Here is a 115,343-nt window from a genome sequence, read left to right as displayed (position 1 = left end):
TATACCCTTTGATTTTCTTTTTTGAGATTGCTATTTCAGTTTCTATTTTTTCATTTTCAAGATAAAAACTATTTTCGCTTGCAGACATATTATTTGTGCTGTAATACGCACTAATTGGATAAGAGACAGAACCGTTAAAAAACGCTCTTCCATTTGTTATTAACGAGCTATCTTTTTTTTCATCATAATTCAAGTATAAGTATCCGTTATAATCTCCATTTACTTTCACATCAAGACTAAATTCATTTGATTTATCTTTTTTACAAGAGATAACTAAAATTGCTACTATCAGAATTTGAATATATTTCATAAGTTTATTTTAGATTATTGTCAACTTTTAGCTTACGAGTAGTATAGAAAATTTTAAATACGACTCATTCAATTTAGCTGATGACACTTAATTATTTTTTATCTTCAAACTTAACGATAAAAAAGATACACAACAGAGATTGTGTGCAATGAGTTGTTAATGCTTAGTAAGAATAACTAGTAGCTTATCACTTAGTTTACAGTCAGATATATGCGTCATCAATTTTATTTATATGTCTGGTTGTAACTTAAGTCTCCATCATAAAATAGGAGTATTAAAATCATACATTGAGTACCTTTGTCGCAATGACAAATTCTGCACTACCCACACAACAAGATTTACATAAATTACTCAAAACTCACTTTGGTTATGATGGCTTTAGACCTAACCAGCAAGAGATTATTGAGTCCATTTGTAATGGGCAAGATGCACTAGTCATAATGCCTACGGGGGGTGGTAAGTCTATGTGTTTTCAACTGCCAGCACTAGCGCTTGATGGGGTTGCCCTCGTGATCTCACCGCTTATTGCTTTAATGAAAGATCAGGTAGATGCTTTGCGAGCAAATGGCATTAAGGCAGCCTATTATAACAGTACACAACCACCAGAGGAGACGCAAAAGGTACTGTCAGACCTACAGCACAATGCGCTAGATCTTATTTATGTGGCTCCAGAAAGTTTACAACTATTAGACCCCGTACTTTCTACAATAAAGATATCACTCATTGCCATAGATGAGGCGCACTGTATCTCATCTTGGGGACACGATTTTAGACCCGCATACACACAACTAGGGTATTTAAAAAGACGTTATCCAGAAACACCACTTGTAGCACTCACGGCAACTGCAGATAGGTCTACGCAAGATGACATTGCACAACAACTTAGTATCCCACAAGCAAAAAAATACATCTCCTCTTTTGACAGACCTAACCTCTATCTGGACGTGCGACCAGGTCAAAAAAGAAACGAGCAAATTCTTGACTTTCTAGAAGATCACCCTTTTGAGAGTGGAATCATTTACTGTCTATCAAGAAAAAGCACAGAAAATCTCGCGGCCAAACTTAAGAGCAACGGGCACAACGCTGCCGCCTACCACGCAGGTATGAGTGCAGAGCAACGCTCAAAAGTGCAAGAAGATTTTATAAACGATACCACACCTATAATTTGTGCCACTATTGCCTTTGGGATGGGTATTGACAAGAGTAACGTGCGCTGGGTGATACACTACAATATGCCTAAAAATCTTGAAGGATATTATCAAGAAATAGGTAGAGCTGGTCGTGATGGCTTACCCTCACACACCGTGCTTTTTTATAGCTATGCAGACACGATGCAGCTACGCCAATTTATAGATGGAGCAAAAAATGCCGACTACCAGATGGCTAAGCTAGATCGTATGCAGCAATATGCAGAGGCACTAAGCTGTAGGCGCAAGGTTCTCATAAATTACTTTGGCGAGTTCTTATCGCAAGACTGTGGCAACTGTGACATTTGTAAAAATGCACCCGCATATTTTGACGGCACCGTACTTACTCAAAAAGTACTTTCCGGGGTGGCACGTATGCAACAAAAAGAAGCAATGGGTACCGTGATAGACGTTTTACGAGGTTCTCAAAATGCCCAAGTGTATGACAAAGGGTATCAAAATATAAAAACTTACGGCGCTGCAAAAGATGTCTCTTGGCGAGATCTTCAGCAGTATGTGATACAAATGATTAATCAAGGGTTGTTAGAAATACGCTTTCGCGAAAGCGGAAGACTTCTCCTCACACCGCTTTCTAAAGAAGTTTTATACGACGGTAAAAAGATACAACTCGCAAAACCTAGTAAGGAGAAAGCCAAACCGATTACTAAAGAACGTAAGCCTAAAAAACCAAAAGGCTCTCTTTTTGAAAAACTACGAGAGCTAAGAGCTGAACTAGCTAGAGAGGCAAATGTTGCGGCTTATATTGTATTCTCAGATGCGTCTCTTAAAGATATGGAAGACCAAGAGCCTGTGACTCAAAAACAGTTTTTAGACATACAAGGTGTAGGGCAAGCCAAAATGGAAAAATATGGCGCCGACTTTTTAAAACTCATCAAAGAACACCTTAAAAAACCAAAACCTAAAAGCGGTAGCAAAACGTATCTCGAGACTAAAAACCTCATCCAGCAAGGCCTCTCACTTGAAGAAATTGCAGAGACTCGCAAGCTCACCATAGGCTCTGTGTATAATCACCTCATAAAGCTGCACGAAGAGGGTATGGAGATAGATTTTTACCAGTTCATACAGCCCGTAGAGGTCAAGCAAGTACACGACGCCATCTTAAAAGTGGCAGATACAGACAAGCTTAAATCTTTTTATGAATACTTCAAGGAGGAGATGCCGTACTGGAAAATAAGACTTGCGCTATTTTTAAAGGGTAGGTAGTTTTCTTTTTTACCTATTTTTAGGGTTATGAAAAAGTTTACGCTTTCGCGAAAAATAGGTTTTATCACAGGCCCGTTACTTTGCATTCTCATACTGGCATTGCCTTTTGATATTATCAACCCAGCGATAGATAAAGTGGTTGCCATTGCCGTATGGATGATTATCTGGTGGATTACAGAAGCTGTTTCTATTTCTGTAACCGCGTTAATCCCGTTAGCATTGTTTCCACTACTTGGTATAGGTACTATAAAAGAAGTTGCAAGCAACTATGCAAACCCTATTGTGTATCTGTTTTTTGGAGGATTTGTCATCGCGCTAGCACTAGAAAAAGTACAACTGCACAAGCGTATTGCGTTATCTATTCTTAAAATTACGGGCACAAAGGCAAACGGTATCATCTTAGGTTTTATGATTGCCACTGGCCTTATGAGTATGTGGATTTCAAACACAGCAAGTACTGTAGTGATGCTGCCCATAGCTGTATCTGTTATACAGCTCCTTATAGATGACGAAGATGGATTTACAAAAAACGACCGCAACTTTGCGCTTAGTATTATGCTAGGTATCGCCTTTGGCGCAAATATAGGTGGGATGGCGACCTTGATAGGCACACCACCTAACTCTGTAATGCTTGCCTTTTTAAATGAAAGTTATAATGTAGATATAGGCTTTTTTCAATGGATGAAAATGGGTATTCCCTTTTCTATCTTATTGATGACTATCACCTACTTTATGATTACCCGCGTCTTTTATCGCAACGGTTTAGGCACCATAGGTAAGTCTGCAAATATTATACAAACCGAACTGGATAAACTAGGTCCTATCTCAAAGGGTGAGAAAGTAGTGTTAGCCATATTCCTCATTACCGCAATCTCGTGGATGTTGCGCTCGTATTTAAACAACCTGCTACCAGATATTACCCTTACAGACACAACCATTTCTGTCATTGCCGCACTACTTATGTTTATAGTACCTATTGATTACAAGAAAGGTTCTTTTCCGCTCAATTGGGAAGATACTTCGCGATTACCTTGGGGGATTCTCATTCTCTTTGGTGGTGGTCTTGCACTCGCTTCTGGACTAGCGCAATCTGGTTTTATAGATATGATAGGAGATTACATCTCACAGCAAGAAGACTGGAGTATGTGGGTAGTAACTGCCGTGCTTATTTTCTTAATGCTCTTTATGACAGAGTTAATGAGTAATGTAGCCCTCGTGACCATACTCGTACCTCTTGTGGTAGGTATTGCCATCGGGATGGATGTACCTATGCTACAGATGGTCATTCCCGTAACTCTTGCTTCTAGTTGTGCTTTTATGCTCCCTATGGCCACACCACCTAATGCGATTGTATTTGCTAGTGGTCACGTACGCGTAGACCAGATGGCACGTGTGGGTGTGGTTTTAAATCTCATCTCTGTAGGGTTGCTGTTTGCACTGGCGTATTATGTAATACCGGTATTGTTTTAAAGTTACGCTTTCGCGAAAGCGTACTCACATTACAACTCCGTAGGTTGAATACCACTTACACGTATGCCGAGGTCTGTGAGTGTTTTGGTTTTCTTTTCATTACCAGTAATCATCGTGATGGAATTTACCTCTAGATGTTTCAAAATCTTTGCTGCTGCCGAAAAGTCTCTATTGTCTTTATGAAAACCTACGGCCTCGTACGCATCTGCCTGCGGCATACCTTGTTTTTTGAGCGGTAAGGTATTGAGGAGTGCATAATGACCATTTCCTTTTCCTTCTTGCTCTAGCCAGATTACAATGCCCTTTCCTGCTCGTTCTATAAGTTGCTGTGATATTTCCATTTGCTCACGGCAATCACACTCTATACTATTAAAATGGTGAGCAAAAATGCACGAGGAATGTACCCTACAAAGCACATCTTCTGCTCCGCTCACATCTCCCATCACTAGCGCGTGAGACTCCTTGATACCGTCATAAAAGAGTATCTCTTTATAGGTGCCATATTTGGTTTTAATAGTTCCTTCGGCGAGTTGTACAATCATTGTGTTGTGGTTTTTACTAGTTTACTTTTTTACCATTTTGATAAATAACTCCTTATCTGCACGAGCAGCTACTGATTTATAGGCAGTCTCCATTTTTTGAATGTCAAAGTGTTTTGAAAACAAGTTTTCATATTCTGTAGTGCTTCCTCCGTATGGCGGACCTTTCTCAGTAAGAGGAAAGTTAAAAAGTAAGCCTACGAGCTTCCCTTCAGGTTTAAGCAATGTATGCATATGTGTAACATAAGCAGGTCTCAAATCTGGCTGCAATGCGCAGAAAAACGTTTGCTCTAAGATTACATCAAACTGACCGTCATACGTAAAGAAATCTTCTTGTATGAGTTGCGAACTAGGAAAATCTGGCACTCGCTGTTTCAAATTTTCTAATGCAAGTTGAGAAAAGTCTACTACATACACATTTTTAAACCCCTGCTCCCAGCAGTACTGGGCCTCATAGCTATAACCGCCACCAGGGATTAAAATTTTAAGCTCCTTATTTTCTAATTGATCGAGGTAGGCTTTGATAGATGGAGAGACCTCTTTTAAGTCCCAGCCTGTACTTCCCTCAGCATAGCGATTATTCCAATAGGTTGACGTGAGTTCCATCATTTAGGCTTTAGGTTTAATACAACATCTAGTGCATAGCAATTTAAGTAAATTACTGGTAGTAGGTTTTAAATGTAGTGTGTTTTGCTTGTGGTTACGCTTTCGCGAAAGCGTAAAAAGACCCCAATTATATACCGTAGGGTATTGTGAAGTAAAAGCTAGTCCCTTTACCAAGCTCTGAGTCTAGCCAAATGCTTCCCTTATGGATACTTACAATCTTTTTACAGTGTGCAAGACCAATACCGGTTCCCTCATACTCATCATTAGTATGTAGTCGCTGAAAGATGGAGAAAATGCGATCTTGATGTGCTTGATGTATACCGATACCATTATCTGAAAAAGAAAACTGCCACATACCTTGTGATGGGTTATCTACATTACTCACTTTTGTTGTGTTTATATTGAGAATGGGGCGCCTGTCTTCTGGGCAAAACTTGAGTGCATTTGTAATTAAGTTTTGGAACAACAAGCGCAGCTCTACTTCAGAACCAGATACCACTGGCAGTTGTGTATAATTTATAGTGGCACCTGTGCGTGTTACAAGTGATGTAATGTCTTTCTCTAAATCTTGCAGTACTTTATGAGTGTCAACCTGAGTAAAAACTCTTGTTTTACCTATTCTAGAATACTCAAGAAGCATATTTATAAGCTTAGCCATACGATCACTTGCTTCTTCTATAAATTCTAGACTCTGTAGACCCACCTCATCAAACTGTTCTCCATAATCTCCTCTTATGAGGCCTATAAAGCTTGAAATAGTATTAAGAGGTTCTTGTAAATCGTGACTGGCTATGTATGCAAATTGTTCTAGGTCTTCGTTTTTTTGACTCAGTTCTTCTTTTTGCTCAAGTATGGTTGTATTCTGTATGGTGAGTTGCTCTATAAGTTTCTTTTTTGTGCGGTAATTCTTGTAGAGTACAAAACCAGCAATAAGAAATAATAGTGCTATACCCGTTAAGAGCCAGTTTATGGTGGCTCTTAGATCTAACTCTGAAGATTGCTCGAGTAACACCTTTTTTTGATCACTTATATTTACTTTTTGAACCTCAATGCTGTCTTGCCTAGTCTCAATTTCTTTTGCACTATTTCTTAAAGTAACTTGTTGCTCGTCTAACTCTATAAGTTGGTTTTTAACTTTATCTTCAAGCTCTTGAGTAATCTCTTGAGTCTTCTCAATGGTTTTCTTTTGTTGCTTATCTGTCTCTTGTAATTCTTGTATGGAGCTATCTTTATATTTTACAATCTCTTGTATTGTGTCTATAATCTCATTTTGGCTCACTAGCTCTTGCTCTTGACGGTTTATAAGTTCGTCCTTTTGCTTAGCATTTTCGAGAACCGCTTGAAGAGAATCTTGTGCTTCTTGAAATAGCGCTTGCCACTTTTCTGAACTAGCAATCGCATAAGACTGTAAGGAAGGAGCAATTATAAAATCGTTCTTGTTTAACAAACCTTCGTTAAGCTGGTGTCTAAAGGTATCACCCACGCTTACAATGTTAATCATAGAAGAGTTAAATAGGTAATCTTCTGCAATAACTAGAATCCCTTTATTTTCCAAGGACTGTAAGATGTACGGCATCTGGTAGTTGTACTTTCTATTTACATAAAGTACGTCTACATCTTGAATATCTTTAATGGATAAAAAGTTTGATACAGAGACTTGCCTCTCTTGTATTTTCCTTTTTTGAGCCATAGCCCTAAGATCTATAAGAGTTCTATCTGGTCCTAATACGCCTATTTTAAAACGCTCTTCCAGCTGCTCTGGCCAGCTTACTTGCTGCGCAATATTAAATATATAAATAGCTCTTTGTACCCTTGAGACTTGACTGGTATTTTGCTGTGCACTCATAGAGGCAAGTGCCCCTAGAAAGAAGATGATTATTACTGATTTTAGAAAACTACCTCCTCTCATCATAAGTCACTACAGCTTGATAGCTACCTTTACAAAATAGTTTGCTCCTTGTACCCCAAACTGGCCAACCCTTCTACTATAAACAAAATTACCATTACCAGTATTTGAAGAGTGTGTATGTTTATCTGGATACACATTTAAGATATTGTTGCCACCTATAGCAGCTCTCACCCTTGAACTAAACTGATAGTCGACAGATAGATCTGTAATTATCTTGGGAGAAAATTTTTGATCTCTAGACTCTATGGTGCCCGTGAAGTCATTTACAACCCAGTTTTCTGGATTTGCATCTTCTGGATGAAAATATTCTACCGGTCCGAATAGTGTGTTATTAAGTTGTATCCTAAATTTTTGGATGTCATAAAAATTTCTAAAACTAAGTTTATAGCTAGGCTGCCCTTTTTCTAACCTTCCTATCTCTTCTCTATTAAAAATCACCTCCTCTGCTCCCTCAAAAGCCTCTGGAACTCTAATGTCGCTCCCTACTTTAGTATTGTTTACGTTGAAGCCTAGAGAACTTTCTATATTACCTAACCCTAGAGATTTTTTAAATACAACAGAGGCATCAAAACCTGAGGTTTTTGTGTCTATAGCATTTGTAAAGAACTGAGCTGCTCCTACTCCAAAAGGATCAAGAATATTCTCATAACCCTCTGCAATTCTACCAGAAAGAACAATTCTATCTTTTATAGAAATATAATAGTAGTCTAGAGATACAGAAAGGTTTGCATTTATCTTACTACTTAGACCAGCACTGTAGTGATTAGACAGCTCTGGTCTTAATTTATCTACGTTAAAAGCTTGGGCAGTAAGTGCACTCTCGTTATTAAACGTACCCACTTGTACAATATCACCATCAATAAACTGAGTACTTATATTTTGAAAAAACACTTGATGTAGCGATGGGGCTCTAAAGCCTGTCGCAACACCTCCTCTTATACTTGTGTTTTCATATACCTTATAACGTGAGGCTAGTTTCCATATAATTTGATTCCCGAAGTTGTTATAATTTTCATTTCTTGCTGCTCCTTGTACTAACCACTGGTCTGTCACATTTGCCTCTACGTCCACATAAAAAGAACTATTAGTTCTAAATTTATTAAGCTCATTGTCTGGTTGAATTCCTGGGAAAACCTGCGCTCCTGCTATTCGCGGTATTTCTTCTCCGTCTTGATTTATAAAAACGCTACCTCCATCTATATAGGAGGCTTCTTCTCCCGCTCCTATCTGGTAATTTTCTACTCGAAGCTCTGCTCCAAAAGAAAAGTTAAGTCCAGAACGCCAGTCAAAGGATTTAGAAAGATCAATGTTTGATGTATTCTGACTGTATAAAAACCCTCCAGCATAAAAAGTAGTGGGTGATGCTACCCCCATTGATGCATTGTTTGAATTATTTACCGTATAATCTAGAGAGTTTTTGCCTATAGAGTGGCTAAAGTCTATAGTCCACTCACGCTTAACTCCTTTGATACCTAATGTAACCGCATCATCTTGAATATCTGTAAGTATTTGAGGTGAAAATCCATTAGCAAATAAATCTGTTATCACACGATCCTGATCTTTTGGGAATCTATAAAAACCAGCACTTTTACCTTCTCTATAATTTCTTCCTCCATTAAGATATACCTGAGCACTGTCTGACACTTTAATCTCACCATTAAAATGGATTGCAAGATTTTGGGTCTCTGCATTTCCTATTTGCATTACCTGTCTATCTGAATAACCTGTTTGATTATAAAAATCATTCTGTTCAATGAGGTTAGCATCTTCTTCTGGGTTATCTACATAGACACTACCTGTATAATTACCTGCTCGGTTTGTAGCCTCTCTTTTTCGGTACTCCCCTGTTAGGTTCAAAAAGCCTTCTTCACCTATTTTCATCCCAAAATTTGCTCCCGCAAACTGAGTGAGACCATCGCCCTCTTGATTAATTTTCACCAAATTATCAAGTGTGATAGCATTAGTCTGTTTCTTTAATACGATATTAATTACTCCAGCAATAGCATCAGATCCGTATTGTGAGGTAGCCCCGTCTCTAAGGATCTCCACTCTTTCAATAGCACTTACTGGTATGGCATTAAAATCTGTTCCCACAGCACCTCGACCTATCGTACCATTTACATTAAGAAGTGAGCTGTTATGTCTCCTCTTACCATTTATTAAAACAAGTACTTGATCTGTGCCTAGACCCCTTAAAGTTGCAGGATCTATATGATCTGTACCATCTGCTATGGTTTGATGTGTTGAATGAAAAGATGGTGCTAGATAATGTAAAATTTGACTTAACTCTATTTGAGAAGAGTTTGTAATTTGCTGAGGCGAAATAATATCTACAGAGGCTGTGTTCTGAAATGAAGAGACTGGGTCTGATCTAGTACCGAGAGAAATAGGCTCATCTGCCGAAAAACCGGTTTCAAGTTTAAAATTTATCTCCTTTGTTTCTCCCGCCTTTACGACCACAGTACTGTACTGCACGTTATACATTACAAAACTTGCAGATAGAATGTATTCTCCTTCATCTACTTCAAAAGAAAATGCGCCATCAATGTCTGTTTTTGTAGATTTATTGTAGCCTTCTATAGACACAAGTGCCCCAGGAAGAACACCATAACTATCTGTTACAACACCCGCAATCTTTGCTCTAGTCTGACCAAAACTTAGCGCGCTTACAAAAATAAATAGTAAGAATAATAACTTGTTATACCGTGACATTACAGAATATTTAAACTAAAATCATATGATCAATTACCTCTTCTAGCATCTCTTGAGATAACATTTTTTTCTTAACACCTTTTACAAAAGGATAGCTTGCAAGTTTATCTTGTTCTGCTTGTCTAGGCATTGTTGCAAGCAGTAAGATTATAGGTGTTTGGTTTAATACTCTTTGCTGGTAATGTTCTAAAAATTGCCAGCCGTTCATCACAGGCATATTAATATCTAAAAAAATCACATCTGCAGTATAACCGCTATCAAGTATGCTGACAGCTTCTAGTCCATTACTAGCTAATTCTATCGAAGAAAATTTATTTGATCTCTCTAATACAACTTTGTTAAAATATGAAACAGGCTTACTGTCGTCTATTAATAAGGCTTTATACTTCAAAGTTGAGTTTATTTATTTCTTGTGACCTGAAAGAAGTGTCATTTACGGTTTTCAAAACACCGTCGAGTATGTTAAAAGAAAGTGGCTTATTTATGAAATCTCTCACTTTATAATTTACTATAGATTTCTTGACGTGCTCTGGATTTGATGAACTAGAAAGGATAATAACTTGAATGTCGCTTCTAAAATCAGCATTGAGTTGCTCATAGTGATCTAGAAACTCCCAGCCATTCATAGCGGGCATATTAATATCTAAAAATATGATGTCTGGCTTGACTTCTTCTCCAGATACAACTTGATCTAAAAATAACAAACCATCTTTTCCGCTCTGTACTGTTTTGACATGTTCAAATTCCGAGTGGCCTACAACAACTCGTTCATTAAAAAAATTTACAGCTTTGTCGTCATCTATTAAGAGGACTCTTTTCATTATAGGGTATTCTAGGGGTTGGGTATGAAGCAAATATCAAAAAAACATTATTCCCAATACAACTTAGCTTGAAAAAATGAAAAATTATCGACATAATGATTATTATAATAGATAAAAAACACTTTCAATGTTAAGTCATTGTAATATGTTAGTGTTATTTTAAGATTTAGTATGACACACAGCCATTTATAAAGAGATACAACACCACTTTTAGTTGCTCATTGCTCGCTCATTTTTTTCATCTATCCACGCCTGTCCTTTTCGGCGTCTCATAAAGTTATCATAGTGACGCATATAGAACACATTGTATAGTGCTTTCCTGAGGTTAGACATTTTTCGCGGAAGCGCACGTAAACTCATACTAAATCCAGGAGTTTCATATTTCATATAGTGCCAGTATCCTTCTGGCATATACAGTGTCTCGCCGTGATTAAGATGGCAAATGAAACCTTTTGCCTTTTTAAGATTTGGAAACTTATCATAATCTGGATCATCAAAGTTGATATCCTCGCGGGTGATGAGGGAGTAAGGTACTTTGTAAAGATGTGGCGTCTCACTAGGAGGAAATAACACACATTGCTTTTTACCCTCAAAGTGAAAGTGTAAGATATTTGCCCAGTCTATATCGTGATGCATAAAGACTTTGCTCCCCTCTCCACCAAAAAACAGCATAGGTATTTGCTTGAGCAATCTTAAACCTATTTTTGGAAACTTAAAATCTTCTTTTAATGAAGGAACTTCTTTCATTAAGTTATACAGAAAAATGCGATAGTTAGTAGGCTCCTTTTTGAGTAAGTCTACATAGGCACTCATACTCATTGTAGCGTGTGCTTGGTTAAAACCCTCGTCGTGTTTTACGGGTCTATCATCATAGAGCGGCACCTCCTTATCTCCAGCTATATCTTTTATATAGGCGAGATTCCATTTATCATAAGCCTTCCAGTCATCTATAAGGTGCTCTATAACCACGGGTTTCTGAGGCTTTACGTAATCACGTAAAAATTCCTTTTTGGTTATAGTATGTACTCTTGTGATTTCTTGTAACTGCATATAAGATGACCTTAAATTATGTAAAGCTATAGTACCACAAAACACTAACTCCCAGAAGGGAGTTAGTGTTTTGTGATATACTCTCGCGTATATCTACGATATTACTTCAAATATGGTTCTGCCTACTTAAGCGCTTTTCCGGCAAGTTTTGCCTCTTCGTTGCGCTCTATTTTGTGTCCTGGGCGTGACCATTTTGGTTTTTCTCCAAGTGATTCAAACTTAGAATCTACTGCTTCTACAGATTCTGGTTGCGCTTTTTTAACAAAAGGCTTTTGAGGAGTAAGACCTAATAGATCAAACATTTTCATATCCTCATTTACATCTGGATTAGGTGTAGTAAGTAGTTTATCACCAGCAAAGATGGAGTTTGCTCCTGCAAAGAAGCACATAGCCTGTCCTTCTCTACTCATCTCTGTTCTTCCTGCAGATAGTCTCACCTGCGTTTGTGGTAATACTATTCTTGTAGTTGCAACCATACGTATCATCTCCCAGATAGATATAGGATCTATATCTTCCATAGGTGTACCTGGTACTGCCACTAGTGCATTAATAGGCGTAGACTCTGGCTGTGGGTCAAGCTTTGCAAGTGCTGCAAGCATCCCTGCTCTATCTTCTACAGCTTCTCCCATACCTATGATTCCTCCCGAACATACGGTCACATTAGTTTTACGCACGTTAGAAATCGTATCTAGACGATCTTCAAAAGCTCTCGTAGAAATGACATCTTTATAATAATCTTCTGAGGTATCAAGGTTGTGATTGTATGCATATAATCCAGCCTCTGCAAGACGCTCTGCTTGGTTTTCTGTCACCATACCTAAGGTACAGCACACTTCCATATCTAGCTTGTTTATGGTACGTACCATCTCTAGTACGTTATCAAATTCTGGTCCGTCTTTTACATTACGCCAGGCTGCTCCCATACATACGCGTGAGCTTCCAGACGCCTTTGCTCGTAAAGCCTGTGCTTTTACTTGTTGTACAGACATAAGGTCATTACCTTCTATATCTGTATGGTATCTTGCCGCTTGCGGGCAGTACCCACAGTCTTCTGGACATCCACCAGTTTTTATAGATAAAAGGGTAGAAACTTGTACCGTATTTGGATCGTGATGCTCGCGATGGGTAGTTGCCGCTTCATATAAAAGCGTCATCATAGGTTTATTATAAATAGCGAGTATTTCCTCTTTGGTCCAGTTGTGTCTTATTTCTGTCATAACGTAAAAATATGAAATAGTCTTAAGCAAGTAAATGGCTATTACTAAGTTTTTAAAAAAATGTAGCCAGTACTGGTATAATTTTATGTGTTAAAAGTTCTTTTGGTACGCTTTCCCGAAAGCGTGATACTACCCTAAGCTTTCTCTACGATAATACTCACGGCATTACCTCCAAAACCTACAGCGTTTACAAGAATCTTGTTAAGAGCTTGATCTTTTGTTTTATCCTTGAGGTATGGAACACCTATAAAACGTTGCTCTTGCAGCATATTTATAGCGAGCTCTAAACTTAACAAACCACTTGCGCCAAAGGTGTGGCCTATTTTCCACTTGTTTGTAGTAAGCATAGGTAACTCTTCACCAAAAACGGCTTTTACAGCGCCCATCTCAGAGGTATCGCCCTTAAGTGTACCTGGTGCGTGCATTACAATAGCATCTATCTCAGAAAGATCTGTTTTGCCCAGTGCCATTTTCATAGATTTCTGGAAGCAAAGACCCTCGTCAGATATAGATACTGCGTGGTCTAGCATCTCTGTAGCATACCCCACTGCAGTTACATATGCAAGTGCGTTTTTCTTTTTTCCTAACTCAAGACAAGCTACTGCTGCAGCTTCTCCTAGCACCATTGTGTTTTTCTTTTTAAAGAGGTTAAGTGCCATATTAGGATATGCACTCGTACCCTCTTCTGTAGGTGTAAGTTTCATTGCTCTTATTTGTGCAATGGTAAACGGTGTAAGTGCCGCCTCAGAACCTCCTACTAAGAATTTTTTTGCCATTCCAGATTGTAACCACGCCACGCCATTTAATAAAGCGTGCAAAGCAGTACTGCACGTTATAGAGTGCGATATGTCTGGTCCAGTAGATTTTAAATCGTTTGCTAGCCAAGATGAAATATTACCTAGCGTAGTAGATGGTGATGCCTGTGTAGGAACGATGTTGCGCTCCTTATAAGTTTCAAAAAACTTTTCAAAAAGTTGTGTTGCACCTCTTGAAGAACCTACGTTTATACCAAAATCTCCATCTTTCCACCCTGCTTGCGCTACAGCAATTCTACCTGCATAAAGAGCATATAGTACAGATGGATCAATTCTTAAATAGTTTTTATCTTCTCGACGTATAGCCTGAATAGCTTTTTGGCCCTCTGGTGTTAACCTTGCAGTAAATGCTTCTAGCTCTTCTTCCCAAGCAATTTTTGTAGTTGTTTCTTGGTATGCGTTCCACTGCTCTTCAGCATTTGAACCTAATGGAGAGATAGAACCTAGACCGGTTATAGCTATAGGAGTTTTCAAAGTATAAGTTTGTTTAAAATTGGATTTACAAAAGTACAATTTCGCGAAAGCGTACCCCATCTATTTTTGAGTTTTCTTAAAAAGAAGTGTAACTTTTACCTCACAACTGTTACCTATCTAAAAATCAATAACAATGGATAATCAAAATGAACTTATAGAGAAGCCTAGCTGGTGGAAACGCAACTGGAAATGGGCTGTACCCGTAGGAGGATGCCTCTCTATAGTCGTAATAGGAGTCATATTAATAGTAGGTGGCGTCTTTGCTTTTGCAAATAAAATCAAAACAGCTTCTGGAAGTGATGAGGCGCTAGCTCAAGTACAATCTAACCAAGAAGTGATTGCTGTACTAGGAGAACCTATAGAAAGTGACGGTTTTGGGAGTTTTAATATCTCTTTTAATAATGGAGAAAAAAGAACTAATGCGACAACACCCATAAAAGGCCCTAACGGAACTGGCGTCATACATATCATCACTAGTGGTGAGGATGATGAGAAAGTGTATGAGGTTTATAATGTCACTATAGATGACAGTGACCAAGTGATTGACCTAGCGCCACTACTGCTAGAAGACAACTAGAAATGATCTAGCGCTTCTTGTATTGCGCTATATACTTTGGCCAGCTCTTTATCTGTAATTACATAAGGCGGTAGTACATAAATGGTATTACCTAGCGGCCTAAGTGCGACGCCTCGTTGCATAAAAAACTGGTAGAGCTCGTCACGCAGGTTGCCATAGCGTGCCATCTCTATAGTAAGATCTATGGCGATTACAACACCTTTTACTCGCACACTATTCACTTTATGATGTGCTTTTACCGTTTGTGCAAATGCCGTATGAGCAGCGTTAATACGCTCTCTACTTTTTGTGATTTCTTCGGTTTGCAGCACTTCAATTCCTGCAATAGCGGCAGCGCAACCTACGGGATGCGCACTAAAGGTATGTGCGTGAAAAAACCCTTTATGTACTTCCTCACTTAAAAAGCCTTCAAAGATTTCCTGAGTACAACTTGTGATACTAAGCGGAAACATTCCCGCAGTAAGTGCCTTACTGAGGCACATTATATCTGGCTTATTATCTAACTGGTCACAGGCAAAGACGGTTCCCGTTTTTCCAAAACCGGTCATAATCTCATCTGCAATGGTGAGTACATTTGCCTCACGGCATTTTTTTACAAGCGCATCAAGACCCGCAACCGAGTGGAACTTCATCCCAGCAGCACCTTGTACTAATGGCTCAAAAATAAAAGCCGCACATTTATTTGATGCAAGTATCCCCTCTAGCATAGCCATTACTTCGTCAAGGTTATCATCTTGCGGAGTTGGGATACGTTCTACTTTAAGTAAAAAATCTTCAAAAGGACCGTTATACGAACTCAATCCCGAGGCGCTCATCGCCCCAAAGGTATCGCCGTGAAAACCGTCTTCAAAAGCGATAAGCGTGTCTCTTTTATCTCCTTTGTTGTGATAATACTGTAGTGACATTTTGATAGCCGCCTCTACTGCTGTAGAGCCGTTATCATTAAAAAACACCTTCTCTTGGTTTCCTGGTAAAATTTCTACCAACTTTTCGGCAAGGGTAACTGCTGGCGGATGCGTAAACCCGCTGAACATTACAAAATCCAAATGCTGCATTTGTTTATGCATCGCGCTAGTGATGTACTCATTACCGTGACCATACATTGCGGTATACCAAGATGCAATACCATCTATATACTCATTACCAGCATCATCATACATCACGGCTCCTTTTGCGCGTGTAATTACAATAGGATTTCTCGCCGTTTGATGCTGCGTGAGTGGGTGCCAGAGGTGCTTGCTGTCTTTTTCTAGTATAGTCACAATTATAAGTTTAGTGCAAAGTTAGTTAAGGTAATAGCCTTCTTAGTTAGAAAGGATTTAAAAATAGTCTAGAGATTTATTACGCTTTCGCGAAAGTATAACTCAAACTAGTCTTTCAAGAATTTCATTTCAAAGATTATATAATGTTCAATTCCAAATTCTGAACCCCAGCTTTCGACATCTTTACCACTATCATCAACTGCACACCAAAACAACATACCATCCTTCTCATAAGGTAAAATATATGCAAAAGCATAAAAATTCTCATTGAATGAAATTTGCTCCTTCACACCAATATCTCTCAAACTATAATTATCAGATTGTATTGCATCAAATTTTCTAGTCAAAACCATTCCAGGGAATTTGAATGATAATTTTAATTTTGGCTCAAATGTTTTTTTAGCTAATACTTTCAACTTTAATGTATCACTTTTTTCATTGGGTCTCATTGTATACTTGGCCGTATTAACTAGAGTATCAACAGTCTTTAGTTTGCCATTCCACATTTCTTTGGCAATTAAAATATAATCTTGAGTGCTAATATCTTCTCCTATAAAATTCACACCATAGTAATCAATATTCTCAAATTGTAGCAAATCTGAAATCTCTTTGTTTGGGGATGAATAGCTAGTAACCATTTTAATATTTTGACCAATTAAGTGGCTAACACAAAAACATAAGGCTAAGAGTAGATAGAATTTTTTCATAGTCGGGTTATAAATTGTCTTTATAAGTTTTCTAAGCTTTCGCGAAAGCGCTCTGCATACTCTGCAATAACATTTTCATCAAAGTAGGGTTCTTCATCAATACGACCTATTACGGTTGCTCCACTCATTTTCTTAATTATAGACTCTGTGGTAGGATGCTCATCTCCAGAAAATATAATACCACCTATCTCAAAATTACGTGCCTTGAGTAATTCAATAGTCATCAATGTGTGATTGATACTTCCTAGGTAATGACGCGATACTACAATCACTTTATCTGTAGGGTTTATTACATCTGCAATGGTTTCGGTTTCATTTATAGGGACCAGTAAGCCGCCTGCACCCTCAATTACAAGCGAATTTGTGGTTTCAGGTCTTTTGATTTTATCTACGGTAACGGTTACATTATCTATAGCAGCAGCCGCGTGCGGACTCATAGGCGTCTGTAAAGCAAAACTGTTATCGTGATATTGCGATATTTCATTTCTAACTAATCGCTTGACTTTGTGAGTATCACTATTATCAAGATCTCCAGCTTGCACAGGCTTCCAGTAATCTGCCTGCAAGGCCTCTGTAACAATGGCTGCAGCAACTGTCTTCCCCACATCTGTAGAAATCCCTGTAATGAAATATGTAGCTTGTTTATCTTTCATCCTATATTCTTTTGTAGTTCAACAAAGCTCTTTAATGACAGAGTTTGTTTAATGCTATAATTGGCTTTTTATTAATTCTAGAAGTTCAGTAACTTCATTTTTGCTGTTATATGCGTGCAAACAAATACGCAGGCGCTCTTGACCTTGAGGCACTGTGGGCGATAAAATAGGCTTGACGTTAAAGTTGTTTTCTTTTAGCTTTCGCGAAAGCGTCTTTACCGCATCATTACCACGTATCACACCACAATGTATGGCAGAGTCACTATCTATAAAGAGCTTACCTAGAGCTAGTCTTTGTACTTCGGCCTTAAAATGATTTATAAGCTTGCGCAAGTTCACAACCTCTGGCGCATCCTCATTTGTAGGTTCTAACAATTGCTCATAAGCACTTAATATAATCGCAAGTGAGTGTGGAGGCAGCCCAGTAGTATAAATAAAAGAGCGTGCAAAATTTACCAGATAGCTCCTCAAAGCCTCACTACCTAAAATCGCGGCTCCGTGCGCACCCATCCCTTTACCAAAGGTTATAATGCGTGCAAAAACTTTATCTTCTAGATGGAGTTCTTGTACGAGTCCGGTGCCTTGAGGTCCCAACACAGCGGTTGCGTGCGCTTCATCTATAATGAGGTGTATGCCATTTTTTTTACAGATTTCTGCAATAGCAAGAAGGTCTGGCGTATCACCATCCATAGAAAAAACAGACTCGGTCACAAGGTATAGCTCGATGGCACCTTCTTGATCATCTAGGTGATGCATCTCTCGCAACCTAGAGACCAGCTTTTTTATACTGGCGATATCGTTATGCTTAAACTTAAAGCCTCTAGCTGGGCTCATCTGTACACCATCTCGTATACTAGCGTGTATATACTCATCGTAGAGTATAAGATCCCCGCGCTGCGGCACACTCTGAAAGAAGCCCACGTTTGCATCATACCCACTATTAAAAACAAGTGCGGTCTCAGCTTTATGAAAATCTGCTAGTATCTCCTCCGTGCGAGCGTATAGCTTGTGATTACCAGACAGCAATCTGCTCCCTGTAGCTCCATTTGCACTGAGCTGCTCTTCTTGCAATATAGCCTGAGCGCGTGCTGTAATTTTCTGGGCGATGCTACTATTACTAGAAAACCCTAAATAATCGTTTGACGAGAAGTCAACGAGATTTGCTGGAGGCGTGAGTACTCGTAGTGCTTGCGTAGCTTTTCGAGCATCTAGTTTTTTCTGTAATTTTTTTGGTAACATATGGTAAAGATACTTCACCAATGTGACATTTTGTAGGGATAGAAGTGCCGTTAGTTTCTTACTTTTAAAATCTAAACTTTCCTTTATGAGATTACTTCTTATTGCATTACTCTTAAGCTCCTTTTGTATCGCTCAAACTAATGAGTACAGCATCTCCTTTGAGAATGCCGTACATCACGAGGCTAGCATTGCTATCACCTTCCCAGAACTTAAACAGAAGACCGTTACCGTACGTATGAGTAGATCATCACCGGGACGTTATGCTATACACGAGTTTGCAAAAAATGTCTTTGACTTTAAGGCAACAAACAGTAAAGGAGAAGTACTAGAGGCAACTAGACCAGATCCATACTCTTGGGAGATTAAAAATCACGATGGAGAAATAAACGTATCCTACACACTCTTTGCAAATAGGGCAGATGGTACGTACTCACAAATAGATGAGTCACACGCACACCTCAATATGCCCGCTACATTTATGTTTATGGAGGGAGAAGAGCATCGACCTATCAAGATAGACTTTAATGTAAGGAGAGACTTAAACTGGAAAGTTGCAAGCCAACTCAAAAAAGTCTCACAAACAACATTTACAGCACCAGATTTACAATACTTTTTTGACAGCCCTACAGAGGTAAGTGATTACCAGTTACGAGAGTTTATGGTAGATGGTAAAAACATACGCTTTGCATTGCATAGTGATGACAGTGCAGAAGATTTTGACGCCTATTGGAAAAAGGCAAAAGCCATTGTTCTTGCACAAAAAGAAGTGTTTGGAGAGTTGCCTGCCTATGATTTTGGCGAGTACACCTTCCTTGCCTGTTACGCTCCTCACGTATCTGGTGATGGAATGGAACATCGCAACAGTACGATACTTACCGATAGAGAATCACTAGCAGCTGGTGGTATGGAAGGCAATATAGGAACGGTTTCTCACGAGTTTTTTCACTCGTGGAATGTCGAGCGCATACGCCCAGCAGATCTCGAGCCCTTTGACTTTACTGCAGCAAATATGAGTGGATCCCTATGGTTTGCCGAAGGTTTTACAAGCTACTACACTAACTTAATTCTTGCTCGCGCAGGCGTTATCACCAGTGAAGATTATGTAAAAGGACTCAACCGAACATTCAACTATGTATGGAACTCGCCTGCCCGCGATTATTTTAACCCGATTGAGATGAGCTACCAGGCACCTTTTGTAGATGCCGCGACCTCTGTAGATCCTGTAAATAGAAACAACACCTTTATCTCATACTACTCTTATGGAAGTGTGCTGGGTCTAGCACTTGACCTCTCACTGCGCCAGCAAGGGCTTAATCTAGATGACTATTTTAAAGCGGTGTGGAATCAGTTTGGAAAAAAGGAGGTCTCATACAGTATTCAAGATCTTGAAAATGTACTCTCTGGTTATGCGGGTGACGCTTTCGCAAAAGCGTTCTTCTCTCAATACATTTATGATAGTCAAATGCCAGATTATCAAAACCTACTATCAAATGCGGGACTTACAATGACACAAGACAAAAACAAGCCTTATCTAGGACTACGTGTAAACGCCTCTGAAAGCGGATTACGTATTGCAAGCCCAACTTCAAAAGGCTCGCCTGCATATGCTGCAAAGCTTAATAAAGGAGATCTTATAACTGCAATAGATGGAGCAGCGATAACGACTGTAGATGCCTATAATGCGCTAGTTAAAAAGCTCACTGTAGGTCAAACGATTGCAGTGACTTATAAACGTTTTGGTAACGAGGCAACCACAAATCTAACAGTAAGCGCAGATCCTACCTACACCATCGCTACCGATGAAAACGCAGGTAAAAAAGCTCGTAAGCTCAAAAAACACTGGCTACAAGAAAAGTAAAGGCCCATCCTTGAATGTAAAATCCCCAACACTAAAAATAGTACTGGGGATTTTTTATATGTGATTTTTAAATAAAATTATTGTTTTTCAATAATTTCTATATATTTGTTATTGTAAAACGATAATTAAATGAATCTATTACTTAAGCTAGAAAAAACTATTAACATCTTTTTTGTTGCATTGCAGATACTATTTGTCTTAGGCATTGCAGGGGTTATAATAGGTATTATTAGAGGCGATATTCTTAACATTAACAATTTAGAACCTACTAGCGCCTATAATCTAAGAAGCTGGAAATTTCTCGTTATTCTTTTTAGTTATTTTGCTATCTACTACTTGTTCATAAGAGTGGTTTCACACTTAAAACAGACCATCCCCTTTCTCAAGAAAGGCTTTTCATTTTCAGAGCCAGTAGCATCAAAACTAAAGCAAGCAGGTAAACTTCTAATATTTATTGGCTACAGCCTTGCAATACTATCAATTATTACACCCTTATTTCTTACGTCTAAATTTAAAATAGATGTCATAGAGACAATCTTAAGCCCATTCTTTTTTGTGATTTTAGGTTTATTTCTCAAATATTTTGGACAAGCATTTTTGCAAGCAAGAGATTTACAAAATGAAAACAATCTAACTATATAAACACATCAGATGAATAAACTTAAAATATTATTTGGCATAATTGCACTACTACTTTTTGGCTACACCTTAGGAATTATACAGAGTATTATTCTATTAGATAATTATCAATTAATAGTAGATGCTAGAAAAAGTGAAATGATCTTTGGTGAATTTGATTACTTCATAGATAAGTTATTGATTATATCAATTTGTGCCGGCCTCATCATTTGCCTTAAGTGTATTTATGAAATTTTAAAGAAGGGATTTTTTACAACTATTTCTAAAAAGCATATGAAATATGCAGGTTATATCTTTTTAATTGTTGGAACTATTTCTGCCATTCTTGACAGCATACGGTTCTTTGCTGGTAACCTGAGAGGAATACTACTAAACAATATTTTAATAGGACTGCTAGTAGGACTACTTGGCTTCATAGTGCTTATCATAGCAGATATGGCTCGAACGGGCTACCAACTCAAGTCTGAAAATGATTTGACAATATAATTTTCTATTATGAAAAACATAAAACTACTTCTGGGCGTAATTGTAGGCTTACTTATTTTAAATCTAGCTAAGGTCATCTTCAACATCACCTTTTATAACTCCCTAGATGATCTTCTCAATGCAGATGGTGAAGGTCATTTACTCATCATAACTTATGTAGCAACTATCATTGTGCTATGTGCAGCTCACTTACTTGTCGCTAAGGGACTGTGGTTTATGATACAATATGGATACTTTAACTTGAGAAGTATCAAGGTGCTCAATTTTGGAGCTGTAGCCTTTATCGCATACGGTATTATTTCTCTTTGCTGGAGATTATACCTAATGAGCTATTTTAATCAAGCTGAAACTAATGAAGCTCCTCAAATGGTTATTAATGCCTTTGAGAATAGCTACACTATCATATTGGGGCTAGCGATCATAACAATCACTACGGTATTAAAGGATGCACACGTCCTCAAATCTGAAAACGATCTAACCATATAACCTATGCCTATAACAATAAACTTAGACAAGGTGCTTGCAGATCGTGAGATGAAGAGCAAAGAACTCGCAGAAATAATAGGCATCACCACAGCAAACCTTTCTATACTCAAATCTGGTAAGGCAAAGGCAGTGCGCTTCTCTACGCTTGAGGCTATCTGTAAGGCCTTAGATTGTCAACCTGGCGATATACTAGAGTATTCTACATAAAAATAGCTATAAAGGCCTAAAGCCATTTCGTATTATATGGGTCTGTACCCGCATCATAAACATCTAGTTCCAACTGTAGAGCTATACCACGAGCTACATCAAGTGCATCATCTAAATCTTGATAATTAGAAAGGTTAAAATGTCGTTTTTCATCGTACCATAAATTAATCTCGTAGAAATCTTTAGGGTTAAGAAAAACGGCAACATAACTTAACTCTTCATATTGCACCCAATTGCCCCACTCAATAATGCCTATAGTAGACATATCTCTAAAGCGATGATTCTTAAAGTTAAAACGATAATATTTTGAGATAGAATATCGTAAACCAAACATAAAGCAAGTAGTACCAAAATAAGCATACCCTCCTACGTGTTTTAAGTCTACAAAAGATTGATACAAACAAAACAAAGTCGCTGTATAACAAGTAGCCGCAATAATATTTTCAAGTAACGACCTTGAGCCTTGAGATATAACTACATCTTCTTTTATCATACTTTAATAATACAAAAAAGCCCAAATTCTCATAAGAATTTGGGCTTTTAATAATGTATGTTAATGCGCTTTAATCTGCTAGCACAATCACTTTATTGTTGTTCATCTCTACAGTACCACTAGCAATTACAAGTGACCACTTACCGTCTGGTGTTTTGGTAAATTTACCTTCTTGACCATCGGCTATAGTAGGATTTCCTTCAAATTTTACAGTACCTGCTACTAGTAAAGAAACAGTTGCTGCGTGATTATCTAACATTTGGTATTCACCATTAACACCTGGTACGGTAACCGATGATACTTCACCGCTTACTAGAGATGCCTCTGGAGTTACAATTTCTAAATGCATAGTTTATAATTTATAGTACGCTTTCGCGAAAGCGTAATTAAAAATCTCTTAAGCCTCTTGAAGCATTTTTTCTCCTGCTTCGATTGCCTCTTCGATAGTTCCTTTAAGGTTAAATGCTGCTTCTGGAAGGTGATCTAACTCTCCGTCCATAATCATATTAAATCCTTTGATAGTTTCTTTAATATCTACCAGTACTCCTGGGATACCTGTAAACTGCTCTGCTACGTGGAATGGCTGAGAAAGGAAACGTTGTACACGACGTGCACGTCCTACGGCCATTTTATCTTCTTCAGATAATTCTTCCATACCTAAGATGGCAATAATATCTTGAAGTTCTTTATAACGCTGTAAAAGCTCTTTTACGTTTTGTGCACACTCATAGTGCTCATTACCTAAGATATCTGCAGTAAGGATACGTGATGTAGAGTCTAGTGGATCTACCGCTGGGTAAATACCAAGCTCTGCAATCTTACGTGAAAGTACTGTAGTTGCATCAAGGTGAGCAAAGGTTGTTGCTGGTGCTGGATCGGTAAGGTCATCTGCAGGTACGTAAACCGCTTGTACAGATGTAATAGATCCTCTCTTTGTAGAAGTAATACGCTCTTGCATCGCACCCATCTCTGTTGCTAGTGTAGGCTGGTAACCTACGGCAGATGGCATACGCCCAAGAAGTGCAGATACTTCTGATCCTGCTTGAGTAAAACGGAAGATGTTATCTACGAAGAAAAGTACATCTTTTCCTTGTCCTTCTCCTGCTCCATCACGGAAGTACTCAGCTATAGTAAGTCCAGAAAGTGCCACACGTGCACGTGCTCCTGGTGGTTCGTTCATTTGTCCGAATACGAAAGTTGCTTTTGAGTCTCTCATCGCAGTTTTATCTACTTTAGAAAGGTCCCATCCACCTTCTTCCATAGAGTGCATAAAGTCATCTCCGTATTTGATAATACCAGACTCAAGCATCTCTCTTAAAAGGTCATTTCCTTCACGTGTACGCTCTCCTACTCCTGCAAATACAGAAAGACCACCGTGACCTTTTGCAATATTGTTAATCAACTCTTGGATAAGTACTGTTTTACCTACTCCTGCTCCTCCAAATAATCCAATCTTACCTCCTTTTGCATAAGGCTCAATAAGGTCGATTACTTTAATACCTGTAAAAAGTACTTCTGTAGATGTTGATAGGTCTTCAAATTTTGGTGCGCTACGGTGTATAGGTAAACCTGCATCTCCAGTTTTAGGAAGATCATCCATACCATCAATAGCATCACCTATTACATTAAATAGACGACCATAAATATCTGCCCCAATAGGCATTTGTATAGCAGATCCTGTTGCAACAGCATCCACCCCACGGCTTAATCCGTCTGTAGAGTCCATTGAGATTGTACGTACTGTATTCTCTCCAATGTGTGACTGTACTTCAAGAACTAATTTTGTTCCGTTTGAGTTTGTAACTTCTAGTGAATCGTAAATTTTAGGTAACTCAGTTCCGCTCTCAAAAGCGACATCTACTACTGGGCCTATAATTTGTGCAACTTTACCTGTAACTTGTGACATTAGTCTCTATATTAATGTTTAGCAAAATAATAGCGAAAAACTTGTCGTTTTTCGTCGTGCAAAGATACTGTTTAATTTTTTATGCAAAAGTGTAAAGTGTAAGTTTTTGAAGTGCTTTTTTTAGTGATGATTACGCTTTCGCGAAAGCGTACTAAAAACTAGGGGTTACGGTTATTACCCGTGATAATTTCTATGACAAAAACTTTTGAGCCCGGCCAAAAAGTAACGCATAAAAAAAGGATATTTTAAACTCAAGTTTAAAATATCCTTCTAAAAGATTCTAATTATTTACTACCTACTCCACCGTAACAGACTTTGCAAGATTACGTGGCTGGTCTACGTTTTTATCAAGCATCAAAGCGATGTGATAAGACAGTAATTGCAGCGGTATGGTTGCAAGTATAGGTGTGAGTGGCTCAAGTGTTTCTGGTATTTCGATAATGTGATCTGCAAGACGTTTTACCTCTGTATCACCTTCTGTAACAATACCTATTATTTTACCACTACGTGCTTTAATCTCTTCAATATTACTTACCACTTTCTCATAATGGCCTTTTCTCATAGCGATTACAAAAACTGGCATCATCTCATCAATAAGAGCAATAGGCCCGTGCTTCATCTCTGCTGCTGGATATCCCTCTGCGTGTATGTATGAGATTTCTTTGAGCTTTAATGCTCCTTCTAGCGCTACTGGGAAGTTGTATCCACGACCTAGGTAAAGTGCATTAGGCGCATCTTTATATTGTGCTGCTACGAGCTCTGCTTGATCATTACACTTAAGAGCTTTCTCTACCTTTCCAGGTATTCTCTCTAGTTCTTGAAGGTAACTTCTAAACTCTGACTCTGCCATCTTACCTGTAGCTTGCGCTAGCCTAAGTGCGATAAGCGTAAGTATGGTAATCTGTGTTGTAAATGCCTTTGTAGATGCAACCCCAATTTCCGGACCTGCGTGTGTATAGGCCCCAGCATCTGTAATTCTAGATATAGATGAACCTACTACGTTACAAATTCCAAATACAAATGCTCCTTGTTTTTTGGCAAGTTTAATAGCCGCCATTGTATCTGCTGTTTCACCACTTTGTGAGATAGCAATTACCACATCATCTTTAAAGACAACCGGATTACGATATCTAAACTCTGATGCATACTCAACCTCTACAGGAACGCGAGCAAATTCTTCAAAAATATACTCGGCCACAAGACCTGCGTGCCAAGAAGTACCACAGGCAATAATGATAATACGACGAGCGTTTTTAAACTTCTCGATATTATCATCAATACCTGCCATTTTAATTATACCTTCTTTTACAAGCATACGCCCACGGAAAGTATCTTTAATAGCTTGAGGCTGCTCATAAATTTCCTTAAGCATAAAGTGATCATAACCACCTTTTTCTATTTGCTCAAGATTAAGCTGAAGCTCCTCTATATACGGATCAACTAAAGAGTCATCTTTAATCTTACGTACTTTTAATTTTTTATGATTGCGTATTACCGCCATCTCACCATCTTTAAGATAGATGGTTTTCTTTGTATACTCAATAAAAGGAGTCGCATCTGATGCAATGAAGAACTCATCTTCGCCTACACCAATCGCAAGCGGACTACCTAATCTTGCCACAACAATCTCGTCTGGCTTTGTTTTATCAAACACAGCGATTGCATAGGCGCCTATAGTTTGATTAAGCGCTATTTGCACAGCCTTACCAAGCTTTACACCTTCGTTTTTCTTGACATCCTCTATTAAGTTTACAAGAACTTCTGTATCAGTATCAGACTCAAACGTATAGCCACGAGAAATAAGCTCTTGACGTAGTGGATCGTAGTTTTCAATAATACCATTATGTATTATTACTAAATCTCCAGAATTTGAAAAGTGCGGGTGGGAGTTAACATCGTTAGGCACTCCGTGAGTGGCCCATCTTGTATGACCTATTCCTATACCACCGGTTGTAGTGATATCTGCTTCGAGCTTAGCTCGTAAGTCTGCAACTTTTCCTTTTGTTTTAGAAAACTTAACGTCAGTTCCATCATACAGCGCTATACCTGCACTATCATAACCTCTGTATTCAAGCCTTTCTAAACCTTGTACTACTACAGGATATGCTTCTCTATGACCTATGTAACCTACAATTCCGCACATATGTAATTTTATTTTTTAAAGTCCTAATGCTATACCACAAGGGCTAGTAGGATCTATTTCTTCTGTTAATGTGTAAAAAATTCTTAGTCTCAAACGTTTTTCTTCGTCTGGACTCGCACTACCGTGTAGTATCGTTCCTTCTGGAGAGATAACAGAAGACAATGGCACTCTTTGACCATCTTCTAAATCTCCCGTACCACCTATAAGTGCAGTATTCTCAAGTGTTACATTTTGAGAAACAGCAAGTGCTAGTCGAACATTTGTGGAATCGTTTTGAACAATGTCATTTATATGCTGTGTTACTCTAATTTTATAACTCACTCCATCACTATCTAGATCTCCTTCTGTCTCACGTGTAAGTCTTCCTAAGTGATTAACACGAGTATCCACAGGGCCTATAGCTCCAGTTGTAACATCTATAGCAGCATCTAAAAGTGTACTATTATTTTCATAATCATAAATAAAGAGACGTTCTGGCTCTAATTGCCCAGCACCCGTGTCTGCTAAATCATCTTGATCTACATAAAATGTGAGGTTTGCCTCATTGATTAAAATATTACAAGAACGTAATGCTTCTAGTTGATCTGCAACACCATCTGCATCTGCATCTGCCCCAAATAAATCTATAAGTGCAATAGAACCGTCACCACCTTTCAGATATAAATTTTCTTCTCCATCTACCGTATTCTGGCTATCATTAAAAGTTGTTGTACCTATAGGACTTATTCCAAAGTCGTTAGTATACCCTATAGCACGCACACCATTTAAAGAGAGTGATATATCACCCTTACCATCATCTGTAGACTCACCAGGCTCACCAGAGTCATCATCTCCTTCAAAGCTATAATATATAGTAACATCTACCCCTGTAAGGTTGAATAAGATAGTACTTCCTTTATCATCAATAGCCTCTGCCTTAAAATAAAGACCTCTAAAATAATCGTTGAATGTATTACTATTAAGAAGCACTCCAGTATTTTCTTGGTTTATAATTGCTTCTTGCCAGTAGGCTACCACATCTGCACCAACTGTAGTCGTATTATCATAAGACAATCTTATTCTTGGGCTTAATCTATCTGAAACTTCAAATTCTGGATCTTCTGGTATGTTTCCATCATCATCAAGAACTGGCTCTTTAAGAACAAGCTCCTCTGCGCTTGGCACAAAACCTTCTTCCATCTCCCCATCACTATTAACATCTCTTACTTCAAACAGCAAATCCCCCTCTACACCAGCAAAATCTCCAATCTCATTAGAAAAATATAATGCTGCATCTTCAAAATCTGAATTTGGATCTAAGCTATTTAAAAAGAAATTAGACCTATATACAGATAATTTCATCTGTCCAGGTGTATTTCCAAATATAGAATCTATTGTATACGTAGAAGCTCCATCATCATCTGTACCTTCATTAGTAGCAAAGTATGCTAGTGAAAATACTACTGAATCAATTACAGTAGGATTGTCTACGGTATTATCTCCAAAATCCGGATTAGTACGAGACAAAGCAACTTGTGAAAGGAAATTGCTAGTTGTAGATCCATACGTAGGATCGTTGTAATAACCTACAACCCCAATTTGAGAACCATTAGTCTGTACTCCATTAAAACCAGAAGCATCTGCATAGTTGCGGCTATATGCTGCAATATCAAAATCTTGAGCTACCTCTGTTTCAAAATTTACTTGCCCTACAATGTCAGTTCCTATAGAACCAAACTCATCTTCACAAGATATAATCAATAATGCAAGACCCACTACTGTAAGTGCTTGCTTAAATAATTTATTCAATTTCATAGCAACTATCTATTCTTCTAAAACTTGGGCTGTGTAAAAATCTTCGTAAGCCTGAGGAAACTCCTCCTTCTTCTTATACGGTAGAACAGGGATTTTAGTTGTATTTAAAATCTTAAGTAAATCTTCGTTTAAGTCTTGTGAACCTATAATAGCAGCGTCACTGTTTTTAATAGTCACCTTCATTAAGTTCTCATACGTAGGATCTTCAAGCTCTTTAATCGTTTCTGGATCAACTCCATCAAAAGCAACTTTGTTGAGCAACTCACTATTTAATGAACCTTCAAAACCTTGATTATACACAGATGTTACAATCTTACTTTGTGCAAACAACGGCTCACTAGCATAATATTGCTTTAGGTATAATGGTAATAAAGATGCTAGCCATCCTTGAACGTGGATAATATCTGGAGCCCAGTTTAATTTCTTAACCGTCTCCACCACTCCTTTTGCAAAGAAAATAGCACGCTCGTCATTATCAGGAAAAAGATTTCCATCTTCGTCTGTAAAGGTCGCTTTACGCTTAAAATATTCTTCGTTATCTATAAAGTAAACCTGAATACGTTCTTTAGGTATAGATGCAACTTTGATTATAAGTGGCATATCAAAATCATTGATCACAAGATTCATCCCTGATAGCCTAATCACTTCGTGTAGTTGGTGCCTGCGCTCATTAATATTGCCGTAGCGAGGCATAAATATGCGTATTTGCCCTCCCTTGGAATTAACCATTTGAGGAGCTTCAAACGACATAGAGGCAATCTCGGTCTCTGGTAGATAAGGAATCACTTCAGATGACACGTACAATATCCTCTTATCTTTCATATATGTAAAATTAGGTTGTTATTCTATTCAAAAAACACGCAAAAGTACGAATTTTTACGCACTTAGGGTTAATATTAGTAAGTTTGCACCCCGTTAAAATTTTGGTAAAGTGCAAGCAATCACAGCTCATAATCAGATTTCTAAAATCGTCAGTCAAGCAAAAGCGAAAGGTAAAACCGTAGGTTTTGTACCCACAATGGGTGCATTACATAATGGCCACGCCTCACTAATAGACTATGCACTCAAAGACTGTGCCCTTATTGTGGTAAGTATTTTTGTAAACCCCACGCAGTTTAATAACGCTACAGATCTAGAAAAGTATCCCAGAACCATAGAAAAGGATCTCGCATTCTTATCTCACTATGGCTCTAAAGTCGCTGTTTACAATCCTTTACCAGAAGAAATCTATGGCAATAACGTGTCTTCAAAGGGGTATGATTTTGGCCATTTAGAAACCGTAATGGAAGGAGAGCATCGCCCAGGACATTTTGATGGTGTAGGTACTGTTTTGAATATTCTTTTTAGACAAGTTAATCCTCATAAGGCATATTTTGGCGAAAAAGATTTCCAGCAACTCACCATTGTGCGCAAGCTCGTTGATATAGAAAATCTAGATTTAGAAATTGTAGGTTGCCCCATACATCGTCAAGAAGATGGACTCGCTATGAGTAGTAGAAACTCGCGACTTACAAAGCATCAACTAGAGATTGCACCCTTTATTTACGAGTCTTTAACATATGCTAGAAAGAACTTCAACAATCTTTCGGCACGAGAATTAAAAGCATATATCGAATCTATTTACAAAGAAAAGGACGGACTGGAACTAGAGTATTTTGAGATTGTAAATGTTAAAAATCTTCGTACGCTTTCGCGAAAGCGTAAAAATCAACAATATCGAGCTTTCCTTGCCGTTTATGCTGGCGAGGTGAGACTTATAGATAACATCGCTTTAAATTAAACACCTTATTATTACCTTTGCACTATGCTAGTAAATGTTGTAAAATCAAAAATACACCGCGTTAAAGTAACGGGTGCAGAACTACACTATATAGGAAGTATTACCATAGATGAAGATCTTATGGATGCCTCAAAAATTATAGAAGGAGAACGAGTTCAAATTGTAAATGTGACTAATGGTGAACGTCTTGAAACGTATGCTATCCCGGGACCACGTAACAGTGGAGAAATCACTCTTAATGGCGCAGCTGCTCGTAAGGTTGCAAAGGGAGATATTCTCATCCTTATCACCTACGCCTTTATGGAACTAGATGAAGCTAAGGAATTTAAACCTACGCTTTGTTTTCCTAATGAAGAGACTAACTTACTTAAGTAAGCATTGTCTACAAAAAAACATACAGGCCTTGCCCTTAAAATTATACTCCCACTCGTGGGAGTTTTTTTGGTCTGGTATCAACTTAGTAAAATGAGTGGTGCAGAGCGCAGTGATATGTGGGAGGCTATAAAAACAGTAGACCCTATATGGATAATTATCTCATTACTTTTTGGGTTATTTAGTCATCTTTCAAGAGCTTATCGCTGGAAATTTCTTTTAGAACCCTTAGGCTATAAACCAAGATTACGATCAAGCTTTATGGCTATTCTCATAGGCTACTTTGCAAACACCTTTATTATACGATCTGGAGAAGTACTACGAGGAGTGTCGCTATCACGCACAGATAACATACCATTTGAGAAAGCCTTTGGCACCATAGTAGCAGAGCGCATTGCAGACTTGATTGTACTTTTACTAGTGATGGCCACTGCAGTTGTTTTACAGTCTACTGCTCTTGTTTCTTATTTTAAAGAAAATGCAAATCCTACAGGTTTTATCATATTACTTATTTTAGGAATTACGGCTGGAATCGCTGGGTTAAGATTGCTTAAAACTTCTTCTCATCCATTTATTAAAAAGATAAGAGATTTTGGCCTTGGCCTTTTAGATGGTATTAAGAGCATACTTAAAATGGAGCATAATAGTGCTTTTATTTTTCACACCATCTTTATATGGCTTATGTATATAGGAATGTTCTGGGTGATGAAATTTACAGTGCCAGGTATCGCAAGCGCACCACTAGGAGTAATTCTCGCCTCTTTTGTAATAGGAGCATTTGCTATGAGTGCGACTAATGCTGGTATGGGTGTTTACCCTATAGCAATGGGTGCTATTTTTACATTCTTTGGGTATGAAGATGGAGTCGTTTTTGGATGGTTACTCTGGGGTACTCAAACTATATTTAACGTTGTAGTAGGAGGTATTTGTGCCTTAATAGTACTCATATTCAATAAACGCTAAATTTTTTACTACTTTAGGGCTTAGTAATCTAAAACAAGCCCCAAATGAAATTACGTTTTTTTACACTCATTATCAGTATTTTAAGCCTCCCCCTATTTGCTCAAATAGACTACAAAGAGCTTTCCTCAGATATTTTAGGAGAGACGAGACAACTTAAAATACAGCTACCTCGTAATTACGAGGGCAATGTCGATAAAACCTACCCTATCATCATTGTTATGGACGGTGATTATCTTTTTGAGCCCGTTGCTGGTAATGTAGATTACTACAGCTACTGGGAAGAAATGCCACAGGTAATAGTTGTAGGCATTAATCAAGTAGATAGCCGTAATGACGATACCTATTATGATGAGGCGAGCAATTTACCCTCAGACACTGGCGCTTCGTTTTTTGAATTTATAGGGCTAGAGTTAATGCCTTATCTAGATAAAAACTATAGAACCAGTACTTTTAGAATTGCCGTAGGTCACGATCTCACAGCAAATTTTATGAACTACTACCTTATGAAAGACCCAGCACTCTTTCAAGGATATATATCTCTTAGCCCAGACATCGCTCCTCAAATGGAAGAACGACTTACTGCTAGGTTAGGAGCCATCGATCAAAAGCTCTTTTATTACCTCGCTACTGGAACCGAAGATATAGGAGCCCTACGCAACTCTATTATCCAGCTAGACGGCCAGATTAAACAAGTTAAGAATGAAAGCTTGCAATACAATTTTGACAATTTTGAAGGAGCAACCCATTATTCTCTTGTGGGTAGAGCTATACCAAAGGCATTAGAGCAAATGTTTTCTGTGTATAGACCTATAAGTAAGACAGAATACAAAGAACGCTTACTTAAAAGCGACGCTCCCTACGATTATCTTATAGACAAATACACCACCGTAAAAGATCTTTTTGGACTAGATGACCCTATACGTATTAATGATTACGTAGCTACAGCTACTGCATTAGAAAAAAAGGCAGACTGGACGGGGCTTGCAAACCTGGGGCAACTAGCTAGAAAACAATATCCAGAGACTATGCTAGGTAATTACTACCTAGCTTTATCTCTTGAAAAGGCTGGGGAACCTAAGAAAGCGATGCGCACTTATCAAAATGCATACCTATTAGAAGAAGTTTCTTTTCTTACTAAAGATCTTATGCTTGATCGAGCTGATAAAATAAAAGAGGATTTTGGATACTAAGTAGTGTAAAAAATAATAACGCTTTCGCGAAAAAAATAAAAAGCTACCCACTATTAATGAATAGCTTTTTTTACACATACACTTCAGTCCCTCAAATGAAATGTATACCCCAAAAATCTTAAAAAACACAAATTATCGACCTATACTTTAGGTATAGTTTTTACCTAAACCACTGTCTTTTGTACAAAAACCCCACTTTTTTACAAAAAAAGCAACCATTACTAACAAGCCCCTTGATTTGAACAACCTACAACAAAAAATATCATTTATACTTCTTGTATTTATTTTCACCCTTGCTGCTCACTCCCAAAAAGTAGCAGATGACCTAACGGTAACTTCATTTGAATTTATAAGAGACGTAGAAAATAAAATATCTAGTAGCACACTACTCAAAGAAGAGTTTAAGCCCATAGATGAAAAAGACCTAAACTGGGGAAGCGAAAACGGATGGTACTGGTTTAAAATCACGCTAGATCTTAAAGAAAGTGAAGAGGGTGTTTACCACTTCAAAGTACCTTCTATACACATTAAAAGTTTCTCTCTGTTTCAACACTCAAATGATTCTATAAAATACCTAGGCACTTCTGGAAATGACATTCATATTATAGAAAAACCAGAACTTGAGAGGCTTACCAGTGTCCCTGCAAAATTTAACAAGGGAGAAAACACATTTTATATACAGACTTTTTTCTGGCACGAGGCTTACTTCCCTCTTACCGTTGTAGATAATATCACATACCAGCGCAACAATATATCTACGCTTGCCTTTTCTGGTAGTTATTTTGGGTTTGCCCTTCTGGTAATTATCTTGAATCTATTTATGTATTTCACCTTTAATGAGAAGGTATATTTATATTATGTTTATTTTCTGTTTGCCACCTCTGCAAGCATCTTTTATGATGATGGCTTTTTCTCCTATTTCTTTCCGGGGATTATTAAATATTATGACTTTATAGAGATGCTTTTACACTGGCTATGTGGTGTCACAGCTGCCTTATTCAGTTTTACATTTTTAAGAATAAACTCTGTAATGCCACACATAAAAAAGTGGTTTTATATCGCTCTATTTATAGCTGCAGGACTATATACAGGGAGCTTGTTACTTGATAATTTCTATCTTTTTAGATCTGCTGGTTATTTGATGTCTTCTCTACTTATAGGCTGCTGGTTATTATGCTGGTATATCGCTACAAAATACAGTTATGCCTACATACTTGTAATAGCATACCTTATACTACTGTTTTCTTCCATAGGCCACTTTGCATTGCGAGTAACGGGGTATCAATTTATTGAGATTACTTCAAATCAAGTAAAATTTGGTGGTATTATAGAAATGCTCATTCTAGGCACAGCACTACTATATCGCTTTAAATTTATAAAAAGAGAAAACCACGATATACGTAACCAGCTAGAGCACTACGTAAGAGAGTTACAAAATGTAGCCTCCTCAAAAGAGCAAACACTCCAAGAGAGTGTAGATCAAATAAGTACAAGTCACAATCTTTCTAAGCGCGAGACCGAAGTACTCTTAGAGCTCTCTAAAGGCTACACAAATAAACAAATAGGAGAAGCGTTACACATCTCTATAGCCACGGTAAAATTTCACACCAGTAATATTTATGCAAAACTAGATGTGTCTAATAGGTTAGAAGTAATTGAGAAGGTAACCTAATATGTTTACGCTTTCGCGAAAGCGTACTCACACCCTCTAAAACCTTACCCACTATCTTGTGTATATCTTAGTGCCGCATCACCAGTATTACATCATATGATTTCCTAATTTAGCCAAAAGCTTTTCTCTCAATGGCCAAAATTAAAACCACCTTTTTCTGTCAAAACTGCGGGACCCAATATGCCAAATGGCAGGGGCAATGCAACGCCTGTAAACAATGGAACACCATCGTAGAGGAAGTAGTACAAAAAGCCGATAAGAAAGATTGGAAAAGCAGCACTACCAAAGTTTCAGGACTCACAAGAACAAGCAAGCCACTTAAAGTAGCAGACATCTCTACCGCCTCTGAGGCGCGTATGAATACAAAAAACGGCGAGCTTAACCGTGTGCTGGGTGGTGGGCTTGTACCAGGGTCGCTTACACTCTTGGGTGGAGAACCAGGCATAGGGAAAAGTACACTGCTGTTACAAATAAGCCTTGCACTACCTTATAAAACGCTATATGTTTCTGGTGAAGAAAGCCAGCAACAAATAAAAATGAGAGCAGAGCGCATACACCCAGAAAGTGATCAGTGCTACATTCTCACTGAGACAAAAACCCAAAACATCTTTAGACACGTAGAGGAGGTACAGCCAGATATCGTGATTATAGACTCTATACAAACACTACACTCAGATCATATAGAGAGTACAGCAGGCAGTATTTCTCAAATACGAGAAACCACATCAGAGCTTATACGCTTTGCAAAAGAGACAGCAACACCAGTGATTCTTATAGGTCACATCACAAAAGATGGCAATATAGCTGGGCCCAAGATACTGGAGCATATGGTAGATACTGTCCTACAGTTTGAGGGAGACCGCAACCACGTGTATCGCATACTTAGAGCACACAAAAACAGATTTGGGAGTACCAGCGAGCTTGGTATTTATGAGATGCAAGGCTCAGGCCTTAGGGAGGTAAGTAACCCTAGCGAGATACTCATATCAAAAAATGATGAGGAATTAAGCGGTACAGCCATTGCCACAACAATGGAAGGAATGCGACCACTTATGATAGAGATACAAGCACTTGTGAGCACCGCAGTATATGGAACACCACAGCGTAGCTCTACAGGCTATAATGTAAAGAGGCTCAATATGCTTCTAGCCGTACTTGAAAAACGAGCTGGATTTAAACTAGGTGCAAAAGATGTGTTTCTTAACGTGACAGGAGGCATCTCTGTAGATGACCCTGCGATAGATCTTGCCGTGGTAGCAGCCGTATTATCAAGTAATGTAGATATCCCTGTAGATAAGGCAATGTGCTTTGCTGCAGAGATTGGGCTTGCAGGTGAGGTAAGACCTGTAAACCGCATAGAACAACGCATTCTGGAAGCAGAGAAGCTAGGTTTTACCAGTATTATTATTTCAAAATACTGTAAAATACCAGATAACACCTATCATATAAATGTGATAAAAGTGGCCAAGGTGCACGATGTAGTGAGACACTTATTTGGGTAATTACGCTTTCGCGAAAGCGTAAAAAAAAAGCGCTACCCTAGGGTAGCGTTTCTTGATAATATGTACAATAGACTTATGGTGCAGGGTTTGGTATTGCCTCGTGTACCTCATCTATAGCCTTAAGAACCTCTTCAGAAAGGGAAACAGATGCACTGTCTATGTTTTCTTTAAGTTGTTTCATACTGGTCGCCCCTATAATATTTGCCGTAACAAATGGCCTATCGTTTACAAAGGCAAGCGCCATTTGTGTAAGGCTTAAACCGTGACTATCTGCAATTGCTTTATAACGTCTTGTAGCCTCAAATGAGTTATCACTATGATAACGACTGTAGTTAGGAAACAAAGTAACACGCGCATCTTCTGGATAACCATCAAGATATTTACCTGTAAGTTGCCCAAAACCAAGTGGTGAGTATGGTAGTAAGCCTAACCCCTCTCTATGTAACACTTCTGTAAGACCTACCTCGTCTGTCCGATTAAGTAAGCTATATGGGTTTTGTACAGTTACGGCTCTAGGTGCTCCTTTACGAGCTTCTTCCATAAATCGCATTGTCCCAAACGGCCCTTCGTTTGATAAACCTATATGCCTGATTTTACCCTGCTTTACATAGGTATCGAGACTTTCTAAAATGGTTGCAATATTATCTTCCCACTGCTCGCTGCTGTCGTGCTTGTATCCGCGTTGCCCAAAGTAATTTGTATTGCGCTCAGGCCAGTGTAATTGATAAATATCTAGGTAATCTGTTTGTAGTCTTTTTAAACTCTTGTGTAAAGCATCTTCAAGAGCTTCTTTTGAAAAACCTAGGTTATCTCTTATAGGTTTAAAAGTAGGACTAGGACCCGTAATTTTTGATGCCAGCACAATCTTATCACGATTCTTATTTTTTGCAAGCCAAGTCCCAATAATAGTCTCTGTAGATCCTTGATTTTCGGGTTTGAAAGGGACACTATACATCTCTGCAGTATCAATGAAGTTTACTCCATTATCAAGCGCATAGCTCATTTGCTCGTGTCCTTCTGCCTCGGTATTTTGACGTCCCCACGTCATAGAGCCTAGACATATTTTTGATACTTCTATATCTGTATGCGGTATTTTATTGTATTGCATCACTTCTTTTTTTACTTAACAATTGAATTTTTAATAGGTGTAATATCACTTGCCTTGACAACTATTGTATTAGCCCAGATATCACCCAACCTCTGCCTCTTATCAGTATTATTTATTGTTATAATCGCAATTAAACCAAACATAAACATATCTATTGGATCTAATAAATGCCTTTTTAAAGACTCTATAAACGTGAGATTTCTAATCTTCAGATTTGCCGGTAATACTTTCAATCCCATTATAGAGTTTCCAAGTGTACCTCCTAATAATGATTCAAAAACAACGGTAAGAATCAACCATCCCGTAACTGGTATTAACGCCGGCAATCCATTAAGATGATATGTTCCCTCTACATCAGGAGTGCCAAAAGCAAATATGAATAGAAGGGTTAAAGAATAAATTATAGCATAATCTATAAATCCCGCTAAGAATCTACGTTTGAGATTAGTTTTATAAATCATTTTTAATCTATCTCTTGTAACAAAGCCTTTACCTCATCAAGTTTTGGTGTAAGGATTACTTCTATTCTTCTGTTTTTGGCTTTATTTTCTGGCGTGTCATTTTCGGCTACGGGAGCATATTCTCCTCTACCTGCTGCTGTAAGATTTTTGGGATCTATTCTTTTATTCTGACGCAGTATGTTTACAATAGATGTTGCTCTCTTTGCACTAAGGTCCCAGTTACCCTGTAGGTTACCACTTCCTCCATAAGGCACATTATCTGTGTGTCCTTCTATAAGTACGGCAATCTCTGGGTTATCTGCAAGTACACTACCTAGTTGCTTTACTGCCTTCGTTCCATTTGTACCCACGGTCCAGCTACCAGAGTCAAAAAGAAGCTTGTTTTCAAGTGAGACATATACCTTTCCATCTCGTTGCTCTACAGTAAGGCCTTTACCTTCAAAATCTGTGAGCGCTTTAGATATCGCATCTTTAAGACCTCTCATTTTTGCATCTTTTGCCGCAATAAGACCTTCTAGCTCATCTACTCTCGCAGACCTATCTGCTAGATCTTTTTGTAATCGTTCTAGTCGCTTACGCTCTGCTTCAAGCGCTGCTGTTTTTTCGGCAAGGTCATTTTGTTTTGATTCTAGCTCTGCGAGCAGTTGTCTGTTCTTCTTTGAGTTTTCTGCTATTGAGGCACTGCTGTTAGTCTCTAGGGCATTATAGCTGTCTTGTAATTGTGCAAGATTTGCCTTTGCAGCATCATATTCTCCACTTACCTCATTGTATTTATTAGATAGTGCATCAAGGTCTACTAGAGCAAGATCGCGCTCTTCTTTAGTTTTTTCTAGAGCAGCTTTTGCTTCGGCAAGCTCCTTAGACATATTGCGGTTATCTTTTCTAAGGCGGCTATATTTTGCCTCAAGATCTTTAAACTTTTTTGCAGGTACACAAGATACTAGCGCACTCACAGCCAGAAGGCATATCAGTATTTTTTTCATTTTATAACTTTATTTTTTGTGTAAAATTTCGTGATCCTTATGATAAGTCAAGCTCTACCATATGAGGGCAGTGATCACTATGTTTTGCATCAGAGAGTATGATTGCTCGTGATATTTTATCTTTAAGAGGTTCACTCACCATATTATAATCTATACGCCAGCCCTTATTGTTTGCCCTAGCATTTGCTCTATAACTCCACCAGGTATAGTTATCTGGTTCTTTATTAAGATGGCGAAAAGAATCTATAAAGCCGCTCTCCATAAAATTACCTATCCACTCGCGCTCTACAGGTAAAAAGCCACTTACCTTCTTATTACGCACAGGGTCGTGTATATCTATAGCCTCGTGACAAATATTATAATCTCCACCTATCACAAGATTAGGTTTGTCTTGCTTGAGCTCATTTACGTAATCTTGTAGTAAATCCATATACTCTAGCTTGTGCTCAAGACGGGCACTATTAGTACCAGAAGGTAGGTACATACTCATCACAGATACGTCATCAAAATCTACACGTATGTTGCGCCCTTCAAAATCCATAGAGGCGATACCAGTACCATATTCTATATGCTTAGGTGTCTTTTTAGTAAGTACGGCTACTCCACTATATCCTTTTTTTTGCGCACTAAACCAGTAGTGCTCGTATCCCAGTTCTTCAAAAACGGCAACATCTACTTGGTCTGGTGTAGCTTTAGTTTCTTGTAACAAGACCACATCTGGATCTGTTTGCTTAAGCCAGAGTGCAAAATCTTTGCGCAAGGCAGCACGAATTCCGTTTACATTATAGGATACTATTTTCATACGTTGCTTTATTAAAGTGCTAAGTTATAAATTAGGTTTTTTCACTCCTCTTAAAAACCTTATAAAGTTTACCTTTACGAGTAGGCACTATTAAGCCTAGTATGGAGTTTTACTATAAATGCGGTTATTTTACGTCATCATATGTTTTCTATTTACCAGCACGCTACTGGCTCAACAAACTCGCACAGTAAAAGTTGCGACTAGAGATACTATTGTAATAGACTCTGTAAGCATTAATCCTTCCCTTTTTAGTATAAAATCACTCACAGGTAAAACAGTAGACAGTTCTCTTTACACTATAGATTATGCTAAGAGTATTCTTTCGCTTAAAGCGAAAAAAACCACACTCCCAGACAGTCTAGAGATTACATACAAACTGTATCCAGATTTTCTCACTCGGCGCTACTCAAAATTTGATAAAAGTCAAATCGTAGAAAGCACTGGCGCCCTAGATAAACTTGTAAGCCTTGGTGTTGATAAAAGAAAAAATAGCGCTCAGCCCTTCTCTGGTCTTAACGTGAGCGGAAGCATTTTAAGAGGAGTCGCCGTGGGTAATAGTCAAAACAGTACGCTCAACTCCGAACTAGATTTACAAATAAGTGGTAAGCTTAGTGAGAAAGTTACCTTACGCGCTTCTTTACAAGATGCAAATATCCCAAGCCAGCAGGGAGGGTATTCTCAAAATCTTGACGAGTTTGATCAAATATTTATTGAGCTCTTTTCAGACAATTGGAATATAAGAGCAGGAGATATAAATCTTCAAAACACAGATTCCTACTTTGGGCAGTTTACAAAAAAGATTCAAGGGCTTTCATTATCAGGCACTGTTAATCACTCAGACACAAAAAGCACAGACCTTTTTGGCTCTGGTGCGCTCGTGCGTGGGGTATTTACACAAAGTACATTTACAGGTCAAGAGGGTAATCAAGGACCTTATAAACTCACAGGACCTAATGGCGAACTTTTTGTGCTTGTGGTCTCTGGTAGCGAGACAGTATACGTAAATGGCATCCCGCTGCAACGAGGAGAAAATGAAGATTATGTAATAGATTACAATGCTGGGGAAATACGTTTTAACGCTACATATCCCATCACAAGTGAGATGCGTATCAATGTAGAGTATCAATTTTCTGAGCGAAGATATACTCGCGTGCTGGCTTATGCGGGGGGAAGCTTTCGCGAAAGCGATAACCTGAAAATTGCTGCTCACGTATATTCTGAAAGTGACGTAAAGAACCAACCTTTACAACAAAACCTAACCACCGAACAAGTTGCCATTCTAGAAGCCGCAGGAGATAACACTGCCGAAATGGTAGCACCCAGCGCCGTACCCGATACCTTTGACACTAATAAAATACTATACCGGCAGGTTATAATAAATGGTGTAGAGGTATTTGAGTTTAGCACAGACCCAAATGAGTCCCTTTTTCAAGTGCGATTTACTAATGTAGGTGTTAACCAGGGTGACTATGTTTTGAGTACTACAAACACATTACAACGCACTTTTGAGTACGTAGCTCCAGTAAATGGTGTGCCACAAGGGTCTTTTGCGCCAGAGGTACAATTGTTTTCACCCACATTGCTGCAACTAGGTGTTGTAAATGGTAGTTATACACCATCTGAGAAGACCACTATAAATTTTGAAGCTGCAGGGAGTAAAAATGATACTAACACATTTTCTACTCAAGATGATGGTGATAATAACGGCTATGCTTTACACCTTGATGTAAATCAACACCTTATCAAGAAAGATAGCACAAAGCTTCTCAAAGCATTTGTAAATTGGGATTATATTCAAGAAGACTTTGTAAATATAGAGGGGCTTTATAATGTGGAGTTCAATCGTGATTGGAATTTGGAAAATTCGCTGGCAAACGCAAATGGGCTCTTGCTAGGTACACAAAATTATAGTACGCTAGGCCTTGACTACACAGATGTGCAAAATGCCGCACTTACGTATACTTTTCAAAATCTACATTTTGATGGATACTATAACGGTTTGCGACATCGTCTTTTAGGTAGATGGCAACTAGGAAATCTAAAAACTATCGCAAACGCAAGTATACTGTCTACAGATGATTTACTGCTCAGTACGAACTTTACACGGGTGAATGCACGAACTATTTATGATTTTAAAAAAGCGTGGGTAGGCGGCTCCCTACATCTAGAAGATAACTTACGTGTTGCAAAGAGTAATGACTCTATCACACCAGATAGCCAGCGCTTTAATGAGTATGCCCTCTACACAGGTGTAGGAGACAGCACAAATATCTATGTAGAAGCAGGTTTTAAATACCGTACTAATGACAGTTTACGACTTAACAAAATAGAGCGGGTTAATACTTCAAATACGTATTACCTAAAGTCACAGCTTCTTAAAAATGAAAAGACAAACTTGTCCATCTTTGTAAACTACAGAAACCTGGTATACACAGACCAGCGAGAGAGTGAAAACTCACTTAACTCACGATTACTTTATGACCAGCGGTTTGCAAATGATATCGTTAGGTTAAATACTGTTTATGAAACAAATAGTGGCACACAACCTCAACAAGAATTTACTTATATACAGGTAGATGAGGGACAAGGCACACACACCTGGAATGATTATAATGGTGATGGTGTGCAAGAGCTAGATGAATTTGAGATTGCGCAGTTTCAAGATGAGGCAGATTATGTACGAGTTTTGTTACCCAATCAAGTGTTTGTACGAACGCATCAAAACAGATTAAGCCAGCAACTCACGTTGCAGCCGGGCCAGTGGTCTGGACAAAAGGGTATTAAAAAATTCTTGTCACATTTTTATAACCAGACGAGTTATATACTTGATAAAAAGGTGTTGCGCCTTTCTAACGATTTTAGTCTGAACCCATTTAACGAAGATGACAACGAGATAGGTGCCACCATAAACTTGAGAAACACGCTATTCTTTAACAGAGGTAAACAGCAGTATACTACTTCATATAGTTTTTTATCTAACACCTCAAAAACATTACTTTCTACTGGGTTGCAAGAAGGGAAATTACTCACACATCAACTTAACTTTTTACATAAGATTAAGGAGAGCTGGCTTTTTAATTTTAAAAGTAGTGTGGGAAGTACACAGAGTATCGCCGAAAATTTTGTCTCTCGTAACTTTGATATTGATAATAGCGGCTTTAATCCTAAGGTATCATACCTTTTTGGAAAGCAATCTAGGGTATCATTGTTTTATGAATTTCAAAACAAAGAAAACCAGAGCGAGGGGCAAGAAAGATTAGATCAGCAAAATCTTGGCATCTCCTTTGCACTAGCAGATTTTGAAAAGATATCTGTTTCGGGTGAGATGAAGTTTATAAATAATGATTTTCGCGGAAGCGCATTTAGCCCAGTCGCTTATCAAATCTTAGAAGGACTACAGCCAGGATCAAATTTTACGTGGAATGTAATCGCACAAAAAAGAATTACGAAGTTTTTAGATCTTAATGTTTCTTACTTTGGAAGAAAGAGCGAAGAAAATAGAACAATTCATACTGGTAACATACAGATTAAAGCGTTCTTCTAATTTTTTACGATATTTAAAGTACTAAAAACAACCTATTTATGAAAACAAAGCTATTTATTACCGGTATTACCTTAGTGACAGGGCTTGTGCTCGCAAGCTGCGGTCAAAAAGCTACTACTGAGGAAAAAGCAAAAGAAGAAACTACTATGTCATTTGATACTACAGGATACACATCTGGAACAATTGTACAATCTAAAGCAGAAGGTGATTGTGAGTGGACGATAAAGCTTAAAGACGGTCGTTTTTTAGACCCTATGACTATAGATAAAAATTTTATGAAAGACGGTGCTACCGTATGGATCAAGTTTTTACCACAAAGACGTATGCAACGTTGTGACAAGGCAAATCCTGTTGACCTTACAGAGATTAAAATGGCTGAGTAATATTATCACCAATGTAAAAGAAAAGAGCCGTTGCAATTGCAACGGCTCTTTATATTTATAATAAGATGTTCTTCTTATTGTACAACAATGCGTTTTACTTTTCCAGCATCACCAGTTCCTACTTTTACAATGTAGATACCTTTTGCTGCATAAGACATATTTAAGTCATAAGCATAACCGCTTCCGTCATTAAATAGTCTATGGTTTAGTAAACGTTGCCCTAGCATATTATATACGTTAAGATCTAGACGTTCATTAAACTCTGTTGTATTAAGAGAAATATTAAACTGATTATCTCCTCTATTAATAACCTGAAGTTCTGTACCTACTAAGAATGGCTCAGGAACAGAAAGACTTTCGGCAGCACAAAGTTGTAATATCCAACTATTTAAAGTACCACCATCACCATTTGCATTATCTGTAACTCTAAGTGTCCAGTCCCCAGAAGAAGTAAGACCATTAAGTGTACTTAAATCTCCAGATGGAGCAAACACTCCAGTAAAAGGTGCATCTCCATCTACTATAGAAGTAGCAGCATCACCATCAAATACCGTATTTGTAAAGTTATCTCCAGATAGACCTACTGCATTTGCAAGCTCAACAACTGTCCCATCAGGAGCAACAAGTTCTATAGTTAAATCACTATCCCAAGTGTGGGTAATATCTACAGTTACGTTTACATCTGTAAGAATAAAATCATCGGTAACGACAATTATAGTTTCTGTTACTGTACCTGAGTTAGGTCCTATAGCTGCAGAATCAGTATTATCATAAGACAAACAAGATAAATTTGTTACTGATGTAGATGCACTATCATTTGTAGTGTCTGCATCACCGGCTAAAGCTGTTGTCGCTTCTATCACATAAGTTGCTATCTCACTCAAATCTACACCAGCTGTAAATGTGTACATTCCTGTCATTCCTGGATCGATACTAAGTCCTCCTACATTTTCTGTTACAGCACCAGCACCATCTAGAGTATAAGTTACATCAAACCCAGTTTGTGCAACAGATCCAAAGTTTTCTATGGTAATAGTAACCGTCTCTGTCATTAAGTTCTCACCCGTTGTAGGAGCTGTTACAGCAACAACACCAACATCTGCTGCTGGTATATTAGTCACATCTCTTGTAGTTGAATCATTTGCATTGTCTTCGTCAATACTATAATCTGTTGCAGCTGTAACTGAATAAACTTGCCCTTCTGTTGAAAAGTCTGCAGTTGCTGTAAACGTATATTGAGCTGAAGTAGAAGATGCAAGTGGTCCTGCAAAAGTTTCAGTAACTACTGCTCCACCATCTATTTGGTATGTTACATCTATGTCTGAAGCTTCATTTTCGCCAAAGTTGAATATAGTAACTGTAATTTGTTCTGCATTAGAAAGGTTACCATCTAGTGGCGCATCTATACTAGTAACACCAGTATCATTAGGAAGGTTTGGTGCTAGTTGAAAAACTCCCAAAACATTAGCACGACCACCTGTTCCTACATATTCATTTAAAAACCAGAATCCTTTATCATTAGATGGATCTACATCCATTTTACCGTAATCTCCGTAACGAGTACCAGGTATATCTCCAGATCCTTTTGCGATTAACGTTTCCTCAACCGTCATTGTACCAGGTGCATCTGCTGCAAATCTTCCAGTATAATAAGAGCTCAACGTCAAATCAGCTGATCCGTCTGTAGGCGTAGTAGGACCCGCCATACCAGAATAACCCATACCAATGTTACCGTTTTGATCCATTGCCATAGACGCGTGCCACGCGTGCTTTCCGTCTGGTGCTGTATAAGTACCCTCTTGAAAAAGTGTCCAAGCACCTCCATCTGCAGCTTGACGTATTTCTATCCAGCGTATACCCGCAAGTTCTCCTGCAGTATCATCTGTATCAACTACAAAGTTAAAAACACCACTGTTATGGCTTCCAAATTTTCTAAACTGTGCTTGGTTCATTATAGTTGCCTGTAACGCATCAATATCTGATCCACCTCCAGGTTGAGATAAGTTCACAAAAGAACCTCCATCAAATACTGATGTGAAATCTGTTACTGCAATTTCTAAAGGTGCAGAAACTGTTGAGTTGGCTGTATTGTCCCAATCCATTGTTGCTTCCCATAATTTTACGTGGTCTGTCGCTACACCTCCCCAGGCGTCATCTTGAAGATATACAATTGGACATCCTCCCGTTGTAGGGTGATTATCATCTGTGATATTAAGTGCTTGTGGACTGTGGAAACCGCTAGTTACGATACCTGGCAATTCAAATCCAGCCATCTGTGCAGCAGGATCTGGTGATCCATCTCCAAGAAATGCTCTCTCAAGAACCCATAGCTTAGTTGAGCCACTTGTATTTTCTGTTACATAGTATCCGTCTCTCCAAACTGAAAGTTTATTGTAGTCAGATATGTTTGGAAAACTATACACGGTCCAGTCTGATGTTACAGGATCTGGCCCATTTGAGATTGCTACTTGAACTCCGCCTCCTAAAAATGAAACTACCCAACGATCTGCTAGGTTATCATATGATACGGTAAGATCACAACATCCAGATGCAGGAAAAATATTATCTGTACCTAATTGTGCTGTAAGAGGTGTTCCATCTTTATCAAATATTCTAAATCCAGTATTAAATACTGCAAAATAGTGATCTGGACCTACGGCTCCAGATGGATCTGTAGGCTGTGAGTTTGATAAAGCCGTTTCTATAACAAGACTAGGTGTTCTACCAGGTACGGTACCTGCAGAACGGTGCTGAGATTGTGCAAGTGCATCAGGACCAGAGCTACCCTTTCCGATTAATATTTTATTTTTTGTTGCACGACCATCTTGCATAGGCACTGGCTTATCTACAGAAGGGATAAGTTCTGAGCGCGAAGCTATAGATGGCATTTGTGTTACTGTAGCTGCTGTTGATACAGTAAAGGGACCCACTGGCTCCACTTGCTGAGCAGAAACTCCAAAGCCAAAGGCTAAGAGTGCAATGCACAACAGAAGGTTAATTTTTTTCATTGTGTAGTTTTTGGTTATATAAATAATTTGTTAAAAAGTTCCTAAAAATAACAAAAACACACCTTAAAGCATAAAAAAACGCCCACTAAATGGGCGTTTTAACAGTGTATGCATAATAAATACTATGCTATCCAGTGCTTAAAATTTACTTCCTTATCAATTATTGCAGCGAGGTCTGTGATAAGAACACGCTTTTGTTCCATCGTATCTCTGTGGCGTATGGTCACCATTTTATCTTCTAGCGTATCGTGGTCTACAGTAATACAAAAAGGTGTTCCGTTTGCGTCTTGTCTTCTGTAACGCTTACCTACAGCATCTTTTTCGTCATAAAACACATTAAAGTCATACTTAAGATCATCTATAATTTGCTTTGCTACTTCTGGTAAACCATCTTTCTTTACAAGCGGAAAAACAGCTGCTTTTACAGGCGCAAGTACAGCAGGTAATTTAAGTACTGTTCTTGTTGTGTTATTTTCTAACTCTTCCTCAACAAGAGAATTAGAAAATACTGCAAGAAACATACGATCAAGACCTATTGATGTTTCTAAAACATAAGGTGTATAACTCGCATTATCTTCGTGATCAAAATATTGTAGCTTTTTACCAGAGTGCTCTTCGTGTGCCTTAAGGTCAAAATCTGTACGAGAGTGTATACCCTCTAGCTCTTTAAACCCAAAAGGGAATTTAAACTCAATATCTGCCGCAGCATCTGCATAGTGAGCAAGCTTCTCGTGATCGTGAAAACGGTAATTATCCTCACCCATACCTAGAGATAAGTGCCACTTCATTCTGGTTTCTTTCCAGTGTTTGTACCACTCCCCTTGTGTTCCAGGTTTTATAAAAAATTGCATCTCCATTTGCTCAAACTCACGCATTCTAAAGATAAACTGTCTTGCAACAATCTCATTTCTAAAAGCCTTTCCCGTTTGTGCAATTCCAAAAGGAATCTTCATACGTCCCGTTTTCTGAACGTTTAAGAAGTTTACAAAAATACCCTGAGCAGTTTCTGGTCGCAAGTAAAGATCCATAGCGCTCTCTGCACTAGCACCTAGCTTAGTTCCAAACATAAGGTTAAACTGTTTTACATCTGTCCAGTTCTTACTACCGCTTAGTGGGCAACCTATGCCTAACTCTTCTATGAGCAGTTTTACATCTGCCAGGTCTTCTTTTTCTAGTGACTTACCTAGGCGAGATAAAATTGTATCTATCTTTTCTTGATATCCAAGTACACGTGGGTTTGTGCTTAAAAATTCTTCTTTATTAAACGCATCCCCAAAACGCTTTTGAGCCTTCTTTACTTCCTTTTCGATTTTTGTTTCAATCTTAAGGCAGTAATCTTCCACTAGCACATCTGCTCTGTAACGTTTTTTTGAGTCCTTATTATCTATTAACGGATCACTAAAAGCATCTACGTGACCAGAGGCCTTCCAGGTAGTAGGATGCATAAAGATTGCCGCGTCAAGACCCACTATATTATCGTGCATTTGCACCATAGATTTCCACCAGTAATCACGTATATTTTTCTTTAACTCTACACCGTTTTGACCGTAATCGTAAACAGCGCTTAGTCCGTCATATATTTCGCTACTTTGAAAAACGTAGCCATATTCCTTTGCGTGGGAGATTACTTTTTTAAATTGATCGTCTTGTTGAGCCATAGTATGTAGATGGTTATGATACTGATGATTTATGTGGAGCTATTTCCGCTTTCGCGAAAGCGTAATAAAAACCCTTTAAACCTCAATAATTGAGAGTAATATTTACTTATTTAACTAGGCGTAAAAATAGCAATCCATCTGTAGTTATGGAAATTGCAAGCAACCTATTTTAAGGTAAGGGTTGTAGAGAGCAACATTGCTTGATCGTGGAAAATGCGCACAATATATGCACCTCTATCTATTTGCTGTACGGGAAGCACTAGCTCGCATATGGTATAGGCCTTATTTGAGTAAGGGATTTTAGTTTTTGTATTGTACACAATCTCTTCTCCACTAGGCCACTTTTCTGATCGCTCTACACCTAGCATTTTACCTTGCTCGTTAAGAACTTGCACATAAAAGATCTTATCACCTGCTACTGCCAGTTGATTATCATTTACCGTAAAACATACTTGTATCATCTCTACACGACTGGCGCGAGAGGTGATTACAAATTTACCACTGTTGCGTTGTATAACGCCGCGTGCAGCGAGGTTACTCACGGTGAGCTTTGCTCCTTGTGTGAGCCTGTCTGCAAGCTCTCTATTAGATTTTTGAATACTGTCTTGAGACTTCTTTGCTTCATCTAGTGCTTTTTGTGTCTCTTGCTGGAGTGTTGCTAGCCTTTTAGTTTCTAGCGTAAGGCTGTCATTTTCGGTAATAAAGTACTCACGCTCTCTACGCAGTTTTTGTATCTCGAGCTGAAATTGTCGCATCTTTGACCTAGTAACATTTTCTCCTTGAAGTGTCTTTTTGAGCTCTATAAGTCTTACTTGTGCTTGTTTGAGGTTTGCTTTTAGCGCATCACGTTCTTCTAGCAGTGCGCTATATTTTGATATTTCTTGCTCAAGTTGCGTAGCTATTTGTGCTTTCTCTGTGAGTAATTGTGCTTCTCTCTTTTGCACCTCACTTTGAAAATCATACGTATAATACCCTAACCCAGCGACAACTAGACATAGCAGTATAACAAGAATTAGTAAAGTATTATTGGTACTTTTAGTACGCATAGATGGTCTATTATTCGCTCAAAGGCGTTAAATTAGAAAAAAAAAGTAAAACCTTGCTACAATCTTTACGATCTCTTTTTTTTCCTGAAAGTTGTAAATCTTGCGACAATGAGCTTCTTGAGGCAGAAGATATGATTTGCACACAGTGCAGACATACACTCCCTCTTACAGATTTTCATAGGTACAACGACCCTGCAATAAAAAAAGTATTTTACGGACGTCTCAATCTTGAAGAAGCGACAGCCTTATTTTATTTTGAGAAAAAAGGTCCCGTACAAGAACTCTTACATAACTTAAAGTACAGAGGTCACAAAAACATAAGCGAGTTTTTAGGCAACTGGCTAGGTGCAGACCTTGCTATTCTTGACAACTATAAAGAAATAGATTGCATTGTGCCCGTACCCATACACCCTAAAAAGAAGAAAACAAGAGGTTACAATCAAGTAGCCGGTTTTGGTAAAGCGCTTGCAAAGTCACTTACTGCAACATATAGAGATGATGTGCTTATAAAGTCTAAGAATACGAAGACTCAAGTTTTTAAAGGCCGTTTTACTCGCAGTGACGAGGTGCTTGATGCTTTTACCGTAGCGATAGACAACTCGCTAGAAGGAAAGCATATTTTACTATGTGATGACATACTCACTACGGGAGCTACTCTGGAGGCCTGCGCATTGCAGCTGCTTAAAATCCCTAATATTAAGTTAAGTATTGCTGTTATGGCAATAGCGCAATAGGTATTTCGTTTTGGGTAAATTAATTGTTTCTTTGCAAATAGATGAGAGATAACCCTTGGTACTTTATGAACTTAAAAAGAGCAACCGTTTTTGCTCTTGTAATCGTGGGTATGGCACTCACTCTGGTAAATTGTGCAAAACGCGGCTCACCAGATGGAGGGCCTATGGATAGCCTACCTCCCGTGTTTGTAAAAGCGACACCGCCTAACTTTACAACCAACTTTGATGGAGATGAGATACGCATCTACTTTGATGAATATGTAAAGCTCAAAGACTTGCGCAAGCAGCTTATCATCTCGCCTCCTATTGTGAATAGAGTCATCTCACCGCAGGGAACTGCTTCAAAATATATCAAAATTGACATTCAAGATACGCTAGCTCCTAACACCACTTATGTATTTAACTTTGGGCTAAGTATTGTAGATAATAATGAAGGAAACCCTTTCCCGTCATTTAAATATGTGATGTCTACTGGAGACTATATAGATAGCCTTAAAGTATCTGGAAAAATTATAGATGCAGTGGCAGAAAAGCCAGACAACTTTGTAACTGTAATGCTTTATGAAGCAGATAGTACTTATACAGACTCAACGGTTTATAACAAACCTCCTCTATATGTTACTAATACACTAGATAGTTTAGACACTTTTACACTAGACTACCTCAAGCCTGGAAAGTATGCGCTTATAGGTCTCAAAGATGAGGATGCAAACTATACCTTCCAGCCTAAAAAGGATAAAATTGCCTTTATAGAAGAGTTTATTAATGTTCCTACAGACTCTTCTTATACTTTAAAGTTATTTACAGAGGCTCCTGCTTATAAAGTCTCGAGACCTAAGCACGCAGCAGAAGGCAGAATAGCCTTTGGAACCACGGGATATAGAGATAGTATTGCTATTAATCTTCTAACAGATGCAGGAGACAAGCACACCTCAACAATTACTAAAAAAGGTGAAGATACCCTTTACTACTGGTACAAGCCTAAGCTGGCAATAGACTCTCTTATATTTAACGCCACTGCTCCTGGATACTCAGACACCTTACAAGCACGTATAAGAAAACCAAGATTAGACTCGCTCTCATTTTCATCGAAGTACCGAAATGTAGTTTTATTTAATAAAGCTTATCGTATACAGAGTAATATCCCCATAGATAGTATAAACAAAGAGCTTATTACCGTTATAAAAGACTCTACAGAAATAGAGTTTGACTACGCCCTTGCAGAGAATAGCACAGCTATTGATTTTGACTTCAAGAAGGAAGAAAAAACGAGATATAGTATTACGGTCTTACCAAATGCGATTACAGATTACTTTGGACAAAAGAATGACACCCTGCGCTACAAAGCCCAAACTAAGGAAATAGGTGATTACGGTGATATAGAGCTCACACTAGTAAATGCACAAGCATTCCCATATATCGTACAGTTGCTCGATAGTCAAGAAAAGGTGGTAGAAGAGCGCTTTAGTTCAAAAGAAACGGTATTTGAGTTTAAGCTTCTCAAGCCTGGTAAGTACAAAGTGCGCCTTGTAGAAGATGCGAATAACAATAAAGTCTTTGACTCTGGTAACTTCTTACTAAAGAGACAGCCAGAAATTATAATTAACTACCCTGGTGAGATAGAGGTGCGACCTAGCTGGTTTGCAAAGGAGCGATTTGAGCTACTCCCTAAAGAAGAGCCACTAGAAATTCCTACCCCAGAGTAAATACATCTTTGTCTTGAAGAAACGGCAACTTTGCTCTTGTCTCTTTAATGTGGTTTTTTGAAAGTGTAGCAAGCACTACCTTTTCTTCAACTCTTGCAATAGCCATAGTTTTACCCAGCACATCATATGCAGCGGTGTGACCTACATAATTGAGATTATTTGCATCTGTACCTACTCGATTTACACCTATGGTATAAGCCATATTTTCTATAGCGCGCGCTTGTAATAAAGTATCCCACGCTCCTACTCTAGCCTCTGGCCAGTTTGCCACATATAAGACCACATCATAGCCTGAGGTATTTCTTGCAAAAACAGGAAATCTTAAATCGTAACAAACTTGCAATAGTATTTTCCACCCTAGGTAGGTAATAGTGACGGGCGCATCACCAGCTTGATATTTTTCACCCTCACCGGCCATATTAAAGGTGTGTCTTTTATTGTAATAATCTATTGTACCCTCTGGGGTTATAAAAACAAAACGATTATAGTACAAATCGTTTTCCTCTATAATGAGACTACCGCAAATAGCCGTTTTATATTTTTTTGCTTGTGCTTTCATCCACTGCACTGTGATGCCATCCATAGTCTCTGCTAGAGGTCCTGGATTCATAGAGAAACCGGTTGTAAACATTTCTGGCAAGATGGCGAGATCACAGTTTTCTGGTAATTGTGTAAAGTGCTTTTCAAAGGCTAGGCGATTTTGAGCGGGTTGCTCCCAGATTAAATCGCTTTGTATCATTGCCACATTAAGTTGATCTCTTTCCATAGCATAAAGATAAAACGTATGCCTATATAAAACTACCGTACTATTATAAAAGCTAGCAACTCATTATTATCTTTACGTACCATCGCACTGTCTATGCAAAACACAATCGCAACACGTATATATGATTTTTTAAAACAGTTCCCGCCTTTTCAGTTTATGGCGAGTGACGATCTCTTTAAAATATCTACGCTGGCAAATGTGCTCTATCTAGATAAAGATCAGATTCTTTTCTCTCGAGACGAGCTCTATAGTGATCGCTTTTATATCGTTCAGCAAGGCGCCATAAAACTCACTAGACCTTCTGGTAATAAGACAAAGGTGGTAGACATTTGTGATGAGGGCGATTTATTTGGCCTTAAAGTAACTAGTGAGAACACCTACCGTACGACAGCCACGGCAAATGAGGAAACTATTATCTACACGATACCGGTAGAAGCGTTTTCCGCTTTCGCGAAAGCGAACAAGGCCATCTCAAATTACCTCATCGCCAGCTTTGCTTCAAACATAAAGGACCCCTACACCTTACAACAAAACGGATCCTTACTTAACACCTATGAGCCCGATCGCAATCAAGACTTGCTAGGCTTGCAGCAAGCAAACTACAGTAAGAATGTAGTAAGTTGTGAACCAAGTGCTACTGTGCAAGAGGCAGCACAACTTATGCAATCTAGCAGGATAGGTAGTCTGGTTGTAACTAGCAACGAGCTACCTGTTGGGATTTTGACTAATAGGGAACTGCGCAACGCCATTGCAAGTGGCACAGACACTACAAGCACACTTACAAAGGATATAATGATTCATCCCGTGGTGTGCGCTCCTGGAGATATAACGGTAGGGCAGGCGCAGCTTATGCTTATAAAGTACGAAGTAAATCATCTCGTAATTACAAAAGATGGAACAGATAGAAGCGCTATAATAGGGATACTAAGCAAGCACGATATTGTAGTCTCATTTGGTAATAGTCCTGCAGAGCTTATTAAAGAAATCAAAAGAGCAGAAAAGACTAAACTCCTACGTATGTCTTGGGAGAAAGCAACGGTAATACTTACAAACTACCTTGACCAAGGCTTACCACTATCACACATACTCAATATCTTCTCTGAGCTCAAGGGTGCACTCATATATCGTACGATGGAACTCTCACTAGCCAAAATGAGTGAACCCCCTCCAGTGCCTTTTACTTGGCTAGCTTTAGGGAGTCAAGGCAGGGAAGAGCAGTTGTTATATACAGATCAAGATAATGCCCTTGTTTATGAAAATGTCCCCGCAGAAAAAGAGGAAGCCACAAAAGCTTATTTCTTAAGACTGGCAAACCGTATGAACAAACGCCTGCATAAAATAGGCTATGATTATTGTCCTGCAGATATGATGGGGAGCAACCCTTTGTATTGTTTACCCATAAGTGAGTGGAAAGAAAAATTTAAAGGCTGGATATACGACCCCTCACCAGAGAGTATGCTACTCTCGGGTATCTTTTTTGATTACAGGCGTACCTTTGGAAGCCAGCAACTCGTTGACGAGCTCACTACTCATATTTACAGTTTACTAGGCGACAGCTCCATTTTTTATCGATTTATGGCAAAAGATGCGCTTAAAAATCCGCCGCCGGTGAGTTTTTTCAGAAACTTTCTGGTAGAAAGTGATGGGGCCCATAAAGATGAATTTGATATAAAAAACAGAGCAATGGCCCCTCTTATAGGTGCGGCAAGAGTACTTTCTCTATATCACGGTCTCAAAAATGTAAATAGAACTTCTACTAGATACGAGCAACTCGCAATACTAGAACCAGAAAACCGAGAGTTATATGAAAGTTGTGCTTATGCGTTTAAAGCACTACTTAAATTTAGAGTACAACAAGGTTTAAAAAACGGAGATAGCGGTCGCTTTATACAACTAGAGTCATTATCAAAATCTGATAGACTTAAACTCAAGAGATGTTTTAAACCCTTACGGGATGTGCAAGAAGTACTACGTGTACGATTTCAAACTCAAAACTTAAGCTAGATGTCCTTATTCTCAAAAAATAATGACTCACTACCAGAGTTTTGGATAAAATATCTTGACGCTTTCGCGAAAGAAAAAAAGAAAAAAAGCTTCTTTAAAAAAACCGCAGATAGCAAGGGTTTACAAAACACAAGATTTGTAGTTTTTGATACAGAGACCACGGGTTTAGATTATAAAAAAGATCGCATTCTTTCCCTAGGTGGTGTTGCTGTAGTAGGCAATCAAGTTATTGTGGCAGACACGCTCGAGCTGTTTTTAAAACAAGACTTTTACAATCCAGACAGCGCACAAATACACGGGATCTTAAAACAAGGCAATTACCTCAAGGTAAATGAAAAAGAAGCCATTGCCCAGTGTCTAGATTTTATAGGCACAGATATTCTGGTAGGGCATCACGTAGGCTTTGACGTAGCAGTGGTAAATCAATCACTTAAAAGAGCTGGCCTAGGCAGACTAAAAAACAGACAGCTCGATACAGAGATTTTATACAAGAGACTAGTACACCCAGTAAACAGACCTCTACAAGACAAGCGCTACACCCTAGATGAGCTTGCCGAAGCGCTTAAAATACCACTACACGACAGGCATACCGCAGCAGGAGACTCTTTAATCACGGCGCTTGCTTTTATAAAAATTGTTCATAAGCTCAACAGCGATGGCGAGATGAAATTAAAACACCTTTTTAGATGATTAATCAAGACACACTTATTGTATTTGACATAGACGGTACACTTACTGACAGCATACCAACCTATTTACCCGTAATAACCAAAGTACTTGCAGATATAGGTCTGAAGGATATAGATACAGACTATGACAACTACCTGCATCATACAGATCGCTATGCACTAGAGTATAATTATGAGCGCAATTTTGGCAAGAAAGCACCACAAGATTTACGGTACACACTAGACACACTCTTAGGAGAAGAGCTCATAAAACACCCTTCTGTGCCAGAGATAAAAGGTGCTACAACATTACTTGAGGTTCTCATAAACGAAAAAATCCCTTTTGCATATGGTACGGGAGCTTTCCCAAAAGCAACAGTGGTAAAGATGGAAGGCTCTGGTGTGCCATTTATACCAGAAGTACTCGCTACCTCGCTAGAAAATGTATCACGAGTAGGTTTTGTAAAAGAAGCCATAGAGAAGTCTAAGGCACATTATGGTCACACTAGTTTTGAGCGCATCATTGCTGTGGGCGATGGTCTTTGGGATCTCAAAGCTGCACAAGATCTTGAGATAGACTTTTTAGGCATAGGCACAAAAAACAAAGACGCAATGCTCAAAAATGGATGCACGCATTGGGTAAAAGACTATGCAAATTTTGACCTCTCGCAATTTGGATAGATTAAAAATGCGTGAGTAAAGATGGAGAATTACGCTTTCGCGAAAGCGTAAACCTGCTACTTGCCTTCTAAAATAGCCATTAGCTTTTCTGCTCCTTGCATTTTTGCGTGATCGTAAGCGGTGTTGCCTTTTTCGTCTACGTGGCTTGCGTCTGCGCCATTATCTATAAGTAGCTGTGCAATTTCTGACTGTGCAAAAGTTGCTGCATAAATCAAAGCGGTTGCACTATTTAAATTTTGAGCATTTACATCTGCACCGTGGTCTATAAGTAGTTTTGCGATGGACGCATATCCCTTAAAACAAACACCCATAAGAGCCGTGTTACCAGAAGCATCTTTTGCATTAAGATCTGGTTTGTGCTTAAGCATAGCCTCTGCCATATCTTGATTACCGTAATAAGTCGCAAGTAAGAGTGGCGTTGAACCACGTTGATCTTTTATATTAATAAGCTCTGGGTGTGCCGTTATAATTGCTTTTACCATCTCTACATCTCCGTTGCGTATGGCATCAAAAAGTTTGTCATTCATAATATGCTGTGCTATCTAACTTAATGTATAAATATAATCACAAAACAAATATCGCGCTCACAAGCAGTCATAATATTTACCTATAATATGATTTAAGTAATCATTGTAAAAACATTTGTTCATCTAGTAGGCTCGCTAAAATCTTGTTAATTACAATTCTCTTAAGACCCTAAGCTCAAGTTCTAAACTATATTTAAAAACACTAACCAAAACTATATTACAATGAGCAACTCTGCATTATCAAACTGGCTAGAAAAAGACACAATGGCATCTAACGCTTCGAGAGGAGTTATCTCTGGTGTACTAGGTGGACTTGCAGGTACTATTGTAAAAACAGCAATCGAACGTTTTTTACCAGTAAGACAACCTAACACAGAAAGCGCGCAACTTAAACTTGTAGATAATATTTCTAAAAAACTCACGGGTGAACCCGTAAGTGCTTCAAACCGGGATCTAGCAGAACAACTGGTAAACATCCCAATAGGAGTAACACTAGGCGCGAGTCTAGGCTATGCAAAACGTGACAGACCAGAGACTAATGTAGTGGAGGGCGCCCTCTTCGGAACGACAGCATATCTTGCTACACACGAGACATCATTACCACTTATGGGTCTAGAAGAAGCTCCAGAAGACATCCCAGTAAAGTTACAAGCAAATGAGTTTCTGGCTCACGTAGCCTTTGGTATAACTGCAGAGCTTGTGAGAGGCTGGGTGGCTAGAAGACTAGATGATTAAATCTCACATAAAATAGTTGCTGCTTTTTTAAGGGTTTCATCATCTTTTGCAAAGCAAAAACGAAGCATTTTAAAATCTTCTTGATGAAGATTAAAGACTGAGGTCGGTATTGATGCTACTTTATGGTCTTTTGTGAGCCTCTTTGCAAATTCTACATCTTCCTCCTGCGTTATCTCGCTATAATCTAGCATTTGAAAATAAGTTCCAGCAGCGGGTGTTACCTTAAAACGTGAGTCTTTAATTAGGTCTAAAAATAAATCCCTCTTTTGCTGAAAGAAATCATTGAGTCTCAAATAATGCTCTGGTTCTTTAAGATATGTTGCAAAGGCTTTTTGTGATGGATGATGTACAGAAAAAACATTAAACTGGTGTACTTTCTGAAACTCCTCCATTAATGCCTTAGGCGCTACTGTATATCCCATTTTCCACCCTGTGTTGTGAAAGGTTTTTCCAAAAGATGCAGTAATAAAACTACGTGCTCGTAGCTCTGGATATCTAGCTACACTCTCGTGTTGTTTACCATCAAAAACAATATGCTCATACACCTCATCACTAAGCAAGATAATATCTGTGCCTTTTAATATTCTAGACAGCTCCATCATATCCTCCTTATCAAGTATAGTACCTGTAGGGTTATGCGGTGTGTTTATAAAAAGCATCTTAGTCTTAGGCGTTATAGCACGCTCTACCGCACTCCAGTTTACTTTATACAATGGTGCCTTGAGTTGTATAGGGACTATAGTTCCTCCATTTACTGTTACTGCTGGCTCATAACAATCATATGCTGGTTTAAGAACAATTACCTCATCTCCTAGTCTTATAAAAGCAGATACAATGGTATAAATAGCTTGTGTGGCCCCAGCCGTCACAGTTACCTCACTCTCTGGATGATAATCACTGCCGTATAATGCATTTATCTTATTGGCTATTTGCTCGCGTAGGCCATATACTCCAGGCATAGGTGCATACTGATTATACCCATCACTCATAGCCTTAGTTACCAGTTGTTGTAACTTGGGATCACTATCAAACCCAGGAAAACCTTGAGCAAGATTAATAGCTCCTTCTTGATGAGCAAGCTTACTCATCACTGTAAAAATGGTGGTACCTACATCTGGGAGTTTTGAAGTAAAGTGCATTGCAGTCTCTTTTTCTTTATGATGACTAAAGATAAGACAACTATACTACAGATAAGGCCACGGTTACCTTACTCTTATTTACCCATTTCTGCAGCAGTAGTTTCTAGCTCTGCATACCACTCTTCGCCAAATTTACGTACGAGCGCATCTTTAGTAAACTTGTAAACAGGTACTTTAAGTTCTTGCCCCAGTGTACAGGCATCATCACAAATAGGCCAGCGATGATAATTTACTGCCGAAAATGAGCTGTACTTTTGTACCCTCACAGGGTATAAATGACAAGAAATAGGTTTTTTCCAGTCTACTTTACCAGCATTATATGCATCTTCTATACCGCAACTTGCCCAGCCTTTATCATTAAAAGTAACATAGGCACACTCTGCACCATTTACAAGTGGGGTCTCAAGCTCACCATCACGCACGATTGATGTACCTTGTGCTTCAATAGCAGCGATACCTTCTGGGCGTAAAAATGGTTTTACCTCCTCATAAATGTCTGCCATAATCTTCACCTCATCTTCCTCCAGTGGTGCGCCAGCCTCTCCAGCTATACAGCACTCACCCTTGCAGGCATTAAGATTACAGACAAAATCTTTTTCGATGATGTCTTCAGAAACGATGGTTTTTTTGAGTTGAAACATAGATGGCAAAGATACTGCCTTGTGCTTAAAACTATAAGATATTTTTCACCCCACCTTTGCTATTTGTCATATGGTTTAATTTGCACTTAGTTTTAGAAACCACACTTTTTACACATTGTCCTATTGTGTATCTTTCTAGAGTGATAAGTACGCTTTCGCGAAAGCGTAAACCTAATGCCAACATATAATCTAAGCCTATGAAAACGCTCTTGTACATATTATGTCTAGTCCCACTTTTTGCACTATCCCAAAGTAACTATGATGCAGTTATAGATGAACGTCTTAGAGTAACCTTATTACAGCACAAAGATTTTGTGAGCATTCCTAATCTCCCAGAAAGTCCAGAGCTTATGCTCGAAAACATTGCTTGGGTAGAAAAAAAATATGAGGCACTAGGCTTTACAACTACGCGTCTTAAAAGCGAGACATTGCCTATACTACTTGCAGAAAAAATATACGACCCTGCGCTTAAAACAATTCTCTTTTATGTGCACATAGACGGGCAACCGGTAAATCCCGCAGTCTGGGATCAAGAAGATCCTTTTACCCCTGTGTTAAAAAAACAAGACCCATCTGGAACTTGGACGGCAATGGGCTGGGATGCATTAAACCAAAAAATAAATGATGAATGGCGCATATATGGAAGAGCCGCAGCAGATGATAAAGCGCCTATCCTAATGTTTATTACCGCATTAGAAATATTACAGGAGCAAGGCAAAACACTAAATTTTAATATCAAAGTAATTTTTGATCCTCAAGAAGAGTATGGCTCTACTGCTCTACTAGGCACTCTTGACACTTATAAAAATCGCTATGCTGCAGACTATTTTATAGTGATGGATGGCCCTGCGCATAGTTCTAATAAGCCTACACTCACCTTTGGGTGTCGTGGTATAGCTACTTGTGAGATTACAACCTATGGCGCTGCTTTGCCACAACATAGTGGTCACTACGGTAATTATGTACCTAACCCAGTTTTTAGGCTATCCCATTTACTCTCAAGTATGAAAAATGATGATGGCAAGGTACTTATAGATGGCTATTATGACGGTATTACTATAAGCCCAGAAGAAGCTATTGTTATGCAGTCTGTGCCATTTACCGCGGCTAGCTTTAATAAAAAACTAGGCTTACACAGCGCCGAAAGTGTGGGTAAAAATTATCAAGAAGCGCTACAATATCCTACACTTAATGTGAGACAGCTCAACACCTCTTGGACAGGTAAAGGGCTCAAGACCGTAGTACCTAGCACCGCAACTGCACACCTTGATGTGCGCCTTGTACCAGAAATAAGTGGAGATGACCAGCTAGATAAAATTAAAAAGCATATAAGCAATGAAGGGTATTTTGTACTAGACAGACTCCCCACCGCTCAGGAGCGCCTTACTCACAAGCGCATAGCAACAGTCAAGACTAAAACTCTTGTAAATGCTTTTAGAACAAGTCCACAGGGAGATTTTGGCGTAAAAATGAGGCAGCGATTAACACAAGTTTTTAATGAAGAGCCCGTAACGATACGTATGATGGGTGGCACGGTGCCTATTGTACCGCTTATTAACACCTTAAATCTTCCTACCGTTATCTTGCCTCTTGTTAATATGGACAACAACCAGCATAATCCTAATGAGAATATACGCATAGGTAATATGAGACAAGGTATTAAGGTGTGTCTAGGTCTTTTTGAAACCAATTTCTAGCTTATAAAAAATTCAATAAAAAAGCCGACTTATGATAAGTCGGCTTTTGTTTTTTGTTTCGCTTTCGCGAAAGCGTAATTATATTACTTCACGTCAAAACGATCTGCATCCATCACTTTTGCAAAGGCGCTTACAAAGGTGTTTACAAAACGTTCTTCACCATCATTTGCTCCATATACTTCTGCAATAGCTCTTAGCTCTGTGTTTGATCCAAAAATAAGATCTACTCTTGAGCCTGTAAACTTCATATCTCCTGTACGTCTATCTGTTCCAGAAAATAATGTATCGTCTGATGATAGTGCTTTCCAAGTATATGTGAAGTCTAATAGGTTCTCAAAGAAATCATTAGTAAGGGCTCCTACTTTATCTGTAAACACTCCTACTTTAGACCCGTCATAGTTACAACCTATCACACGCATACCTCCTACTAAGGCAGTCATCTCTGGTATAGAAAGTCCCATAAGATTTGCTCTATCTATAAGAAGCTCCTCTGCGGCAGTTTCCATACCACCTTTCTGATAGTTTCTAAAACCATCTGCTCTAGGCTCTAGGTAACCAAAAGAGTCAATATCTGTTTGCTCTTGACTTGCATCAGTTCGTCCTGGGGTAAAAGGCACCGTTACTTTATGGCCAGCATTGTGAGCAGCACGCTCAACACCTACTCCACCCGCAAGTACAATAAGGTCTGCCATAGATACATCAAACCCAGCATTATCTTGTACATCTTTAAGTTCATTAAGCACTCTTCTTAATTGTTCTGGGTTATTTACTTCCCAGTTATTTTGTGGTGCTAGACGTATACGAGCACCATTTGCTCCACCACGTTTATCACTATTTCTAAATGTAGAAGCAGATGCCCAGGCTACGCTCACCATATCTGAAGCAGATAAATCTGTTGCGTCGATAGCCGTTTTAAGTGTTGCTACTTGGCTATCTGATAAAGTATATCCGTTTGCTTCTGGGATAGGGTCTTGCCATAATAATTCTTCTTTTGGCAATTCTGGTCCTAAGTAACGTGATAATGGTCCCATATCACGGTGTGTCAATTTATACCAAGCTCTTGCAAATGCATCTTCAAATGCTTTATGATCTTTATGGAACTTCTCTGAAATCTTACGATATTCTGGATCCATTTTAAGAGCCATATCTGCTGTAGACATCATTATGCCTTGAGTACCATTTCCTCCTGCAGCTGGTGCTTGTGGTGCATCTGGATTAGATGGTTTCCACTGATGTGCTCCTGCTGGACTTGTAGTAAGCTCCCAGTCTAAGTTTAGTAATACGTCAAAGTACTCTGCATCCCAACGTGTAGGATTAGGTGTCCAGGCTCCTTCAAGACCAGAAGTAATAGTATCATCTAGTACCCCGCTCTTATATGTGTTTTTCCACCCAGTACTCATCTCTTCTAGAGTTGCTCCGTGTGGCTCTGCGCCTACATACTTCTCTGGGTCTGCCGCTCCGTGTGCTTTTCCGAAGGTATGCCCTCCAGCAACGAGTGCCACTGTTTCTTCATCATTCATTGCCATACGGCCAAAGGTCTCTCTTATATCATATGCACTCCCTATAGGGTCTGGCTTACCGCTAGGTCCTTCTGGATTTACATAAATAAGTCCCATATGAGTAGCACCTAAAAATCCTTTAAGCTCTCTATCTCCCTCGTGACGCTCTTTTTCTCCTAGCCACTCATCTTCATAACCCCAGTTAATATCTTGTTCTGGCTCCCATACATCTTCTCTTCCTCCTGAAAAACCAAAGGTTGGGAATCCCATTGACTCTAAAGCCGCGTTACCCGCAAGGATAAATAAATCTGCCCAAGAGAGATTTTTACCATACTTCTTTTTGATAGGCCACAAAAGTAAACGTGCCTTATCTAAGTTACCGTTATCTGGCCAACTGTTAAGTGGCGCAAAACGTTGTGATCCCGAACTAGAACCACCACGGCCATCACCTATTCTATAAGTACCTGCACTGTGCCAAGCCATACGTATCATAAATGGCCCATAATGACCATAATCTGCCGGCCACCAATCTTGTGAATCTGTCATTAAATCTATAACCTCTTGCTTTAAAGTCGGAAAGTCTAGACTATTAAAAGCTGCGGCATAATCAAAATCTTTATCCATAGGGTCACTACTTGTACCGTTTTGACGCAGGATATTTAATTTTAACTCATTAGGCCACCAGTCTCTATTTGTTGTACCCTTACCGGCTACTAACTGATCTGGATTACCAAGAAATGGACATTTTGCTGCTGCACTGGGATCATTTATGTCCCATACGTTTGTGTGTTTACTACTCATTATTAGGTGTTTTAAGACTTTTACTTTTACCAAAGATATTTAAAGACTTTCTTGACAACTATAGTTTATTATTAATTTATAAAAACAAACTATCAATAATATTTATAGCTAGACAACAAAGTTACTGTCTGATAGGTATTAAAGATAAACCATATAACCTCAACACAAAACTAGTATATGGTTGGTTTTAAATATCTTGCATAAAAATAATTAAGAATTACGCTTTCGCGAAATCGTAATTAAAACTTTACAATTTATTCACACCAAAAGTGAAAGATGCAGGCTCTAATATGAAGTATCTTTGCGCCGTCTTAAAAAAGAGCACAAATGAAAATAGATTTAAAAGAAATTCTTACGGCTACAATGGTCCTTTTTGCAGTTATCGACATAGTAGGAAGTATCCCTATTGTTTTAAAATTACGTAAGAAGGCTGGACATATACAAAGTGAGAAGGCAGCGCTAGTTGCACTCATTGTGATGACCTTATTTGTTTTTGTAGGAGAGAGTATACTAGGCGTTATAGGTATTAATGTTTATGAGTTTGCCGTTGCAGGTTCATTTATCCTCTTTTTTATAGCTATAGAGATGATACTGGGTGTAAGTCTTTTTAAGGATGATGATACGCTTAGTAAGAAGACGGTATCTGTTTTTCCGCTAGCGTTCCCACTTATTGCTGGTCCAGGTACCCTTACCTCATTACTAGCACTACGAGCAGAGTATGACCTTATGAATATACTTATAGCTGTACTTCTTAACATCTTGCTTGTTTATGTGGTTCTTAAAACATCAAGACATATAGAACGCTTTTTAGGAAAGAATGGGATTGCTATTATACATAAAGTTTTTGGTGTAATTTTGTTAGCAATAGCTGTAAAGTTATTTACTGCAAACATTCAAGAACTTTTCAAATAGACGTATGAAATATATTATCCCTATAGGTATTTTACTAGCACTAGGACTACTTATTTATAACCTTACATTGCTTGATTTTTCTAATCCGTTACAGGGAGATAGTAGTATTGCCCTCATAGGTGTGATTGCTTGTACCTGTGCTATATTACTACTTTTAATCTTGCGTACTTCTCGCAAGATTGCTGAGAAGCACGGTAAATAGTTTACATCAAGTAAATAATATATGGGTTATATATTTCATATATAATACCTACAATTAGTGTGAGTATCGCTAAGACTGTAAAAGCTATATGCAGTTTTTGGTACCATAGATTACGGTGTAGCTTACGTATGAGTTTTTTATCTTCAAGCTGTTCTATTTGCTCGAGTATAATGGGAGGTTTTAAATAAAAAGGACTTACAGATATACCGTGACGTATAAGCAGCCCTGCACTATTATCCAGCAACCTGAATATGATGGCTATTATATACACAAATACCGCTACTACCATTAACATAGTTTACTCTTCTTTTGTGAGACTAATGACTTTTTGAATCACATCATCTTCTTGATTAACCATCATCTCAAAAGCATTGTTACCAAATAACTGTCCAGCCATAGTAGCCTTGAGATATCTTCTGTACAATTCTTTATAATTACTTGCCTTTAAAGTAATCTTTCTAAAACGAGCGAAAGATATAAAATCTTCTATAACAGCGTCTGAGATAGTTACTTCATTTTTAAACTGCTCCATAGACAGGGCGTTATAGTAAGGTCTATCTTTTTCTAACTGTTCAAATATAAAAAGACGCATATAACCAGAGCGTAGTACATAGTTAAGATGCTCTACTTCATAATCTGTATTTTTAGGCACAAATACATCTGGTATAATACCGCCACCGCCATAAACTATCTTACCCTTTGGAGTTCTAAACTTGAGTGAGTCTGCTACTTTTATACTATCTACACTACGTAATTCTCCATTCTCATATCTATTGAGGTAATCTTCAAAATAGTCTTTATCACCTAGCTCATATGGTTTTTGTATAGACCTACCAGTAGGTGTGTAATAGCGTGCAATGGTAAGTCTTACAGCACTACCATCACCTAGGTCCATCTCTCGTTGCACAAGACCTTTACCAAAGGACCTACGCCCCACAATGGTTCCCTTGTCATTATCTTGAAGAGCACCCGCGACAATCTCACTAGCACTTGCAGAGTTTTCATTTATGAGTACAAAAACTTCTCCGTCTTCAAAAAGACCTCCACTATCTGTATAACTATTAGATATATTACCAGATTTATTTTTAGTAAATAATATGAGCTTATCTTCTTCTAAAAACTCATCTACCACGCCTTCTGCGCTTGAGATATAGCCTCCCGGGTTATCTCTTAGATCTAAAGCAATACTAGTAGCTCCTTGATTTTTTAAGTCTGTTAACGCTTCTTCAAATTCTTGATGTGTAGACTCTGCAAAGCGGTTAATTTTTACATAGCCTAATTCATCAGTAAGCATATAACTACCTATCACACTAGAGATAGGTACTCGATCTCTTTTAAAATTAAAAGTAAGTAAGTCTTCCTCTCCTGGTCTTTTAATTTTTATCTCTATAGGTGTTCTTACTTTTCCTTTAAGAATACGAGAAAGCGAGTCATCTGTAATTGCATTTTGTGATAAGTCTATCCCATCTGCATATATTATGCGGTCACCTCCTTTTACACCAGCTCGTGCACTAGGGCCTCCTTTTATAGCCTGTATCACTGCAATGGAGTCGTTATAAGGGTAAAAACTCACTCCTATACCTACAAAGTCGCCTTTCATACTTTCTTCTACAGCTAGGTACTCATCTGGTGGTATATAACTTGAGTGAGGATCTAGGTTGTCTAATATCCCGTTTACGGTTACATCTACAATGCTGTCTGTATTAATTGCATCTACATACTCGTAATCTATGTAATCTATGAGTTTGTTAAGTTTTTCTTTTTTTGAATTTGAGGTGGCAAAAAGTGCCGTGTCATTGTATCCAAAATCGAGCAAACTCCCCAAAAGGATGCCTAGAGCAATGCCTAGCCCAAATAAAATGGGAATATATTTGCGCTGTATTTTCATTATGAGTCTATATCTTGAAGGTGCACTATCTCAACGCCAGCTTTTTCTAAAAATTTTACACCGGTAAGATCTTTATAGGCGCTATGATAAACTACGCGCTTTATACCAGCTTGATGAACCAACTTGCTACAATCTTTACAAGGACTTAAGGTAATATACAGTGTCGCGCCGTGACAAGATTGTGTGGAGCTTGCAACTTTTAAAATAGCATTTGCCTCTGCGTGTAAAACGTACCATTTTGTATTATTCTCATCATCTTCACACACATTTTCAAACCCTGTAGGCGTACCGTTATAACCATCTGAGATAATCATTTTATCCTTCACGATTATGGCACCTACCTGCTTGCGATTACAGTAGGATAATTTTCCCCACTCACGAGCCATTCTAAGGTATGCGATATCGTATTTGTGTTGTTTTGAAGCCATTAACTATGTGTGGTTATGAGTACGCTTTCGCGAAAGCGTACTAAGAACTTTTACAGCTCTAAAATACAGTTTTACTAGAAATTAATATTAGATAATGCACTTTGAAACACAGGTATAGCAACTCCTATTACGATAGATGATATAACCATTACCCAATCACGTAGTGAAAACCTAAAAATAGATTGTCCTATAAAGCTTACTATTAATACTACTAGCACTATAATAATCTGAGCGCTCTCTATACCTAAAGTATACTCCAGCAGTGGCAATAACTTACTGTCTGTGCTAGCTGTCATCATTTTAAAGTATGTTGAAAAACCAAGACCGTGTATAAGTCCAAAAAATAATGCTGCAAAAATGTGTATCCCTATCTTTTGATTTCTATTTTTCTTGCCAGCTGTAAATATGTTATACAAAGCGGTTATAAGTATAGTTACTGGTATAAGAATCTCTACCAGCGATGAGTTTACTCGTATCACTCCATAGGCAGACATTGCAAGTGTAAGCGTGTGCCCTATGGTAAACACTGTTACTAGTGTGAAGAGTTTTTTCCAGTTTGATATAAGGTAGGGTACAGTAAGTACTACTAAGAAAAGAATATGGTCATAAGCGTTCCAATCCAACACGTGGAAAAGGCCTTCTTTAAAATAAAACAAGAATGAATCCATCTAAAAAAATTAGGGGGTTTTTATCAAATGTACAAATTAAAAATCTTGATTAAATAGCTATCTTTGAGACTTACTTTTAATACATAAGAAATATGTCTTTTGCAGATTTATATGATAGCGGTTTCCGCCAAAGAAATGAAGATCACTTTGCAGCCATAGTGCGTGTCGCTATGGATGATGGTGTGATCTCTGATAAAGAAAAAGCATTTTTAGATAGACTTGCTCGTAACCTCTCTATCTCTGCAGAGGATTATGAAATCATCCTTAAGGATTATATGACGCACCCTATTAACCCTCCTACTACGTATGATAGAAGATTAGAGCGTTTATATGACCTTACTCGTATGGTGCACATAGATCACGAGTTTGAAGAAGAAGAGCCATTACTAGAACGTCTTGCTGTAGGCTTAGGTTTTAATACAAAAAATGCAAGCTATGTTGTGCATAAAGCACTTACACTAGTTAAAGAAAATGCAGATCTTGATACTTTTCAAGAAGAAATCAAAAATATGAATCGCTAGTTTTAAATCGATTTAGATAAAATAAAAAGGGTCAAAAATTAATTTTTGACCCTTTTTATTTTATAACATATATCCTTCTACTCTTCCTCTTCTGATATCTCAAGCACTTTATCCTTGCGCTTGTATCTAGATAAGAGTCGCTCTATAGTAGAAAATAGTAAATCTGCATCTATAGGCTTAGTGAGATAGGCATTCATACCAGCTTCTTTTGCCGCGTCTTGCTCTTCTTGAGATGTTCTCGCTGTGAGGGCTATAATAGGTAACTTACTTACTTTTTTATTACTACTGTTTCTTATTTGTACAGCTGCATCTAGACCATCCATCACAGGCATAGTAAGATCAAGAATAACTAGGTCATAAGGAAACCTATCTAGGTACTCTACTACTCTTTCACCATTCTTTGCTATGTCTAGGCTATAGGCACCATAATCTGCAAAGAGTCTCATCATTAGTAACTGATTAACCTCAACGTCTTCTCCTAGAAGAATACGTGGTCTTTTTGCACCTTTTAAATCTTTTTTATCTCGTTTCTTTTTGACTACTTTTTCTTTTTTCTGGTTATGAGAAACTCCCATAAACACTGTAAAGCTAAAGGTTGACCCTTCTCCCTCAACACTCTTTACCTCTAGATCACTCTCTAGCAAGTCTGTGAGCTGCTTTACGATACTAAGTCCTAAGCCCGAACCTCCAAAAAGACCTCTTTTTTCTAATTGAGTAAAACTGTCAAAGATGCTGTCTAACTTTTCTTTAGGAATACCTATACCCGTATCTGTAACCTCAAATGTTACTGGAATACGTCGAGCATTTACAGACGAGGTAGTTACACTAAACTTAATGCCTCCTTGATGCGTATATTTTAATGCGTTTTCAAGTAGATTTACTATAACTTGATTGATACGCAAGTGATCACCTACTAGAAAGCGAGGAATCTTAGAACTAAGTTCAAAATCAAACGATAATCTCTTATCATCTGTGCGTATTTGATAGGTCTTTGCTAGTTTTTCAACAAACTCTCTAAAGTCAAATCGTCGCTTCTTAATATCTAACTTACCTGCTTCAATTTTTGAGATATCCATTAAGTCATCTAAGATGGTGACTAAATTTTTTGAACTATCCTTTATAATGTGTAATACATCCAGTTGCTCTCTCGATATCTCTGTGTTTTCTAACACAGAAATGAAACCCACTATACTATTAAGTGGAGTCCTAATCTCGTGACTTACGTTTGCAAGAAATTTATTTTTAAAACTACGCTGTATCTCAAGTTGTTGATTGAGCTCTTGAGAGATATTAAAGTTTATTATAGACTCGTTGCGCACCTGCTTGATTTGATGCACTGTTTTATAGTGATCTGTAAGATCGTTAAGTATAAGTACGAGTGTATCTCCATCTTCACCTATATAGGTCTTTATGTCTATAAAGTAATGTTTACCCAGCACTTCCATCTGCACACAGAAGAAGGTCTCCTCTTGAAGTTCTTCATCAAATATGGTGGTAAGAGCAAAAAAGAACGGATGAAAATCCGTGATATCAGAGTTTTTACTAATGTCAAAAAGATTGTTGTCTGAGTCTACAACCTCTAATTCTCTATTTACTACAACCAGTTGTGTAGTTTTATTTATAAAATCTTGTCTGAGATTATCAAGCATTTTCTAACAATTGCGCTGCTACATCCTTAAACAGCTGTTCAACATTTTCGCCAGTTTTGGCACTTGAAAGATAACTATGTTGAACTTCTTGCTCTTCTAGAGCTTTCTTGATTTCATCAGCATCGACTAAATCCACTTTATTACCGATAATGTGCACAGGCACGTTAGGGTGTTTTTCTTTTAAATGACCTAAGTTGAACTTTAGATCACCATAAGTTACCGGCCTAGATGCATCAAAAACATATACAAAGCTAGAAGCCCCCATAAGATATGATGGCCTATACTTAGTAAAATCATCAGTACCCTCTACATCCCATATAATAAGGGTAACCTTATTACTTGCATCAACAACTACTTCCTTTTTCATTATGTGAACACCTATGGTTACCACATAATTATCTGAGAATGTATTTTCTACAAACCTGCGAAGAAGTGAAGATTTACCTACACCAAAATGTCCTAACAATACAATTTTCTTAGATACGCTCATCAGTAAAAAACTCTTTTAATTTTTTTGCAAATATAATATTATCATCTAAGTCTTCCTTGTTTATTACATACTGAGCAAAATCAAGTAAAACATCTTCAAGTTTATCCTTAAACTTATCATCATATATACCACTTACAATAACAGCAATATAATACTTTGAGAAATTCTGTAGATGTATAGTAAAAAGTTGATAATCTATGCGCTCAAGCTCCATCTCACCTTTCTCAAAAGCATCTTCTGCAAAGCTTTTAATAGCTGTAAGCATACCCGCCATCATATCTTCATCCATTGTCTGGTTCTTAGCAAAATTTGCTTTGAGTATTCCAGAACCTTTTTCAACTACAAGTACTTGTTCAATATACGCTTTATATTCTTCTTTAAGCATCATTGCAGCTGTAGGCCTTTCTTTTGACTTTGACTTAAATATGCTTTTAAATGAAAAAGTAGCATTTATTTTTTCATTTATGGAGTCACTTAGTTTTGCAACCTCAGCTTGAACGTACTTCTTAATCATCTTTCCCATAATAGGAAAAAGTGCCTCTGCTACAGCATCTTGAGATTTTTTAATCTCATTTTTAAGTGTTTCTGTTATAACCGGGCCAAGTGTTTCTGGCATTGTGGTCACAAATTGCTGTAAGCGCTCGTCTAGTAAGGGATCTATTCTATCAGATAAGTTTTTCTGACTGTTTTCTAATGCTTTAATCTTTTTATATACGTCTTTTTCAGGCTCTTTCTCATTCGTGAGTAAAAGTTCCTTTAAAATTTCAAGACGTTCATCTGTAGTCATTTAAAGATGTTACCTATTACTCTTTGATATTTTTACCTAAACGTATAAGGAGGTCACCAAGGGTATCACGACTCACTTTTTTATTATCTAGATCTTCTGTCTTATCGTTTAAAGACTGTTCAAGGTCAGATATGCGTATATTAACATCAGTACTGAGGTTATCTACGGCAGTCATAATTTCCTTACGAGCCTCATCTACATAAGCAAGCATCTCCTCACGCTTTTGCGCGATATCAGATTTTAACGCCTCAAACTCGTGATCATACTCTTGTATGTTTTCACCAAAAATGAGGTTCTTGATTGCCTCAATTTTTGAGTTTGCTACATCTTGAGGTTGCTGGTCGTCTGCTTTTGTATTTTTAGCCATAATAGGGTTTAGCCTTATAGTTGTATTTCAAATATAAAAAAAATACACTTTGTTTAATCCATATTATTGCCTTATGTTAACTTTTAGTCGTTATTCATAAAACTTTCTGCTTTTTCGACCATTAGTTTACTTCCACAAAAGAAGGGAACACGTTCGTGTAACTCGGTTGGTTTTAGATCTAAAATACGTGTAAATCCATCACTAGCTTTACCGCCAGCTTGCTCTGCTATAAATGCCATAGGGTTACACTCATAAAGTAGCCTCAGTTTACCGTTTGTAGCTTTAGAACTTTTAGGGTACATATAGATACCACCCTTTATCATATTTCTATGTATATCAGACACTAACGACCCTATGTAACGTGATGTATAAGGACGCCCCTCTCCTTCCTCTTGACAATATTTGATGTACTTTTTAACTCCTTCTGGAAAATGCACATAATTACCCTCATTTACAGAATAAATATTCCCCATTTCTGGAAACTGCATATTAGGATGCGACAAGTAAAAAGTACCTATCGCCGGGTTAAGTGTAAATCCATTCACACCGTGACCCGTTGTGTAAACAATCATAGTAGACGTACCATAAACAATATATCCTGCAGCTACTTGCTCTCTACCAGGCTGTAAAAAGTCATCAATTGTAACTGGGGTGCCTGGTGGTGTTACTCGTCTATAGATAGAAAAAATGGTACCTACAGAGACATTTACATCTATGTTTGATGAGCCGTCTAGTGGGTCCATAAGTAAGATGTACTTATTGTTATTATCCCCATTTTGACCTTCTAGAGAGATAAAATCATCATTTTCTTCACTGGCAATACCACAAAGAATGTTACGATTAGTAAGCGTTCTAATAAAGGTGTCATTTGCCATTACATCCAGCTTTTGCTGGTCTTCACCCTGTATATTTGTTTCTCCTACGGCTCCTACTATATCTACGAGACCTGCTTTATTTACCTCGTGATTTACCACTTTGGCAGCCAGCCTTATAGAGTTTATTAATCGAGAGAGTTCTCCAGATGAGTACTGGAATTCTGCTTGATTTTCAATTATAAATTCGCCTAGAGTTTGATTTTTACGTGACACAATAGTGTTTTTAAAATTTATGTAAAAGTAGGTTTAAAATGGAGTTACGACAACGTTTTCGCACAAGAATAGTTGCTGTAATTATATACCTTAGCTATTTACTACAAAAAACACCCGTATGAACCTTACCATTACAAGGGCAGTACCGCAAGATATGCCTGCTGTATTATCACTCATAAATGAGCTCGCTATTTTTGAAAAAGAGCCAGACGCAGTAAAGATTAATGAAGAGGTACTACTAGAAAATGGTTTTGGTGATAATCCTCTTTTTTATTGTTTTGTGGCAAAAGAAAATGACACCGTTATTGGTATGGCTTTATGCTATTATCGCTTTTCTACTTGGGAGGGTAAATCATTACACCTAGAAGATCTTGTCGTAAAGGAAGCCTATCGCAATAAAGGTGTAGGTAAAAAATTATATGACCAAGTAATGACTTTTGGTAAAGAAAACGGAGTCAAAAGAGTAGAGTGGGTTGTACTTGACTGGAACAAAAATGCTATTGCTTTTTACGAAAAAAGCGGTGCTCAGTTTTTAAAAGATTGGTATCTCGTGCAGATGGACGAGGGTAGACTACACAAATACGTCAAAACTCTAGAAACTAACCTTTAACTCATCATTTTAATTACGCTTTCGCGAAAGCGCAAAAAACCACAATGCAATAATTTATACTATGCAGGTATTTAAATTTGGAGGAGCCTCGGTAAAAGATGCGGCGGGCGTAAGAAATATAGTAACAGTACTTCAAGAAACAGGTACTACGCATAAACTTGTGGTTATCTCTGCAATGGGAAAAACCACAAATGCTATGGAAGCTATCATAGATGCCTATTTTAATGATAAATCTACCATACCAGATCAACTTAAAAAAACAGTAGATTATCATACTGAGATAGCCCAAGACCTCTTTACAACTGGGCATCCCATCTTTAAAGCCATAAAAACCCTTTTTGACGAACTAAAAGGTTTTCTAGAGTGGAACAAATCTCCAAAATATGATTTTGTTTATGACCAGATTGTATGTTATGGGGAGTTATTATCTACAACTATTGTGAGCGCATACCTCAGTGAGCAAGGAATTACAAATACCTGGCTAGATGCACGCGCAATCATAAAGACCGATGATAGTTATCGTGATGCCCGTGTAGATTGGGATACAACACAAACGGCTATAAAAGCATCTATAGACCCAAAAGCACTTTCTATCACCCAAGGTTTTATTGCCTCAGATAGTAATAACTTTACGACCACACTGGGTCGTGAAGGATCAGATTATACAGGAGGTATTTTTGCTTACTGTCTTAATGCTCAAAATCTCACCATCTGGAAAGATGTGCCAGGAGTCTTAAACGGTGATCCTCGTGTGTTTAACAATACAGAATTACTACACCAGATTCCTTATGAAGAAGCTATAGAGCTGGCTTTTTATGGAGCCTCAGTCATACACCCTAAAACCTTGCAACCACTACAACGCAAGGAGATACCACTTTATGTTAAATCATTTTTGAATCCAAAAGATTCAGGCACAAAAGTAAGTGCAGTCGCATCACTGGTACCAGAGGTGCCCTGTTATATTGTAAAGAAGAATCAAGTATTAATATCACTATCCTCACTAGATTTTTCATTTATGGTAGAAGATAATATTGCAGAGGTTTTCCAGCTGCTGTCTCAATTTAAGCTTAAGGTTGATCTCATACAGAACTCTGCCATAAGTTTCTCTGTTTGTGTAGATAATAAATTTAACGGTTTAGAAAAGCTAGTTAATCAACTTAAAGGAAAATTTAAAGTTCAAGTCAATCCGGACGTAGATTTATATACCATTAGACATTTTAACCAGAAAGCGCTAGATAAGTTTCAAGAGGATAAAAAGATACTTCTCAAGCAAGTAGCACAAAATACAGTCCAGCTTGTGACACAAAATTAAATTTGTATTGTCCATAGGTTAAACAAAGTTTAATTACAGAACACCTATTTGTTATATTTGCCATCTTAACAAGCTACCAATAATTTTATGGGTCTAGTCACCTCAAAAGAAGTTGCCCGCGCTATCAATGTCGATAAATTCGGTTTTGTAGGCACCTTTCTTGGGTGGTCATTAATGAAGGTTCTAAAAATCTCTACGGCAAATAAAATCTATGACCGTAACAAGCACCTAGGCGATCTTGAATTTCTCAATGCCCTACTAGACGAGTTTAAGATCAAATTTGAAATCCCAGAAGAAGACCTCAAGAGACTCCCAAAGAGCGGAGCATACGTTACTATTTCAAATCATCCGCTAGGTGGCATAGACGGCATACTATTGCTCAAACTTATGCTTGAGCAACGCCCAGACTTTAAAATCATAGCAAATTTCTTATTACATCGCATAGAGCCACTTAAGCCTTATGTGATGCCTGTAAATCCTTTTGAAAATAAAAAAGACGTAAAATCTAGTATTGCAGGTTTTAAGACCGCCATCTCACACCTGCGAGACGGCCACCCTCTAGGTGTATTTCCTGCAGGAGAGGTATCTACCTATAAAGATGATAAGCTCATTATAGACAAGCCGTGGGAAGAAGCAGCAATGAAGCTTATTAAAAAAGCAGAGGTTCCGGTTGTCCCTATCTATTTTCACGCAAAAAATAGCAGGCTCTTTTATCAATTATCACGACTAAGCGACACACTACGTACCGCAAAGTTGCCTAGCGAACTGCTTACACAAAAGCATAGAGTCATAAAAGTACGTATAGGTAATCCTATTAAAGTTGCTGCACAAAAGGAGCACGAGTCACTTACAGATTTTACAGAGTTCTTACGCAAGAAAACATATATGCTTGCAAACTCTTTTGAAAAAAACAGCTTACTTAAAGATATCCCACAAAAGCTCAAGGTTACAAAAGAACCAAAAGAGATTGTAACCGAAATAAGTAGCGATCTTATAGAAGATGAAATTTTACGCTTGCGCGAAAAAGATCGTCGTTTACTACAAAGTAAAAACTACGAAGTATACCTAGCACCTGCTCAAGAAATGCCTAACATCTTACAAGAGATAGGCCGCTTAAGAGAGATCACATTTAGAGCCATTGGGGAAGGAACAAATGAAGCCATAGACCTTGATAAATTTGACAGGTATTATTACCATATGTTTTTATGGGATAATAAAGAAAACACCCTTGCCGGAGCATACAGAATGGGGTTAGGATCAAAAATTTATAAGGAGTATGGAATTGATGGTTTTTACCTTCAAGATCTCTTTCGTTTTGAACCAGAGCTTCATAAAATGATGAGCGAGAGCATAGAGATGGGTCGTGCTTTTATCACAAAAGAGTATCAACAAAAGCCTATGCCACTCTTTCTATTATGGAAAGGGATTGTACACACCACACTACGTTTTCCGGAGCACAAATATCTTATAGGAGGTGTAAGTATCTCAAACCAGTTTTCTAACTTCTCTAAGTCACTTATGATTGAGTTTATGAAGTCACACTACTACGACCCATATATCGCTCAATACATTCGTCCCAAAAAAGAATGGAAAGTGAACCTCAAAGACGCAGATAAAGAATTTGTTTTTGATGAAAGTAAGGCAGATCTCAATAAGTTTGACAAGCTTATAGAAGAGGTTGAGCCAGGTTCTTTACGTCTTCCTGTTCTTATTAAAAAGTATATAAAACAAAATGCAAAGGTTATAGCCTTTAACGTAGACCCGCTCTTTAACAATGCCATAGACGGCTTGATGTACATACGCATATCAGATCTTCCAGAAAGCACGGTAAAACCGGTTATGGAAGAGTTTCAAGCAGAGCTAGAAAAAAAGTACGGGCAACGCAACCCAGAAGAGGAGTAGGCCCGTACAAGAGTCTCTATCTATATTCTGGATTTTCAAAATTCCATCTTGTCCCATCATCCCAATCACCTCTAGAATTACCATAAGCAGGATATCCACCCTGATCCTTAAGCATTTTTGCAAGATGCAATAAGTTATACGTCATAAAGGTGGTATTACGATTTGTAAAGTCATTATTCTTTGCACCACTTTCCTCATCATTATAGCTAGCACCTGGTCCTGCCTCACCTATCCATCCACAATCTGCTTGAGGAGGTATACTGTAACCTATATGTTGCAAAGCATAAAGTGTTCCCATAGCAACGTGCTTTATACCATCCTCATTACCTGTAATAATACAACCACCTACTTTACCGTAAAAATAGTATTGCCCTTTTTCATTACGGTTACCACTCTCTCCATACAAGCGCTCAATTAATTTCGTCGCTACAGAAGATTTTTCTCCCAGCCATATAGGGCTACCTATTACAAGAATATCTGCTTCTTCTATTTTTTTAAAAATAGCTGGCCACTCATCTTTATGCTCACCGTGTTCTGTCATATCGTGATATACACCATAAGCAACGTCGTGATCTACAAAGCGTAGATGTTCCACCGCCACCCCTTCAGATTTCATAATATCCATTGATACATCCATAAGAGCTCGAGTATGGCTCATACGTGGTGTCTTTTTAAGAGTACAGTTAATGTACAAAGCTTTTAATGTTGAGAAGTCGTTTGTATTTTTCATATGGTAGGTTTTGTCGTATAAGTTACTCATTACTTACAAATCCATTCATAATGAATTCTTAACCCCTCATCAAAACACCATTCTAGAGAATCTCCTATTCCCTTATGCTATCTAAAACAGCTCACTCCTTTTCTCAAGAAGCACATTGTCGTGCCATATACCATCTCTCATCGCTAACTTCTCACGTACACCCACTATTCTAAAACCACATTTTTGAAATAAGGCCATACTAGCCTCATTTTGAGCAAAAATTTTGGCTTGTAAAGTCCAGAATCCCGCTCGCTCACTTTCCTTTATTGCGGTCATAAGTAATGCTCGCCCTATCCCTTTACCTCTGGCAATTTTAGAAATATATAAGGTAACCTCTGCTACACCCTTATAAACTTCACGCGTAGAAAACGGGGTGAGTGCTACCCAACCTAGTATAACCTCTTCTTTAATTGCTACAAATCTACACTGCTCTAAAAACTTAGCATCCCAACTTATCCAGTCTGGGACTATTGTCTCAAAAGTTGCCATACCTGTATCTAACCCATCTTGATAAATCTGAGCGCAATGGGTATAATCTTGTTTTAACAAAGGTCTAATGGTCACCGCATAAAACTTTACAACATATCACATCTCAATCTCTTATAAAGATGCTCTTAAAAACTGGTAGCTTCAATAACTCGTATTTTTTTGAGTAACCCAGCTGTATGCGCCCCTGTAGTAAAAGGATTCATAAACGTAGTGCGTAAGTAATACTCACCACGCAGCGTGGTAGCTACTATATAAAACTCTCCATCTTCTAGAAGAACTCTTCTTATACGCTTATTTACCTCATTTATATCCTCTTGATTAGAAGGTTTATATCTAAAGCAAACAATATTTGACACCGGTTCAAGAGCAATTTCAAAATCTTGCTGAGCAGCTATGAGATTGCTAAATTGTTGTGCAGCATCATAAAGTGTCGTTACAAAATCGTCAAAAAACTGCAGGCCGTATGCATTTATAATAGCATAAAAGCGCACACTCATCATACTCTTTGTGCACTCAAAGGTTCTCTTTGCCATATTAAACCAGTCTGCATCGTCATTTTTCTCCCATAGATATTGTGCTTTTTGCTCAAAGGTAGCATAGCTATCTGTGCTATTTTTAAAAATAACGGCTGTAGTGATGGCGCTAGTTCCCATCATTTTGTGACCATCTATAATTATAGAATCTGCGTTATGGGCTCCATTAAGAAGGTGTTTATACTTTTTAGAAAATATGGCCGCACCGCCGTGTGCGGCATCTATATGAAACCATATTTTTTTTGCTTTCGCGAAAGCGTAAACCTCCTCCAAATCATCATACACTCCCGTACTCGTACTTGGCGCACTGCCTACAATGGCAATTACCTCAAAACCATTTTTTATCGCCGAAGTATAATACGACTCTAAAGCATCTGTCTCTATCTGGTAATTATCGCCTGCTGGTACTTTTATGATTCCGTCACTTCCCAGTCCCATTATACGAGCGGCTCTATCTACACAATAATGTGCCTCTTCTGAAACCATAATGGCTAGTTTCTTACTGTGACCTTCATTCCACACATCATCTGTAGCCTTAGCCCTGCGTGCTGCAAGAAGCGCAGTGAGGTTTGCAAGGGTACCGCCAGAGGTGAGAAATCCATCTCCGTTTGTGTAGCCTATGGCCCTACAAAAGGTGTCTATAACGAGGCGTTCTATTGCCGTGGCAGCAGCTCCCATCTCATACACTGCCATCCCATTATTAAGTTGTGCGCTCAATAATGTTGCAAGAGCAGACACTGGTACAGTGGGTGCAACTTGGTGACCAATATATTTAGGGTGATGGGTGTGTATAGATCGCTCTAGTACTTCTTTAAAAAAATCTGAAGTACTATGTGATGTTGAGAGATATTGTTGCCAAAATGTGTACTCATCTTCTGGCTCAGTCCATCTAAGCACTTTATCTGAACCACCCGTTTTTGTAGTATGTAGATAGTTTGCCAGCAAACTAACAAGTTGCTCTCCTTCACTTTTAAATAGCGCACTATCATAAGCTTTATGCAGTAGTGGTGTGCTCATTACTTATCTGCCATTTTTGATTTTGTAAGCTCAAAAAAGTCATTAAACAAGGTTTGTAGTTGCCCCCATTTACGTGCATCTATACTGTAGTATTGCGCTTTCCCTTTAAACTGACTTTTTAAGACTCCGGTTCTCTTTATAACCTGCAGGTGCTGAGAAGTTGTAGGTTGTGATAATCGTATCTTATCTGATATATCTTGACACAAACAGCCATCACAATCTCCTATATATTCTATAATTGCCACTCTAGCAGGATTAGAAAGAATCTTTGCAACATCTGCAATTTGATTTGCTCTCATAGAGTGTATATGTCTCTTTGTAACTCCCATAATACATTTTATTTGAATATGTAATATCGCAATATTACATTAAAATAGAAAATAAAAAAAGCTCAGTCTTAAACTGAGCTTTTAAATTATACTAGAACCAAGGTTTTCTACCCGCTTGGTACGTGTTATAAAATTCTTCGTCAGATTTTGTGAGGTACATTATACCTTCTATCACCCCTACTGCCCATACCACTAGACTAGGTATACCGCATAAAAACCAGCCTACAATGTTTACTGCAAGCATTATAATACCCTCTTTTTGATATCCTAAAATAAACTTATGAATACCGAAGCCTCCTAGAACAATGGCAAGTATCCCAGCAAGTACTTTTTTATTTTCTGTACTTCCTGTCATTTTATTCCACTCTTCTTTTACATTGCCAGCGGCTTCTTTTGCACTATCGCCAAATTCTTTTGCAGTCTCCTTAGCATCTTCAGCAAAGTCATTTACGGCGTCTTTTGCATCGTCTGCCATACGTTTGCCATCATTTTCGGGCTTGTCGCCTGGTATTTTGTTGTCTTCTGTACTCATATTATTGGTTGTTAGTTTGTTGCCCTTAAAACTACAAAAAAGATGTACGTGATTATCGTGCTAATTATCTTTTTCAAAAACACTATCTATAGGCTCCCAGAGTTCGATTTTATTTCCTTCTGGATCTAGTATCCAGCCAAATTTACCATAGCTATACTCCTCTACCTCTCCTACTATAGTAACACCTTCCTCCTTAAGTACTTTAAGCAACTCTATGAGATTCTCTACCCTAAAATTAAACATAAACTGTTTCTTGCTGGGAGAGAAGTATTCTGTATCCGCATTCATAGGGCTCCATTGGGTAGAGCACTTATTACCATTTTCATCACGCCACCAGAATGTCCAGCCGTATTGATCTGTAGGAATGCCTAGGTGATTTTTATACCACTCCTTTTGTGCATCTGGATCTTCACTTTTGAAAAACATCCCTCCTATGCCTGTTACTCTTTTCATAATTAAAGTATTATCGTATGGTGAACTATTTTTTCTTTAAAATCACAGCGGCAAGTAAGCTCACCACAAAACCAAGCATAAACGTCATTACAAACATCATTAATCCAGCTATAAATGACATTTGAGTACCACTATAATCCTCATACATCTCTCGCTGGCGAGCAAGTTGATCTATCGCAGCTTGATTATTAGACTGCTCAGCTAGATCTCTAGCATAATCATTGTATTCAAGAAAAAAAGATGGATTTACAAATAAGGTATACACTATATCTGCAAGCGCAATACCAAGACCGCCTAAAGCAGCAATAATAATTCCCGTTTTTAAAGCGCTACCAAAAGAGATTTTACCCGCATTAACCGTGTCACGCTGGTAAGCCACCCCAAAGTACACCATCGCTGCCGTCATACCCATAACTCCCCAACCTACGAGTTCTTGCGTACCGTAATCTAGGCTCTTACCTAAATAAAGCGCGAGCGTAAACCCTAGGAGACCTAAAAAGAATGCAATCGCACCAAATTTCTTTATAACTAAACTCATATACTTATCTTTTAAAACATCAATTTAAGAAAAACGCTGCAGTATCTTATCTACTATGGTTTGCGCTAGCTTTATTTTACTCTCAACCGTCCACCCTGCAATGTGTGGCGTGAGGAGTACATTATCTTGCTCTATAAGATATTGTAAGGGTTCTGGTAGGTTTGAATTTCCGTCTGTGGTAAATAAATTCTCAAAAGAAAGCTTTTCATATTCTAGAACATCCAGTCCAGCTCCTAGTACTTTTTTTGCTTTCATAGCTGCTACAAGATCCTTTGTCACAACAGATTTCCCTCTTGCGGTGTTTATGAGATAAAATGGTTTTGTAAAAGCATTTATAAAAGCAGCATCTACCATTTTATCTGTTTGTGGAGTCCAAGGCGTGTGTAAACTCACAACATCAACCTCTTTTTGAAATTGGCTCAGTGACACCTGAGTAGCATTACTATCACCTACCTTTTCTTTTATATCATAACAAAGCACTTTACAGTCAAAACCCTGCAGTTTTCTAGCAAAGGCTTTCCCCATATTACCATAGCCTATGATCCCCACGGTTTTTCCTTCTAGCTCAACACCTCGATTAGGCTCTCGGTTCCAGTGACCCGCTTTCACCTGTGCATCAGCTCTATTTAAATTATTAAAAAGACTGAGCAGCATCCCTAGTGATTGCTCCCCTACGGCATTGCGGTTACCCTCTGGCGCACTAATGAGATAAATGCCCTTACTCTCAGCATAAGGGATATCTATACTCTCTAGGCCTGCGCCTACACGAGCAATAAATTTAAGGTGAGGAGCAGCGTCTATAAACTGCTTATCTATTTTAAAACGACTGCGTATTACAATACCCTCATAATCTACTATGATCGCCTCTGTCTCTTCTTTTGAGATAGTAACATTTTCAACATTAGTATGTCCTGCTTCTTCAAGTTGCTTTACCAGTAGCGGGTGGTTATTATCTAGGTGGAGTATTTTCATTACTTAGTTTTATTTTTTCTCACGGGAATCCAACCTAAAAAGAGACCTAATCCTATTGCCATCATTGCACCAGTTACAAAGCCTATGCCTCCAGATGTGTCATCAAATGCGTATAATAATATCCCCGCGATGGCCATAACAATAATTCCTGCTATCTTGTTCTTATTCATATTTCTCTTTTAAATTTTAGGATAATCTGTTTGAGTTTTGGCGTTTGTTACTTCTCCCGTGTGAGCCGTACTTAATTTTTCAAAAAGCAGTAGGTGTACCTCTTCTCCATCTTTGGTAGTTGGGCAATGTTCTACGCCTTTAGGCACAACTATGATTTCACCTTGATGTACCGTTTCAGCCCATTCTTTTTCTGGATTTCCGCTTTCGCGAAAGCGCATTTCTAACACCCCTTTTTGCACAAAAAACAACTCATCTTCATCCTTATGACTGTGCCATACAAACTCACCCGAAACCTTTGCTAAAAGTACTTGCATATTATCTACCGTAGCAATCTGGTGTGGATGCCATTGCTTATCAAATTTGGTGAATTTATTGTGGATGTTAATGGGTTTCATATGCGTTTCTTATGATATAAAGATACACATAAGGACCTCTTTATACTACGCAAATAATTGGGATACCTCCACCGGTACTCGCATAGGTCGTCCTTGGGGCATTTTGAGCAAGCACCAGTTTGTAACTGCACTCACCAGTACTTTTTCTTCTCCCTTGCGTTTTATAGTGGTATGTCTCTGCGAGGTCGCACCAGAGATTTGTACCACCGTAGTTGTTACGACAATCTCGTCATCTTTAAATGCCTGGCCGTGATACTTTATATGGTGATCCATCACCACCCAAGCCATTTTATTGATGCCTAGTCGCTCTTCGGCTGGGTCTTCGTCTTTAAAATAGTCTCTCGTTACGTGGTTCCAATGTTTTGATGCAGCAATTTGCACCCAGTCTAAGTACACTACATTGTTTACGTGGTTGAGCACATCTATAGCAGATGCTGGTACGGTGAGGTGATATTCATAGCTTTTCTGGCTCAAATACCTAGTATAAGTTTTGCGATATAGAGGTAAATAAGTATTCCAAATATATCATTACTTGTAGTAATAAACGGCCCAGTTGCAATCGCAGGATCAATCCCTCTTTTATGCAAAAACAACGGAATAAACGTACCTATAATCCCAGCAACAATGATTACAACAAATAGCGAAATTGATATAGACGTCGCATAGTCTACCGCACTTTCTGATATCCATACGTAAAAGAACAATACAATAGCCAGCGCAGCACCGTTAAGCATTGCGAGCAGCATTTCCTTAATTAATCTGTTACCTATGCTTCCTTTTACATCATCATTTGCAAGACCTTGTACAATAATCGCACTAGATTGCACCCCTACGTTTCCAGCCATTGCAGCAATAAGCGGTGTAAATAGTAAAAGAATAACGTGATCATTTAACACCTCTTCAAAACCGCCCATAATAGCCGCAGCTCCTACACCACCTAGTAACCCTAAAAATAGCCAAGGTAATCTCGCACGAGTAAGCTGTAGTATGCTATCATCTGCCTCTACATCTTGAGAGATACCTGCTGCCATCTGGTAATCTTTTTCGGCCTCTTCTTTTATAAAATCTACAATATCATCTATTGTAATGCGTCCTTGCAGCACACGCTTATCATCTACAACGGGTATAGCCTCTAGGTCATACTTTTGCATCACCTTTGCAACATCTTCTGCTGGGTCATTTACATTTACAGAGTCTACTTTAGGTATATAGATTTCAGATATTTTTGTTCTCGTATCTGAGGTAAGAAGGTCTTTGAGCGATAGTCTCCCTATGAGTTCATTCTCTTTTGTAACCACGTAGATAGAGTGCACTCGAGTCACCTCTTCTGCCTGGCGACGCATCTCACGCACACACCCTGCCACTGTCCAGGTTTCTTTTACCTTAATAAGCTCCTTTGCCATAAGACCACCAGCACTATTCTCATCATATTGCAGCATCTCACGTATGTCTGCCTTATGCTCTTCGTCTTCTATCTGGTTTATAACTGCTAGCTGTATATCATCATCTAGCTCACCTATCATATCTACCGCATCATCGGTATCCATTTCTTCTACCTCATCTGCAATTTCGGCAGGAGTTAGGTTTTCTAGAAGTTTTTCTCGCACATCTTCATCTAGCTCCATAAGAGCCTCAGAAGTTTGCTCACTATCTAAGAGAAGTACTAGGTAGGCAGCCTCATCTGCATCTACCTCATCAAGGATCTCTGCAATATCTGCGTGGTGAAGATCTGTAAGCAATTCTTTGAGGGCTACCTCATCTTGAACAGCTACGTGTGCTTGTATCTGGTCTATGAGATTGCTTGTGAGTTGAAATTGCATAGGTTTGTTTTTACTAGTAGTACAAATATAGGAAAACCCCTTGCGCAGAGTAATTACAATGCCTAGAGATTTTACTGCTCTTGTATATCTTTTGTGATTGCTGCTGTAAGTTCTATAAAGCCTTGTACAGAGATTTGCTCTGGGCGTTTATTGAGAATTTCGCTTTCGCGAAAGCGGTCACTTAACCCCATACCCTTAAGACTGTTTCTCAACGTTTTTCGGCGCTGCTGAAATGCCATTTTTACGACCTTAAATAACATCTCTTCTGTGCAACCTATGTCTTTAAAGTTTTCTTTTCGCTTTAAGCGTAAAACTCCACTATCTACTTTAGGTGGCGGAATAAAAACGGTGGGAGGTACCGTAAATAAGTATTCTGCATCATAAAATGCTTGTGCCAGTACAGATAAAATGCCGTAGGTCTTGCTCCCGTGATCTGCACAAATGCGTGCGGCAACCTCTTTTTGAAACATTCCCGTAAACTCTGGGATGCGCTCTTTATGCTCAATAGTTTTAAAAACTATTTGCGTACTAATGTTATATGGAAAGTTCCCGGTAATTGCTAATGGCTCTCCAGGGTAAATAGTGTCTAGGTCGTACTTTAAAAAATCGGCTTCTAGTACGGTAAACTTCTCATCATTGAGCTTATGCTCTAGCGTAAACGAGCTTCTTAAATACTCAATAGACTCCGTATCTAGATCCATCACCGTGAGTTGCGCTGGTTTTGCTAGAATATACTTAGTGAGTACTCCTGTCCCAGGTCCTATCTCTAAGATGTGTTTATACCCTTCTAATGTGAGCGTGTCCCCAATATCTCTTGCTACAGACTCGTCACCTAAGAAGTGTTGCCCCAAGTGCTTTTTTGCCTTCACCCCTTGATCGCGATGACCACGATTTGCGTGCGGCTTTTCAAATTTTCTCTTCTTTTGTTGTTTTGACATCGTAGTGGAGCTAGTGAGTAGGTGTTACTTGTATTTCCTTGCCTGAAAACTAGTGCTGCGAGATTACCTCGAGCTCTGTTCTAAAAGCGACAAATTTACCCGCAAACTTGTTAATAGACGCTTGCATTCTTTCTTGATCTTCTGCATAGTAGGCATCAAGGTGCTGCTGGCTAGGGCAACCATATTGTACGGAGTAGGTTACTCCGCCCATTTCCTCTTCGGCGCGTACTTTTGTCATAAGTGCTTTTTCAAACTTTCCGGTTGCAATCACTTCTGGTATGTGTACTTCTTGCATCCAGGTAAGCCATTCTTTCTCAACAGACTCTTCTATGTTTATGGTAACGTTATATATAAGCATTAGTTCTTTTTATATTTTTCTAAAAATTCTTGAATTACATTATCAAGATCCTCTTGTTTTTTAATTCGTTCTCTTAAAGCGTATCCATATGAAGCTAGAATATTCTTAAATTTCTGAGTCTCATAAGGAGCTGGATTTTCCAGTGTATCCGAAGTCATATTTGAATAATCTATCAGATAAGGATAATAATACTCTGTCATTGTACTCCGGCTCTGTTCATCTACTCCCTCTGCCCAGCCATAATATTCATAAATACCTACAATATCATTTTGAAGTACTGGATTTTCTATAAATCTAACGTCGCCAGTAGCCATAAGTGTATTGTAAGCATTCTTTTTAATATAAAGATAATCTGCCGCAAGTAACTTAAAACTTAGCCAGTACTCACCTTTAAGGCGTTGTTTATCATTTACAACTACAGCTAGAGTATCTACTAGCGCTAGCATAGCATTAGAAGACTTTAAACTCCTCTTTACGTTATTCTGATTGTAAACAGTTTCATCAATTATACTCTCAATGTGTCTATCAACAAGCTCCCCCTCTTTCTTTGCTTGAGAACACGTATTGAGCTGAAAAGCAAGCAAAATACCAATGACAACCACAATAAATTCCAGAAAATGGTTGAGCCAGTCTATTTTTTTCTTCTTTGCCATGTCAATTTATTGCATCTCCTCTCAAATTCCTAAATCGCTTCTGTGCCTCTACATAATAGATACTGTCTGCAAGGTCAAAAATGATGCGCTCATAATTATTTTTTGCCTTTTCTGGCTCATTGAGCGGTCCTTCGTATAATCTTGCTAGACGATAATAAGCATCATCTGCCAGTACGCCATCGCTATAATATTCTATGATTGTGAGGTAGTTTTTTTCGGCTTTTTTGAAGTCTTTCTTAGCTTCAAGAAGTTTTGCTTGAGATAGTAGTGCCTCGTCTTCTATCTTTTCTCCCTTATGAACCTCTAGTATATCATCATATAGCGTGATAGCCTCTTCGGTCTTGTTTTGATATGCACGCAGGCTTGCCGTAGCATACTTTTTGAGCGCCGTTTGCAAGCTATCATCCATAGAGTTATCTCGTATCACGAGTAGCAACTCTAGGGCATCATTTGCAATGAGTTGTGTGGCTCCCGCTTTAAGCACATTGAGCTGCGCCTCTGCCCAGTCAAAATCTGCCTTATAGTAACTCGTCTTTGCCACTTTAAATCGTGCCTCTTGTGAGATGACATTGTTTTTAATCTTGTTCTGGATCTGTGAGTAATAGATAAGTGCTTGATTAAACTTCTCTTTAAGCACGAGTACATCTGCAAGCTCCATCTTGAGTCGCGCTTCATCAAATCTTCTTAACGGTGACTTAAGTGATTTTTTGAGATACGTAATCGCGGCATCTGGCTGCTCCATATTAAAAGCTAAATAATGCACATAATCTATCTGTAGCGGTATGGTAAATGGTGTTTGACCATACTCATCAAGAATAGCCTCATACCTGTTTTTTATAGCTTCTTGGGCATCTCCAGTGCTAGCACTAGCGATGTCTATCTTTATAAGTTTTTGTTCGGCTTCTAGCTTTACATCTTCATTTGCGATGTTTTCTTTTAAAAATAGTAAAATCTCTCTAGCATCTTCTAGCTCACCTTCTTCTATCGCAATATCTGCAAGGTTTTCTAAACCTTCGTACCTACCGTCTGTACGACGGTAAATAGCTTTTTCTTGAGCAAAGGCTTTGTTATACTGCTTTTGCTGGATAAATAGCCAACTAAGCAAATCGTTATAAAGTACGTTTTGCTCAGACTGTAATCGCTTGAGTAGTGTTTTTCTAAAAATGATATTTGCATCATTAAGCGGGTCATCATTTATATAAATTGAGAAATTGCGTTGTGCCACCTGCACATACTTCCCGCTTCTATTTATAAGGTTGAGATAGGCATCAAACATCTTTTGCACTTCACCTAGCTCCCCATATAGTTTTGCTAGCTGTATATTAAAATTTGAATTAGGGTTAGTCTCCATACCCACCTCATAAGTACGCACGGCTTCTTCTAGCAAGCTATGCTGTTGCAAGATGCGAGCGGCGCGATAAGGATTCATTGTACCCTGTGCCACACCTTCAATTACCTGATCATAATAACTTCTGGCTATAGAGTCTTGCGCTTGTAACTGGTGGTTATACCCTAACTCTACAAGTAAAAACCCTTTATCTCTCGTGGTTTTAAGATTTTGACTTATCACCTCTTCGGCTTTATTATACTGCTCTAGTTGCTGGTAACTTTTTATGAGGCCAGCGAGTAGCACACTGTTTCCGCGTTGTTTTACTAGGGCTTTTTTGTAAGAGATAATGGCTTTTTGATACTCGCCTTGGTCTGCATAATTGCGCGCTAGCTGTTCTGATTGCGCTTTCGCGAAAGCGGAAACCAGCAACATCATAACAACTTGTAGTAACAAACTCTTCTTCATAGCCTAAAGATAACGAAAAACGTGCCATAGCATTGCTGCAGCACGTTTCTATATTATAATAGTGTTCCATTACAAAGGTTACACTCCTTCTCATTAAAGAAATGACTTTGCGTGGAAAGTGATTTTTTTTAATCTATCATATCAAAACCACAGTACGGCACAAGTGCCTTAGGGATTTTTATCCCTTCTGGAGTTTGGCAATTTTCTAAAATCCCTGCAAGTACACGTGGCAATGCAAGCGCACTACCGTTAAGTGTGTGGGCAAGCTTGTTTTGTCCATCTTGGTCTTTAAAACGAAGTTTTAAACGATTTGCCTGAAAGGTCAAAAAGTTAGACACAGAGCTTATCTCTAGCCAGCGATCTTGTGCTGTACTAAAAAGTTCAAAATCATACGTAAGGTGACTAGTAAACCCAAGATCACCACCACAGAGACGCAAGATTCTGTATGGCAATTCTAGTTCTTGCAAGATTGTCTTTACGTGATCTACCATCCCGTCTAGCGCCGCAGCACTGTTATCTGGGTGCTCGATACGCACAATCTCTACTTTATCAAACTGGTGCAACCTGTTAAGCCCACGTACGTGCGCTCCATAAGATCCTGCCTCTCTTCTAAAACAAGGTGTATATCCCGTACAAGTGATAGGCAACTCACTATGACTGCGCAAATCACCGCGGAACATATTAGTCACCGGCACCTCTGCCGTAGGGATTAAATATAAGTCGTCTTCTGTCACGTGATACATTTGCCCTTCCTTATCTGGAAGTTGCCCTGTACCAAAACCAGAAGCCTCATTTACAAGGTGTGGCACCTGGTACTCTGTATAGCCTGCTGCTGTATTTTTATCTAAAAAATAAGAGATAAGCGCGCGCTGTAAGCGAGCTCCCTTACCCTTATATACTGGAAAACCTGCTCCCGTAATTTTTGTACCTAGCTCAAAGTCTATAATGTCATACTTTTTTGCAAGCTCCCAGTGTGGTAGCGCCGCATCGTGTAGTACCGGGATGTCTCCTTCTCTAAAGATCTCCTCATTATCCTCATCACTATTACCTTCTGGCACGCTATCGTGAGGCACGTTAGGTAGTTGGTATAGTAAATTTTGAAGCTCTTCTGTAGCCGTATTAAGCTGCTCCTGTAGTGTTTTAGACTGCTCTTTGAGACCGGCTGTTTTCTCCTTTAAGAGATTTGCCTTTTGCGCTTCTCCGCTTTTAAAAAGCATCCCAATTTCCTTAGAAAACTTATTACTATCTGCAAGTACTTCATCTAACTGTGACTGGGAGTTACGACGTAACTCATCTGCAGCAATTACTTGATCTAGTAAGGTTGCGGCGTCTATGTTTCTTTTAGATAACGCTTTCGCGAAAGCTTCTTTGTTTTCTCTAATGTGTGCTACTTCTAGCATAGTAAATGGGTTTTAAAAACGAAAGGGTAAATTTAAGGAAATGCCCGCAAGTAAAAGGAAAGCCACCACCTAGTTTTTACAAGCTGCTAGAGAAATTTTAAAAAATACCGCCCGTTTTACGGAAATCCGTAAAATTGTAGCCGCGAGTGGTTGTAATTTTACAGTCATTCATCAATCAAAAAACCGAGCAGTGCTTTTTACTCCTCATATTTTAGGTGGGTTTATAGTGACTCACTTCTACAAACGAGTCTTGTGAATATACTGAGGACCTTAACTTATCTTTTATTACTTATAATACTGTCATCTTGCCAAGTAGAAAGAAAAGCAGAAGATAAAAACGCGCTCAAGATTTTTGAAAAGGTCATTAAAGATTATCAGGCAAATTATAAAGACACACCATTAGTTTTCTCAACAAAGGGAGAATTCAAAAAAGTTTGTCTGGGCGAATACAAAGGAAACTTAGAGAAGTTCCGTAAATCAGATAGTCTTTGCAAAGAAGTGCTTAAAAAACACAAAGACTCTATCAATGCTGTTCCTTGTGTTCTAAGAAGCAATTATTTTAAGTATAATAACATTCTTACTAATAAAGATTTAGAATTTTTTGCGTCTGATAAAGTGGTTGCAACTCCATTAAATTCTGAAATAAAGGCTATGTTAGAATCAGATCTTTTACTCGATTATGATGCAGAAAATATAGAAGCTAAGGTTTATAGACTGATTACAGGAGTATATAGAAATCCATCTAAGCAAATAGCATTTGTACAATGGTCTGATTACAACTCAAATCTATCTGGAATTACGAGCCAATGCGCGTTATATGTGTACAAAGATAACGACTGGTTTAAAATAGGAAATCTCAATTATGGATATTGGTAAACATCTCTCATACATCATTGCATTTGCTTGCTTGGTATTAAGCTGTAAAGCACAAATTACGCCCTTGTGGCAGGCAGATCCAGATGCTCCTGATGGTTCATATTTTAAAGACCTAGATAATGATTTAGATAATTTTGAAGGAGTGTGGGAATCAGATAACAATGGCACTACCTTAACTTTAGATTTACGAAAGATAGAAAACATTGAAAATGGAACTTTCAATAAATCTGAGGATATTCTTGTTGGAGAATATAAATATGTTGAAGATGGTCAAACTATAATGGATTACCTCCCTTTACTTGACGATCCAACAATTATCGGACATAAGCATTATGTATCAGGTAATTTATTAATGGCAAATTACCACAGACCACCTTGCAATAATTGCCAGCCAGATGATAGGAGATTGATGCTTTTCTGGATTGATCCAGAAAAACGTAATCTTAGAAGTTCATCTGTATTAAGACGTTTTCAAGAAAATGGAGTTGAAAAATTAGAGATGCGGCATTATCTTACCTATGGCGAGGGGAGTGACCAAGATTTAATTCCTAGAATACCGTATCAAACCTACATTATGACCTTGCAATAACAAAAGGATTTTCAAAACAGATAAATGAAAAATACACCTTTACTATTATTTATTTTAACAATTAGTTTAAGCTGCAAAGCACAAATTACGCCCTTGTGGCAGGCAGATCCAGATGCTCCTGACGGTTCATATTTTAAAGACCTAGATAATGATTTAGATAATTTTGAAGGAGTGTGGGAATGGACTGATGGCACCAAAACACTAACCATTAGACTACTAAAAAAAGAGAATATTACAAATTCTTTTGAAACGACTAGCGAAGATTTAATCGTAGGAGAATATAAATATGTTGAAGATGGTCAAACTATAATGGATTACCTCCCTTTACTTGACGATCCAACAATTATCGGACATAAGCATTATGTATCAGGTAATTTATTAATGGCAAATTACCACAGACCACCTTGCGGTAATTGCCAGCCGGATGATAGAAGATTGATGCTTTTCTGGATTGATCCAGAAAAACGTAATCTTAGAAGTTCATCTGTATTAAGACGTTTTCAAGAAAATGGGGTTGAAAAATTAGAAATGCGGCATTATCTTACCTATGGCGAGGGGAGTGACCAAGATTTAATTCCTAGAATACCGTATCAAACCTACATTATGACGTTGCAATAACAAATGTGTTTTCAAGACAGATAAATGAAAAATTTTTTAATCATAATACTGGCTTCAATAACTTCTACGCTAACAGCTCAAGAAATATTCCCATTAGGAACTAGTGTTCTTGATTGGCCTGATAACAATTACTACGTAAAGGATATAAATAATGATCTAACTCAACTTGAAGGAGAATGGTTATATACAGACGGCTCAAGCTCATTTGAAGTAACTTTTGAGAAATTTGAAATGGTATCTCATCCAATTAAGAGTAACACATTTTATGATGCCCTAAATGGCAAATATAAGTACATTAATAATGGCGTTATAATTTCTGAAAGAACAACAATTACCGCTGGTATGGATAATGACTTTAGCCTGTATTATGAAAGTCCAACCGCTTATGGATTAGTTATTAAAGATGCGGCAAGTAATAGAGTGAGAATAGGTAAATTTATACTAACATCCCCTACAGAAGCAGAGGTATCTTTTTATACTAGTGAAGGTGTTAAAATTTATACAAACTACACAGGTGAGTGGTCATTACCAACAGAGATGACATTGACTAAGCAGTAAGAAATAATTTAAAATCTATTTTTCATCTAGCGACCACCACAGAGATAGAACAAATCACTATTAATGAGAGAACTAATAACGAAGATGCGCTGGATAAAGGTTGTTAACATAATTATTCTATTTACACTTGGTAGTTCAGGAGCGTTTGCACAGGAGAAACTTTCCTCAACATACAACGCATTAATAGATGGTCACTCGAATGACCTTTTGATATTTGAAACGAACGGATCATTTACGAGAGAAAAGGGAAGTAGTCTGGGTATTAAACAAATAAGTGTAGGTAAATATACGTTTACCGAAGATGAACTCTTAATAGTTAATTATAACAATAAACCTGTGCTATTAGGCTACTATAAAGATCGTCAAAATAGAATAACCCAAAATGATTCTACATTTATTGTTATATCTATTAGGGATCAAGAAACATTGGAATATATTCCTTTGACAAACGTAATTCTTGCAGGAAGGAAAAGTGGTAAAGTGGCAGATCATCTCGGAAAGTGTTTATTTGAGTTAGAAAATTCGGAAAAATACCTAGTTTTTGAAATTTCACATCCTGGTTATCATAATTTATATGTGAGCGTAAAAAACAATGGTCAGCACTTTATTGACATATATCTAGCCAATAAACTAACCAAAGGACTCCCATTTATAGAAGCTAGAGATACTCTTGATTTTTCAAATAGTAAAATGTATTTGACTTCAAGGAGGTCTGGAATAACTTGGAAAAAAGTAGAATAGAGTCCTAATTTAAGAAAAAATACGAATACAGCTATTTAATGGAGCTTTTCTTCCAATAGATGATCTAACATTAGAAAACCCTGAATTAATGAGTATTCCAGAAGGAATTTATACGTTGATTAAACAATAACAAAAGTGAACCAAAGCCTCCACACTAAGAAGGTTTTGATTTGTACTATCCATAATGAAAAACACTTATTTATTAATACTAATTTTATCGAGCTACAATCTATTGAGCCAAACCGAAGTCCCAATAGAAGATTATCAATCCTTAAGCGCTATTTCTGGCGAAAAGAATGATATCTACTTTAAAGATGTAAATGGCATCTTTACCAACTATCTTGGTGTATGGTCTTGGACAGATGGCAATAAGGAGATAGTATTAAATTTATATAAAGATGAAAATGTGCCCATTACTTATGGAAATATAAATTTCAGTCGTGATCAGATATATGGGTATTACATATACAAGGAAAATGGAATAGAATTAATTAACACCAAGTCTGTATTACAAGAGTTAATTAATGAAAGACAAGATGAGGCACGTGGAGGAATAGGTATGATTCCTATAAATGATGGTTTTGATAGTTCTAATATCGTTGCAGTTTCATTTGCAGATTATTCGAGAAGAGCTTGTATAGATGGAATAGAAGTACCTGTTTCTGGGAGTCCTGGCTATTGGAAATTTAGTGATGAGAATAACGCCAGTGTTGGTCTTTATGCAGCTGGAACAATTTATAGCAATTGTGAAATAAATATTCTCTATCCTAATTTTCCATCAAATGAGACCATTGATTTAGTCAAAATTGCAAATGAAGCTCCGCCTCTAGATTAAAACTATTTTAGATTCATACTTAATTAGTTTTAAGCACTATTAGCCAAGTAAGTAAAAAAATAAGGATATAATAGACCCATTAGAATGTTTAGGAGCTTTCTATTTTTTATGATATTTTTCATTCTAGTTGCGTGTCAACGGCAATTTTATAAAAAGGATATAGTAAATACTCAAATACAGAATCAAAACTTCTATGAAATAATGAGCAGAGACACTTTAGTTTTTAATCGCAATATTGAGGTGATAGAGAATTAATCAAATCAATTATTCTATTTGCACTTGATAGTTCTAGGGTTTTTGCACAGACGGAGAGTAATTAATTAATAAATTTAAAATGACATTCTATTCTATAAGAAGTTCTGGAAATAAGAAAACTATTGGTCATTACCCGCAGATAGAAAAGGTAACTCATAATTGTCACGTTTGGGATGACCCAAAATTTATAGATCGCATTCAATTTGAGAAAGCATATTTCGATCCCATTGTATCCATACCCTCATTATTTAAATCATCAAAAACTACAGATTTAATTCATACCGTAGGGATTGGTTTTGTTGGAAAGTTGCTGGTAAGCGGTAAACTGAAAACCATACTTGAAAATCATAGAAAAACTGGACTTCAATTTTTTAAATGCCCTATAGTTCATCGCGAGAAACGATTTGACGACTATTGGTGTTTAAACATATTTGAATTTGATATGGATTTTATAGACTTCCGTAAATCTCAATTTTTGGGAAAAATGAGTAAAGCAGAAGGAGGGAACTTTGTTCAAAATCTATCCTTCAAATCGTATAAAATTTTCAAAGAAAATTTGGAAAAAAAAAGAGAGTTAGGTTTTAGCCAGTTATTTATATCAAAAGTAAAACTAAACCCTTCAATCTCTGAAGATTTTTTTGCCCTACAACACGTCGAGGGAACTGTAAAGTATATTGTTTCCGAAAAACTCAAAAAGCTTATAGAAGAAACTTGTACAGGAATTGAATTTATGCCATTAGAAATGACCTTGTCCCAATGGCTACAAGGAGGTGAAAGGAAAAAAATTTACGGTTAACTATCTAATTATTGCGTATTTTCTTCTTCTAAAAACAGTTTGTAGGTGATAACGGATAAACCTCCAATATTAACAATGCTATAAACAACAGGCCAAATTGGAATATTGTTCAAGAAGTATTAGAAGGAATGACAACCTTAAAAGAATTATTCTAAGGTTGCTTTTCACAATAACTATTATAATTCTAGTTTTTCTTTATTGGGAATACAATTGAACAACAAACTACACCATATTAAACAGATAACGAAAAAGGAAACCCGTGCGAATAATTTTATATTTCTTACTAATAACACTGATACCTACGTCCTGCTACACGCAGACTGAGCGTTCTGACCATTATAAAATCATAGATAACGCAATTAGCTTATACATTCAAGAGAAGGTGGTTGAAGCAAAAAAAGAAAATCCTCTTCGATTAAATCCAGTATTTTCTAAACTAAGCCCTACGACTACCCAAAGTAATGCTCTTATGTTGGAAAATTTGAGCTATTACGATCGTTATAAAGAGGTTGAGTATAATGATTATATTTTACCAAAATTTGACGTCAAGGAAGATAGTTTATATTACAGCAGACAACTTTCGCTTGCCGGGTCTTTTATTGATTTTACAAAACTGGAGACCCTAAACGTGGTACCCTACAAAAAGGAGTTATTAGTGGCTAAAAATATTGAGGCCTTTAATAAAGCATACGGTAGAGATTCATCTGAAGTTAACAAAGAGCGTCTCATACGCTATAAAAAAAATTTGCTACATAAGGAAAATGGACATTTTGAAGTATCCTATCCCATTATTTCAAAAAATAAATCTGAAGCGGTCTTATTAATCTCTTCACGTAAAATAGGTTATGAACTTTGGTTTTTTGAGAAATCAAAAACTGATTGGATTCGTAAGTGCACCATTAATATTGGAACAATTGATTAGCAAATTACTTTTACTTTAAAAGATTAGTTTTTAATAATCAGTTTGATATAATTAAAACCGCTCCTCCAGAGCGGTTTTGATTATTTTTATAAAAAAGACTCAAATGAAATTAATACTAGTACTACTCCTCATTACCACTACGTTTACAAATGCTCAAAACCAACCTGTAAAAATAGAAGCAACAGAGCAGGATCAAAAGCTAGTGTTTATTTGCACAAATAACTCTGCTATAACACAAGAGGTAACACTTACACTCACGCAGCGAAAAGGGTTGCGTGGCTATACCAGACCAATCACAAAAAAGGTTGCTCCTAGCACTACAACTACACTTGCATCATTTACCATCGCAGGCGCTTATAATTACAAATATAGCACGAGCTGGAAGGAAGTGCCTAACATCAAAGAACAACAGGTCAAAAAAGAGGTCATTGCTGCCAGAACTAAAGGTAAAGTATTAAGAGATCTCTCAAAGATTAATACAGGTATAGTGATTTTTGATAATACAGATTGCCCTCGCTGCCAGCGATCTACCGCATATTTACTAGATAATAATGTGCCATTTAAGCTTCTCAATATAACAGATAATAAAAAGAACCATAAATTAATGTGGGACCTGCTAGAGGCACAAGGTGTAACTGGTACGATTAACACTCCCGTTATCTTAGTGGAGGGCGAACTCTCGTGGAGTCACGAAGATCTTCCTGCTTTTCTAAAGAGCCTACACTAGGAAAAAATGGTTTATCATTGAGATAATCCTCACTTTCTAGCACCCAGCTATTATGCTCAAACCATTGCCAGCTCACGCTCGCAATATCTACCTTAGGGTCAATCAATAATTTAGAACGGCGCCCATTAATGCGCACTCTACAGCGCACATAGATAGCCACATCTTCTCCTTGAGCAGCTTTAAGACGTTTTATATGCTGTGCAAATTGCCAAATCACATCTGGCTTAGAGCGTATGTTGCGCTGTTGATTTTTAGTAAGATATTCTTTGTGGTCTAGCGGAGTACGTTTTCCTGTTGTCTTATCTTCTATCGTAAACTTGACGGTACCGCTTTTAGAACGTAGCATCATACGCCAGCTCAAGCGATGTCCCTCCTCGCTCCACAACACATCATCTGGTATAAAATGCTGGCGCAGTGGCAAACCTATTTGAAAGATAAAATACACGGCAAACACCGCTAGAAGAACTCCCTTATACTTAGGTAATACGACATCGTCACTTGTGTTGTCATAATAAGGTTTCCACCTTTTTAAGAAAATACGGTGTATGGTTTTTGGCTCAAAAAAGAACACGGTAAACGCCAGTGACATATATGGGAAAATCCCAATTTGAAACACAAACGAGTTAAAGAGATGAAAGAAAATAGAGATAAAAAATGCCCACTTGCGCGTCTTTTTCCAAAGCAATGCTGGGATAATTAATCCGTCAAAAAGGATTCCCACGTAGGCAATCACCCAGTGTGTCCACTTTTGCTGCAATACACCCCCCACGAGCCAGTAATCTTTCTTACCGCGCATTAATATTTCTGGCACCGTAGCATCTAGCCAGTCAGGATATATTTTTGCAATAGAGGCGTATGTATACACAATCCACAGCTGTAATATTATAAATAGTGTGATCCATCGTGGCATAGAGAGGCCTCTTACGCTTTCGCGAAAGCGTGCATCTAGTGAGAAGGATCTGTGCGCAGGCAGTATTGCCATAATCCAGAGCAATAACATCAAGAGATAGTAGTGGTTATTATATGCTGTTTTTTGCATAAAATATACCGTGCTCCACATAATCGCATAGCCTACAATAGCCACACGATACTTAAAGCCTAGCATTACCATCACCCCAAAAATGCCCATTAACCCAAACCAAGCATACATTTGTGGTCCAGGGCCAGGGAAGGTTTGTAAAAAGTCAAAGCCTATGAAGTTAAATGTAAAATCTGGCGTAACAAGTATGCGACGTACCCAGCCAGTAATGAGTGCTCCCCAAGCCTCACAAGTAATAAGAAAACCAAAAAACACTCTAAAAACGATGAGTGGGCTGTTATCTATTCTTGTAAAGAGTAGCTTGTTAATTCCCATTTGTTAAGCGTTTTGAGAATTTGATTCTTCTAGTGCTGCTATGTAGTTACGAGAAAAAGCTTCGTCAGTTTTCATCGCTGCGACAAGTTCATCTATAGTATCAAAGGTTTTTTCTTCTCTTATACGTTCTAGTAGTTGTATCTCCAGCTGTTGCCCATAAAGGTCTTCATCAAAATCAAAGAAGTAGGTCTCTATAGTTTGCTTCTCTCCTCCTACCGTAGGGTTTGTACCTATATTCATCATCCCGAATACTGGCTTACCGTTTATGATTGCTTTTGCTACATAAACGCCCTGTGCGGGGATGAGTTTATAGTCTTCAGCTATTTCTAGGTTTGCAGTGGGGTAGCCTATGGTTCTACCTAGGCTTTTACCTTTTACCACAACTCCATTAAGCATAAAAGGCGCACTGAGATAACTATTTGCTAGTGCAACATTACCACTTACTAGTGCCTTGCGCACTTTAGTTGAGCTTATGGCTACATCTTCTAGTTCTTGTTTTGAGATTTCCTCTACCTCAAAGCCCAGCGTTTTTCCAAAACGCTTTAGATCTTCAATATTTGCATTACGATTACGGCCAAAACGGTGGTCATACCCTATAATCACTTTTTTTGCATTAAGGCTGTTTACCAGTATTTCTTCTACAAAAGTCTCTGCGTGATAACGAGAGAAATCTAGTGTAAAAGGGTGTATTACCAGGTGATCAAGGTCTAAACTCTCAAGCAGTTGCTCACGCTCTGCAATGGTGTTTATAAGCTTGAGCGATGTATCTTTTTGTAACACCATACGCGGGTGCGGAAAAAAAGTAAGTACGCACGACTCCCAGCCGTTTGCGCGGGCGCTCTCATTTATTCTGTTTATAATCTTTCTGTGACCTAGGTGCAAGCCATCAAAGGTGCCTATGGTCACCACGGTTCCTTTTTGAGAGGTAAATGTATGTGCGCTGTTATGAGTTTTCACTACTATTTTCCGTTGTAGGCGTTCATTGTATTATTTATCCCAGCTTTTACAAACGAGGCTATGACCTCGCTGGCTTTATCTAGTCGTTCTGGTAGTGCTGCGTTCTCATCTGCCGTCCACTCACCTAGCACATAATCTACCTGTCTTCCTTTTGAAAACTGATCACTTATCCCAAAACGGAATCTATTATACTTAGTGGTATTGAGCTGTGCTTGCGTATCCTTAAGACCGTTGTGTCCTCCGTCTGAGCCTTTGGTTTTTACACGTATGGTTCCAAACTCTAGGTTAAGATCATCTGTGATAACTAGTAGGTTTTCCACAGGGACTTTTTCTTGTTGTAGCCAGTAACGTATGGCTTTACCACTTAGATTCATAAAGGTATTAGGCTTCAGCAGTATTACTGTTTTACCTTTTACTCTAGTGCGCGCGATGTCACCTAGCTTTTCGGTTTCAAAGGTGGTTTCTTGCGCTTTCGCGAAAGCGTCTACTACTTTAAAACCTATATTGTGACGTGTGTTTTCATATTTGGGACCAATGTTACCCAAACCAACGATGAGAAATTTTTTCATAGGGTCTACTGCTGCTTCATCTTCTTTAGATTTATTAAAAAGTCTTCCAAAAAAAGCGAGCATAGTTAGGAGTTTAATAGCAATGACAAGGTAATCGCTTTGTTATGGGATACCGATAGTCACTAATGTATAAAAATAAAAAAAGCATCTCGAAGAACGAGATGCTTTTGTATAAATATAACAGGCTTTGCTTATTCTGCAACTGCAGCAGCGTCATCTGTTTCTGTTGATGGAACATCATCCTCATCCTCATCCTCATCGTCAACAACGGCAGTACGTGAAGTTCTCACTTGACATACAACTGTGTTGTCTGGGTGCATAAGTGTAAGGTTTTCTTGTGGAAGTTCTCCTATGTATAATTTACTTCCAATTTTAAGCTCAGTAATATCTGCCTCAAGAAAATCTGGAAGATCTTTAGGAAGTGCTTTCACACGTAGTACACGGTTTGTTTTACGTAAAACACCACCATTACGAACACCTTTAGAGTTACCTGTAAAGTGTACTGGGATGTTCATAGTTACCTCTTTACCTTCAAAAATCTGGTAGAAGTCTATGTGTAAGATACGATCAGTTACCGGGTGAAACTGTATGTCTTGTAAGATAGCTTGTACGGTTACACCGTCTAGCTCTATCTCTACAGTGTGCGCGTCTGGAGTGTAAACCAAATTTTTAAACGCTAGTTCTGGTGCGCTGAAATGTAATGGCTCGTCCCCTCCGTATACTACGCAAGGTACCAGTCCAGCATTACGTAAGGCTTTTGTAGCTTTCTTGCCTACGCTTTCTCTTTTAGATCCTTGGATCGAAACTGATTTCATTGTTAAATAATTATAGTTAAAAAAATATATTACATAATAAACTTAGATGCGATACTCGTGTTACTATTAACACGGTGCATTACATCTGCAAAAAGTGGGGCGCAAGTTAATACCTTTACCTTATCACTTTTATGGTCTCTCGGGATTGAATCTGTTACGATCAATTCTGCCAGTTGACTATTTTCTATTTTATCATAAGCGTTACCACTTAAGATGGCGTGTGTACATATTGCACGTACGCTTAATGCTCCTTTTTCCATCATTAGGTCTGCAGCCTTTGTAAGTGTTCCGGCAGTATCTACCATATCATCTACAAGTACTACGTGCTGTCCTTCTACACTACCTATAAGCTCCATATGTGAGATAACATTTGCCTTTGCACGTTGCTTGTAACAAATAACTACGTCACTCTCCATTGCTTTACTATATGCATAAGCTCTCTTACTACCTCCCATATCTGGAGATGCGATGGTAAGATTTTCTAATCCTAACCCCTTTAAATAAGGAAGGAAAATTGTACTTGCAAATAGATGATCTACTGGCTTCTCAAAAAATCCTTGTATTTGATCTGCGTGTAAATCCATTGTGATAATACGTGTAGCACCAGCTGTTTCTAGTAGGCTTGCCATAAGCTTTGCAGCAATAGGCACACGTGGCTTATCCTTACGATCTTGTCGCGCCCACCCAAAATAAGGTATCACGGCAGTAATGTGTCTTGCACTTGCACGCTTTGCAGCATCTAGCATCAATAACATTTCCATCATATTATCTGATGATGGCATCGTACTCCCTATAATAAACACACGTGATCCACGTACAGACTCTTCAAAAGAAGGCTGAAACTCACCGTCGCTATATGTTGATGTGATTACGTTTCCTAATGGTTGCCCAAAAGCTTTTGCAATCTTTTCAGCCAGTGGCTTGCTTTGTTGACAAGCAAAAATCTTCGGTTGCGGTGCGGTAGCAGTCATTTATAATGAGTTACGGTTGTTATGTTTCCTCTAAGGAGGTGCAAAAATAGTAATTAAAAATGAGTGCAGCAGTACAAAAAGCGTGCTTTTGTGGTGGGTAGATAAAAATATTCTTTAATTTTGTGCTCTCTAAACAACTCAAGCGGTTGTTTCCACTAGCCGAAATGGCGGAATTGGTAGACGCGCGCGACTCAAACTCGCGTTCCTTTGGAGTGTGGGTTCGATTCCCACTTTCGGTACAAGAAAGCCTTTATCTCACAGATAAGGGCTTTTTTATTGCTCCATATCTTTGAGTTGTATACTCAACGCCTTTGTAGACAATTGCACCTCTACAAGTGACAAAATAAGGGAGGTCATAAGAGCAACCAGACTTACAGCAAAGACTAAGTTTGCCCAGAAGGTGATATCTATATAAATAAGAAACATCGTTATCACTGCTAGTAAAAAGCTTACAATCGCCACCGCCTGCATATTTTTAATGATAGATAGACGCTTTCTCAACTTAGTTACTTGAAGACGCACGTCTTCAGAGCCCGTCTCTTGGTAAGAGGCGTGCAAGTTTCTAATAAGTGCTGCAATAGCGAGATAGCGAGCGTTATATGCAAGCATTGTTAAAGAGATTGCAGGAAACAAAAGAGCCGGTATACTTAAGGTAAGATTCATATAGTAGTTACTTATCGTAAAGCTACGAGATTGCACTACAACATAAAAACCCTAGACTTCTTAAAAATCTAGGGCTTTTAAAGCTAATTCAAATAATATATATCTAGTGACGGTCTACAAATGTGAAAGCAGGATTTCTGAACTTTTTCATATGCAGTAATCTACCGTATCTTTCAAGATTGCGCTTTATATTTTCGGTTGCCTGGTCATAATTAGACGGGCGATTTTTTACTGATGTGTTCATACTGTTTTGCTTTTTGATTTACATAAGAGACACGTTCTTTTTTTGAATGTTACAAATCTGATGCCAAAAGTTATTTATGTAATAAAAAAGAAGCATCCACAGCCACTTGTCTTTCACAAACCATTAACTAGCAGTCACAAAACCAGGTTAATAAATAAAATAAAAGCTACGCGCCTCCCTATCTTTATGATAGAAGAAGAGCAACTTCTTCAAAACAATTGATAAAGAAAAGCTTATAACATAACACTACTATTATGAAATCCATCATACTATTACTTACGACAGTCATCTCTTTTACAATGCTCTCACCAGAGATTAGTACGAGCAAAAAAGAAGTACTTACAGAAACGCTCACTTTTGATGCTTATGAGGGAGGTTACTTCTTCTTTACAGATGAGCAACAAGAACCTCTCATTCTTGTGAGCGATTCACAAGCAAGCATCTCACTTAAGAAGTTGCAAGCAAATGAAGTAACAGGCGAGAAGTTTAAAGTTAAGTACAAGAACACTGCGACAGAAGGTGAGACCTCAAACCAAGGACTACTTCTACACGTGATAATTGACTAATACATCTTCTCCCTTACCTTTACTAAAAAACCCAACAAACTGTTGAAAAAACCACTTCTAGAATTTACAGATAAGGGCATCTACTGCCCGCCCGCAAAGGTCTATCTCGACCCGTGGAAACCTGTAGATAAAGCCCTCATCACGCACGGTCACGCAGACCATAGTCGGTGGGGACATAAACAGTACATCACTCACGAGAACAATGTGCCTATTATTTCTCATAGATTGGGAGATATCAATGTTTCTGGGGTACGCTTTCGCGAAAGCGTAAACATCAACAATGTAAAATTTACCTTTCATCCCGCTGGTCACATTCCTGGGTCTAGTCAGATACGTGTAGAACACAAGGGCGAAGTATGGATATTTACAGGCGATTATAAGACTGAAGTAGATGGTATCTCTCAACCCTACGAACCCGTAAAATGCAACACTTTCATTACCGAATGTACCTTTGGACTCCCAGCATTCAAGTGGACTCCACAAGCCGAAGTAATGCACGACATAAATACTTGGTGGGCGCAAAACAAAGCCGAAGGAAAGTGCTCTGTCCTTTTTGCTTACAGCTTAGGTAAAGCACAACGATTATTAAAACACCTCGACCCGAGTATCGGAAAGATACTCACACACGGCGCTATCGAAAAAATGACTGAGGTACTGCGCCCTATGATCGATATGCCGGCAACAGAATTAATCACTAGAGATACCAAAAAAGAAGATTTTAAAGGAAGTATCGTCCTAGCACCACCAGCCACTCACGGCAGTACGTGGATACGCAAGATGGTGCCATACGTAACCGCAAGTGCTAGCGGCTGGATGGCTTTTAGAGGAGCACGAAGACGCAGAGCTATTGACAAAGGCTTTGTGCTGAGCGATCACTGTGACTGGCCTAGCTTACTACAAAGTATAGAAGCTACGGGAGCAGAAAAAATTATCTGTACACACGGCTATACAGATATTTTCTCGCGCTATTTACGCGGTCTGGGTTATGATGCTCGTACAGAAGAAACGCAATATGAAGGCGAACTAGCAGAAGGAGATGCAAAAAAAGAGGAGGAGGAAACTAGCATATGAAACTATTTGCAGCACTCATAAAGACCCTAGATTCTACAAACAAGACTAACGAAAAAGTCAAAGCGCTTGCGCATTATTTTAAAGAAGCGCCAGATAAAGACAAGGTCTGGACGATTGCCATCTTATCGCATCGTCGCCCTCCCCGACCTGTGAATACAACCTTACTTAGGGAGTGGGCGAGCGAACTATCAAACATCCCATTATGGCTTTTTGAAGAGAGCTATCACATCGTGGGCGACCTAGCAGAAACGATTGCACTCGTGGTTCCCGCAGCAACAGCATCTTCTGAGAAGTCGCTTACTCAGTTTCTGGAAGAGATGATTTCGCTTAAGCGAAAAACCGATGAAGAGAAAAAGGAATACTTGTTTGACAATTGGGCAAACCTCAACTATTATGAACGTTTTGTGTTTACAAAGCTTATTACCGGAGGATTTAGAATAGGCGTGAGTCAAAAGTTAATGACGCGTGCATTATCACAAGCTACAGATATAGAAGAAGATGTGCTTGCTTATAAATTAATGGGCGACTGGAAACCGCAGACGGTCACCTTTCACGATCTGGTTATCGAGGAAGATGCAAGTCAAGAGTTTTCAAGACCATATCCATTTTATCTTGCCTATGCAGTTGAAGATGAACCTTCGGCGCTGGGTGATGTGACAGACTTTCTTGCCGAACATAAGTGGGATGGTATTCGCTCACAAACCATCTTTCGTAATGGCGAGATTTTTATCTGGAGTCGCGGTGAAGAGCTAGTTACAGATAAGTACCCAGAACTAGAGATTCTCAAAGAACATATACCAGACGGAACCGTCATAGATGGTGAGTTACTGCCTTTTTATGATGGGCAGATTGGCACATTTAACGACTTACAAGCGCGTATAGGGCGTAAAACGGTGAGCAAGAAAATGCTCAAAGAGGTGCCTGTAATTATCAAGGCTTATGACATTTTAGAATGGGAAGGAAAAGACTTGCGTGAGACCGCTTTCGCGAAAAGGAGAATAATACTCGAATCGTTATATAGCAATATCGCAGAAAAAGAACTGCCTATTGGCATTTCAGAGACAATGGAGTTTGATAGTTGGGAAACGATGGCGCAAGAAAGAGAACGTAGCAGAGAGATGCGCTCGGAAGGATTAATGATTAAGCGTAAAGACAGCCCCTATCGCGTAGGTAGAAAAAAAGGCGACTGGTGGAAATGGAAAGTAGATCCGCTCACCATTGATGCTGTGCTCACCTATGCAATGCGTGGTCACGGTAGACGAAGTAATTTATTTACAGATTACACCTTTGGTTTATGGAATGAAGATAAAACCGAGCTCGTTACTTTTGCAAAAGCCTACTCAGGCCTCACAGATGCCGAGTTTAGAAAAGTAGATAACTGGATTAAAAAAAACACGTTAGAACGTTTTGGACCAGTGAGATCTGTAACTCCGCATCACGTGTTTGAAATTGCCTTTGAAGGTATAGCGTTATCAAAAAGACATAAAAGTGGTATAGCCACACGTTTTCCAAGGATGCTACGCTGGCGACACGACAAGAAGATAGAAGATGCAAATACACTAGAGGATTTGAAAGGGATGATTCCGAGCAACGAGGCCGAAGGGCAAGTTGTGAAGGAATCTCTCCCGCCCACAAAATAATGATGCTAGAAAGCAACATATAAATCTCCGCATAAGAGTAAGAACATTCACAATATCAACTTCATTAAGATGCCATATTACACTTACATACTAACTAATAAGAATAAAACTGTTCTTTATGTAGGAGCGACTCGCAATCTTAAAATACGAATGGTTCAACATAAGACTAAATATTACCCCAAGTCTTTTAGCGCGCAATACAATTGCTACAACTTGATGTACTACGAATTATTTGAAACGCATAATGAAGCTCTCGCAAGAGAAAAGCAGTTAAAATCTGGAAATAGAAAACGGAAAATTTCATTAATCGAAAGTAAAAATCCTGACTGGTTAGATTTGGCAAGTTCCTACGCTTCGCTTGGAAGTGAAGATTATTTAATAAAAGAAATATGGTAAAAGGTGTATTTGGTTTGGTGGTTATTGGATTGCAACAGATTACTTCGCTACACTCGTAATTATGAATAATAAAGAACTACTCGATATCGCAAATAACTGGTTCCAGTCGCAAGACTGGAAACCTTTTCCGTTTCAAAAACAAACGTGGAAGGCATTTCTGGCGGGTAAAAATGGATTGCTTAATGCGCCTACGGGGAGTGGTAAGACGTATGCGCTTTGGTTTCCGGTGGTTCTTAATTACATCAAACAAAACCCTGATTACAAGACCAAACATAAAAAAGGACTTAAGGCTATTTGGATCACTCCGCTGCGCTCGCTTTCTAATGAGATTGAGCTTTCGGCTTCTCGTATTACACAAGATCTCGGCACACAGATGACGGTGGGAATACGCAATGGAGATACTCCACAATCTGAACGTGCCAAGCAAAAGCGTTCTATGCCAGACTTGCTAATTACTACCCCAGAAAGTTTGATGCTTTTGATTGCCTCAAAAGGGTATGAGAAAGTTTTTAAAAATTGCTCAGCTGTAATAGTAGATGAGTGGCACGAATTACTAGGCACAAAAAGGGGTGTCCAGATGGAACTCGCCTTGAGCCGATTGAAAACTGTCGCTTCAAATATGCGTATCTGGGGGATTTCGGCAACGATTGGGAATCTAGAGCAAGCTCGAGAAGTATTGCTGGGTTATGAGAGTGACGCTTTTCGCAAAAGCGTAATTATCAAAGCAAACATCAACAAAAAAATCACTGTCAAGTCTATCATTCCAGACGAGATGGAAACCTTTCCTTGGCGTGGTCATTTGGGATTGCATTTGCTGGAATACGTCGTACCCATTATCAACAACAGCAAGACGACCTTACTTTTTACGAACACGCGCAGCCAGTGTGAAATCTGGTTTCAGCGCATTCTTGCGGCACATCCTGAGTATGCGGGAGAGATTGCAATGCACCACGGGAGTATCAATAAGGAGACGCGCACGTGGGTTGAGGGCGCCATTCGGAACGGCTCTCTCAAGGCGGTAGTTTGTACTTCTAGTCTTGATCTCGGAGTGGATTTTGCGCCTGTTGAAACCATTATCCAAATAGGTGGACCAAAGGGTGTCGCTCGCTTTTTACAACGTGCTGGGCGATCTGGTCACAGCCCTGGTAAGGAGAGTGTGATTTACTTTTTGCCTACGCACGCCATAGAGCTAGTAGAAGCCTCTGCTTTGCAGCGCGCCGTTAAGGAAAACACGGTAGAAGATAGAATTCCGTATCTCAATAGTTTTGATGTACTGATTCAATATCTCGTGACGCTAGCCGTGTCTGACGGATTTTTACCCGAAGATATCTGGCCAGAGATACAGACTACGTTTTGCTTTCAAGCAATGACAAAAGAGCAATGGGAATGGTGCCTTAATTTTATGACGATGGGTGCGCAATCCCTGCAAGCTTATGATGAGTATAAGAAGGTGGAGATTATTGAGGACGGCAGATTTAAAGTGAATTCTCGTATGGTGGCAATGCGCCATCGCCTGCAAATAGGTACCATTGTGAGCGATGCAAACCTTGTAGTCAAATATCAAAAAGGTGGTTACATAGGCACTATTGAGGAGTTTTTCATCAGTAAGTTAACGCGTGGTGATGTGTTTACTTTTGCTGGTCGCAACCTAGAATTTATCCGTATTAAAAATATGGAAGTGCACGTGCGCAACAGCTCAAAGAAAACTAATAAAGTTCCCTCGTGGATGGGCGGCCGACTCACTTTAAGTAGCCAGATGTCGCAGCTGCTACGAGAGGAACTGTATACTGGGAATTCGCTTTCGCGAAAGCGGTCTTTAGAGATTAATGCGCTAGAGCACATTTTTAGACAGCAAAAGGTAGAGAGCATCATCCCAAGTGATGAGCAACTGCTCATTGAAACTTTTAAAACGCGCGATGGCTATCATCACGTTTTTTACCCTTTTGAAGGTCGTTTTGTGCACGAGGCTATGGGAAGTTTACTTGGGTATCGCCTTAGCCTGCTAGACCCTATCACCTTCTCTCTTGCCTTTAATGACTACGGTTTTGAGCTACTTTCAGACCAACCTATAGACATACAGCAGCTACTAGATAACGACCTATTTACTACGGCATATATGCACGCCGACTTGCAAAATAGTCTCAATGCTACGGAGATGGCTAGGCGAAAATTTAGAGATATCGCGGTAATTTCTGGGCTTGTTTTTACTGGCTTCCCAAACAAGCAAATCAAGCAGAAACATCTACAAAGTAGTAGTCAGCTGTTTTTTGATGTGTTCCGTGATTATGAGGCCGATAATTTATTATTTCAACAAGCATTTACAGAGACTTTTGAGCATCAGCTAGAAGAAGGTCGATTGCAGCAAGCGCTTGAGCGTATAGAGACGCAAGAAATTGTCTGGATGGATTGCGAGCAACCTACGCCTTTATCTTTTCCAATAATTACAGACCGCTTACGCGAAAAATTGAGCAGCGAAAAACTAGCCGACAGAATCAAGAAGATGACTGCGAAGTTGATGCGAAAAAAGAAATAACAGCCCTACGAAAGATTGTTCTAAAAGTAAATATCTTGTGCCGTTCTAAAGGTATTTGCGTGGGCGTCAATTATCACTTTTATGTCTGGAGAATAGCCGCCGCCCATACTACATTGCACGGGAATTTTTAAATCGTAACAGGTTTGTAACACAAACCGATCGCGCTCTTTACAGCCTTCTATGCTACACCCCAATTTACCCAATTTGTCACTCGCTAAAATATCGACTCCGCATAGGTAAAAGATGAAATCTGGTTGTTGTTCTTTAATGAGATTTGGCAATGTTTTTTTGAGAGTATCGAGATACTCCACATCGCCTGTATCAGTCTCTAATGCAATATCAAGATCTGAGATTTCTTTTCTAAAAGGATAGTTTGCCTTACCGTGCATAGAAAACGTAAAAACCGAATCGTCACCCGTAAAAATCTCTGCCGTTCCATTACCTTGATGTACATCGAGATCTACTATAAGTATCTTTTTAGCAAGTCTTTTTTCTTGTAAATATCTTGCAGCGACTGCTTGGTCGTTGAGAAGACAAAATGCTTCTCCGTGATCTGCGTAAGCGTGGTGTGTACCGCCAGCAATATTCATCGCAATACCATTTTCTAGCGCGTAGTGACACCCATCAATGGTGCCTTGAGTGATGATTAATTCGCGATCTACAAGTTCTTGTGAGAGCGGAAAACCCGTTTTTCGCTGTGCTCTTGGGTCAATAGCTAGCGCTTTGAGATTCTCTACATATTCTGTAGTATGACATCGTACTATATGCTCGTGAGCTACCTCTACAGGCTCGAAGAAATTATTTGTATCACACGTACCTTCATATACTAACTGCTTAGGAAGCAAATCATACTTCTCCATAGGGAAGCGATGTCCCTCCGGCAGTGGATGTTTATAAATGGAGTGGAATGCGATTTTGAGCAAGACTAGAATTTTCTAATTACATACATATCTGCTTCTTTATAATACATTCCCAAAAAATAGTCGTCTTCTATATTGAAAAATGTCTCTGCTACATTTTTTATATCAGGACTAAGGAAGTCTCTTCTCTTCAACATAAGTGAAGAAGCTTCTACATCTGGCAAATGATTAAATGACTTATCAAACACACACTCTACACTAGTATAATGTGTTACAGAATTTGTATCCATCATCAAGAAAGAAGGATTAAATGCAAAAGTAAATGCTCCTACTGAGGCAATTGGTATTCCTGCCGCAGGGTTCATCATTGCTACTCCTCCGCCGCCGTTCATAAGCTGTTTACCTCCTAAGGTGATTTGGTAATTTCCATTTACAGATGAGACAGCAATACCATTACGATCACTACTTATTTTTCTAAGAAATTGAGATGTTTTTTCAATTAATTTATCATCTTCTGTTTTTGCTAATATAATTGTGGAATTAGTAAAATCCATTTTATCATCTTTTTCCACACCAAATTGTTTAACTAGCGTGCTATCCCTTCTATTTGTAACAGTCACAATCATTTCCTTTTTAGAAGAAACAATTTGAAACAAATAATGATCTTTTAAAAATGAATTTGCCTTCCAGCCATATTCTTGAATTTTTGGTCTTGGCCTAAAAAAGGTTTGTTCCCTTACTTCAAAAGTCTTCAAAGAGATATCAAAAATATTGACTACAGTATTACTATAGTCTACGGTAAATACAAGATGATTATCATTAATTAAATAAAATTTAAGCAGTTCTGCCGCTTGCTTCATTGTGGTTTTATCATCTGGCAAAACTTTTGAAGTATACTTATTTCTAAGGATCTTCTTTAAATTCATCTCAAAACCCTTAGAGCTATAAAAAGTATTTTCTATTACAATCTCATTACGTGTCGCCACACCTTGATCATCAATACTGTAGTGTATTAAATTAGAAGAATTCTTATCTAAGGTTAACAAGTACATTTTATCCCCTAAATTAAAAAACTCTATAAATGTTTGTTTCTTGAGATTTAGGTCTAAGGTTTTTGTTGTCACTTTATGATTTTTAAAATCAAAAACCGTACTTGTGAGTGAACCCGTATCAAACCCTTTAGAAATTAATTGATACTGGTTATTGCTTATCGTATAACCCATTACTGCAACATCCTTTTTCAGGACTTTATCTCCTTTTATGGTAGAAACTTTCTTATAATCCTTATCATATAAAATTGCTTCAGTAGACCTTGACCCTAAAAGAAAAAGGACAAAAGAACCATCTTCTTTATTGACTACTGTCATTGATTCTTTTAATCTACCTTTTCCGTCGCCTATTACATCTTTAATTTGCACAACGGCCTTCTGTGCTGAAACTAGTGAAACAATTAGTACAAATAGAATGGTGAAAAATGATTTCATAAATGATTTGATTGATTGATGTCTTAAAACTCAAATATAAACTGCAAAGGAGATACTTGACAACCTAAATCTAAAAACATCGTTTCTATAAGGTCAGATAAATATTATTACAAAAGTTGGTATGCCATCAACTACTGTTTGGTAAGTTTTAAAATGGATCTTACATTTTACTTCTCCAACTTCAATTGTATCCGTTTTCTAGCAATATCTACTTCCAGCACTTTCACTATTACTTGCTGTTGTAAACTTACGTGTGCACTCACATCACTCACAAAACCATCTGCAAGGTTTGAGATGTGTATGAGGCCGCTTTCTTTAATGCCTATGTCTACAAATGCGCCAAAAGCTGTTACATTATTTACAATCCCTGGTAGCAATTGGCCTGGCTGTACATCATCTATGGTGCGTATGTTTTGATTAAAAGTAAACACCTTTGCTTTTTCTCTAATGTCTAGCCCAGGCTTTTCTAGTTCGCTTATAATATCAGTGAGTGTAGGAAGTCCTACTTCATCGGTTACATATTTTTGAAGGTCTATCGATTTAAGAAGGCTTGTGTTTCCAATCATTTCGGCGACAGACACTTTTTGATCTTTGGCGATGCTTGCAACCAACTTATATCTTTCTGGATGTACAGAGGAGTTATCTAATGGATTCTCGGCACCAGTGATTCTCAAGAAGCCTGCGGCTTGTACAAATGCTTTTCCTCCCAGACGTGGTATCTTTTTAATCTCTTGACGTGTTTTGAAGGGTCCTTCGCTTTCGCGAAAGCGTACTACTCCCTCAGCAAGTTTTGGTCCGATACCTGACACATAGCTCAATAGCGGTGCACTTGCTGTATTTATATTGACACCCACGGCATTTACACAGTTTTCTACCGTTTGATCTAGTGATTTTTGAAGTGCAGTCTGGTCTACATCGTGCTGATATTGCCCGACGCCAATTGACTTTGCATCTATCTTCACCAGCTCTGCCAGCGGGTCTTGCAACCTACGACCTATAGAAACCGCGCCACGAACTGTCACATCATAATTAGGGAACTCATCGCGTGCAATCTTGCTTGCACTATAAATAGAAGCACCTGCCTCACTCACTACAAAAACCTCCATCACATTCTTAAAGTGAATACGCTTTACGAGTCTTTCGGTCTCGCGGGAAGCCGTACCATTACCGATGGCGATTGCTTCAATTTTATAAGCATCTGTAAGACTAGAGATCTTCTTTATAGCGCCTTTGTCATCGTTTTTTGGTGCGTGTGGATAGATGGTTTCATTATGTAACAACTGTCCCTGTGCATCGAGGCACACAAGCTTACAACCTGTTCTAAAACCTGGGTCTAGCGCAAGAATACGCTTCTCACCTAGCGGCGAACCAAGGAGTAATTGTCTTAAATTTTTTGCAAATACTTGGATGGCGGTTTCATCTGCAGTTTTCTTTGCTTCTGAGAGACGCTCATTGCTCAATGCAGGAAATAATAGTCGCTTGTAAGCATCTTTTATGGCAAGTTCAATCTGTGTGGCGCTGTCGCCACGAGAGCGTATGAGTTTGCGCTCTATTTTGTCAAGCGCTCGCTCATCGTCAATGACAATTTTGACACGGATGTAACCTTCATTTTCTGCTCTTAAAATGGCAAGTAGTCTGTGTGACGGACAGCGGCTTAATGACTCAGACCAGTCAAAATAATCACGGAATTTCTGAGCTTTCTCATCGTTTGCCATTTTCTTAACCACCTTCGTCTCTATGGTGGCAAAACGTTTTAACTGCTCACGTATATTGTTACGTATATCTGCACGCTCGTTAATCCACTCGGCTATAATGTGACGTGCTCCTTCTAGCGCACTTTGTGCATCTGGAACCTTCTTATTAGTATATCGATGCGCTAGCCCTTCTGGGTCTTGCGCATTCTGAGACATAATGATTTTGGCAAGTGGTTCTAGTCCATTTACACGTGCTGTCTCAGCCTTCGTTTTACGCTTTTTCTTGTACGGTAAATACAAGTCTTCTAGCGTAGTAAGATCTTGCGTTTTTTCTATCTTATCTTTGAGTTCGCTAGTAAGAATGTCTTGCTCTTCTAGTGATTTAAGAATTGATTTTTTACGTTTTTCTAGGGTTTCAAACTGCTCTTTAAGCTCGATAATTTTCCCAATCTCCACCTCGTCTAGTCCACCCGTCGCTTCCTTGCGGTAGCGCGCTATAAATGGGAGTGTGCAGTCTTCGTTGAGGAGATCTAGTGTGTTTTTTACACCTTTTTCTGATAAGCCTGAGCTTTTGATTACGTATTGTAAAACCTCCACACGCTTAACTTATCATATTCCCATTAATCACCCCTTCGGCATCAGGATTTACAAAAACCAATTTCCCACTAGCATCCTCTGTCATTAAGATCATTCCTTCACTCTCTACACCGCGTAGTGCTCTAGGAGCCAGGTTTACAAGTACCGTTACTTGTTTTCCTATTACTTCTTCTGGAGTAAAGCTCTCTGCGATGCCAGAAACGATGGTACGTACATCAATACCTGTATCTACTTTTAAGATGAGAAGTTTCTTCGTTTTCTTCATCTTTTCTGCTTCGATAATGGTACCTACTCGCATATCGAGTTTTGTAAAATCGTCAAAGGTAATCGTGTCCTTTTGTGGCTCTACGACTGCGTTTTCGGCAGCGGCTTCTGCTTCGTTTGCTGCTTTACTTGCTTCTAGCTTATCTAGCTGTACTTGTATCTGACTATCTTCTATTTTTGAGAAGAGTAATTGAGATTTATTAATGGTGTGACCAGCTGGTAGTAAGACCTCCTTAGATGATATATCACTCCATTGTAATGCGTTCTCATCTGCACTTGGACTCACATTGAGAATATCTTTCAGTTTTCCACTTGTATGAGGAAGTAATGGCTCGCTCAAAACAGAAAGTGCAGCTGCAATTTGTAAGGCTACATACATTACAGTTTTAGTGCGCTCTTCATCTGTTTTGATTGTCTTCCACGGCTCTTCGTCTGCTAGGTATTTGTTTCCTAGACGAGCGAGGTTCATAAATTCTGTTTGGCTTTCGCGAAAGCGGTATTTTTCTATACTGCTACCTATCACTGCAGGGTATGCTTTTATAGCATCTAGCACTTCTGTATCTAATGCATTAAAAGCACCCGGCTCTGGTATCGCGCCATCATAATATTTGTGCGTAAGTACGGTAACTCTGTTAATAAAGTTTCCAAAAATGGCTACAAGTTCGCTATTATTTCTAGTTTGGAAATCCTTCCAAGTAAAGTCGTTGTCCTTAGATTCTGGTGCGTTTGCTGTAAGTACATAACGCAACACGTCCTGCTGATCTGGAAATTCTTCTAGATACTCGTGTAACCATACTGCCCAGTTTTTTGAAGTAGAAAGCTTGCGTCCTTCAAGATTTAAAAACTCATTTGCAGGCACGTTATCTGGTAAAATATACTCGCCGTGACCTTTGAGCATCGCAGGGAAAATCAAACAGTGAAAAACGATATTATCCTTCCCGATAAAGTGAAGTAGCTTTGTGTTTTCATCTTTCCAGTACGGCTCCCAGTCTTTGCCTTCACGTGCTGCCCATTCCTTTGTAGAAGAAATGTAGCCTATAGGCGCATCAAACCAAACGTACAATACTTTACCTTCTGCTCCCTCTACCGGTACTGGGATTCCCCAGTCTAGATCACGAGTTACGGCACGAGGGCGTAGTCCATCATCTATCCAAGATTTACACTGCCCGTACACATTAGTTTTCCAGTCTTTTTTATGTCCTTTTATGATCCACTCCTTAAAGAAGTCATTGTATTGATCTAGTGGTAAAAACCAGTGTTTTGTTTCCTTAAGTGTAGGTACAGCACCTGTTATGGCACTCTTTGGGTTAATAAGGTCTGTTGCGTTGTGCGAAGTACCACAGTTTTCACACTGATCTCCATAAGCCTCCTCATAACCGCACTTAGGGCAAGTTCCCGTCACAAAACGGTCTGCAAGAAACTGGTTTGCCTCGGCATCATACAGCTGCTCGTTAGTTTCTTCTATAAACTTACCTTGGTCGTACATATTCTTAAAAAACTCAGACGCTGTATCGTGGTGAATTTTTGCAGAGGTACGTGAGTAGTTATCAAAAGTGATCCCAAAATCTTCAAAAGATTTTTTGATTATCGCATTGTACTTATCTACGACATCTTGAGGGGTAACACCCTCTTTTTTTGCTTTGATTGTGATAGGCACACCGTGCTCATCACTTCCACATATAAAAGCAACATCTGCTCCTTGCATACGCTGGTAACGCGCATAAATATCTGCCGGAACATACACTCCTGCAAGGTGGCCTATGTGTATAGGTCCGTTAGTATACGGCAGTGCCGCTGTAATTGTATATCGTTGTGGATTCTGAGACATATTGTGTTCTTTAAGAAGCGACAAAAATAAAGAAAAACAAGCTAGTACCTACAGCTTTTGCAAGCCAGGTCACAATAGCTGCAACTTGAGATGATGCAAAGTAGAGAGGGATTTATTACGCTTTCGCGAAAGCGGACTCACAACTACATAAAACTGCTTATTTTACAAGAATACTCTTACTGTATTTTTTACCCGAAAACTGAATCTGATAGATGTATTGTCCTGTAAACAATCGCTTCTTAATGCGTTCTTTAACATTAAACTTTTGTGGTCCTTCGTACATAAAGTCATTTACTACTGTACCCACTTCTTGCCCTAGTAGATTGTATAAGGTAACGGTCACCTTTGCCGTGATGTTCATCGTAAACTCTATAAAGGTGTCATTACCCTGCACACTGCTCCAGTGCTGAAAAGTATCTGCTATATCAAAACTTCCAGAAGAGAGAGACTCACAGTCAAAACCTAGGTCTACACTCTCAAAAGATTGCCCTAGTAACACCTCATCTACCAGTCCGCCGTCTATACATAGCCATTGCTTAAGCATTGTAGCATACACTTGTCTAAAATCTGTACCGTATTTTAAATTTCCTACTTGATCTGGATCTTGTAAATCTGGATGCGTACCCACAAAACCGTTGCCCTGCATCGCTGGACCAAAAACCATAACAGGCGATGCCGCCCCGTGGTCTGTTCCATTTGATCCATTTTCTTCTATACGACGTCCAAATTCTGAAAAGGTCATTGCCATCACATTAGTATGCATACCGCTTGCCTCAAGATCTGTAAAAAAATCTTTCATACCACGAGCTACTTGCTCCATTCTATTATCGTGGGTTTCTTGCTGGTTTGCGTGCGTATCAAAACCGCCTAGCGTCACTAGATATACCTTGGTACCTAGACCTCCCTTGATCATTCTTGAGATAATAGCGAGTTGTCTCCCTAAGCTTTGCGTATCATACTCAACGGCATTTGTCGCATTTTCATAAGCTTCGTTTATGGTACTCGCGTAGGTAAATGTGGTGTTAGTCATACCACGCATAAATTCTAACTGCTCACCAAAGGTGCATCCCGGTACATCTAGCACATCGT

The 115,343-nt window shown here is 38.5% G+C and carries 113 protein-coding genes and 1 tRNA gene (2 of these 114 cut by a window edge); 44 read left to right on the top strand and 70 right to left on the bottom strand.

Features of this window, described 5'->3' with window-relative positions:
• Positions 1-310, bottom strand: partial view of a redoxin domain-containing protein gene (locus ACJJVM_RS09130; RefSeq protein ID WP_405211482.1) — the 5' portion only. Its footprint begins 749 nt before the window's first position; the window shows 310 of its 1,059 coding nt (coding positions 1-310); its start codon is at positions 308-310; the stop codon falls past the left edge of the window.
• 305 nt (positions 311-615) lie between these two features.
• Between ACJJVM_RS09130 and recQ the strand changes: the two genes are divergently transcribed.
• Entirely contained in the window at positions 616-2,721 is a 2,106-nt protein-coding gene (recQ, locus tag ACJJVM_RS09125) for a DNA helicase RecQ (protein WP_405211481.1), read from the top strand.
• 27 nt (positions 2,722-2,748) lie between these two features.
• Positions 2,749-4,191 (top strand): SLC13 family permease, encoded by a 1,443-nt coding sequence (locus tag ACJJVM_RS09120; RefSeq protein ID WP_405211480.1) that lies wholly within the window; start codon positions 2,749-2,751, stop codon positions 4,189-4,191.
• Positions 4,192-4,220: 29 nt separating this feature from the next.
• Here the strand turns inward: ACJJVM_RS09120 and ACJJVM_RS09115 are convergent, their stop codons facing one another.
• From ACJJVM_RS09115 to ACJJVM_RS09075, 9 genes are all read right to left on the bottom strand, one after another.
• Entirely contained in the window at positions 4,221-4,733 is a 513-nt protein-coding gene (locus tag ACJJVM_RS09115) for a GTP cyclohydrolase (protein WP_035334799.1), read from the bottom strand.
• Positions 4,734-4,754: 21 nt separating this feature from the next.
• The gene (locus ACJJVM_RS09110; RefSeq protein ID WP_405212191.1) at positions 4,755-5,336 is read right to left on the bottom strand and encodes a methyltransferase domain-containing protein; all 582 of its coding nucleotides are present in this window, start codon (positions 5,334-5,336) and stop codon (positions 4,755-4,757) included.
• Between the two features lie 127 nt (positions 5,337-5,463).
• The gene (locus tag ACJJVM_RS09105; RefSeq protein ID WP_405211479.1) at positions 5,464-7,248 is read right to left on the bottom strand and encodes a YfiR/HmsC family protein; all 1,785 of its coding nucleotides are present in this window, start codon (positions 7,246-7,248) and stop codon (positions 5,464-5,466) included.
• 6 nt (positions 7,249-7,254) lie between these two features.
• Complete coding sequence (locus ACJJVM_RS09100) at positions 7,255-9,957, bottom strand: TonB-dependent receptor domain-containing protein (RefSeq protein WP_405211478.1); 2,703 nt, start codon at positions 9,955-9,957, stop codon at positions 7,255-7,257.
• Positions 9,958-9,967: 10 nt separating this feature from the next.
• Complete coding sequence (locus ACJJVM_RS09095; RefSeq protein WP_299151083.1) at positions 9,968-10,348, bottom strand: response regulator; 381 nt, start codon at positions 10,346-10,348, stop codon at positions 9,968-9,970.
• Entirely contained in the window at positions 10,338-10,778 is a 441-nt protein-coding gene (locus ACJJVM_RS09090) for a response regulator (protein WP_298349148.1), read from the bottom strand. Before ACJJVM_RS09090 ends, ACJJVM_RS09095 begins: the two co-directional genes overlap by 11 nt.
• Positions 10,779-10,988: 210 nt before the next feature.
• Entirely contained in the window at positions 10,989-11,828 is an 840-nt protein-coding gene (locus tag ACJJVM_RS09085) for a cupin-like domain-containing protein (protein ID WP_405211477.1), read from the bottom strand.
• A gap of 122 nt (positions 11,829-11,950) precedes the next feature.
• Positions 11,951-13,045, bottom strand: coding sequence for a biotin synthase BioB (bioB, locus tag ACJJVM_RS09080; protein WP_035334803.1), 1,095 nt, complete (start codon positions 13,043-13,045; stop codon positions 11,951-11,953).
• Between the two features lie 134 nt (positions 13,046-13,179).
• Positions 13,180-14,334: a beta-ketoacyl synthase N-terminal-like domain-containing protein gene (locus tag ACJJVM_RS09075; RefSeq protein WP_035334804.1), complete on the bottom strand. Its 1,155-nt coding sequence runs from the start codon at positions 14,332-14,334 to the stop codon at positions 13,180-13,182.
• Positions 14,335-14,467: 133 nt separating this feature from the next.
• Between ACJJVM_RS09075 and ACJJVM_RS09070 the strand changes: the two genes are divergently transcribed.
• Positions 14,468-14,911 (top strand): cytochrome c oxidase assembly factor Coa1 family protein, encoded by a 444-nt coding sequence (locus ACJJVM_RS09070; RefSeq protein ID WP_035334805.1) that lies wholly within the window; start codon positions 14,468-14,470, stop codon positions 14,909-14,911.
• Here the strand turns inward: ACJJVM_RS09070 and bioA are convergent.
• The 4 genes from bioA to ACJJVM_RS09050 all read right to left on the bottom strand — a co-directional run bounded on the left by bioA (position 14,908) and on the right by ACJJVM_RS09050 (position 18,772).
• On the bottom strand, positions 14,908-16,173 hold the full coding sequence (bioA, locus tag ACJJVM_RS09065; RefSeq protein WP_405211476.1) for an adenosylmethionine--8-amino-7-oxononanoate transaminase: 1,266 nt from the start codon (positions 16,171-16,173) through the stop codon (positions 14,908-14,910). The two genes, ACJJVM_RS09070 and bioA, sit on opposite strands and share 4 nt — an antisense overlap.
• A 107-nt stretch (positions 16,174-16,280) precedes the next feature.
• Complete coding sequence (locus ACJJVM_RS09060; protein ID WP_405211475.1) at positions 16,281-16,880, bottom strand: hypothetical protein; 600 nt, start codon at positions 16,878-16,880, stop codon at positions 16,281-16,283.
• Between the two features lie 20 nt (positions 16,881-16,900).
• Complete coding sequence (gene bioD / locus ACJJVM_RS09055; protein WP_405211474.1) at positions 16,901-17,533, bottom strand: dethiobiotin synthase; 633 nt, start codon at positions 17,531-17,533, stop codon at positions 16,901-16,903.
• A gap of 54 nt (positions 17,534-17,587) precedes the next feature.
• A complete protein-coding gene (locus tag ACJJVM_RS09050; protein WP_405211473.1) occupies positions 17,588-18,772 on the bottom strand; it encodes an aminotransferase class I/II-fold pyridoxal phosphate-dependent enzyme in 1,185 nt (394 codons plus the stop codon).
• Between the two features lie 85 nt (positions 18,773-18,857).
• Here ACJJVM_RS09050 and ACJJVM_RS09045 point away from each other — a divergent pair, with 85 nt between their 5' ends.
• The 5 genes from ACJJVM_RS09045 to ACJJVM_RS09025 all read left to right on the top strand — a co-directional run bounded on the left by ACJJVM_RS09045 (position 18,858) and on the right by ACJJVM_RS09025 (position 22,448).
• Positions 18,858-20,630: a M61 family metallopeptidase gene (locus ACJJVM_RS09045; protein WP_405211472.1), complete on the top strand. Its 1,773-nt coding sequence runs from the start codon at positions 18,858-18,860 to the stop codon at positions 20,628-20,630.
• 129 nt (positions 20,631-20,759) lie between these two features.
• Positions 20,760-21,272 carry a hypothetical protein gene (locus ACJJVM_RS09040; protein WP_405211471.1) on the top strand — a complete coding sequence of 171 codons (513 nt, stop codon included), beginning with the start codon at positions 20,760-20,762 and terminating at the stop codon, positions 21,270-21,272.
• A gap of 9 nt (positions 21,273-21,281) precedes the next feature.
• Entirely contained in the window at positions 21,282-21,755 is a 474-nt protein-coding gene (locus ACJJVM_RS09035; RefSeq protein WP_405211470.1) for a DUF2975 domain-containing protein, read from the top strand.
• A 9-nt stretch (positions 21,756-21,764) separates the two neighbouring features.
• The gene (locus ACJJVM_RS09030; RefSeq protein ID WP_405211469.1) at positions 21,765-22,241 is read left to right on the top strand and encodes a hypothetical protein; all 477 of its coding nucleotides are present in this window, start codon (positions 21,765-21,767) and stop codon (positions 22,239-22,241) included.
• A gap of 3 nt (positions 22,242-22,244) precedes the next feature.
• Positions 22,245-22,448, top strand: coding sequence for a helix-turn-helix transcriptional regulator (locus ACJJVM_RS09025; RefSeq protein WP_035334814.1), 204 nt, complete (start codon positions 22,245-22,247; stop codon positions 22,446-22,448).
• Positions 22,449-22,464: 16 nt separating this feature from the next.
• Here ACJJVM_RS09025 and ACJJVM_RS09020 read toward each other — a convergent pair whose 3' ends face one another.
• The 6 genes from ACJJVM_RS09020 to ACJJVM_RS08995 form a co-directional block, all read right to left on the bottom strand.
• Positions 22,465-22,941 carry a hypothetical protein gene (locus ACJJVM_RS09020; RefSeq protein WP_405211468.1) on the bottom strand — a complete coding sequence of 159 codons (477 nt, stop codon included), beginning with the start codon at positions 22,939-22,941 and terminating at the stop codon, positions 22,465-22,467.
• A 70-nt stretch (positions 22,942-23,011) separates the two neighbouring features.
• Entirely contained in the window at positions 23,012-23,290 is a 279-nt protein-coding gene (locus ACJJVM_RS09015) for a F0F1 ATP synthase subunit epsilon (RefSeq protein WP_035325900.1), read from the bottom strand.
• Positions 23,291-23,338: 48 nt separating this feature from the next.
• A complete protein-coding gene (gene atpD, locus ACJJVM_RS09010; protein WP_035334816.1) occupies positions 23,339-24,847 on the bottom strand; it encodes a F0F1 ATP synthase subunit beta in 1,509 nt (502 codons plus the stop codon).
• 295 nt (positions 24,848-25,142) lie between these two features.
• The gene (gene glmS / locus ACJJVM_RS09005; protein WP_299151056.1) at positions 25,143-26,990 is read right to left on the bottom strand and encodes a glutamine--fructose-6-phosphate transaminase (isomerizing); all 1,848 of its coding nucleotides are present in this window, start codon (positions 26,988-26,990) and stop codon (positions 25,143-25,145) included.
• A gap of 15 nt (positions 26,991-27,005) precedes the next feature.
• Positions 27,006-28,784 (bottom strand): DUF4270 domain-containing protein, encoded by a 1,779-nt coding sequence (locus tag ACJJVM_RS09000; RefSeq protein WP_405211467.1) that lies wholly within the window; start codon positions 28,782-28,784, stop codon positions 27,006-27,008.
• Between the two features lie 9 nt (positions 28,785-28,793).
• Positions 28,794-29,606 (bottom strand): glycogen/starch synthase, encoded by an 813-nt coding sequence (locus ACJJVM_RS08995; protein ID WP_298349194.1) that lies wholly within the window; start codon positions 29,604-29,606, stop codon positions 28,794-28,796.
• Positions 29,607-29,715: 109 nt separating this feature from the next.
• Here ACJJVM_RS08995 and panC point away from each other — a divergent pair, with 109 nt between their 5' ends.
• The 6 genes from panC to radA all read left to right on the top strand — a co-directional run bounded on the left by panC (position 29,716) and on the right by radA (position 36,263).
• The gene (gene panC, locus ACJJVM_RS08990; protein WP_405211466.1) at positions 29,716-30,564 is read left to right on the top strand and encodes a pantoate--beta-alanine ligase; all 849 of its coding nucleotides are present in this window, start codon (positions 29,716-29,718) and stop codon (positions 30,562-30,564) included.
• A gap of 24 nt (positions 30,565-30,588) precedes the next feature.
• Positions 30,589-30,939 carry an aspartate 1-decarboxylase gene (gene panD / locus ACJJVM_RS08985; protein ID WP_035325908.1) on the top strand — a complete coding sequence of 117 codons (351 nt, stop codon included), beginning with the start codon at positions 30,589-30,591 and terminating at the stop codon, positions 30,937-30,939.
• A gap of 3 nt (positions 30,940-30,942) precedes the next feature.
• Positions 30,943-31,899, top strand: coding sequence for a lysylphosphatidylglycerol synthase transmembrane domain-containing protein (locus ACJJVM_RS08980; RefSeq protein WP_405211465.1), 957 nt, complete (start codon positions 30,943-30,945; stop codon positions 31,897-31,899).
• A 44-nt stretch (positions 31,900-31,943) separates the two neighbouring features.
• On the top strand, positions 31,944-33,089 hold the full coding sequence (locus tag ACJJVM_RS08975) for an alpha/beta hydrolase (RefSeq protein ID WP_299148815.1): 1,146 nt from the start codon (positions 31,944-31,946) through the stop codon (positions 33,087-33,089).
• A 238-nt stretch (positions 33,090-33,327) separates the two neighbouring features.
• Complete coding sequence (locus ACJJVM_RS08970; RefSeq protein WP_405211464.1) at positions 33,328-34,761, top strand: LuxR C-terminal-related transcriptional regulator; 1,434 nt, start codon at positions 33,328-33,330, stop codon at positions 34,759-34,761.
• 131 nt (positions 34,762-34,892) lie between these two features.
• Positions 34,893-36,263 carry a DNA repair protein RadA gene (radA, locus tag ACJJVM_RS08965; RefSeq protein WP_298349204.1) on the top strand — a complete coding sequence of 457 codons (1,371 nt, stop codon included), beginning with the start codon at positions 34,893-34,895 and terminating at the stop codon, positions 36,261-36,263.
• A 73-nt stretch (positions 36,264-36,336) separates the two neighbouring features.
• On the opposite strand, the gene ACJJVM_RS08960 is transcribed toward radA, so the two are convergent.
• Genes ACJJVM_RS08960 through ACJJVM_RS08945 form a run of 4 tightly spaced genes read right to left on the bottom strand, consistent with a single transcriptional unit; the run spans position 36,337 to position 39,617 of the window.
• Complete coding sequence (locus ACJJVM_RS08960) at positions 36,337-37,371, bottom strand: NADP(H)-dependent aldo-keto reductase (protein ID WP_405211463.1); 1,035 nt, start codon at positions 37,369-37,371, stop codon at positions 36,337-36,339.
• An 11-nt stretch (positions 37,372-37,382) separates the two neighbouring features.
• Positions 37,383-37,832 (bottom strand): RDD family protein, encoded by a 450-nt coding sequence (locus ACJJVM_RS08955; RefSeq protein ID WP_405211462.1) that lies wholly within the window; start codon positions 37,830-37,832, stop codon positions 37,383-37,385.
• Between the two features lie 2 nt (positions 37,833-37,834).
• Positions 37,835-38,815 (bottom strand): OmpA family protein, encoded by a 981-nt coding sequence (locus ACJJVM_RS08950; RefSeq protein ID WP_298349210.1) that lies wholly within the window; start codon positions 38,813-38,815, stop codon positions 37,835-37,837.
• Between the two features lie 37 nt (positions 38,816-38,852).
• The gene (locus ACJJVM_RS08945) at positions 38,853-39,617 is read right to left on the bottom strand and encodes an exodeoxyribonuclease III (protein WP_038597754.1); all 765 of its coding nucleotides are present in this window, start codon (positions 39,615-39,617) and stop codon (positions 38,853-38,855) included.
• Positions 39,618-39,735: 118 nt separating this feature from the next.
• Here ACJJVM_RS08945 and ACJJVM_RS08940 point away from each other — a divergent pair, with 118 nt between their 5' ends.
• Both ACJJVM_RS08940 and ACJJVM_RS08935 read left to right on the top strand, forming a co-directional pair.
• The gene (locus tag ACJJVM_RS08940) at positions 39,736-43,161 is read left to right on the top strand and encodes a hypothetical protein (RefSeq protein WP_405211461.1); all 3,426 of its coding nucleotides are present in this window, start codon (positions 39,736-39,738) and stop codon (positions 43,159-43,161) included.
• Positions 43,162-43,199: 38 nt separating this feature from the next.
• Positions 43,200-43,544, top strand: coding sequence for a hypothetical protein (locus tag ACJJVM_RS08935; protein WP_298349220.1), 345 nt, complete (start codon positions 43,200-43,202; stop codon positions 43,542-43,544).
• Between the two features lie 74 nt (positions 43,545-43,618).
• Here the strand turns inward: ACJJVM_RS08935 and ACJJVM_RS08930 are convergent, their stop codons facing one another.
• The 3 genes from ACJJVM_RS08930 to ACJJVM_RS08920 form a co-directional block, all read right to left on the bottom strand.
• Entirely contained in the window at positions 43,619-46,552 is a 2,934-nt protein-coding gene (locus ACJJVM_RS08930) for a proprotein convertase P-domain-containing protein (RefSeq protein WP_298349223.1), read from the bottom strand.
• 122 nt (positions 46,553-46,674) lie between these two features.
• Positions 46,675-48,210, bottom strand: coding sequence for a glycine--tRNA ligase (locus ACJJVM_RS08925; RefSeq protein ID WP_298349226.1), 1,536 nt, complete (start codon positions 48,208-48,210; stop codon positions 46,675-46,677).
• Positions 48,211-48,374: 164 nt separating this feature from the next.
• Entirely contained in the window at positions 48,375-49,256 is an 882-nt protein-coding gene (locus ACJJVM_RS08920) for a hypothetical protein (protein ID WP_405211460.1), read from the bottom strand.
• A 131-nt stretch (positions 49,257-49,387) separates the two neighbouring features.
• Here ACJJVM_RS08920 and ACJJVM_RS08915 point away from each other — a divergent pair, with 131 nt between their 5' ends.
• Together ACJJVM_RS08915 and ACJJVM_RS08910 are read left to right on the top strand one after the other, a co-directional pair.
• Positions 49,388-49,990 (top strand): ComF family protein, encoded by a 603-nt coding sequence (locus ACJJVM_RS08915; protein WP_405211459.1) that lies wholly within the window; start codon positions 49,388-49,390, stop codon positions 49,988-49,990.
• Between the two features lie 65 nt (positions 49,991-50,055).
• A complete protein-coding gene (locus ACJJVM_RS08910) occupies positions 50,056-51,696 on the top strand; it encodes an Ig-like domain-containing protein (RefSeq protein ID WP_405211458.1) in 1,641 nt (546 codons plus the stop codon).
• On the opposite strand, the gene ACJJVM_RS08905 is transcribed toward ACJJVM_RS08910, so the two are convergent.
• Complete coding sequence (locus tag ACJJVM_RS08905; protein WP_405211457.1) at positions 51,683-52,462, bottom strand: nitrilase family protein; 780 nt, start codon at positions 52,460-52,462, stop codon at positions 51,683-51,685. The genes ACJJVM_RS08910 and ACJJVM_RS08905 overlap by 14 nt on opposite strands.
• 93 nt (positions 52,463-52,555) lie before the next feature.
• Here ACJJVM_RS08905 and ACJJVM_RS08900 point away from each other — a divergent pair, with 93 nt between their 5' ends.
• From ACJJVM_RS08900 to ACJJVM_RS08890, 3 genes are read left to right on the top strand one after another with little or no spacing between them, the layout of a single operon-like run.
• Complete coding sequence (locus ACJJVM_RS08900; RefSeq protein ID WP_405211456.1) at positions 52,556-54,466, top strand: DUF294 nucleotidyltransferase-like domain-containing protein; 1,911 nt, start codon at positions 52,556-52,558, stop codon at positions 54,464-54,466.
• On the top strand, positions 54,467-55,156 hold the full coding sequence (locus tag ACJJVM_RS08895; RefSeq protein WP_405211455.1) for a PolC-type DNA polymerase III: 690 nt from the start codon (positions 54,467-54,469) through the stop codon (positions 55,154-55,156). It begins immediately after the preceding gene.
• Complete coding sequence (locus tag ACJJVM_RS08890) at positions 55,153-55,815, top strand: HAD family hydrolase (protein ID WP_405211454.1); 663 nt, start codon at positions 55,153-55,155, stop codon at positions 55,813-55,815. Before ACJJVM_RS08895 ends, ACJJVM_RS08890 begins: the two co-directional genes overlap by 4 nt.
• Before the next feature lie 56 nt (positions 55,816-55,871).
• Here the strand turns inward: ACJJVM_RS08890 and ACJJVM_RS08885 are convergent, their stop codons facing one another.
• A complete protein-coding gene (locus ACJJVM_RS08885; RefSeq protein ID WP_298349245.1) occupies positions 55,872-56,342 on the bottom strand; it encodes an ankyrin repeat domain-containing protein in 471 nt (156 codons plus the stop codon).
• 222 nt (positions 56,343-56,564) lie between these two features.
• Between ACJJVM_RS08885 and ACJJVM_RS08880 the strand changes: the two genes are divergently transcribed.
• Positions 56,565-57,077, top strand: coding sequence for a DUF1440 domain-containing protein (locus ACJJVM_RS08880; protein WP_405211453.1), 513 nt, complete (start codon positions 56,565-56,567; stop codon positions 57,075-57,077).
• Here the strand turns inward: ACJJVM_RS08880 and ACJJVM_RS08875 are convergent.
• Positions 57,074-58,216 (bottom strand): methionine aminotransferase, encoded by a 1,143-nt coding sequence (locus ACJJVM_RS08875; protein WP_405211452.1) that lies wholly within the window; start codon positions 58,214-58,216, stop codon positions 57,074-57,076. The genes ACJJVM_RS08880 and ACJJVM_RS08875 overlap by 4 nt on opposite strands.
• A 74-nt stretch (positions 58,217-58,290) precedes the next feature.
• Positions 58,291-58,857, bottom strand: a complete 567-nt coding sequence (locus ACJJVM_RS08870; protein ID WP_038601058.1) for a DUF3109 family protein — start codon at positions 58,855-58,857, stop codon at positions 58,291-58,293.
• A 197-nt stretch (positions 58,858-59,054) separates the two neighbouring features.
• Here ACJJVM_RS08870 and ACJJVM_RS08865 point away from each other — a divergent pair, with 197 nt between their 5' ends.
• Positions 59,055-60,554: a M20/M25/M40 family metallo-hydrolase gene (locus ACJJVM_RS08865; RefSeq protein WP_405211451.1), complete on the top strand. Its 1,500-nt coding sequence runs from the start codon at positions 59,055-59,057 to the stop codon at positions 60,552-60,554.
• A gap of 83 nt (positions 60,555-60,637) precedes the next feature.
• On the opposite strand, the gene katG is transcribed toward ACJJVM_RS08865, so the two are convergent.
• Positions 60,638-62,854, bottom strand: coding sequence for a catalase/peroxidase HPI (gene katG / locus ACJJVM_RS08860; protein WP_405211450.1), 2,217 nt, complete (start codon positions 62,852-62,854; stop codon positions 60,638-60,640).
• A 327-nt stretch (positions 62,855-63,181) separates the two neighbouring features.
• Here katG and ACJJVM_RS08855 point away from each other — a divergent pair, with 327 nt between their 5' ends.
• Together ACJJVM_RS08855 and ACJJVM_RS08850 are read left to right on the top strand one after the other, a co-directional pair.
• Complete coding sequence (locus ACJJVM_RS08855) at positions 63,182-63,766, top strand: MarC family protein (RefSeq protein ID WP_298349265.1); 585 nt, start codon at positions 63,182-63,184, stop codon at positions 63,764-63,766.
• Positions 63,767-63,770: 4 nt separating this feature from the next.
• A complete protein-coding gene (locus ACJJVM_RS08850) occupies positions 63,771-63,968 on the top strand; it encodes a hypothetical protein (RefSeq protein WP_298349267.1) in 198 nt (65 codons plus the stop codon).
• 1 nt (position 63,969) lies between these two features.
• On the opposite strand, the gene ACJJVM_RS08845 is transcribed toward ACJJVM_RS08850, so the two are convergent.
• The 4 genes from ACJJVM_RS08845 to ACJJVM_RS08830 all read right to left on the bottom strand — a co-directional run bounded on the left by ACJJVM_RS08845 (position 63,970) and on the right by ACJJVM_RS08830 (position 66,952).
• Positions 63,970-64,257 carry a hypothetical protein gene (locus ACJJVM_RS08845; RefSeq protein ID WP_298349269.1) on the bottom strand — a complete coding sequence of 96 codons (288 nt, stop codon included), beginning with the start codon at positions 64,255-64,257 and terminating at the stop codon, positions 63,970-63,972.
• Between the two features lie 9 nt (positions 64,258-64,266).
• A complete protein-coding gene (locus ACJJVM_RS08840; RefSeq protein ID WP_405211449.1) occupies positions 64,267-65,856 on the bottom strand; it encodes a S41 family peptidase in 1,590 nt (529 codons plus the stop codon).
• Complete coding sequence (locus ACJJVM_RS08835; RefSeq protein WP_298349273.1) at positions 65,856-66,284, bottom strand: dCMP deaminase family protein; 429 nt, start codon at positions 66,282-66,284, stop codon at positions 65,856-65,858. The genes ACJJVM_RS08840 and ACJJVM_RS08835 overlap by 1 nt, the downstream gene beginning before the upstream one ends.
• A gap of 74 nt (positions 66,285-66,358) precedes the next feature.
• Positions 66,359-66,952: a HupE/UreJ family protein gene (locus tag ACJJVM_RS08830; RefSeq protein ID WP_298349275.1), complete on the bottom strand. Its 594-nt coding sequence runs from the start codon at positions 66,950-66,952 to the stop codon at positions 66,359-66,361.
• A gap of 92 nt (positions 66,953-67,044) precedes the next feature.
• On the opposite strand from ACJJVM_RS08830, the gene ACJJVM_RS08825 reads away from it, so the two are divergent.
• Positions 67,045-67,473 carry a TerB family tellurite resistance protein gene (locus tag ACJJVM_RS08825; protein ID WP_405211448.1) on the top strand — a complete coding sequence of 143 codons (429 nt, stop codon included), beginning with the start codon at positions 67,045-67,047 and terminating at the stop codon, positions 67,471-67,473.
• A gap of 77 nt (positions 67,474-67,550) precedes the next feature.
• On the opposite strand, the gene ACJJVM_RS08820 is transcribed toward ACJJVM_RS08825, so the two are convergent.
• The 5 genes from ACJJVM_RS08820 to fbp form a co-directional block, all read right to left on the bottom strand.
• A complete protein-coding gene (locus tag ACJJVM_RS08820) occupies positions 67,551-69,122 on the bottom strand; it encodes an ATP-binding protein (RefSeq protein ID WP_405211447.1) in 1,572 nt (523 codons plus the stop codon).
• Positions 69,115-69,612, bottom strand: coding sequence for a Rab family GTPase (locus tag ACJJVM_RS08815; RefSeq protein ID WP_405211446.1), 498 nt, complete (start codon positions 69,610-69,612; stop codon positions 69,115-69,117). Before ACJJVM_RS08815 ends, ACJJVM_RS08820 begins: the two co-directional genes overlap by 8 nt.
• Entirely contained in the window at positions 69,599-70,399 is an 801-nt protein-coding gene (locus ACJJVM_RS08810) for a cell envelope biogenesis protein OmpA (RefSeq protein ID WP_298349285.1), read from the bottom strand. Before ACJJVM_RS08810 ends, ACJJVM_RS08815 begins: the two co-directional genes overlap by 14 nt.
• 16 nt (positions 70,400-70,415) lie before the next feature.
• Complete coding sequence (locus ACJJVM_RS08805) at positions 70,416-70,766, bottom strand: fructose 1,6-bisphosphatase (protein WP_299148777.1); 351 nt, start codon at positions 70,764-70,766, stop codon at positions 70,416-70,418.
• 83 nt (positions 70,767-70,849) lie between these two features.
• The gene (gene fbp, locus ACJJVM_RS08800; protein ID WP_299148775.1) at positions 70,850-71,854 is read right to left on the bottom strand and encodes a class 1 fructose-bisphosphatase; all 1,005 of its coding nucleotides are present in this window, start codon (positions 71,852-71,854) and stop codon (positions 70,850-70,852) included.
• 118 nt (positions 71,855-71,972) lie between these two features.
• Between fbp and ACJJVM_RS08795 the strand changes: the two genes are divergently transcribed.
• From ACJJVM_RS08795 to ACJJVM_RS08785, 3 genes are all read left to right on the top strand, one after another.
• Positions 71,973-72,464: a GNAT family N-acetyltransferase gene (locus ACJJVM_RS08795; RefSeq protein WP_299148773.1), complete on the top strand. Its 492-nt coding sequence runs from the start codon at positions 71,973-71,975 to the stop codon at positions 72,462-72,464.
• Positions 72,465-72,525: 61 nt separating this feature from the next.
• A complete protein-coding gene (locus ACJJVM_RS08790) occupies positions 72,526-73,776 on the top strand; it encodes an aspartate kinase (RefSeq protein WP_405211445.1) in 1,251 nt (416 codons plus the stop codon).
• Positions 73,777-73,863: 87 nt separating this feature from the next.
• Positions 73,864-75,678 (top strand): GNAT family N-acyltransferase, encoded by a 1,815-nt coding sequence (locus tag ACJJVM_RS08785; RefSeq protein WP_405211444.1) that lies wholly within the window; start codon positions 73,864-73,866, stop codon positions 75,676-75,678.
• 16 nt (positions 75,679-75,694) lie between these two features.
• Here the strand turns inward: ACJJVM_RS08785 and ACJJVM_RS08780 are convergent, their stop codons facing one another.
• The 17 genes from ACJJVM_RS08780 to serS all read right to left on the bottom strand — a co-directional run bounded on the left by ACJJVM_RS08780 (position 75,695) and on the right by serS (position 88,831).
• Positions 75,695-76,408 carry a flavodoxin family protein gene (locus tag ACJJVM_RS08780; protein ID WP_038597826.1) on the bottom strand — a complete coding sequence of 238 codons (714 nt, stop codon included), beginning with the start codon at positions 76,406-76,408 and terminating at the stop codon, positions 75,695-75,697.
• A 111-nt stretch (positions 76,409-76,519) separates the two neighbouring features.
• Positions 76,520-76,987, bottom strand: a complete 468-nt coding sequence (locus ACJJVM_RS08775; RefSeq protein ID WP_405211443.1) for a GNAT family N-acetyltransferase — start codon at positions 76,985-76,987, stop codon at positions 76,520-76,522.
• A gap of 65 nt (positions 76,988-77,052) precedes the next feature.
• Positions 77,053-78,477, bottom strand: a complete 1,425-nt coding sequence (locus tag ACJJVM_RS08770) for a pyridoxal phosphate-dependent decarboxylase family protein (protein ID WP_405211442.1) — start codon at positions 78,475-78,477, stop codon at positions 77,053-77,055.
• Positions 78,477-78,806 (bottom strand): helix-turn-helix transcriptional regulator, encoded by a 330-nt coding sequence (locus ACJJVM_RS08765; RefSeq protein WP_035325968.1) that lies wholly within the window; start codon positions 78,804-78,806, stop codon positions 78,477-78,479. The genes ACJJVM_RS08770 and ACJJVM_RS08765 overlap by 1 nt, the downstream gene beginning before the upstream one ends.
• A gap of 91 nt (positions 78,807-78,897) precedes the next feature.
• Positions 78,898-79,338 carry an NINE protein gene (locus ACJJVM_RS08760; protein WP_405211441.1) on the bottom strand — a complete coding sequence of 147 codons (441 nt, stop codon included), beginning with the start codon at positions 79,336-79,338 and terminating at the stop codon, positions 78,898-78,900.
• Positions 79,339-79,398: 60 nt separating this feature from the next.
• Positions 79,399-79,794 carry a VOC family protein gene (locus ACJJVM_RS08755; protein WP_298350208.1) on the bottom strand — a complete coding sequence of 132 codons (396 nt, stop codon included), beginning with the start codon at positions 79,792-79,794 and terminating at the stop codon, positions 79,399-79,401.
• A 22-nt stretch (positions 79,795-79,816) separates the two neighbouring features.
• Complete coding sequence (locus ACJJVM_RS08750; RefSeq protein ID WP_375253536.1) at positions 79,817-80,329, bottom strand: DUF4199 domain-containing protein; 513 nt, start codon at positions 80,327-80,329, stop codon at positions 79,817-79,819.
• Positions 80,330-80,353: 24 nt separating this feature from the next.
• A complete protein-coding gene (locus ACJJVM_RS08745) occupies positions 80,354-81,301 on the bottom strand; it encodes a 2-hydroxyacid dehydrogenase (RefSeq protein ID WP_405211440.1) in 948 nt (315 codons plus the stop codon).
• Entirely contained in the window at positions 81,301-81,471 is a 171-nt protein-coding gene (locus ACJJVM_RS08740; RefSeq protein WP_405211439.1) for a hypothetical protein, read from the bottom strand. The genes ACJJVM_RS08745 and ACJJVM_RS08740 overlap by 1 nt, the downstream gene beginning before the upstream one ends.
• A 9-nt stretch (positions 81,472-81,480) precedes the next feature.
• Entirely contained in the window at positions 81,481-81,867 is a 387-nt protein-coding gene (locus ACJJVM_RS08735) for a cupin domain-containing protein (protein ID WP_405211438.1), read from the bottom strand.
• Between the two features lie 45 nt (positions 81,868-81,912).
• Positions 81,913-82,341 carry a thioesterase family protein gene (locus tag ACJJVM_RS08730; protein ID WP_299148756.1) on the bottom strand — a complete coding sequence of 143 codons (429 nt, stop codon included), beginning with the start codon at positions 82,339-82,341 and terminating at the stop codon, positions 81,913-81,915.
• Positions 82,338-83,687 (bottom strand): magnesium transporter, encoded by a 1,350-nt coding sequence (gene mgtE / locus ACJJVM_RS08725; protein WP_035334905.1) that lies wholly within the window; start codon positions 83,685-83,687, stop codon positions 82,338-82,340. Before mgtE ends, ACJJVM_RS08730 begins: the two co-directional genes overlap by 4 nt.
• Positions 83,688-83,758: 71 nt before the next feature.
• Positions 83,759-84,625 (bottom strand): 16S rRNA (adenine(1518)-N(6)/adenine(1519)-N(6))-dimethyltransferase RsmA, encoded by an 867-nt coding sequence (rsmA, locus tag ACJJVM_RS08720; protein WP_298349329.1) that lies wholly within the window; start codon positions 84,623-84,625, stop codon positions 83,759-83,761.
• 49 nt (positions 84,626-84,674) lie between these two features.
• Positions 84,675-84,983 (bottom strand): DUF4286 family protein, encoded by a 309-nt coding sequence (locus ACJJVM_RS08715; RefSeq protein ID WP_298349332.1) that lies wholly within the window; start codon positions 84,981-84,983, stop codon positions 84,675-84,677.
• The gene (locus tag ACJJVM_RS08710) at positions 84,983-85,636 is read right to left on the bottom strand and encodes a hypothetical protein (RefSeq protein ID WP_298349335.1); all 654 of its coding nucleotides are present in this window, start codon (positions 85,634-85,636) and stop codon (positions 84,983-84,985) included. Before ACJJVM_RS08710 ends, ACJJVM_RS08715 begins: the two co-directional genes overlap by 1 nt.
• Position 85,637: 1 nt before the next feature.
• The gene (locus tag ACJJVM_RS08705) at positions 85,638-87,431 is read right to left on the bottom strand and encodes a tetratricopeptide repeat protein (RefSeq protein ID WP_405211437.1); all 1,794 of its coding nucleotides are present in this window, start codon (positions 87,429-87,431) and stop codon (positions 85,638-85,640) included.
• Between the two features lie 128 nt (positions 87,432-87,559).
• Entirely contained in the window at positions 87,560-88,831 is a 1,272-nt protein-coding gene (gene serS / locus ACJJVM_RS08700; RefSeq protein WP_405211436.1) for a serine--tRNA ligase, read from the bottom strand.
• A gap of 252 nt (positions 88,832-89,083) precedes the next feature.
• Between serS and ACJJVM_RS08695 the strand changes: the two genes are divergently transcribed.
• The 9 genes from ACJJVM_RS08695 (at position 89,084) to ACJJVM_RS08655 (ending at position 95,748) form a co-directional block, all read left to right on the top strand.
• Positions 89,084-89,707: a hypothetical protein gene (locus tag ACJJVM_RS08695; RefSeq protein WP_405211435.1), complete on the top strand. Its 624-nt coding sequence runs from the start codon at positions 89,084-89,086 to the stop codon at positions 89,705-89,707.
• Positions 89,694-90,296 carry a DUF6705 family protein gene (locus ACJJVM_RS08690; RefSeq protein ID WP_405211434.1) on the top strand — a complete coding sequence of 201 codons (603 nt, stop codon included), beginning with the start codon at positions 89,694-89,696 and terminating at the stop codon, positions 90,294-90,296. The genes ACJJVM_RS08695 and ACJJVM_RS08690 overlap by 14 nt, the downstream gene beginning before the upstream one ends.
• Before the next feature lie 24 nt (positions 90,297-90,320).
• A complete protein-coding gene (locus ACJJVM_RS08685) occupies positions 90,321-90,914 on the top strand; it encodes a DUF6705 family protein (protein ID WP_405211433.1) in 594 nt (197 codons plus the stop codon).
• Between the two features lie 24 nt (positions 90,915-90,938).
• The gene (locus ACJJVM_RS08680; protein WP_298349346.1) at positions 90,939-91,472 is read left to right on the top strand and encodes a DUF6705 family protein; all 534 of its coding nucleotides are present in this window, start codon (positions 90,939-90,941) and stop codon (positions 91,470-91,472) included.
• 63 nt (positions 91,473-91,535) lie between these two features.
• Positions 91,536-92,213 carry a hypothetical protein gene (locus ACJJVM_RS08675; RefSeq protein ID WP_405211432.1) on the top strand — a complete coding sequence of 226 codons (678 nt, stop codon included), beginning with the start codon at positions 91,536-91,538 and terminating at the stop codon, positions 92,211-92,213.
• Between the two features lie 184 nt (positions 92,214-92,397).
• Positions 92,398-93,048: a DUF6705 family protein gene (locus ACJJVM_RS08670; protein WP_405211431.1), complete on the top strand. Its 651-nt coding sequence runs from the start codon at positions 92,398-92,400 to the stop codon at positions 93,046-93,048.
• Between the two features lie 334 nt (positions 93,049-93,382).
• Positions 93,383-94,099, top strand: a complete 717-nt coding sequence (locus ACJJVM_RS08665; RefSeq protein WP_405211430.1) for an imm11 family protein — start codon at positions 93,383-93,385, stop codon at positions 94,097-94,099.
• A gap of 382 nt (positions 94,100-94,481) precedes the next feature.
• Positions 94,482-95,021, top strand: coding sequence for a hypothetical protein (locus ACJJVM_RS08660; protein ID WP_405211429.1), 540 nt, complete (start codon positions 94,482-94,484; stop codon positions 95,019-95,021).
• 103 nt (positions 95,022-95,124) lie between these two features.
• On the top strand, positions 95,125-95,748 hold the full coding sequence (locus ACJJVM_RS08655) for a glutaredoxin family protein (RefSeq protein ID WP_405211428.1): 624 nt from the start codon (positions 95,125-95,127) through the stop codon (positions 95,746-95,748).
• Here the strand turns inward: ACJJVM_RS08655 and ACJJVM_RS08650 are convergent.
• The 5 genes from ACJJVM_RS08650 to ACJJVM_RS08630 all read right to left on the bottom strand — a co-directional run bounded on the left by ACJJVM_RS08650 (position 95,678) and on the right by ACJJVM_RS08630 (position 100,414).
• Positions 95,678-97,102, bottom strand: a complete 1,425-nt coding sequence (locus ACJJVM_RS08650; protein ID WP_405211427.1) for an HTTM domain-containing protein — start codon at positions 97,100-97,102, stop codon at positions 95,678-95,680. The two genes, ACJJVM_RS08655 and ACJJVM_RS08650, sit on opposite strands and share 71 nt — an antisense overlap.
• 3 nt (positions 97,103-97,105) lie before the next feature.
• Entirely contained in the window at positions 97,106-98,059 is a 954-nt protein-coding gene (locus ACJJVM_RS08645; RefSeq protein ID WP_405211426.1) for a bifunctional riboflavin kinase/FAD synthetase, read from the bottom strand.
• 2 nt (positions 98,060-98,061) lie between these two features.
• On the bottom strand, positions 98,062-98,691 hold the full coding sequence (gene pth / locus ACJJVM_RS08640; protein WP_298349358.1) for an aminoacyl-tRNA hydrolase: 630 nt from the start codon (positions 98,689-98,691) through the stop codon (positions 98,062-98,064).
• A gap of 128 nt (positions 98,692-98,819) precedes the next feature.
• Positions 98,820-99,443 (bottom strand): 50S ribosomal protein L25/general stress protein Ctc, encoded by a 624-nt coding sequence (locus tag ACJJVM_RS08635; RefSeq protein WP_298349361.1) that lies wholly within the window; start codon positions 99,441-99,443, stop codon positions 98,820-98,822.
• A gap of 29 nt (positions 99,444-99,472) precedes the next feature.
• Positions 99,473-100,414, bottom strand: a complete 942-nt coding sequence (locus ACJJVM_RS08630; protein WP_038597861.1) for a ribose-phosphate pyrophosphokinase — start codon at positions 100,412-100,414, stop codon at positions 99,473-99,475.
• Between the two features lie 158 nt (positions 100,415-100,572).
• On the opposite strand from ACJJVM_RS08630, the gene ACJJVM_RS08625 reads away from it, so the two are divergent.
• Positions 100,573-100,653: transfer RNA gene (locus tag ACJJVM_RS08625), tRNA-Leu, on the top strand.
• Between the two features lie 34 nt (positions 100,654-100,687).
• Here the strand turns inward: ACJJVM_RS08625 and ACJJVM_RS08620 are convergent.
• Positions 100,688-101,077 carry a DUF2721 domain-containing protein gene (locus tag ACJJVM_RS08620; protein ID WP_298349366.1) on the bottom strand — a complete coding sequence of 130 codons (390 nt, stop codon included), beginning with the start codon at positions 101,075-101,077 and terminating at the stop codon, positions 100,688-100,690.
• Positions 101,078-101,180: 103 nt separating this feature from the next.
• On the bottom strand, positions 101,181-101,321 hold the full coding sequence (locus ACJJVM_RS08615; RefSeq protein WP_298349369.1) for a hypothetical protein: 141 nt from the start codon (positions 101,319-101,321) through the stop codon (positions 101,181-101,183).
• Between the two features lie 254 nt (positions 101,322-101,575).
• On the opposite strand from ACJJVM_RS08615, the gene ACJJVM_RS08610 reads away from it, so the two are divergent.
• The 5 genes from ACJJVM_RS08610 to ACJJVM_RS08590 all read left to right on the top strand — a co-directional run bounded on the left by ACJJVM_RS08610 (position 101,576) and on the right by ACJJVM_RS08590 (position 107,527).
• On the top strand, positions 101,576-101,887 hold the full coding sequence (locus tag ACJJVM_RS08610) for a hypothetical protein (protein WP_405211425.1): 312 nt from the start codon (positions 101,576-101,578) through the stop codon (positions 101,885-101,887).
• Between the two features lie 42 nt (positions 101,888-101,929).
• Positions 101,930-102,958: a ligase-associated DNA damage response exonuclease gene (locus tag ACJJVM_RS08605; RefSeq protein ID WP_405211424.1), complete on the top strand. Its 1,029-nt coding sequence runs from the start codon at positions 101,930-101,932 to the stop codon at positions 102,956-102,958.
• Complete coding sequence (locus ACJJVM_RS08600) at positions 102,955-104,598, top strand: ATP-dependent DNA ligase (protein WP_405211423.1); 1,644 nt, start codon at positions 102,955-102,957, stop codon at positions 104,596-104,598. The genes ACJJVM_RS08605 and ACJJVM_RS08600 overlap by 4 nt, the downstream gene beginning before the upstream one ends.
• A gap of 69 nt (positions 104,599-104,667) precedes the next feature.
• The gene (locus ACJJVM_RS08595) at positions 104,668-104,994 is read left to right on the top strand and encodes a GIY-YIG nuclease family protein (protein WP_298323005.1); all 327 of its coding nucleotides are present in this window, start codon (positions 104,668-104,670) and stop codon (positions 104,992-104,994) included.
• 61 nt (positions 104,995-105,055) lie between these two features.
• Complete coding sequence (locus ACJJVM_RS08590; protein WP_405211422.1) at positions 105,056-107,527, top strand: ligase-associated DNA damage response DEXH box helicase; 2,472 nt, start codon at positions 105,056-105,058, stop codon at positions 107,525-107,527.
• 20 nt (positions 107,528-107,547) lie between these two features.
• Here ACJJVM_RS08590 and ACJJVM_RS08585 read toward each other — a convergent pair whose 3' ends face one another.
• The 5 genes from ACJJVM_RS08585 to ACJJVM_RS08565 form a co-directional block, all read right to left on the bottom strand.
• The gene (locus ACJJVM_RS08585; RefSeq protein WP_405211421.1) at positions 107,548-108,450 is read right to left on the bottom strand and encodes a histone deacetylase; all 903 of its coding nucleotides are present in this window, start codon (positions 108,448-108,450) and stop codon (positions 107,548-107,550) included.
• A gap of 2 nt (positions 108,451-108,452) precedes the next feature.
• The gene (locus ACJJVM_RS08580; RefSeq protein ID WP_405211420.1) at positions 108,453-109,871 is read right to left on the bottom strand and encodes a hypothetical protein; all 1,419 of its coding nucleotides are present in this window, start codon (positions 109,869-109,871) and stop codon (positions 108,453-108,455) included.
• 167 nt (positions 109,872-110,038) lie between these two features.
• Entirely contained in the window at positions 110,039-112,162 is a 2,124-nt protein-coding gene (locus ACJJVM_RS08575; protein ID WP_405211418.1) for a Tex family protein, read from the bottom strand.
• A gap of 4 nt (positions 112,163-112,166) precedes the next feature.
• The gene (gene metG / locus ACJJVM_RS08570) at positions 112,167-114,254 is read right to left on the bottom strand and encodes a methionine--tRNA ligase (protein ID WP_405211417.1); all 2,088 of its coding nucleotides are present in this window, start codon (positions 114,252-114,254) and stop codon (positions 112,167-112,169) included.
• Positions 114,255-114,411: 157 nt separating this feature from the next.
• Positions 114,412-115,343 carry the 3' portion of a DUF1501 domain-containing protein gene (locus ACJJVM_RS08565; protein WP_405211416.1) on the bottom strand. The gene runs 721 nt beyond the window's last position, so only the last 932 of its 1,653 coding nucleotides appear in the window; its start codon lies beyond the right edge, outside the window; it ends in the stop codon at positions 114,412-114,414.

Origin of the sequence: Dokdonia sp. Asnod2-E02 (assembly GCF_045063915.1) — a bacterium.
Taxonomy (GTDB): domain Bacteria; phylum Bacteroidota; class Bacteroidia; order Flavobacteriales; family Flavobacteriaceae; genus Dokdonia.
This window is presented reverse-complemented; position numbering and strand designations above follow the sequence as displayed.

Coding starts and splice junctions, on each gene's coding strand:
- ACJJVM_RS09090 (WP_298349148.1), bottom strand. CDS start 10,778: ATGAAAAGAGTCCTCTTAATAGATGACGACAAAGCTGTAAATTTTTTT.
- ACJJVM_RS08940 (WP_405211461.1), top strand. CDS start 39,736: ATGCGGTTATTTTACGTCATCATATGTTTTCTATTTACCAGCACGCTA.
- ACJJVM_RS08845 (WP_298349269.1), bottom strand. CDS start 64,257: ATGGTAGTAGCGGTATTTGTGTATATAATAGCCATCATATTCAGGTTG.
- ACJJVM_RS09025 (WP_035334814.1), top strand. CDS start 22,245: ATGCCTATAACAATAAACTTAGACAAGGTGCTTGCAGATCGTGAGATG.
- ACJJVM_RS09015 (WP_035325900.1), bottom strand. CDS start 23,290: ATGCATTTAGAAATTGTAACTCCAGAGGCATCTCTAGTAAGCGGTGAA.
- ACJJVM_RS08655 (WP_405211428.1), top strand. CDS start 95,125: ATGAAATTAATACTAGTACTACTCCTCATTACCACTACGTTTACAAAT.
- ACJJVM_RS08590 (WP_405211422.1), top strand. CDS start 105,056: ATGAATAATAAAGAACTACTCGATATCGCAAATAACTGGTTCCAGTCG.
- ACJJVM_RS08635 (WP_298349361.1), bottom strand. CDS start 99,443: ATGAAATCAGTTTCGATCCAAGGATCTAAAAGAGAAAGCGTAGGCAAG.
- ACJJVM_RS08830 (WP_298349275.1), bottom strand. CDS start 66,952: ATGGATTCATTCTTGTTTTATTTTAAAGAAGGCCTTTTCCACGTGTTG.
- ACJJVM_RS08685 (WP_405211433.1), top strand. CDS start 90,321: ATGAAAAATACACCTTTACTATTATTTATTTTAACAATTAGTTTAAGC.
- glmS (WP_299151056.1), bottom strand. CDS start 26,990: ATGTGCGGAATTGTAGGTTACATAGGTCATAGAGAAGCATATCCTGTA.
- ACJJVM_RS08915 (WP_405211459.1), top strand. CDS start 49,388: ATGATTTGCACACAGTGCAGACATACACTCCCTCTTACAGATTTTCAT.
- mgtE (WP_035334905.1), bottom strand. CDS start 83,687: ATGCAATTTCAACTCACAAGCAATCTCATAGACCAGATACAAGCACAC.
- ACJJVM_RS08765 (WP_035325968.1), bottom strand. CDS start 78,806: ATGGGAGTTACAAAGAGACATATACACTCTATGAGAGCAAATCAAATT.
- ACJJVM_RS08960 (WP_405211463.1), bottom strand. CDS start 37,371: ATGCAATACAATAAAATACCGCATACAGATATAGAAGTATCAAAAATA.
- ACJJVM_RS09045 (WP_405211472.1), top strand. CDS start 18,858: ATGAGATTACTTCTTATTGCATTACTCTTAAGCTCCTTTTGTATCGCT.
- ACJJVM_RS09070 (WP_035334805.1), top strand. CDS start 14,468: ATGGATAATCAAAATGAACTTATAGAGAAGCCTAGCTGGTGGAAACGC.
- ACJJVM_RS09030 (WP_405211469.1), top strand. CDS start 21,765: ATGAAAAACATAAAACTACTTCTGGGCGTAATTGTAGGCTTACTTATT.
- ACJJVM_RS08680 (WP_298349346.1), top strand. CDS start 90,939: ATGAAAAATTTTTTAATCATAATACTGGCTTCAATAACTTCTACGCTA.
- ACJJVM_RS09105 (WP_405211479.1), bottom strand. CDS start 7,248: ATGATGAGAGGAGGTAGTTTTCTAAAATCAGTAATAATCATCTTCTTT.
- ACJJVM_RS08945 (WP_038597754.1), bottom strand. CDS start 39,617: ATGAAAATAGTATCCTATAATGTAAACGGAATTCGTGCTGCCTTGCGC.
- ACJJVM_RS08835 (WP_298349273.1), bottom strand. CDS start 66,284: ATGGCTTCAAAACAACACAAATACGATATCGCATACCTTAGAATGGCT.
- ACJJVM_RS08795 (WP_299148773.1), top strand. CDS start 71,973: ATGAACCTTACCATTACAAGGGCAGTACCGCAAGATATGCCTGCTGTA.
- ACJJVM_RS09110 (WP_405212191.1), bottom strand. CDS start 5,336: ATGGAACTCACGTCAACCTATTGGAATAATCGCTATGCTGAGGGAAGT.
- ACJJVM_RS08865 (WP_405211451.1), top strand. CDS start 59,055: ATGAAAACGCTCTTGTACATATTATGTCTAGTCCCACTTTTTGCACTA.
- ACJJVM_RS09035 (WP_405211470.1), top strand. CDS start 21,282: ATGAATAAACTTAAAATATTATTTGGCATAATTGCACTACTACTTTTT.
- panD (WP_035325908.1), top strand. CDS start 30,589: ATGCTAGTAAATGTTGTAAAATCAAAAATACACCGCGTTAAAGTAACG.
- ACJJVM_RS08850 (WP_298349267.1), top strand. CDS start 63,771: ATGAAATATATTATCCCTATAGGTATTTTACTAGCACTAGGACTACTT.
- ACJJVM_RS08895 (WP_405211455.1), top strand. CDS start 54,467: ATGTCCTTATTCTCAAAAAATAATGACTCACTACCAGAGTTTTGGATA.
- ACJJVM_RS08715 (WP_298349332.1), bottom strand. CDS start 84,983: ATGCTTATATATAACGTTACCATAAACATAGAAGAGTCTGTTGAGAAA.
- ACJJVM_RS08710 (WP_298349335.1), bottom strand. CDS start 85,636: ATGGCAAAGAAGAAAAAAATAGACTGGCTCAACCATTTTCTGGAATTT.
- ACJJVM_RS09120 (WP_405211480.1), top strand. CDS start 2,749: ATGAAAAAGTTTACGCTTTCGCGAAAAATAGGTTTTATCACAGGCCCG.
- katG (WP_405211450.1), bottom strand. CDS start 62,854: ATGAGTAGTAAACACACAAACGTATGGGACATAAATGATCCCAGTGCA.
- ACJJVM_RS08955 (WP_405211462.1), bottom strand. CDS start 37,832: ATGATTTATAAAACTAATCTCAAACGTAGATTCTTAGCGGGATTTATA.
- ACJJVM_RS08885 (WP_298349245.1), bottom strand. CDS start 56,342: ATGAATGACAAACTTTTTGATGCCATACGCAACGGAGATGTAGAGATG.
- ACJJVM_RS08935 (WP_298349220.1), top strand. CDS start 43,200: ATGAAAACAAAGCTATTTATTACCGGTATTACCTTAGTGACAGGGCTT.
- ACJJVM_RS08770 (WP_405211442.1), bottom strand. CDS start 78,477: ATGAGCACACCACTACTGCATAAAGCTTATGATAGTGCGCTATTTAAA.
- bioB (WP_035334803.1), bottom strand. CDS start 13,045: ATGACAGAAATAAGACACAACTGGACCAAAGAGGAAATACTCGCTATT.
- ACJJVM_RS08950 (WP_298349210.1), bottom strand. CDS start 38,815: ATGAAAAAAATACTGATATGCCTTCTGGCTGTGAGTGCGCTAGTATCT.
- ACJJVM_RS08815 (WP_405211446.1), bottom strand. CDS start 69,612: ATGAGCGTATCTAAGAAAATTGTATTGTTAGGACATTTTGGTGTAGGT.
- ACJJVM_RS08705 (WP_405211437.1), bottom strand. CDS start 87,431: ATGAAGAAGAGTTTGTTACTACAAGTTGTTATGATGTTGCTGGTTTCC.
- ACJJVM_RS08805 (WP_299148777.1), bottom strand. CDS start 70,766: ATGGCTAAAAATACAAAAGCAGACGACCAGCAACCTCAAGATGTAGCA.
- recQ (WP_405211481.1), top strand. CDS start 616: ATGACAAATTCTGCACTACCCACACAACAAGATTTACATAAATTACTC.
- ACJJVM_RS08925 (WP_298349226.1), bottom strand. CDS start 48,210: ATGGCTCAACAAGACGATCAATTTAAAAAAGTAATCTCCCACGCAAAG.
- ACJJVM_RS09020 (WP_405211468.1), bottom strand. CDS start 22,941: ATGATAAAAGAAGATGTAGTTATATCTCAAGGCTCAAGGTCGTTACTT.
- ACJJVM_RS08580 (WP_405211420.1), bottom strand. CDS start 109,871: ATGAAATCATTTTTCACCATTCTATTTGTACTAATTGTTTCACTAGTT.
- ACJJVM_RS08785 (WP_405211444.1), top strand. CDS start 73,864: ATGGGTCTAGTCACCTCAAAAGAAGTTGCCCGCGCTATCAATGTCGAT.
- ACJJVM_RS09050 (WP_405211473.1), bottom strand. CDS start 18,772: ATGTTACCAAAAAAATTACAGAAAAAACTAGATGCTCGAAAAGCTACG.
- ACJJVM_RS08870 (WP_038601058.1), bottom strand. CDS start 58,857: ATGTTTCAACTCAAAAAAACCATCGTTTCTGAAGACATCATCGAAAAA.
- ACJJVM_RS08840 (WP_405211449.1), bottom strand. CDS start 65,856: ATGAAAATACAGCGCAAATATATTCCCATTTTATTTGGGCTAGGCATT.
- ACJJVM_RS08995 (WP_298349194.1), bottom strand. CDS start 29,606: ATGAAAGATAAGAGGATATTGTACGTGTCATCTGAAGTGATTCCTTAT.
- pth (WP_298349358.1), bottom strand. CDS start 98,691: ATGCTCGCTTTTTTTGGAAGACTTTTTAATAAATCTAAAGAAGATGAA.
- ACJJVM_RS09040 (WP_405211471.1), top strand. CDS start 20,760: ATGAATCTATTACTTAAGCTAGAAAAAACTATTAACATCTTTTTTGTT.
- ACJJVM_RS08610 (WP_405211425.1), top strand. CDS start 101,576: ATGAAATCCATCATACTATTACTTACGACAGTCATCTCTTTTACAATG.
- ACJJVM_RS08750 (WP_375253536.1), bottom strand. CDS start 80,329: ATGAGTTTAGTTATAAAGAAATTTGGTGCGATTGCATTCTTTTTAGGT.
- bioD (WP_405211474.1), bottom strand. CDS start 17,533: ATGAAAGATAAACAAGCTACATATTTCATTACAGGGATTTCTACAGAT.
- ACJJVM_RS08905 (WP_405211457.1), bottom strand. CDS start 52,462: ATGGAAAGAGATCAACTTAATGTGGCAATGATACAAAGCGATTTAATC.
- ACJJVM_RS08620 (WP_298349366.1), bottom strand. CDS start 101,077: ATGAATCTTACCTTAAGTATACCGGCTCTTTTGTTTCCTGCAATCTCT.
- ACJJVM_RS08630 (WP_038597861.1), bottom strand. CDS start 100,414: ATGACTGCTACCGCACCGCAACCGAAGATTTTTGCTTGTCAACAAAGC.
- ACJJVM_RS08760 (WP_405211441.1), bottom strand. CDS start 79,338: ATGAGTACAGAAGACAACAAAATACCAGGCGACAAGCCCGAAAATGAT.
- ACJJVM_RS09115 (WP_035334799.1), bottom strand. CDS start 4,733: ATGATTGTACAACTCGCCGAAGGAACTATTAAAACCAAATATGGCACC.
- atpD (WP_035334816.1), bottom strand. CDS start 24,847: ATGTCACAAGTTACAGGTAAAGTTGCACAAATTATAGGCCCAGTAGTA.
- serS (WP_405211436.1), bottom strand. CDS start 88,831: ATGCTAGAAGTAGCACACATTAGAGAAAACAAAGAAGCTTTCGCGAAA.
- ACJJVM_RS08880 (WP_405211453.1), top strand. CDS start 56,565: ATGAGCAACTCTGCATTATCAAACTGGCTAGAAAAAGACACAATGGCA.
- ACJJVM_RS08600 (WP_405211423.1), top strand. CDS start 102,955: ATGAAACTATTTGCAGCACTCATAAAGACCCTAGATTCTACAAACAAG.
- ACJJVM_RS08650 (WP_405211427.1), bottom strand. CDS start 97,102: ATGGGAATTAACAAGCTACTCTTTACAAGAATAGATAACAGCCCACTC.
- ACJJVM_RS08810 (WP_298349285.1), bottom strand. CDS start 70,399: ATGACTACAGATGAACGTCTTGAAATTTTAAAGGAACTTTTACTCACG.
- ACJJVM_RS08690 (WP_405211434.1), top strand. CDS start 89,694: ATGGATATTGGTAAACATCTCTCATACATCATTGCATTTGCTTGCTTG.
- ACJJVM_RS08910 (WP_405211458.1), top strand. CDS start 50,056: ATGAACTTAAAAAGAGCAACCGTTTTTGCTCTTGTAATCGTGGGTATG.
- ACJJVM_RS08670 (WP_405211431.1), top strand. CDS start 92,398: ATGAAAAACACTTATTTATTAATACTAATTTTATCGAGCTACAATCTA.
- ACJJVM_RS08920 (WP_405211460.1), bottom strand. CDS start 49,256: ATGCGTACTAAAAGTACCAATAATACTTTACTAATTCTTGTTATACTG.
- rsmA (WP_298349329.1), bottom strand. CDS start 84,625: ATGTCAAAACAACAAAAGAAGAGAAAATTTGAAAAGCCGCACGCAAAT.
- ACJJVM_RS08615 (WP_298349369.1), bottom strand. CDS start 101,321: ATGAACACATCAGTAAAAAATCGCCCGTCTAATTATGACCAGGCAACC.
- ACJJVM_RS08790 (WP_405211445.1), top strand. CDS start 72,526: ATGCAGGTATTTAAATTTGGAGGAGCCTCGGTAAAAGATGCGGCGGGC.
- ACJJVM_RS09060 (WP_405211475.1), bottom strand. CDS start 16,880: ATGAAAAAATTCTATCTACTCTTAGCCTTATGTTTTTGTGTTAGCCAC.
- ACJJVM_RS09100 (WP_405211478.1), bottom strand. CDS start 9,957: ATGTCACGGTATAACAAGTTATTATTCTTACTATTTATTTTTGTAAGC.
- ACJJVM_RS08900 (WP_405211456.1), top strand. CDS start 52,556: ATGCAAAACACAATCGCAACACGTATATATGATTTTTTAAAACAGTTC.
- ACJJVM_RS08675 (WP_405211432.1), top strand. CDS start 91,536: ATGAGAGAACTAATAACGAAGATGCGCTGGATAAAGGTTGTTAACATA.
- ACJJVM_RS08890 (WP_405211454.1), top strand. CDS start 55,153: ATGATTAATCAAGACACACTTATTGTATTTGACATAGACGGTACACTT.
- ACJJVM_RS08780 (WP_038597826.1), bottom strand. CDS start 76,408: ATGAAAAATACAAACGACTTCTCAACATTAAAAGCTTTGTACATTAAC.
- ACJJVM_RS08735 (WP_405211438.1), bottom strand. CDS start 81,867: ATGAAACCCATTAACATCCACAATAAATTCACCAAATTTGATAAGCAA.
- ACJJVM_RS08740 (WP_405211439.1), bottom strand. CDS start 81,471: ATGAATAAGAACAAGATAGCAGGAATTATTGTTATGGCCATCGCGGGG.
- ACJJVM_RS08820 (WP_405211447.1), bottom strand. CDS start 69,122: ATGCTTGATAATCTCAGACAAGATTTTATAAATAAAACTACACAACTG.
- ACJJVM_RS08665 (WP_405211430.1), top strand. CDS start 93,383: ATGACATTCTATTCTATAAGAAGTTCTGGAAATAAGAAAACTATTGGT.
- metG (WP_405211417.1), bottom strand. CDS start 114,254: ATGTCTCAGAATCCACAACGATATACAATTACAGCGGCACTGCCGTAT.
- ACJJVM_RS08930 (WP_298349223.1), bottom strand. CDS start 46,552: ATGAAAAAAATTAACCTTCTGTTGTGCATTGCACTCTTAGCCTTTGGC.
- ACJJVM_RS08595 (WP_298323005.1), top strand. CDS start 104,668: ATGCCATATTACACTTACATACTAACTAATAAGAATAAAACTGTTCTT.
- ACJJVM_RS08975 (WP_299148815.1), top strand. CDS start 31,944: ATGAAATTACGTTTTTTTACACTCATTATCAGTATTTTAAGCCTCCCC.
- ACJJVM_RS08825 (WP_405211448.1), top strand. CDS start 67,045: ATGTCTTTTGCAGATTTATATGATAGCGGTTTCCGCCAAAGAAATGAA.
- ACJJVM_RS08875 (WP_405211452.1), bottom strand. CDS start 58,216: ATGCACTTTACTTCAAAACTCCCAGATGTAGGTACCACCATTTTTACA.
- ACJJVM_RS08855 (WP_298349265.1), top strand. CDS start 63,182: ATGAAAATAGATTTAAAAGAAATTCTTACGGCTACAATGGTCCTTTTT.
- ACJJVM_RS08745 (WP_405211440.1), bottom strand. CDS start 81,301: ATGAAAATACTCCACCTAGATAATAACCACCCGCTACTGGTAAAGCAA.
- radA (WP_298349204.1), top strand. CDS start 34,893: ATGGCCAAAATTAAAACCACCTTTTTCTGTCAAAACTGCGGGACCCAA.
- ACJJVM_RS09000 (WP_405211467.1), bottom strand. CDS start 28,784: ATGAAATTGAATAAATTATTTAAGCAAGCACTTACAGTAGTGGGTCTT.
- ACJJVM_RS09085 (WP_405211477.1), bottom strand. CDS start 11,828: ATGCAGTTACAAGAAATCACAAGAGTACATACTATAACCAAAAAGGAA.